Annotated in this window: 102 protein-coding genes, 1 pseudogene and 1 riboswitch (2 of these 104 running past the window's edge); of the genes and pseudogenes, 53 read left to right on the top strand and 50 right to left on the bottom strand. The window is 71.3% G+C overall.

The annotated features are described in order from the left end of the window. On the top strand, positions 1-140 hold the 3' portion of the coding sequence (locus ACFWGN_RS03040) for an MFS transporter (RefSeq protein WP_377615612.1). It extends 1162 nt beyond the left edge of the window; only the last 140 of its 1302 coding nucleotides appear in the window; its start codon lies off the left edge, out of view; it ends in the stop codon at positions 138-140. Between the two features lie 144 nt (positions 141-284). Continuing rightward, the gene (locus tag ACFWGN_RS03045; protein WP_377615613.1) at positions 285-1625 is read left to right on the top strand and encodes a glycoside hydrolase family 30 beta sandwich domain-containing protein; all 1341 of its coding nucleotides are present in this window, start codon (positions 285-287) and stop codon (positions 1623-1625) included. 153 nt (positions 1626-1778) lie between these two features. Here ACFWGN_RS03045 and ACFWGN_RS03050 read toward each other — a convergent pair whose 3' ends face one another. The 3 genes from ACFWGN_RS03050 to ACFWGN_RS03060 all read right to left on the bottom strand — a co-directional run bounded on the left by ACFWGN_RS03050 (position 1779) and on the right by ACFWGN_RS03060 (position 5041). Beyond that, entirely contained in the window at positions 1779-3815 is a 2037-nt protein-coding gene (locus ACFWGN_RS03050; protein WP_377615614.1) for a beta-galactosidase, read from the bottom strand. A 207-nt stretch (positions 3816-4022) separates the two neighbouring features. Beyond that, positions 4023-4424 carry a VOC family protein gene (locus ACFWGN_RS03055; protein WP_377615615.1) on the bottom strand — a complete coding sequence of 134 codons (402 nt, stop codon included), beginning with the start codon at positions 4422-4424 and terminating at the stop codon, positions 4023-4025. A 122-nt stretch (positions 4425-4546) separates the two neighbouring features. After that, complete coding sequence (locus tag ACFWGN_RS03060; protein WP_377615616.1) at positions 4547-5041, bottom strand: FBP domain-containing protein; 495 nt, start codon at positions 5039-5041, stop codon at positions 4547-4549. A 448-nt stretch (positions 5042-5489) separates the two neighbouring features. On the opposite strand from ACFWGN_RS03060, the gene ACFWGN_RS03065 reads away from it, so the two are divergent. Together ACFWGN_RS03065 and ACFWGN_RS03070 are read left to right on the top strand one after the other, a co-directional pair. Beyond that, positions 5490-6383, top strand: a complete 894-nt coding sequence (locus ACFWGN_RS03065) for a phosphotransferase family protein (protein WP_377615617.1) — start codon at positions 5490-5492, stop codon at positions 6381-6383. Between the two features lie 45 nt (positions 6384-6428). Then, a complete protein-coding gene (locus ACFWGN_RS03070; RefSeq protein WP_377615618.1) occupies positions 6429-7112 on the top strand; it encodes a rhomboid-like protein in 684 nt (227 codons plus the stop codon). 175 nt (positions 7113-7287) lie between these two features. Here the strand turns inward: ACFWGN_RS03070 and ACFWGN_RS03075 are convergent, their stop codons facing one another. Further along, positions 7288-7557, bottom strand: coding sequence for a GlsB/YeaQ/YmgE family stress response membrane protein (locus ACFWGN_RS03075; RefSeq protein WP_377615619.1), 270 nt, complete (start codon positions 7555-7557; stop codon positions 7288-7290). A gap of 221 nt (positions 7558-7778) precedes the next feature. Between ACFWGN_RS03075 and ACFWGN_RS03080 the strand changes: the two genes are divergently transcribed. Together ACFWGN_RS03080 and ACFWGN_RS03085 are read left to right on the top strand one after the other, a co-directional pair. Next, positions 7779-8027, top strand: a complete 249-nt coding sequence (locus tag ACFWGN_RS03080) for a DUF2630 family protein (protein ID WP_191801903.1) — start codon at positions 7779-7781, stop codon at positions 8025-8027. A 107-nt stretch (positions 8028-8134) separates the two neighbouring features. Next, the gene (locus ACFWGN_RS03085) at positions 8135-8344 is read left to right on the top strand and encodes a hypothetical protein (protein WP_377615620.1); all 210 of its coding nucleotides are present in this window, start codon (positions 8135-8137) and stop codon (positions 8342-8344) included. A 175-nt stretch (positions 8345-8519) separates the two neighbouring features. Here ACFWGN_RS03085 and ACFWGN_RS03090 read toward each other — a convergent pair whose 3' ends face one another. The 4 genes from ACFWGN_RS03090 to ACFWGN_RS03105 all read right to left on the bottom strand — a co-directional run bounded on the left by ACFWGN_RS03090 (position 8520) and on the right by ACFWGN_RS03105 (position 12818). Then, entirely contained in the window at positions 8520-9104 is a 585-nt protein-coding gene (locus ACFWGN_RS03090) for a hypothetical protein (protein ID WP_377615621.1), read from the bottom strand. Between the two features lie 149 nt (positions 9105-9253). Next, entirely contained in the window at positions 9254-11620 is a 2367-nt protein-coding gene (gene metE, locus ACFWGN_RS03095) for a 5-methyltetrahydropteroyltriglutamate--homocysteine S-methyltransferase (RefSeq protein WP_377615622.1), read from the bottom strand. Positions 11621-11640: 20 nt separating this feature from the next. After that, positions 11641-12690 (bottom strand): methylenetetrahydrofolate reductase, encoded by a 1050-nt coding sequence (locus tag ACFWGN_RS03100; RefSeq protein ID WP_377615623.1) that lies wholly within the window; start codon positions 12688-12690, stop codon positions 11641-11643. After that, positions 12687-12818, bottom strand: a complete 132-nt coding sequence (locus ACFWGN_RS03105; protein WP_377615624.1) for a hypothetical protein — start codon at positions 12816-12818, stop codon at positions 12687-12689. Before ACFWGN_RS03105 ends, ACFWGN_RS03100 begins: the two co-directional genes overlap by 4 nt. A gap of 5 nt (positions 12819-12823) precedes the next feature. Next, positions 12824-12926, bottom strand: a riboswitch (SAM riboswitch). Between the two features lie 210 nt (positions 12927-13136). Between ACFWGN_RS03105 and ACFWGN_RS03110 the strand changes: the two genes are divergently transcribed. Beyond that, positions 13137-14603, top strand: a complete 1467-nt coding sequence (locus ACFWGN_RS03110; RefSeq protein WP_377615625.1) for a PQQ-binding-like beta-propeller repeat protein — start codon at positions 13137-13139, stop codon at positions 14601-14603. A gap of 70 nt (positions 14604-14673) precedes the next feature. Here the strand turns inward: ACFWGN_RS03110 and ACFWGN_RS03115 are convergent, their stop codons facing one another. The 5 genes and pseudogenes from ACFWGN_RS03115 to ACFWGN_RS03135 all read right to left on the bottom strand — a co-directional run bounded on the left by ACFWGN_RS03115 (position 14674) and on the right by ACFWGN_RS03135 (position 22605). Further along, positions 14674-18078, bottom strand: coding sequence for a CARDB domain-containing protein (locus ACFWGN_RS03115; protein WP_377615626.1), 3405 nt, complete (start codon positions 18076-18078; stop codon positions 14674-14676). 130 nt (positions 18079-18208) lie between these two features. Next, on the bottom strand, positions 18209-19876 hold the full coding sequence (locus tag ACFWGN_RS03120) for a hypothetical protein (RefSeq protein ID WP_377615788.1): 1668 nt from the start codon (positions 19874-19876) through the stop codon (positions 18209-18211). A gap of 42 nt (positions 19877-19918) precedes the next feature. After that, positions 19919-21358 (bottom strand): annotated as a pseudogene (locus ACFWGN_RS03125) (CARDB domain-containing protein); the annotation flags it as partial. A 15-nt stretch (positions 21359-21373) separates the two neighbouring features. After that, positions 21374-21556, bottom strand: a complete 183-nt coding sequence (locus ACFWGN_RS03130; protein WP_377615627.1) for a hypothetical protein — start codon at positions 21554-21556, stop codon at positions 21374-21376. Positions 21557-21906: 350 nt separating this feature from the next. Next, a complete protein-coding gene (locus tag ACFWGN_RS03135; RefSeq protein WP_377615628.1) occupies positions 21907-22605 on the bottom strand; it encodes an aspartate/glutamate racemase family protein in 699 nt (232 codons plus the stop codon). 108 nt (positions 22606-22713) lie between these two features. On the opposite strand from ACFWGN_RS03135, the gene ACFWGN_RS03140 reads away from it, so the two are divergent. The 5 genes from ACFWGN_RS03140 (at position 22714) to fdxA (ending at position 27726) form a co-directional block, all read left to right on the top strand. Beyond that, on the top strand, positions 22714-23952 hold the full coding sequence (locus ACFWGN_RS03140) for an NYN domain-containing protein (RefSeq protein WP_377615629.1): 1239 nt from the start codon (positions 22714-22716) through the stop codon (positions 23950-23952). 43 nt (positions 23953-23995) lie between these two features. Further along, on the top strand, positions 23996-25597 hold the full coding sequence (locus ACFWGN_RS03145; RefSeq protein ID WP_377615630.1) for a PQQ-binding-like beta-propeller repeat protein: 1602 nt from the start codon (positions 23996-23998) through the stop codon (positions 25595-25597). A 162-nt stretch (positions 25598-25759) separates the two neighbouring features. After that, positions 25760-26401: a lysophospholipid acyltransferase family protein gene (locus ACFWGN_RS03150; RefSeq protein ID WP_354511726.1), complete on the top strand. Its 642-nt coding sequence runs from the start codon at positions 25760-25762 to the stop codon at positions 26399-26401. A 233-nt stretch (positions 26402-26634) separates the two neighbouring features. Then, positions 26635-27261, top strand: a complete 627-nt coding sequence (locus tag ACFWGN_RS03155; RefSeq protein ID WP_377615631.1) for a superoxide dismutase — start codon at positions 26635-26637, stop codon at positions 27259-27261. 147 nt (positions 27262-27408) lie between these two features. Beyond that, the gene (gene fdxA, locus ACFWGN_RS03160) at positions 27409-27726 is read left to right on the top strand and encodes a ferredoxin (protein ID WP_354508463.1); all 318 of its coding nucleotides are present in this window, start codon (positions 27409-27411) and stop codon (positions 27724-27726) included. Between the two features lie 74 nt (positions 27727-27800). Here fdxA and ACFWGN_RS03165 read toward each other — a convergent pair whose 3' ends face one another. Then, complete coding sequence (locus ACFWGN_RS03165) at positions 27801-28853, bottom strand: hypothetical protein (RefSeq protein WP_377615632.1); 1053 nt, start codon at positions 28851-28853, stop codon at positions 27801-27803. Between the two features lie 543 nt (positions 28854-29396). On the opposite strand from ACFWGN_RS03165, the gene ACFWGN_RS03170 reads away from it, so the two are divergent. Next, the gene (locus ACFWGN_RS03170; protein ID WP_377615789.1) at positions 29397-30755 is read left to right on the top strand and encodes a UDP-glucose dehydrogenase family protein; all 1359 of its coding nucleotides are present in this window, start codon (positions 29397-29399) and stop codon (positions 30753-30755) included. Positions 30756-30795: 40 nt separating this feature from the next. Here ACFWGN_RS03170 and ACFWGN_RS03175 read toward each other — a convergent pair whose 3' ends face one another. Further along, positions 30796-31767: a hypothetical protein gene (locus ACFWGN_RS03175; protein WP_377615633.1), complete on the bottom strand. Its 972-nt coding sequence runs from the start codon at positions 31765-31767 to the stop codon at positions 30796-30798. A 1226-nt stretch (positions 31768-32993) separates the two neighbouring features. Further along, a complete protein-coding gene (locus ACFWGN_RS03180) occupies positions 32994-33785 on the bottom strand; it encodes a hypothetical protein (RefSeq protein ID WP_377615634.1) in 792 nt (263 codons plus the stop codon). Positions 33786-33972: 187 nt separating this feature from the next. Between ACFWGN_RS03180 and ACFWGN_RS03185 the strand changes: the two genes are divergently transcribed. Continuing rightward, positions 33973-34572 (top strand): 4'-phosphopantetheinyl transferase, encoded by a 600-nt coding sequence (locus ACFWGN_RS03185; protein WP_377615790.1) that lies wholly within the window; start codon positions 33973-33975, stop codon positions 34570-34572. 66 nt (positions 34573-34638) lie between these two features. Here ACFWGN_RS03185 and ACFWGN_RS03190 read toward each other — a convergent pair whose 3' ends face one another. Then, positions 34639-35133 (bottom strand): AAA family ATPase, encoded by a 495-nt coding sequence (locus ACFWGN_RS03190; protein WP_377615635.1) that lies wholly within the window; start codon positions 35131-35133, stop codon positions 34639-34641. Between the two features lie 158 nt (positions 35134-35291). On the opposite strand from ACFWGN_RS03190, the gene ACFWGN_RS03195 reads away from it, so the two are divergent. The 20 genes from ACFWGN_RS03195 to ACFWGN_RS03290 all read left to right on the top strand — a co-directional run bounded on the left by ACFWGN_RS03195 (position 35292) and on the right by ACFWGN_RS03290 (position 57525). Continuing rightward, positions 35292-36221, top strand: a complete 930-nt coding sequence (locus tag ACFWGN_RS03195) for an LLM class F420-dependent oxidoreductase (RefSeq protein ID WP_377615636.1) — start codon at positions 35292-35294, stop codon at positions 36219-36221. 178 nt (positions 36222-36399) lie between these two features. Beyond that, complete coding sequence (locus ACFWGN_RS03200) at positions 36400-37128, top strand: class I SAM-dependent DNA methyltransferase (protein WP_377615637.1); 729 nt, start codon at positions 36400-36402, stop codon at positions 37126-37128. Next, complete coding sequence (locus ACFWGN_RS03205; protein WP_377615638.1) at positions 37121-37906, top strand: 1-deoxy-D-xylulose-5-phosphate synthase N-terminal domain-containing protein; 786 nt, start codon at positions 37121-37123, stop codon at positions 37904-37906. Before ACFWGN_RS03200 ends, ACFWGN_RS03205 begins: the two co-directional genes overlap by 8 nt. A 39-nt stretch (positions 37907-37945) precedes the next feature. Then, positions 37946-38866: a transketolase family protein gene (locus ACFWGN_RS03210; RefSeq protein WP_377615639.1), complete on the top strand. Its 921-nt coding sequence runs from the start codon at positions 37946-37948 to the stop codon at positions 38864-38866. A 41-nt stretch (positions 38867-38907) separates the two neighbouring features. After that, complete coding sequence (locus ACFWGN_RS03215) at positions 38908-40137, top strand: hypothetical protein (RefSeq protein WP_377615640.1); 1230 nt, start codon at positions 38908-38910, stop codon at positions 40135-40137. Continuing rightward, a complete protein-coding gene (locus ACFWGN_RS03220) occupies positions 40134-41072 on the top strand; it encodes a hypothetical protein (protein WP_377615641.1) in 939 nt (312 codons plus the stop codon). The genes ACFWGN_RS03215 and ACFWGN_RS03220 overlap by 4 nt, the downstream gene beginning before the upstream one ends. Next, positions 40954-42492, top strand: a complete 1539-nt coding sequence (locus ACFWGN_RS03225; protein ID WP_377615642.1) for an FAD-dependent oxidoreductase — start codon at positions 40954-40956, stop codon at positions 42490-42492. The genes ACFWGN_RS03220 and ACFWGN_RS03225 overlap by 119 nt, the downstream gene beginning before the upstream one ends. Before the next feature lie 378 nt (positions 42493-42870). Further along, positions 42871-44937: a non-ribosomal peptide synthetase gene (locus ACFWGN_RS03230; RefSeq protein WP_377615643.1), complete on the top strand. Its 2067-nt coding sequence runs from the start codon at positions 42871-42873 to the stop codon at positions 44935-44937. Next, entirely contained in the window at positions 44934-47951 is a 3018-nt protein-coding gene (locus ACFWGN_RS03235; protein WP_377615644.1) for a beta-ketoacyl synthase N-terminal-like domain-containing protein, read from the top strand. The genes ACFWGN_RS03230 and ACFWGN_RS03235 overlap by 4 nt, the downstream gene beginning before the upstream one ends. Next, positions 47944-48795: a 3-hydroxyacyl-CoA dehydrogenase family protein gene (locus ACFWGN_RS03240; protein ID WP_377615645.1), complete on the top strand. Its 852-nt coding sequence runs from the start codon at positions 47944-47946 to the stop codon at positions 48793-48795. Before ACFWGN_RS03235 ends, ACFWGN_RS03240 begins: the two co-directional genes overlap by 8 nt. 4 nt (positions 48796-48799) lie before the next feature. Then, a complete protein-coding gene (locus tag ACFWGN_RS03245) occupies positions 48800-49081 on the top strand; it encodes an acyl carrier protein (RefSeq protein ID WP_377615646.1) in 282 nt (93 codons plus the stop codon). After that, the gene (locus tag ACFWGN_RS03250; protein WP_377615647.1) at positions 49072-50160 is read left to right on the top strand and encodes an acyl-CoA dehydrogenase family protein; all 1089 of its coding nucleotides are present in this window, start codon (positions 49072-49074) and stop codon (positions 50158-50160) included. Before ACFWGN_RS03245 ends, ACFWGN_RS03250 begins: the two co-directional genes overlap by 10 nt. Continuing rightward, positions 50150-51220 carry an HAD-IIIC family phosphatase gene (locus tag ACFWGN_RS03255; protein ID WP_377615648.1) on the top strand — a complete coding sequence of 357 codons (1071 nt, stop codon included), beginning with the start codon at positions 50150-50152 and terminating at the stop codon, positions 51218-51220. The genes ACFWGN_RS03250 and ACFWGN_RS03255 overlap by 11 nt, the downstream gene beginning before the upstream one ends. Positions 51221-51222: 2 nt before the next feature. After that, on the top strand, positions 51223-51843 hold the full coding sequence (locus ACFWGN_RS03260) for a class I SAM-dependent methyltransferase (protein ID WP_377615649.1): 621 nt from the start codon (positions 51223-51225) through the stop codon (positions 51841-51843). 59 nt (positions 51844-51902) lie between these two features. Further along, entirely contained in the window at positions 51903-52640 is a 738-nt protein-coding gene (locus ACFWGN_RS03265; RefSeq protein WP_377615650.1) for an SDR family NAD(P)-dependent oxidoreductase, read from the top strand. 30 nt (positions 52641-52670) lie between these two features. After that, complete coding sequence (locus ACFWGN_RS03270) at positions 52671-53696, top strand: Gfo/Idh/MocA family protein (protein WP_377615651.1); 1026 nt, start codon at positions 52671-52673, stop codon at positions 53694-53696. Positions 53697-53701: 5 nt separating this feature from the next. Next, a complete protein-coding gene (locus ACFWGN_RS03275; protein ID WP_377615652.1) occupies positions 53702-54706 on the top strand; it encodes a hypothetical protein in 1005 nt (334 codons plus the stop codon). Positions 54707-54833: 127 nt separating this feature from the next. Next, the gene (locus tag ACFWGN_RS03280) at positions 54834-55826 is read left to right on the top strand and encodes an ATP-binding cassette domain-containing protein (RefSeq protein ID WP_377615653.1); all 993 of its coding nucleotides are present in this window, start codon (positions 54834-54836) and stop codon (positions 55824-55826) included. Further along, entirely contained in the window at positions 55823-56698 is an 876-nt protein-coding gene (locus ACFWGN_RS03285) for an ABC transporter permease (protein WP_377615654.1), read from the top strand. The genes ACFWGN_RS03280 and ACFWGN_RS03285 overlap by 4 nt, the downstream gene beginning before the upstream one ends. 56 nt (positions 56699-56754) lie before the next feature. Next, a complete protein-coding gene (locus ACFWGN_RS03290) occupies positions 56755-57525 on the top strand; it encodes an ABC-2 family transporter protein (RefSeq protein WP_377615791.1) in 771 nt (256 codons plus the stop codon). 96 nt (positions 57526-57621) lie between these two features. Here ACFWGN_RS03290 and ACFWGN_RS03295 read toward each other — a convergent pair whose 3' ends face one another. From ACFWGN_RS03295 to hrpA, 13 genes are all read right to left on the bottom strand, one after another. Then, complete coding sequence (locus tag ACFWGN_RS03295) at positions 57622-58737, bottom strand: App1 family protein (RefSeq protein WP_377615655.1); 1116 nt, start codon at positions 58735-58737, stop codon at positions 57622-57624. Between the two features lie 54 nt (positions 58738-58791). Continuing rightward, the gene (locus ACFWGN_RS03300; RefSeq protein WP_377615656.1) at positions 58792-59829 is read right to left on the bottom strand and encodes a hypothetical protein; all 1038 of its coding nucleotides are present in this window, start codon (positions 59827-59829) and stop codon (positions 58792-58794) included. Between the two features lie 342 nt (positions 59830-60171). Then, a complete protein-coding gene (locus tag ACFWGN_RS03305) occupies positions 60172-60513 on the bottom strand; it encodes a YciI family protein (protein WP_377615657.1) in 342 nt (113 codons plus the stop codon). A gap of 99 nt (positions 60514-60612) precedes the next feature. Further along, positions 60613-61323 (bottom strand): response regulator, encoded by a 711-nt coding sequence (locus ACFWGN_RS03310; protein WP_377615658.1) that lies wholly within the window; start codon positions 61321-61323, stop codon positions 60613-60615. Further along, positions 61320-62609 carry a sensor histidine kinase gene (locus ACFWGN_RS03315; RefSeq protein WP_377615659.1) on the bottom strand — a complete coding sequence of 430 codons (1290 nt, stop codon included), beginning with the start codon at positions 62607-62609 and terminating at the stop codon, positions 61320-61322. Before ACFWGN_RS03315 ends, ACFWGN_RS03310 begins: the two co-directional genes overlap by 4 nt. A 146-nt stretch (positions 62610-62755) precedes the next feature. After that, positions 62756-64222, bottom strand: coding sequence for an L-serine ammonia-lyase (locus tag ACFWGN_RS03320; protein WP_377615792.1), 1467 nt, complete (start codon positions 64220-64222; stop codon positions 62756-62758). 69 nt (positions 64223-64291) lie between these two features. Further along, positions 64292-64951: a DNA-3-methyladenine glycosylase I gene (locus ACFWGN_RS03325; protein WP_377615660.1), complete on the bottom strand. Its 660-nt coding sequence runs from the start codon at positions 64949-64951 to the stop codon at positions 64292-64294. Positions 64952-65061: 110 nt separating this feature from the next. Beyond that, complete coding sequence (locus ACFWGN_RS03330; protein ID WP_377615661.1) at positions 65062-65385, bottom strand: winged helix-turn-helix domain-containing protein; 324 nt, start codon at positions 65383-65385, stop codon at positions 65062-65064. Continuing rightward, a complete protein-coding gene (locus tag ACFWGN_RS03335) occupies positions 65382-65834 on the bottom strand; it encodes a hypothetical protein (protein ID WP_377615662.1) in 453 nt (150 codons plus the stop codon). Before ACFWGN_RS03335 ends, ACFWGN_RS03330 begins: the two co-directional genes overlap by 4 nt. A gap of 203 nt (positions 65835-66037) precedes the next feature. Next, positions 66038-68491 (bottom strand): hypothetical protein, encoded by a 2454-nt coding sequence (locus ACFWGN_RS03340; RefSeq protein ID WP_377615663.1) that lies wholly within the window; start codon positions 68489-68491, stop codon positions 66038-66040. A 166-nt stretch (positions 68492-68657) separates the two neighbouring features. Further along, positions 68658-69185 (bottom strand): O-acetyl-ADP-ribose deacetylase, encoded by a 528-nt coding sequence (locus ACFWGN_RS03345; protein ID WP_377615664.1) that lies wholly within the window; start codon positions 69183-69185, stop codon positions 68658-68660. Positions 69186-69301: 116 nt separating this feature from the next. After that, positions 69302-70075: an SDR family oxidoreductase gene (locus ACFWGN_RS03350; RefSeq protein ID WP_191806043.1), complete on the bottom strand. Its 774-nt coding sequence runs from the start codon at positions 70073-70075 to the stop codon at positions 69302-69304. Between the two features lie 219 nt (positions 70076-70294). Further along, entirely contained in the window at positions 70295-75142 is a 4848-nt protein-coding gene (gene hrpA / locus ACFWGN_RS03355) for an ATP-dependent RNA helicase HrpA (RefSeq protein ID WP_377615665.1), read from the bottom strand. A gap of 131 nt (positions 75143-75273) precedes the next feature. On the opposite strand from hrpA, the gene ACFWGN_RS03360 reads away from it, so the two are divergent. Continuing rightward, the gene (locus ACFWGN_RS03360) at positions 75274-75936 is read left to right on the top strand and encodes a GAP family protein (protein WP_377615793.1); all 663 of its coding nucleotides are present in this window, start codon (positions 75274-75276) and stop codon (positions 75934-75936) included. A gap of 274 nt (positions 75937-76210) precedes the next feature. On the opposite strand, the gene ACFWGN_RS03365 is transcribed toward ACFWGN_RS03360, so the two are convergent. Continuing rightward, the gene (locus ACFWGN_RS03365; protein WP_377615666.1) at positions 76211-77128 is read right to left on the bottom strand and encodes an ATP-binding protein; all 918 of its coding nucleotides are present in this window, start codon (positions 77126-77128) and stop codon (positions 76211-76213) included. A gap of 415 nt (positions 77129-77543) precedes the next feature. Between ACFWGN_RS03365 and ACFWGN_RS03370 the strand changes: the two genes are divergently transcribed. After that, positions 77544-78383, top strand: coding sequence for a DUF427 domain-containing protein (locus ACFWGN_RS03370; RefSeq protein ID WP_377615667.1), 840 nt, complete (start codon positions 77544-77546; stop codon positions 78381-78383). 193 nt (positions 78384-78576) lie between these two features. Here ACFWGN_RS03370 and ACFWGN_RS03375 read toward each other — a convergent pair whose 3' ends face one another. The 4 genes from ACFWGN_RS03375 to ACFWGN_RS03390 form a co-directional block, all read right to left on the bottom strand. After that, entirely contained in the window at positions 78577-79452 is an 876-nt protein-coding gene (locus tag ACFWGN_RS03375) for a hypothetical protein (protein ID WP_377615668.1), read from the bottom strand. 92 nt (positions 79453-79544) lie between these two features. Beyond that, a complete protein-coding gene (locus tag ACFWGN_RS03380) occupies positions 79545-80516 on the bottom strand; it encodes a cyclase family protein (protein ID WP_377615669.1) in 972 nt (323 codons plus the stop codon). 94 nt (positions 80517-80610) lie between these two features. Continuing rightward, positions 80611-80925, bottom strand: a complete 315-nt coding sequence (locus ACFWGN_RS03385; protein ID WP_354511357.1) for a DUF4190 domain-containing protein — start codon at positions 80923-80925, stop codon at positions 80611-80613. A gap of 205 nt (positions 80926-81130) precedes the next feature. Then, positions 81131-81607, bottom strand: coding sequence for a hypothetical protein (locus tag ACFWGN_RS03390; protein WP_056653341.1), 477 nt, complete (start codon positions 81605-81607; stop codon positions 81131-81133). A gap of 178 nt (positions 81608-81785) precedes the next feature. Here ACFWGN_RS03390 and ACFWGN_RS03395 point away from each other — a divergent pair, with 178 nt between their 5' ends. After that, a complete protein-coding gene (locus ACFWGN_RS03395; RefSeq protein WP_377615670.1) occupies positions 81786-82400 on the top strand; it encodes a 1-acyl-sn-glycerol-3-phosphate acyltransferase in 615 nt (204 codons plus the stop codon). Positions 82401-82533: 133 nt separating this feature from the next. Here ACFWGN_RS03395 and ACFWGN_RS03400 read toward each other — a convergent pair whose 3' ends face one another. From ACFWGN_RS03400 to ACFWGN_RS03410, 3 genes are all read right to left on the bottom strand, one after another. Further along, positions 82534-84216 (bottom strand): bifunctional phosphatase PAP2/diacylglycerol kinase family protein, encoded by a 1683-nt coding sequence (locus ACFWGN_RS03400; protein ID WP_377615671.1) that lies wholly within the window; start codon positions 84214-84216, stop codon positions 82534-82536. A 90-nt stretch (positions 84217-84306) separates the two neighbouring features. After that, a complete protein-coding gene (locus ACFWGN_RS03405; protein WP_377615672.1) occupies positions 84307-84687 on the bottom strand; it encodes a DUF1304 family protein in 381 nt (126 codons plus the stop codon). Positions 84688-84692: 5 nt separating this feature from the next. After that, positions 84693-85358: a maleylpyruvate isomerase family mycothiol-dependent enzyme gene (locus tag ACFWGN_RS03410; RefSeq protein WP_377615673.1), complete on the bottom strand. Its 666-nt coding sequence runs from the start codon at positions 85356-85358 to the stop codon at positions 84693-84695. A gap of 92 nt (positions 85359-85450) precedes the next feature. On the opposite strand from ACFWGN_RS03410, the gene ACFWGN_RS03415 reads away from it, so the two are divergent. Together ACFWGN_RS03415 and ACFWGN_RS03420 are read left to right on the top strand one after the other, a co-directional pair. Continuing rightward, entirely contained in the window at positions 85451-85894 is a 444-nt protein-coding gene (locus ACFWGN_RS03415) for a MarR family winged helix-turn-helix transcriptional regulator (protein ID WP_377615674.1), read from the top strand. A 52-nt stretch (positions 85895-85946) separates the two neighbouring features. Beyond that, complete coding sequence (locus tag ACFWGN_RS03420; RefSeq protein WP_377615675.1) at positions 85947-86615, top strand: response regulator; 669 nt, start codon at positions 85947-85949, stop codon at positions 86613-86615. A 90-nt stretch (positions 86616-86705) separates the two neighbouring features. Here the strand turns inward: ACFWGN_RS03420 and ACFWGN_RS03425 are convergent, their stop codons facing one another. Then, the gene (locus ACFWGN_RS03425; protein ID WP_377615676.1) at positions 86706-88658 is read right to left on the bottom strand and encodes a BTAD domain-containing putative transcriptional regulator; all 1953 of its coding nucleotides are present in this window, start codon (positions 88656-88658) and stop codon (positions 86706-86708) included. Positions 88659-88744: 86 nt separating this feature from the next. Here ACFWGN_RS03425 and ACFWGN_RS03430 point away from each other — a divergent pair, with 86 nt between their 5' ends. Beyond that, entirely contained in the window at positions 88745-89623 is an 879-nt protein-coding gene (locus tag ACFWGN_RS03430; RefSeq protein ID WP_377615677.1) for an alpha/beta fold hydrolase, read from the top strand. A gap of 47 nt (positions 89624-89670) precedes the next feature. Here the strand turns inward: ACFWGN_RS03430 and ACFWGN_RS03435 are convergent, their stop codons facing one another. The 4 genes from ACFWGN_RS03435 to ACFWGN_RS03450 form a co-directional block, all read right to left on the bottom strand. Next, complete coding sequence (locus ACFWGN_RS03435) at positions 89671-90882, bottom strand: GAF domain-containing sensor histidine kinase (RefSeq protein ID WP_377615678.1); 1212 nt, start codon at positions 90880-90882, stop codon at positions 89671-89673. 318 nt (positions 90883-91200) lie between these two features. Beyond that, positions 91201-91797, bottom strand: coding sequence for a hypothetical protein (locus ACFWGN_RS03440; RefSeq protein ID WP_377615679.1), 597 nt, complete (start codon positions 91795-91797; stop codon positions 91201-91203). A gap of 155 nt (positions 91798-91952) precedes the next feature. Beyond that, a complete protein-coding gene (locus ACFWGN_RS03445; protein ID WP_377615680.1) occupies positions 91953-93152 on the bottom strand; it encodes a hypothetical protein in 1200 nt (399 codons plus the stop codon). Between the two features lie 50 nt (positions 93153-93202). After that, positions 93203-93742, bottom strand: a complete 540-nt coding sequence (locus ACFWGN_RS03450; RefSeq protein ID WP_377615681.1) for a hypothetical protein — start codon at positions 93740-93742, stop codon at positions 93203-93205. Between the two features lie 207 nt (positions 93743-93949). Here ACFWGN_RS03450 and ACFWGN_RS03455 point away from each other — a divergent pair, with 207 nt between their 5' ends. Together ACFWGN_RS03455 and ACFWGN_RS03460 are read left to right on the top strand one after the other, a co-directional pair. Beyond that, complete coding sequence (locus ACFWGN_RS03455; protein WP_377615682.1) at positions 93950-95842, top strand: D-alanyl-D-alanine carboxypeptidase family protein; 1893 nt, start codon at positions 93950-93952, stop codon at positions 95840-95842. 191 nt (positions 95843-96033) lie between these two features. Next, positions 96034-97830 (top strand): ABC-F family ATP-binding cassette domain-containing protein, encoded by a 1797-nt coding sequence (locus ACFWGN_RS03460; protein WP_377615683.1) that lies wholly within the window; start codon positions 96034-96036, stop codon positions 97828-97830. Here ACFWGN_RS03460 and ACFWGN_RS03465 read toward each other — a convergent pair. Together ACFWGN_RS03465 and ACFWGN_RS03470 are read right to left on the bottom strand one after the other, a co-directional pair. After that, on the bottom strand, positions 97827-98987 hold the full coding sequence (locus ACFWGN_RS03465; protein ID WP_377615684.1) for a PrsW family intramembrane metalloprotease: 1161 nt from the start codon (positions 98985-98987) through the stop codon (positions 97827-97829). The genes ACFWGN_RS03460 and ACFWGN_RS03465 overlap by 4 nt on opposite strands. Further along, positions 98984-99610, bottom strand: a complete 627-nt coding sequence (locus ACFWGN_RS03470; RefSeq protein WP_191803745.1) for a hypothetical protein — start codon at positions 99608-99610, stop codon at positions 98984-98986. The genes ACFWGN_RS03465 and ACFWGN_RS03470 overlap by 4 nt, the downstream gene beginning before the upstream one ends. Positions 99611-99777: 167 nt before the next feature. On the opposite strand from ACFWGN_RS03470, the gene ACFWGN_RS03475 reads away from it, so the two are divergent. Beyond that, positions 99778-100329: an aminoacyl-tRNA deacylase gene (locus tag ACFWGN_RS03475; protein ID WP_377615685.1), complete on the top strand. Its 552-nt coding sequence runs from the start codon at positions 99778-99780 to the stop codon at positions 100327-100329. Between the two features lie 119 nt (positions 100330-100448). After that, positions 100449-100793: an STAS domain-containing protein gene (locus ACFWGN_RS03480; protein ID WP_191803749.1), complete on the top strand. Its 345-nt coding sequence runs from the start codon at positions 100449-100451 to the stop codon at positions 100791-100793. Here ACFWGN_RS03480 and ACFWGN_RS03485 read toward each other — a convergent pair. Next, positions 100790-101083 carry a hypothetical protein gene (locus ACFWGN_RS03485; RefSeq protein WP_377615686.1) on the bottom strand — a complete coding sequence of 98 codons (294 nt, stop codon included), beginning with the start codon at positions 101081-101083 and terminating at the stop codon, positions 100790-100792. The genes ACFWGN_RS03480 and ACFWGN_RS03485 overlap by 4 nt on opposite strands. A 121-nt stretch (positions 101084-101204) precedes the next feature. Here ACFWGN_RS03485 and ACFWGN_RS03490 point away from each other — a divergent pair, with 121 nt between their 5' ends. The 3 genes from ACFWGN_RS03490 to ACFWGN_RS03500 all read left to right on the top strand — a co-directional run bounded on the left by ACFWGN_RS03490 (position 101205) and on the right by ACFWGN_RS03500 (position 105984). Next, positions 101205-102497, top strand: a complete 1293-nt coding sequence (locus ACFWGN_RS03490) for an exonuclease SbcCD subunit D (protein ID WP_377615687.1) — start codon at positions 101205-101207, stop codon at positions 102495-102497. Beyond that, positions 102497-105724, top strand: a complete 3228-nt coding sequence (locus ACFWGN_RS03495) for an AAA family ATPase (protein ID WP_377615688.1) — start codon at positions 102497-102499, stop codon at positions 105722-105724. Before ACFWGN_RS03490 ends, ACFWGN_RS03495 begins: the two co-directional genes overlap by 1 nt. 101 nt (positions 105725-105825) lie before the next feature. Continuing rightward, positions 105826-105984, top strand: a complete 159-nt coding sequence (locus tag ACFWGN_RS03500; RefSeq protein WP_191803757.1) for a hypothetical protein — start codon at positions 105826-105828, stop codon at positions 105982-105984. 48 nt (positions 105985-106032) lie between these two features. Here the strand turns inward: ACFWGN_RS03500 and ACFWGN_RS03505 are convergent, their stop codons facing one another. The 4 genes from ACFWGN_RS03505 to ACFWGN_RS03520 all read right to left on the bottom strand — a co-directional run bounded on the left by ACFWGN_RS03505 (position 106033) and on the right by ACFWGN_RS03520 (position 109740). Beyond that, entirely contained in the window at positions 106033-106809 is a 777-nt protein-coding gene (locus tag ACFWGN_RS03505; protein ID WP_377615689.1) for a uracil-DNA glycosylase, read from the bottom strand. A gap of 19 nt (positions 106810-106828) precedes the next feature. After that, complete coding sequence (locus ACFWGN_RS03510; protein ID WP_191803762.1) at positions 106829-107203, bottom strand: VOC family protein; 375 nt, start codon at positions 107201-107203, stop codon at positions 106829-106831. Between the two features lie 190 nt (positions 107204-107393). Continuing rightward, entirely contained in the window at positions 107394-108731 is a 1338-nt protein-coding gene (locus ACFWGN_RS03515) for a multidrug effflux MFS transporter (protein WP_377615690.1), read from the bottom strand. A 226-nt stretch (positions 108732-108957) separates the two neighbouring features. Further along, on the bottom strand, positions 108958-109740 hold the full coding sequence (locus ACFWGN_RS03520; protein ID WP_377615691.1) for an LLM class F420-dependent oxidoreductase: 783 nt from the start codon (positions 109738-109740) through the stop codon (positions 108958-108960). Positions 109741-109902: 162 nt separating this feature from the next. On the opposite strand from ACFWGN_RS03520, the gene ACFWGN_RS03525 reads away from it, so the two are divergent. The 6 genes from ACFWGN_RS03525 to ACFWGN_RS03550 all read left to right on the top strand — a co-directional run. Next, the gene (locus ACFWGN_RS03525) at positions 109903-110589 is read left to right on the top strand and encodes a DUF2993 domain-containing protein (RefSeq protein WP_191803768.1); all 687 of its coding nucleotides are present in this window, start codon (positions 109903-109905) and stop codon (positions 110587-110589) included. 10 nt (positions 110590-110599) lie between these two features. Then, positions 110600-111775 carry a winged helix DNA-binding domain-containing protein gene (locus ACFWGN_RS03530; RefSeq protein WP_377615692.1) on the top strand — a complete coding sequence of 392 codons (1176 nt, stop codon included), beginning with the start codon at positions 110600-110602 and terminating at the stop codon, positions 111773-111775. Positions 111776-111808: 33 nt separating this feature from the next. Next, the gene (locus ACFWGN_RS03535) at positions 111809-112198 is read left to right on the top strand and encodes a MerR family transcriptional regulator (protein WP_377615693.1); all 390 of its coding nucleotides are present in this window, start codon (positions 111809-111811) and stop codon (positions 112196-112198) included. Between the two features lie 51 nt (positions 112199-112249). Next, positions 112250-113299 carry an aldo/keto reductase gene (locus tag ACFWGN_RS03540; protein WP_377615694.1) on the top strand — a complete coding sequence of 350 codons (1050 nt, stop codon included), beginning with the start codon at positions 112250-112252 and terminating at the stop codon, positions 113297-113299. Between the two features lie 171 nt (positions 113300-113470). Next, entirely contained in the window at positions 113471-114400 is a 930-nt protein-coding gene (locus ACFWGN_RS03545; RefSeq protein ID WP_191803774.1) for an ABC transporter substrate-binding protein, read from the top strand. A gap of 263 nt (positions 114401-114663) precedes the next feature. Beyond that, positions 114664-115343, top strand: partial view of an ABC transporter substrate-binding protein gene (locus tag ACFWGN_RS03550; RefSeq protein ID WP_377615695.1) — the 5' portion only. The gene runs 244 nt beyond the window's last position; 680 of the gene's 924 nt are visible here — the first part of the coding sequence; the start codon lies at positions 114664-114666; its stop codon lies off the right edge, out of view.

Here is a 115343-nt window from a genome sequence, read left to right on the forward strand (position 1 = left end):
CGGCAGGGCAGACGGTCGGACCGCTCGTCACCTCGGCGCTCGTCGTCGCGACGGGGAGCTACTCGGTCGTCTTCCCGGTCTCGATCGTCGCGGCCCTGCTCGGCGCGTTCTTCATCACGCGCATCAAGAGCGTGCGCTGAGCCCGACCGTCCCCCCGGTGCGGTGCGCCGCGGACCACCGCCGCGCACCGCACCACCGCACCACGGCATCACCGCACCACCCGGCCCCCTCGGGCCTGCCGAACCTGAACCTGCACCGCCCGCCCCGATCCTGAGGAGAACGACGTGACCACCTGGGTGACCTCGACCGACGACGCACGCTGGCAGGACGGAGGTGAGCCCACCCCCGGCGCGACGGCCGACCGCGGCCTGAGCCTGACCGGCACGCGCGGTCGACCGATCCGCGGGTTCGGCGGCACGTTCAACGAGCTCGGGTACCGCGCGATCTCCTCGCTCTCGGAGGCGGACCAGGAGCAGGTGTACCGCGAGCTCTTCCACCCCGACGAGCTCAACCTGCGGGTCAACCGGTCGGCGATCGGCGCGAACGACTTCGCGTCGTCCTGGTACAGCTACGACGAGGTGCCCGGCGACCTCGCGCTCGAGCACTTCAGCGTCGAGCGCGACGAGGAGGCGGTCATCCCCTACATCCGTCAGGCGCAGCGCTACCAGGACGACATGGTGCTGCACTGCTCGCCCTGGAGCCCGCCGACGTGGATGAAGAACCCGCCCGCGTACAACTTCGGCACGCTCGTCATGACGCCCGAGAACCTCGACGCCTACGCGCGGTACTTCGTGCGGTTCGTCGAGGAGTACGCGGCGCGAGGCATCCGCGTGGACCAGGTCCACATCCAGAACGAGGTCTTCGCGGACCAGAAGTTCCCGTCGTGCGTGTGGAGCTCGGAGCAGCTGCGCACGTTCGTGCGCGACCACCTGGGCCCGGTCGTCGAGGCGTCGGGTCTCGACGTCGACATCTACCTGGGCACCCTCAACGGCCCCGAGGACATGGCGTTCACGGCCGCCGGCCAGAAGCTCACGAACTACGCGCGCTTCGTCGACAACATCCTGTTCGACGACGACGCCCGCCGGTACCTCGCGGGCGTCGGCTACCAGTGGGCCGGGCAGCACGCGATCGCACGCACGCACGAGGCGTGGCCCGAGCTCGACATCATGCAGACCGAGTCCGAGTGCGGGTTCGGGGACAACGCCTGGCAGGACGCCGAGTACGTCTTCCACCTGGTGCGCCACTACCTGCAGCACGGCGCGACGGGCTACACCTACTGGAACATGGCGCTCGAGCCGGGCGGGCTCAGCACGTGGGGCTGGCCCCAGAACTCGCTCGTGACCGTCGACCCGGCCACGCGCACGTTCACGCGCAACCCCGAGTACTACGTGCTCAAGCACTACAGCGCGGGAGTGCGACCGGGGGCCGTGCAGCTGGGCACCACGGGTCGGTTCGCGGCGCAGGGGTCCGCCTACGAGAACCCGGACGGCTCGGTGGCCGTCGTGGTCCAGAACGCGCTCGACCGCGCCGAGCAGTTCTCGTTCACCGACCCCGAGGACGGCTCGCGCTCGTTCACCGCGACGCTCGCGCCGCGCTCGCTCAACACGTTCGTCGTCCCGGCCTGACGGGAAGCGCCCTCCGCCCTCCGTCCCTCGCGGGGCGGGGGGCGAAGCCCTGCCCCGGTGGAGGCCGAGCACGACGACGGACGACGAGGGCCGGTCGCCCCTCCCGCAGGAGGAGCGACCGGCCCTCGTCGTGGTGCGTCGTGCGCGGAAGGGTCAACCTTCGAGGACCACCAGGTCCCACGGCCCGACGGCGAGCACGTCGCCCTCGGTGACCGAGGCGCCGTCGAGCACCGAGGTCGCGGTGACGGGCGAGGGGACCTCGACCGTGGCCGCCGAGTAGTTCAGCAGGTAGGTCAGCTCCCGGCCGCGGCCGTTGGTGCCCCGACGGACCGTGACGCGACCCGCGAGGTCCTGCGGCCACGACCAGAGGTCGGCGTCGCGCAGCAGGGCGCCGAGGACGTCGCGCAGCACCTCGGGCGCGGTCATGGTGCCCAGGTACGTCGCGGTGCCCGCACCGAAGCGGTGGCGGGTGATCGCGGCGTACTCGCCCCAGGCGGGGTGGTCGTAGGTCGCGAGGACCTCGGCCCCCTCGGGGCGCAGGAGCTCGAGCAGCGTCCGCGCCTCGGGCGTGCCGTCGACCGCGTCGGCGAGCCGGCCCGCGGGGGCCAGGCGGGCGCCGTCGGGCGTCGTGAACTGGTTGTACGTCATGCCGAACACGTCGGTGAGCCCGTGGGGCGCGCGGTCGTGCCAGACCTTGACGTGCTCGTCGGCGACCGCGGTGCGGAACGTCGAGACCAGGTGGCCGCCCTGCTCGACGTACGCGCGCAGCATCGCGAGGGTCGACTCGGGGGCCGTGTACAGGACGGGCGTGACGACCATCGCGTACTGCGAGAGGTCCTCGACGCTCGGCGGCACGAAGTCCACCTCGACGTTCAGGTCGAACAGGGCGTCGTAGACCCAGCGCAGCACGTCGTTGTAGCCGATCGACGAGCCGAAGACCCCGTCGATGAACCCCGTCTCGAGCGTGAACCAGCGCAGCGCCGTGAGGGCCTCGTTGCTGACCATGATCGCGACGCGGTTCTTCTTGCGCAGGTGGAGCAGCGACTGGCCGTGCTCGGCCCACTCGCGCCCGACGACCCCCGACTCCTCGTACGTGGGGTTGGGCTCGAGGTCGTGCGAGAGCAGACCCTTCCAGTACGTCTCGAACGAGCTGTGGATCGAGTGCCAGTGCCAGTACATGACGCCGAACGCCCCGGACGCGAGGTGGCTGTAGGCCTGGAGGCGGAGCTGGCCCGGGTAGGGCAGCCAGCCCATCTGGCCCTGCGCCTGGGTCTCGAGCACGAGGTAGCTCGCGCCGTCCTTGATCGAGCGGGTCATGTCGCCGCCGAACGCGATCTCCTTGCCCGTGAGGCGCGACTGGGTGGGGTGGTAGATGTCGACGCCGGCCACGTCGACCGTCCGGGCGGCGCTGAAGTGGTCGACCGCGGGCTGGAGGCCGTAGGACCAGCCGGGCGACCAGTCGAAGTCGAAGTTCTGCGTGAGGAACTGGTCGTCGCGCGCGTACTCGCGCACGATCTGGGCCTGCCAGCCCAGGTACTCGTCGACCAGCCCGCGGCGGTAGCGGTCGAAGGCCGCGCCGAGCGAGCCGTTGACCGTGCCGCGCACGTCGGGGAAGTCCTCCCAGGCGTCGACGCGGTTGGACCAGTAGTCGAGCCCGTACGCCTCGTTGAGCGCGCCGAGGTCGTCGTCGAACAGCGTGCGCAGGTGCTTGACGAACGCGCGCTGCACCGCGGGGGACGCGGTGTCGTAGAACTTGGTCTCGTTGTCGAGCTGGAAGCCGACCACCGAGGGGTGCTGCGCGGTGTGGTCCACGAGCGCCCGGATGATGCGTTCGGCGTGCAGGCGGAACGCGGGGTGCGTGATGTCCATGATCTGGCGTGCGCCGTAGCGCCCGCGGCCTGAGCTCGTCTCGGCGAGGACCTCGGGGTAGGACGCGACGAGCCACGCGGGCACGGCGTAGGTCGGGGTGCCGACGATCACGTCGAGCCCGGCGCGGGCGGCGGCGTCGAGCGCGCGGTCGACGTGCGAGAAGTCCAGGACCCCGGGCTGGGGCTCGAGCGTGCTCCACGTCGACTCGGCGATGCGGATCACGGTGTGCCCGGCCTCGGTCATCATCGTCGTGTCCGTGGCGATGCGGTCGTACGGCAGGTACTCGTCGTAGTAGGCCGTGCCGTAGAAGATCTTGTCCATCTCTCACCCTTCGTCGCGTGGCCGGTGCCCCACGTCGTCGGGGGCCGTGGCACCACGACCGACACTACCGAGTATCTACTCGGTAGTGAAACCGTGGGGCGACCGCGGGCGGCGGCGTCCCACCATGCGGCGAGCGGGCGACCGCGCGACTCCCGGCGTGAGCAGCGGCGGGCGCGCGAGGGAGGCGCCGGGTCAGGGAGGCGCCGGTCAGGCGCTCGGCGGCTCGATGAGGTCCCACGCTGTGCCGTACAGGTCCTCGAAGATCGCGACCGTCCCGTAGGCCTCGTGGCGGGGCTCCTCGCGGAAGCGCACGCCGTGCGCGAGCATCCGGGCGTGCTGGGTCGCGAAGTCGTCGGTCTGGAGGAAGAAGGCGACCTCGTCGCCCGCCTGCCGACCCACGCGGGAACGCGCGTCGTCGGACGTCGCGAGGGCGAGCACCAGTCCCGTGCCCTTCGCGTCCCCATCGGTACCCGGGCCGACGACGACACGCCGCCACCCGCCCTCGAAGGTCTCGTCCTGGCGCAGCGTGAAACCGAGCGCGTCCGTGAAGAAGGCGATGGCGTCGTCCAGGTCGTGGACGAGGTACGTGGCGTTCTCGAGGCGGATCATGACGGGAGCCTAGCGGCGGCGCGCGTCCCGGGCGTGGCGGCCCCGGCCCGTCCCGGCCGTGGCGGACGCCGGGCGGTGCGGGGGTCGCCCAGCACCGCCCCGCGGCACGCTCCCGCGCGCGGTCAGACCTCGCGCAGGACCTCGCGCGCGAACTTCACGGACCGTTCGCGCAGCCCTGCGATGCGCCGCTCGACGAGCCCGGCCGGGTCCTGCCCGGCCTCGACGATCGTCGGCTTGCGGCGCACGTTCTTCGAGCAGCCGAACGCGGTGCAGATCAGGGTGCCGATCGTGTCACCGTTGCGGCCGGCCGCCCCGGCCCGACGCACGACGTACAGCGAGACGTCGTCGGTCGCGATGACGTCCTCGCACCAGGCGCACACCGCGCGGCGGCGAGACGCCGTGCCCTCGGGGGCACGCAGCGCGAGACCCACCAGGGCGTCGTCGACGGTCAGGACCACGTAGGCGCGCAGCGGCGCCTTGCGGTCCACCCACCCCAGGTAGTCGAGGCGGTCCCAGCGAAGGTCCGCCAGGTCGGAGGGGAGCGTGAGCTGGGACGCCTCACGGCGCGAGGCGTTCACGAAGGACGCGCGGATCTGCTTCTCGGTCAGGGGGTTCATGGTTCTACCACTCTCGTGCGGAGGGGCCGTCGTGAGCGCGGCGCGCTGCTCGGCCGACGAGGATCGGCAGGTGCGTGCGTCGAGCGACGGCAGGAGGGGGCCGGTCCGTCCGGCGACACGAGGTCACCGGGGGACGGGACGTCCGCCGAGGTACGCCGATCGGCCGACGTGACCGTGCGGTCCGTCGGGGTGGCGCCGTAGGGCGTCAGGCGTGCTGGGCGGGCGTCCGGCCCGCGCCCGAGCAGGCCAGGACGGCCGCCCCGCTTCCTCGCTGCATCGTGATGCGCTCCAAGATCAGGTGGCCGTGGGCTCGTCCCACGGCACAGCTCTCCGTCGATGGTACGCCCGACGGCGGAGCCGCCCCAGGAGATTTCGGTCACCGCACGTGGGGGCCGGCAGGGGGCGGCCCGGGGAACCCTGTGGGCCACGTTCTCTGTGACGATGGGGTGTGACCAGACTCGACAGCAGCAGTGACGCCACGATCGCGCGCCTCGCCTCGAGGCTCGTCGGCCGTGAGCTCGAGGTCGTGAGGCCGCTCACGGGCGGAATCCATGCGAAGACCCTGCTGGTGCGCGACGGTGTCGACGAGCTCGTCGTCCGACGTTTCCCTCCGGGGGACCGGGCGGTCGGTGACGAGGTGGGTGTGCTGGGTCGCCTCGAGCCGCTCGGGGCGATCGCTCCCCGCCTCGTGGCATGGTCGACCGAGCAGGACATGATCGTCACGACCAGGGTGCCCGGAGAGAGCCCTGCCGCCGGGCTGCCCGCGACCCGGATCGCCGAGCAGATGGCCCGGGCACTCGTCGAGATCCACGCGCTCGACGGGACCGGACTGCGCGGCGAGCCTGCAGGACCCCCGCGAGGTGACGGCCCCGTGGCCGAGGCAGCCCGACGGGAGTGGGGCGCGCTCGACCTCGGCGACCGAGTCATGACCCACTACGACTACTGGCGCGGCAACGCGCTGTGGGAGGAGGGGGTGCTGACCGGGGTCGTCGACTGGTCCGGGGCGCGAGCGGCCCCGCGCGGCGTCGACCTGGCCTGGTGCCGGCTCGACCTCGTGCTGCTCGGATCCGTCGAGGCCGCCGACCGACTCCAGGAAGAGTACGAACGTGTGGCGGGCCGAGCCCTCGGTGACCTGCGTGCATGGGACCTGCAGGCCGCAGGGCAGGCCGAGCGTGTCGTCGAGACCTGGGCCCCGGGATACGCGGGCATCGACCGTGCGGACATGACCGGGCCAGTCCTGAGAGAGCGCCTCGACGCCTGGTCGGACCAGCTGCTCGCCCGAGGCGGACGGCCGGCGCTCGGCCTCGCCGAGCACCCCGGCGCGCTCTTCGGTCCTGGGTGAGCACTTCCGAGCGCTCGCGGGCCCGCCCCGACGTACGGTGGCGTGATGACGGACGCCCCGACGGGGAGCGCGAGCGCCCCGCAGCTCGTGCGCCACGCGCTGACCGACGTGTGGCGCACGGTCCGCCGGGCAGACTTCGCGATCGCCTACTGCACCGTGGTCCTCCTGGTCGCGGTCGTGCTGTGGTTCCTGCCCGACGGGACCCGCGACCAGGTCCTGGAGGACACGAGCACCAACCTCGCGAACCTGCGCGACCGCCCCTTCTCGGTGCTCCTCGCGAGCGCGTTCGTCATCTCGAGCGCGGGCGAGGTGCTCCTGGTGCTCCAGCTCCTGGTGGTGCTGGCCTACGCGCAACGGTTCGTCGGCCGGCTCGGGGCGCTCGCGGTCGGGTTCATGGGCCACGTCGGGGCCACGGTCTTCACGGCCATGGTCCTGACGACCGGGATCTTCCACGGGTTCGTCAACCCGGGCGTCGCGAGGGTCGACGACGTCGGGGTCAGCTACGTCATGGCGACGGTGATGGGGTTCCTCACCGTGGTGGTGCCGCGCCGGTGGCGCTGGTGGTGGATCGCGTTCGTGGTCGTCTACTGGGTGGGCCCCGGGTTCGTGGAGCGGAACTTCGCGGCGGTCGGTCACACGACCGCGCTGGTCATCGGGCTCACGGTCGCGTTCGTCGCGGGTCGGACCCGGCAGGCGGCCGGGTGGGCGGGGGACATCCCGGGGCGTTGACCCTGGCGCGGTCGGAGGGATTCCCGGTGCCGCTCCCTCGGGTCGCGTCCGGGCGGACCGACGGAATGCACGACGGGCCCGCCTCCTCAGGACGAGGAGGCGGGCCCGTCGCTCTGCCACCGCGGCCGGACGGGGCGCGACGAGCGCGCGGTGACGGCCTGGGGGAGCGGGTGGGTCAGGCGGTCCGACCGTTGCGGCCGCGCACCGCCCCGTAGATGCCCAGCACGATGACCGAGCCGACGATCGCCAGCAGCCACGTCTGGATCGAGAAGAAGTCCTCGAGCGGGGCCGAGAACAGGACGCTCCCGAGCCAGCCGCCGAGCAGTGCGCCGACGATACCGAGGAGGATCGTCATGAGGATCGATCCGGTCTGCTTGCCCGGGAGGATGGCGCGAGCGATGAGTCCGGCGAGCAGTCCCAGAACGATGAATGCGATGAAACCCATGTCATTCTCCTTTTGTCCCGAATGTGCCGTATTGGCCGGTAAGTACATACCTTGACACCGCTCGACGGGACTCGCACCCCGAATGGGGTAGATCGTCGGACACGTCACGTTCCGGCCGATTCGGGTTGCGACGGGTCGCGACGGGTGCAACCACGCATACCCGTGCGCGCGGCTCGACGACCCGTCGGGCGCGCGTCGCGCCCCGGTCGTACCGTGGGGGAATGACCGAGGACCGAGGGATCCGGCAGTACATCGGCGACCTGGTGGCAGAGGAGCGTCGCCTGCGCGACGAGCTCGCCGGCGGGGAGATCAGCGCGTCGGAGGAGCACGAGCGGCTCCGCGCGATCGAGACCGAGCTCGACCAGTGCTGGGACCTGCTGCGTCAGCGCGACGCCGCTCGGGAGTTCGGGAGCGACCCGGATGCCGCGTCGATCCGGGATGCCGGTACGGTGGAGCACTACCTGGACTGACGGCCGATCGCCTCGCGTGCGTGACGTCGTCGGGCAGACGCCTCCCGCTCGCGCGGGGGAGCCCGCGAGACCCCACCGAACGACACGACCAGTACGGAGCGAAGAGCATGAGCAGCCAGACGACGCAGCGCAACGAGGCCACCGAGCGAGCCGGGGCCATCGCCCGCTTCCTCGTGGCGTTCATCCTGTTCGTGGGCGGGATGGTCGCCTTCGGGTGGGCTTTCACGGTCGACTCGGGCCACGCCTGGATCTTCTCCGCGGGCCTCGCGATGGTGACCCTCGGCTGCTTCATCCCGATGGCCGGACGGGACCGCTGACGCCGGACCGCACGCACGACGAGGGGCCCAGCACCGCACGGTGCTGGGCCCCTCGTCGATCTCCCTGGCCGCGCCGCGGCCGCGGCGCGAGAGCGCGTCCGGCTGGGCCCACGTCAGGCGGCGTCCGCGTCAGGCTGGGCCCCCTCAGGCTGGGCCCCCTCAGGCTGGGCCCTCCTCAGGCGATGCGCGGGAGCTGCGCGAGCGCGGCGACGACCTCGATCGCGTCGGCCTTGCCCAGCAGGACCTTCTGCGCCATGAAGGCCTTCGTGGACGCACTCTCCTCGGGCAGGCCCGAGCCCGCGAAGACCTCCATGAGGGCGCGCGCGTCGGCCTCGGGCAGGCGGAAGCTCACGACCTGCGTGATGTTGCGCAGGATCGCGGTGCGGTCGGTCTCCGAGAACCCGAAGCGCAGCGTGAGCGAGCCCTGCTCGATCCGCGTGTACGCGTAGGTGACGTCGGAGAACGGGCGGGCGGGCCCGTCGCCGATGCGCAGGGTGCGGGCCGCGAGGTCGACCGAGAACGGCGAGGCCTGGCGCACCCAGTAGACGAGGAACGGGACGATGATCGCGAGCACCGCGACGAGCGCGATGACGAGGTACAGCCCAAAGCTCTCCTCGTCGCCGAACCGCAGGAACGCAATGATCGTGAGCAGCGCCGCGGCCAGGAACGGGGAGGCGGCGGCCGTCAGCCGCATCTTCTTGCGGCCCTCGACCCAGAGCGGCTGGTCGGTCGTGGTCGGTACGGGTGCGGCGGCGTGCATTGTTCCCCCCTCGGGACGGAAGCCTCGCCCCATGGTGGAGCGATGGCGTGCGCGCCGATGCTATTGGTAGCGGGCTCCCCAGCGATATGGGGGGAGCTCCCCGGGGAGCGGCGGCCTCAGGCCTGCCGCTCCCCGGGGAGCTCAGGGCGTCAGCCGAGCTGGGCGCGCACCGCGTTCGTCGCCGAGACGAGGTTCTCGAGCGAGGCCACGGTCTCCTCGTAGCGACGCGTCTTGAGGCCGCAGTCGGGGTTGACCCACACGAGCCGCGAGTCGATCGACTTCACGGCGAGCTCGAGGAGCTCGGTGACCTCCTCGGTCGAGGGGACGCGCGGCGAGTGGATGTCGTACACGCCCGGGCCGATCCCGCGCGCGTAGCCGGCCTCGGCCAGCTCGGGCACGATCTCCATGCGCGAGCGCGCCGCCTCGACCGACGTCACGTCGGCGTCGAGCCCGTCGATCGCCCCGATGACCTCGCCGAACTCCGAGTAGCACAGGTGCGTGTGGATCTGCGTCTCGGCCTCGACGCCCGCGGTCGCGAGGCGGAACGAGCTGACGGACCAGTCGAGGTACGCGGCCTGGTCGTCCTTGCGCAGCGGCAGGAGCTCGCGCAGCGCGGGCTCGTCGACCTGGATGATGCCGATGCCGGCCGCCTCGAGGTCCGCGATCTCGTCGCGCAGCGCCAGGCCCACCTGGTTGGCCGTGTCGCCCAGCGGCTGGTCGTCGCGCACGAACGACCACGCGAGGATCGTGACCGGACCGGTCAGCATGCCCTTGACGGGCTTCTCGGTGAGCGACGCCGTGAACGTCGACCAGTCGACCGTGATGGGGGCCGGGCGCGTGACGTCGCCCCACAGGATCGGCGGGCGCACGCAGCGCGAGCCGTAGGACTGGACCCAGCCGTTGGCCGTGACCGCGAACCCGTCGAGGTTCTCCGCGAAGTACTGGACCATGTCGTTGCGCTCGGGCTCGCCGTGCACCAGGACGTCCAGGCCGATCTGCTCCTGGAGCTCGACGACGCGGCGGATCTCGTCCTGCATCGCGGCCGTGTAGTCGGCGTCGGACAGCTCGCCCTTGACGTTGAGCGCGCGCGCCCGGCGGATCTCCGGAGTCTGCGGGAACGACCCGATCGTCGTGGTCGGCAGCGGCGGGAGGTTCAGCTTGGCCTGCTGGGCTGCCGCGCGCTCGGCGTAGTCGCCGCGCGAGAAGTCGCCCTCGGTCAGGGCTGCGGCGCGCTCGCGCACCGCAGGCACGACGACGCCGCTCGCCACCGCGCGCGAGGCCACCGCAGCGCGGGACGCCTCGATCTGGTCGGCGACCGCGTCCCGACCCTCGGTCAGCGCACGAGCGAGGATCGCGACCTCACCGACCTTCTGGTCGGCGAACGCGAGCCAGTCGCGCAGGCGGGCGTCGATCGAACCGTTCGTCCAGTCCTCGGCCTCGACGTCGTGCGGGACGTGCAGGAGCGAGGTCGAGGTGCCGACCGTGACGGCACCGGCGCCCAGGCCGGACAGCTGGTCGACGAGCGCGAGCTTCGCCGCGAGGTCGGCACGCCACACGTTGTGGCCGTCGATCACGCCCGCGACGACCGTCTTGCCCTCGAGGCCCGCGACGGGACCCGTCGGGACGGCGCCCCTGACGAGGTCGAGCGAGATCGCCTCGACGTCGGTCGCGGCCAGGAGCGCGAGGCCGTCGAGACCGTCCTCCCCGGAGGCGACGAGCCCGCCGAACGGTGCCCCCACGAGGATCGCGGGACGCTCCGTGCCGACCGCGAGCTCGGTCGCGAGCACCCGGTACGCCTCGGTGATCGCGGCGCGGACCTCGGCAGCGGGCACGTCGATCGAGTCGGACACGAGCACGGGCTCGTCGAGCTGCACCCACGGTGCCCCCGCTGCGGCCAGGGCGCGCAGCAGCTCGACGTACACGGGCAGGACGTCCGCGAGGCGCGAGAGCGGGCTGAAGCCGGGCGCGCTGTCGTCGGCGGCCTTGGACAGCGCGAGGAACGTGACGGGCCCGACGACGACGGGCCGGGTCACGACGCCCGCGTCCTTCGCCTCGACGAACTGGCGCACGACGCGGTCGTCCGCGAAGCGGAACGGCGTGGACTCGCTGATCTCGGGGACCAGGTAGTGGTAGTTCGTGTCGAACCACTTGGTCATCTCGAGCGGGGCGTCCTCACCGGCGCCGCGCGCGACCGTGAAGTAGCCCGCGAGGTCCAGCGCGCCCTTCTCGTCGGTGAGCGACGCGAAGCGCGACGGGACCGCCCCGAGGAGAGCGACGACGTCGAGCACCTGGTCGTAGTAGGAGAACGAGCCGGGCACGGCGCCCGACGAGGCCTCGAGCCCCAGGTCGACGAGACGCTGGGCGGCCGCGACGCGCAGTGCCGAGGCCGTGGCCTCGAGCTCGTCGGCGGTGATCTTGCCGGCCCAGAAGGACTCGACGGCCTTCTTGAGCTCGCGGCGCGGGCCGATGCGGGGGTAGCCGAGGACGGAACCGGACGGGAACGTGGGTGCACTCATGGTGATTACCTCTGAACTGATCAGACCGATGCGCTGCCGAGGGCAGGCTCGGAGGAGGGAAGGGGAGTGCCGGAGACCCACGGCCCGCTGGCCAGGTCGGGGGTGCGGGACGAGACGCTGCTGGCGTCCCCCGCTGCCCCACCGCCGAGGTCGACTCCCTCGAGCAGGTCTAGAGCGGCTTGGTGCTTGTTGAAGGTGTAGATGTGGAGGCCGGGCGCGCCGGCCGCGAGGACCTGGCGCGCGAGCTCGACCGAGTGGCGGATGCCCAGGGCGTGGCGCGCGGCGGGGTCCTGCTCGGCCTCGAGGGCCTCGACGACGCGCCGTGGTGCCGGGACGCCCGTGAGCTCCTCGACGCGTGCGAGGCGGGCCGGGTCCGTCATGGGCAGGAGACCCGCGAGGATCGGGATGGTCACCCCGGCGGCGCGCGCCTCGGCGACGAAGTCGATGTACGACGAGGCCTCGTAGAAGAGCTGTGTGATCGCGAAGTCCGCGCCGGCCTGCTGCTTCTGCCACAGGCGGCGCACCTCCTGGGTGCGGCTCGTGCCCGCAGCGAGGTTGCCGTCGGGGAACGTCGCGACCGCGATGGTCAGGGGGCGCGCCGCGCCGCGCAGCGCGACGCTCGGGCTCGCGGCGCAGCGTGCGGCCTCGACCTCGCGCAGCAGGGCCACGAGCTCGGTGCTCGACCGCACGCCGTCCTCGGCGGGGCGCCAGTCGGGCTGGTCGCGCGGGGGGTCCCCGCGCAGGGCGAGGAAGCTCCGCACGCCCGCGTCGAGGAAGTCCGTGATGACGTCCTCGACGTCCTCGCGCGAGGCCCCCACGCACGTCAGGTGCGCGATGGGCAGCACGGGCGTGCCGTGCAGGAGCTGGCTGATGACGCGGCGCGAGGTCTCGCGGTCCGTGCCTGCCGCGCCGTACGTGACCGACACGAAGTCGGGGGAGGTCGCGACGAGCCGGCGCGCGGTCTCCCAGAACTTGGGTGCGGCGTCGGGGCGGCGCGGGGGCATGAGCTCGAACGACACCGTGGGTCGCGGTGCCTCGTGCCCGAAGTGCCCCAGGTCGACGATGCTCATCGGGCGACCACCGAGAGGGCGAGGGGTGCGCCGACGGTGGCCGCAGCGGTGGTGGCCGTGCGGCTCGTGCGGTGGACGGTACGCCGGACCCCGGTGTGCGGGGTTGCGCGGAAAGATGCCTCGGTCATGAATCGCTCCATCGAACCTGGCTGTAGCACCCGTACCCGCGGGAGGCTTCCGTTGGGGGGTTGCTGCGGTGTCAACGAGCCAGGACTCTCGACCGCTCTGGATGGTGTTGATGATCGTAGGGGGAATCCATGATCTGAGCCAGTAACTGCTCGAAGGGTGAGACAGAAGGGTCTGGCGGCACGGTTTCGACCCATTTCAGGGTTCTCTTGCCCTCCCGCACGGTGCTCCGTCGGTCCAGCGGGTGCTTCTCCAACGTACGCCCGTCGGCGGCCACGAGGGAGGTCGGGCGCCCCGCCTGTGACCACTAGGCTCCGAGCGTGCCCCGCCGACGCAGCCAGCAGACCGTCACGTTCGTGCTCGACGACTCCCCGGAGGGACACGCCCTCGACGTGCCGGACGGTCATGGCTCGCGAGACCCCGCGGGAGGGCAGGGTGGACCGGCGCGCGGGGCGCGCTCCCTGCAGGCCCGACGACGTCGCGCGGCCCTCGTGGTCGGCGTCGCCGCGCTGGGGGTCGCACTCGCCGTGGTGCTCGTGAACCGCCCACCGACGCAGGACGACACGCACGAGGCGATCGAGAGGACCGACGCCGGCGTGCTCGACCTGAGCCGTGCACCACGCGACCTGTGGAGCGTCCCGACCGACGGGGGGACGCCCTTCGTCGTCGACGACCTGCTGGTGCTGCCGGGCCGCTCGGGACTCGCCGGGTTCGACGTCGGGACGGGCACCCAGCGCTGGCGGCTCGACGGGCTCGCGGGACAGGTCTGCACTGCGAGCCCCAAGGCCTCGGCAGGTCACGCCGACCCCGCCGGCCCCGCCGCGGGAGACGAGTCGGCGAGGTCCGTCGTGTGCCTCGAGACCGCAGCCGACCAGGTGACCGCGCAGCTCGTGAGCCTCGACGGCTCGGTGGCGGCCGGGGTAGTGCTCGACCCGGCGGCAGGGACCCCGACGGTCGGGGTCGGCGGCGTGATCCTCCAGGCGACCAGGGACACGGCGGGGGCCGTCGTGCGCGCCACCGACCTGCGCACGGGCGAGGCCGCGTGGGAGCAGCGGCTGACCGTGCGGGAGACGGGGGCGGAGTGGACGTGCGGGACGTCGTACGGTGAAGCCCTGCGTATCGACGTCCGGTCGGGCGTGGCCGGGGTGTACGGGTGCGGCCTCCTGTCGTTCGTGACCGCTGGCGGCCTGGTCCTCGACGAGCCGGTGGCCCTGACGAGGGTTGCCGCGCTGGGGGACGGGACGTTCCTCCGGTCGTCGGGCACGGCCTTGGCGGGGCCCGTGGATGCCGTCGCGGCCGACGGCACGGTGCGGTGGACGAGCGAGGGCCTGGTGCTCGAGGGCGGCGTGAGCGACGGGACGACCCCGGACCTGGTCCTGCTGGACCAGGGCGAGGCGTTGCTCGCGCTGCACCCCGACGGTGCGACCGCCTGGACCGCGCAGGTCGCGGCGCGGCAGGTCCTCGTCCGGACCGCGGACGCCGTGATCGTGCAGACCGTCGACCGGGAGACCGTCGCGCTCGATCCCGCGACGGGCGCCGAGCGGTGGCGCCGCGCCGTGGGCCCGCTGTCCGACGCGGTGCCGCAGCTCGTCGGTGGCACTGCCGCGGACGGAGCCACGGCCGTCCTGGTGGGGCCGGCCGCGTCGGCGGGCTACACCGTGGTCGCGCTGGACCTCGCGAGCGGCGACGTCCGGTGGACCCAGGAGCACGTCGGGGATCCCGAGGTGTTCCAGGCGTCGCAGGGGCGGTTGCGGTCCGACCGGTCGGCGGTGACCGGGCTGGGATGAGGTCTGCGGCGCGGGCGCCGTCGTGCGGTGCCAGGACCTCCCGGCACCGCACGACGGTCGAGCTCCTCGGTCAGCTCCCCGAGATGACGAACTGCGAGCCTGGCTCCTTGTCGACGTCCCCTTCACCGGAGTTGGTGATGGTGACGCCCGACAGGATCGCGTTGCCGCGAGCACCGCTCATGGCGAGGATCCCGGACCCGTTCTGCGACCCGTCGATGCGGACGTTCGAGATCCGGACGTCGGGCATGCTTCCGCCGCCGTTCTTGAACTGGATCCCGTCGTAGGTCGAGTCGTAGACGTCGGTGTCGCGGATGATCACACCCGTGATGTCGTGCGTCTGCGGGAACAGCGTGATCGCACCGAACTCCTGGTCCTCGTTCCAGAACGCCCCACCGGTGCGGTAGAGCCCGTTGTTGGCGATGAGCGTCGTCCCCGAGAACGGCAACGGGGAGTGGTCGGTCGCCAGCATGATGCCGGGGTAGTTCGCTGTGTCGGAGATCAGGTTGTTCTCGATCGAGTTGTCGTAGCCGCCGTAGATCGCGATCCCGTTGGCGCGCCACGGCAGCTGGACCGTGTTGTTGCGGAACGCGTTGCTGTGGGCGACGTCGACGGTGCGGTCCTTGACGTAGGGGTTGGCCCAGACGGCGAGCGCGTCGTCGCCCGTGGTCCGGAACGTCGAGTTGGCGACGAGCGAGTTGCGCGTCCCGTTGCTGAAGTTGATGCCGTCCGCGTACGTGTTGCGGATGCGCATGCCGGTGAGCTGCAGTCCGTCGGCCGGCCCCCACAGCTCGGGGATGTTGTCGTAGTCGCGACCGACCCACACCCCGACGTTGGCGTGCTCGATCCACACGTTGCTGATCTTCGTGTTCTTGCCGAACCGGCCGTTGAGGCCCACGCCGCCCTCCTCCTGGGCGTTGTTGCCGCGGATCCGGCCGGACCCGAAGATCGCGATGTCGGAGATCTGGACGTTGTCGTCGATGTCGAACCCGAAGTTGCCCTCGTGCGGGTGGTTGATGACGCCCGGGGCGAGGTGCGGCTCGAGGAGCGTGTAGAGCTGCGAGTGCCACATGCCGGCGCCGCGGATCGTCACGTCGCTGATGCCCACCTGGTTGTGCATGCCGCGGTTCAGCGGGTCGTCGGTGAGGATCTTCTTCTCCTGGCGCCACTGCCCCGCCGGGATCCACACGCACTCGATCTCGCCGTTCTGGTTCGCGGTGACCGCGGCCTGGATGGCGGCCGTGTCCTCGAGCCCGTCGTTCGGCACGGCGCCGTACTCGGTGATCGACGTGCACTGCGCGGGCTTGGCGGTCGGGGGAGCGACCTGCTCGAGCTCGACGAGGTCGATGACGTAGAACGCCGCGTCGTCCCCGGCGTCGCGCTGGAGCTTGAACACCGTGCCCGCCGGGAAGGACCGGCCGAGCAGCGCGTGGGACTCGTCGAACAGGCGACGTGCGTCGCCGCTGGGCGTGTTGCTCAGCGACTCGGGTCCGTCGGAGGTGCCGTAGAGCCAGGAGTGCTTGGACGACAGGGTCAGCTTCTGCACGAACTGGCCGTCCGCGTAGAGGCTGATGGTCTTCTCCTGGCCGCCGCCTCCGGGGGCGTCGGGGATCGAGCTGCGCACGACGATCGAGTTCGTCGCGCCGGTCGAGGTGAGCTGGACGTACTGGCCCGTGCTGTTCAGGCGCACGGACTCACGGCCCGACGACTCCGAGGCGAAGTTCGTGTGCCCGAAGGTGCGCAGCGGGTCGGCCTGGAGCAGAGTGCCCGTGTACTGGCCCTTCTCTGCCTCGTACGTCGTGTACGGGACGGCCGCGCCGCGGCCCACGGTCACGGTGAGCGTGCCCGTGTTGTTGTTCTCGTTCGTCTCGGCGACGACGCTGGTCGCGTCGGCCGTGGCCGTCACGGTGGCCCCGCCGTCGGTCGCGGTCCACGAGCCGCTCGGGGAGACCGTGACGGTCGCGCCCGCGGCGATGGCCGGCGTCGTGCCGCTGAGCGTGGTCGAGCCGGCGACGACACGTGTCACCGAACCGGCCGGGACGGGTTGGTTGCCGCGGTTGCGCACCTGCACCGAGAACGTCACGGCCGCACCGACGGCGGGGTTGGTCGGGGTGGACGAGACCGAGACGATCTCGAGGTCCGGCCCGGGCGCCTCGGTCACCACGAGCCGGGTGGGGTTGCTGAAGGTGTTGTCGGTCTCGTCCTTCTCGACCACGGTGTTCGTCGGGTCCACGACCGCACCGATCGTGTACTGGCCCGCGGGACGGGCGCCGATCGCGACCGTGACCTGGGTCGACGCGCCGGGCTGGAGCGCACCGACCGCGGCCGAGCCGACCTTCTGGCCGTTGGCCGTGACGTCCAGCGTGGTCGCCGCCGATGCGCGGTCGCCCGTGTTCTTGACCGTCGCCGTGAGCGCGACGGGGGTCGTCGCGTCGGGCGCGGCCGGTGTCGCGGTGACCGCCGTGACGGTCAGGTTCGGGTTGGCGGCCGGGGTGCCGTAGACCTCGAGCTCGGCGACCTGGCCGTTGCCCGCGCCGGTGTTGGCCGTGAACTGGAGCCGCACGTCGGTGACGCTCCCCGCCACCGTGATGCTGCGGGTGTTCCCGGTCGAGGGCGCGAACGCGTAGGCGGCAGAGGCCTTGAGCTGCTGCCAGGCCCCGGTCCCGGACCTGCCCCACACCGAGAAGGTCTGCGTGCGCGGCCCCCAGGCGGCGTCAGGGTTCAGCCTGACGGTCACGGTGCTGACCTCGGTCGGGGAGGCGAGCTGCACGTCGAGCGTCGACGGGTACTGCCCGCCCGCGCCCTCCCAGTAGGTGCTCGGCTGCCCGTCGACGGCGTTGCCCGCCGTGAACTGCCACTCGGTCGAGGAGGCGACGGCCGGTCGGTTCTTGGCGTGGTTGGTCCCGGTCGGGTCCGTGGGGGTCTCCGTGGGCTCGGGCGTCGGCTCGCCCGACCCGACGGACGTGCCCCAGACCTGGAGCTCGGCGACCTGCGCGTTTGCCGCCCCCGTGTTGCCCGTGAAGGCGAGGCGGACGTCCGCGACCTCGGCCGAGACCGGGATCGCGACGCTGTTGCCCGTCGCCGGGTCGAACGGGTAGGCCGCCGAGGCCTTGAGGGTCGTGAAGGTCGTCGCGCCCTCGGCGCGGCCGAGCAGCGAGAAGGTCTGGGTCCGTGGGGACCAGGCGGAGGGCGGCGGCAGCTTGACCACGACGCGGTCGAGGTCGGCGTCCTTGCCGAGGCTCACGGTCAGGTGCGAGGGGTACTGCCCGCCCGCGCCCTCCCAGTAGGTGCTGGTGCTGTCGTCGTTCGCGTTCGAGGCCGCATAGCTCTGCGTGACCGACGAGGCCGCGACGGGCTTGCCGACGGCCAGGTTGGTCGGTGCGGGGGCCGCGGCCTGTGCCACGGCTGCGGCGCCGAGCGGTACGACGAGCGCGATCGCGGTGCTCACCACGACCAGGTGCTTCAACGGTGTTCTCATGATCGTCCTTGATCTCCCGCCCAGGGCGGGTCGGTCTTCCGGGTGCGGGGTGGTCGGGGACGACCACCCGGGTGGCCCGACGACGGGCGGCCGGGAGGTGGTCGGCAGCCCGTCGTCGGGCGATCGGCCGCTACGGGTTGCGGACGATCGTGAACGTCGACGTCGTGTTCTTGATGTCCTGGACGTTGTTGCTCATCTGCAGGTTGTTGAACGTGACCGAGCCGACCGCCGGACCCTGGCCGGCCTCGGCGGCCTCGTTGACCCAGATGCCGAAGCCGGACTTGGCGTCGAACTGGTCACCGCTCTTGCGGGCACCGGTGATCGAGACGTTCGAGAGGACCGTGTCCTGGAACGGGTTCTGTGGGGTGGACCCCACGTAGTTCGTCTGGAACATGATCCCGGCGTACGTCGGGTCGACGATGTCGAGGTCGTCGACCCGGATCGCGCTGAACTTCTTCGACGCCGAGAACAGCCAGACCGCCGGGAACGTCTGGGAGCCCCAGAAGTGCCCGCCCGACCGCACCACGGTGATGCCCTCGAACGTCGTCGGCAGGGGGCCGAACCCTTCCATCGGGTAGCCGAAGTCGAGCGAGCTGATCGTCACGCCCGAGTAGACGAGCGTGTCGGCGATGTAGAAGTTGCGGAACGTGTTGTCCTGCCCGCCGTAGACGGCGAGACCGGCCGCCCGCCAGGTCAGCGTCGACGTGAGGTTCTCGAACACGTTGCCCTGCTGCCCGCTGCCCCCGGAGTCGGTCGCCGCGAAGAGCGCGAACGAGTCGTCCCCGGTGCCTCGGGCCGAGCTGTTGTGCACGTGGTTGTTCGCGCTGCCGTTGGTCATGTTGAGCGCGTCCGCGAACGTGTTGCGGATGCGGGAGTTCTTGATCTCCGAGTCGTCCATGTTGGACGCCCAGAACATGCAGATCATGTGCTCGACCCAGATGTTGTCGATCGTCATGTCCGTGACGTTCGCGAAGTCGAAGACCTTGCCCGGCCCGTCGATGCGTGACGTGTAGTTCCCGAAGTAGGCGAAGTCGCGGAACGCCGAGCCGTTGGCCGTGCCCTTGGCCCGGAAGCCGATGTCGGTGTTCTCCTGCGACGCCGGGGCGAAGAAGCGCGTGAACCAGGGGCCCGCTCCCACGACGTCGACGGCCTTGCCGTAGACCTGGAACTTGCTCGCGGTCTGGTAGTCGCCGGCCGGGAGGTAGACGCCATTGAGGGCGCCCGTCGTGTCCATGCGGACTTTGTCGAGCGCGTTCTGGACCGCCTGGTGCGTGAAGCCCGTGGGCTGGACGTACGCGACGGGGTTCGGGTTGGGCTGCGCCGTCGCGAGCTCGAGGTCGACGAAGTCGATCGCGTAGCGGGAGGTGTTGCTCGCGGACTTCTGGAGCCTGATCTTCGCGCCGGCCGGGACGGTGGTCCCGAGCAGGACGCTGGCCTCGTCGTAGACGTGGCGGGGGCCGCCGGCCCCGGGCTGGTTGCCGGGGTTGGTCTCGTTGCCGTAGAGCCACGCGTACCGCGACGTGAGGTCGAGGGTCTTGAGGAGCTGCCCGTCGACGTAGAGGTCGAGCGTCGCGTCGGTCCCGCCGCCGCCCGTCGAGTCGGGGATCGAGAACCGGGTCACGAGCGTGTTGGTCGGAGCCTTGGTGGTCCACTCGACGTAGGCGCCCGTGGTGTTCAGGGTGACCGCCTTGCGGCCCGACGCCTCGCCGGCGATGTCACCGACGGTCCGGTTGGGCCCGACGACCTGTGCGCCCCCGCCCACGACGCCGTCCTCCGCCTCGTAGGTGTCGTAGGGCATGTTCGCGCCACGCCCGACGAAGAGCGACCGTGTCGCGGTGTTGTTGGCCTGCTTGGCCGCGACCTCGTGGCCGTCCGCTGCGACGACCACGGTCGCGTCGTAGCTGCCGTCCCCCGCGACCCAGGTGCCCAGGTTCACGCCCGCGCTGGTCGCGCCGACCGCGACGGACCCGGAGACGCTCCCCGTGAGCGTCTTGACCGTGGCGCCGGTCGCCGTGTCCGTGAGCGTGACGGTCACGCCGTGGCTGCCGGCGGCCGAGGCGATGTTGCCCTGGTTCGCGAGCGTCGCCGTGAACGTGACGGTGCTGCCGGCCGCGGGGTTGCTGGGGTTCCAGGTCAGGGTGGGGATCAGGTCCGAGCTCGGGACGGCCGTGACGACCAGCCGGGTCGGGTGCGTGTAGGCGTTGTTGGACTCGTCCTGCTCGACCACGGTCTTCGCCGCGTCGACGGCGGCCCCGATCGCGTAGGAGCCCGCCGCGCGGCCACCGATGCTCGCGGTCACGACGGACTGCGCGCCGGCGGCGAGCGCCCCGACGGGCTTGGTCGCCACGGTCTGCCCGTCGAGCGTGAAGGCCACGTCCGTCGCGGCCGACGCCTTGGTCCCGATGTTCTTGACCGTCGCCGTCAGGGTGATGGCGTCCGACTCGAGCGGGGACACCGGGGTCGCCGTGACCCCTGTGACGGTGAGGTCGGGGTTGGCCGCCGGGGTGCCGTAGACCTGCAGCTCGGCGACCTGGCCGTTGCCCGAACCGGTGTTGCCCGTGAAGCGCAGCCGGACGTCGGCCGCGGTGCCGCTCACGGGGACGGACACGGAGTTGCCGGTCGAGGGATCGAACCGGTAGGCGGCCGAGGTCTTGAGCGTGGTCCAGGCCCCGCCGGTCTGGGCCCGGCCCTGGATCTCGAAGGTCTGGGTGCGGGCCGACCAGGCGGCCGCCGGAGGCACCTTCACGACGACGTCGCTGAGCGCCACGTCGGACCCCAACCCCACGGTCAGCGTGCTCGGGTACTGCCCGCCCGCCCCCTCCCAGTAGGTCGCCGGGTTCCCGTCGGTCGCGTTCGACGCCACGAAGGTCCACTCGGTCGAGGAGCCCTCGACCGGCTTGCCCTGGGCGAGGTCGGTGCCGGTCGGCGGGGTGCCCGGGCCGCCGGGGTCGGTGCCCCCGCCGGTCCCGGCCGTCCCGCGGACCTCGAGCTCCGAGAGCTGCCCGGCCGGCCAGCCGGTGTTGGCCGAGACGCTCGCGCGGACGTACCGCGCGGACGTGTCGGGTACGTCGACCGTCACGCTGTTCCCCGAGGCGGGGTCGAACGTGTACGCGGCGCTCGCCTTGAGGGTGCTGTACGACGAGCCGTCGGTGCTGGACTGGAGCGTGATGGTCTGGGTCCGTGCTCCCCAGCCGGCGGGGAGCTTGAGCACCAGGTCCTCGACGGTCGCTGCCGACCCGAGGTCGACCTGCGCCCACTGGGGGAACGCGCCGTTCGCGGACTCCCAGTAGGTGCCTTAGTTGCCGTCGGTGAGGTTGCCCGCGAGGTAGGGCGAGCTGTTGCTGCTCGCCGCGGCGGGCTTGCCTGCCGAGAGGACGACGGGCGCCGCGGCGGCCGACGTCGCCAGGGCGAACGGGAGGAGCAGGGTGGCGCTGGTGGCCGCTGCGAGCAGCCGGAACGACGTGCGTGGACTTCTCATCGGTAGGTCCTCGATCTCCCGTCAACGGTGACGGTGGTAGGGCGAGCCCCGTGCCAGACCGGCCTCGCTCCATCGCTGAGGCCCTGAAGGCGCAGGCGTGGCCCGGGGATCCCGGGCTGCTCGACTGGCTGATCCTTCGAGAGTTGCAGCCATCTGCGCCACTTCGAGCAGACAACTGTTCAGTTCTTGCATCAACTCAGCAAGAACGCTACTGAGGGGTGGGTGAAACGTCAACAAGTGTCGGAAAACTGGCGTAGAGGGCGTTCATGTCCCAACATGTCCCCGCACGCCGGGCGCGCGGCCGCGCGGCCCGCGCGTCGACCTGGTCGAGAGGGGGGCGCCCGTGCGCCTCAGGCGAGGGGGGCGAGGGCCTCGCGGACCGCGGCCTCGGCGTGCAGGCGCGTGGTCGGGAAGGTCGGGAGCGCGCTGTCCGCGGGCCCGACGAGCAGCTCGATCTCGGTGCACCCGAGGATCACGCCCTGGGCACCGCGCGAGGCGAGCTCGTCGATGATGCGACGGAAGGCGTCGCGCGACGCGTCGCGCACGTCGCCGAGCACGAGCTCCTCGTAGATCACGCGGTCGACCGTCGACCGGTCGTCGGTGTCAGGGACCAGGACCTGGAGCCCGTGGCCCGCGAGCCGGTCGCGGTAGAAGGCCTCCTCCATGGTGAAGCGGGTCCCGAGGAGGGCGACCGTCCCGAGCCCCGCAGCGAGCACGGCCTGAGCCGTCACGTCGGCAAGGTGGAGCAGTGGGATGCCGACCGCGCGCTCGATCGCGTCGGCGACCTTGTGCATGGTGTTGGTGCACAGGACGAGGAGCTCGGCGCCCGCGCGCTCCAGCGCCACGGCCTCGGCGGCGAGCAGTGCGCCCGCGGCCTCCCAGTCGCCCGTCGACTGCATCTCCTCGACCTCGGCGAAGTCGACCGACCCCAGCACGCAGCGCGCCGAGTGCAACCTGCCGAGGCGATCCCTCACGCCCTCGTTGATGACGGCGTCGTAGAGGGCAGAGCTCTCCCAGCTCATGCCACCCAGCAGCCCGATCTTCCGCACCGACCGATGCTAGCGCGGCGCTCGCGGCCGGGTGAGGTCCCGCACGTCGCCGTCGCCCGGGCCCTGACGGATGGGCGTTCGACCCGCCCGGGCCATACCCTGGCCGATATGGACACCGAAGAACGTCTGGCCGTCTTCCTCGACTACGACAACCTCGCGCTGGGCGCGCGTGACCACCTGGGCGGGATGACCTTCGACTTCAAGCCGATCGCCGACGCGCTCGCCGCGCGCGGTCGGGTCGTGGTCCGCCGCGCCTACGCCGACTGGTCCTACTTCGACGAGGACCGTCGCTCCCTGACCCGTCACCAGGTCGAGCTCATCGAGATGCCCCAGCGCATGGGGGCCTCGCGCAAGAACGCCGCCGACATCAAGATGGTCGTCGACGCGATCGAGATGGCGTTCGAGCGCGAGTACATCTCGACGTTCGTCATGTGCACGGGGGACAGCGACTTCTCGCCCCTGGTGCACAAGCTGCGTGAGCTCAACAAGCGCGTGATCGGGATCGGCGTCGAGAACTCGACGTCCAAGCTGCTGCCCCCGGCGTGCGACGAGTTCCTCTTCTACGACCGCCTCGAGGGCGTCGAGATCCCCGACGAGCCCGTCGAGCGCAAGCGGTCCTCGAACAGCTCGAACCGCAGCACCGCGCGCAAGTCCTCGGGCCGCTCGTCGGGTTCGTCGAGCACCTCGGGCAAGGCCGCGGCGGCTTCCGCGACCGAGTCCGCGACGCCGCCCGCGTCGACCAGATCGGCCGGGTCGACCACGGAGGTAGCGCCGGCTACACCTTCGCTGCCCGAGCCGACCCCTGCCCCGCTGGACGTCGAGGCCGAGCTCGAGTCCGCGGTCGGGCACGGGGCCTCCTCCCGGTCGGAGGACGAGGACCTCGCGGTCCTCGTCGCGCAGACCCTCGCGGACCTGTCGAGCTCGTCGAGCGGGGCCGTCGTGGCCTCGACGCTCAAGCGCACGCTGCTGCGCAAGGACCCGACGTTCAGCGAGGCCGACTACGGCTTCCGCAACTTCGGCGAGTTCCTGCGCTACCTCGAGGAGCGCGGCGTGGTGCAGCTCAGCGCGGGCCCCGCGACGGGCGACCCCGAGGTCTCGCTGCCCGAGCGCGGGCACGCGGGCGACGACTTCGCGCTGCTGCGCACGGTCGTGGGGGAGCAGGGGGACTCGGCACCGTTGTCGGGCCTCAAGAACCAGCTCCGCAAGAAGCGTCCGGACTTCAGCGAGAAGGCGCTCGGCTACCGCAGCTTCCTGCAGTTCTGCAAGGCTGCGCAGACCGCGGGCGCGATCGAGCTGCGCTGGGACGACGACGCCGACGACTACCTGGTCACCGTCGCGTCCCGCTGAGCGGACCCGTCACGAGGGCACGCCCGAGAGCTAGGCTCCGGGCGTGCCCTTTCGACGCCGAGAGCAACCTCGCCCGATCACCTTCGAGGCGGTCGACGACCTGGACGACGGTGACGACCTCTTCGCGCCGCGGCCCGGGGGCTGGGGCGCGCCCGGCGGCGCGCCAGGAGGCGTCGGCACGCCCCTGCCCGACGGCGCAGCGCACCCGGGAGCGGACGTCGCCACCGGTTCGGCGGGCGCGGGAGGCGGGACCGGGGCCGTGCTGGACGCGTCTGCGCCGGACGGGGCCGCTCGGGAGGACGCACCGACGGATCCGCGTGCCCGGAGGCGCCGACGCGTGCTCCTCGGCGGGGTCGCGGCCGCGCTCGTCCTGGTCCTCGGCGGCCTGACCCTGGTGGACGTGGTGCGCGCCCGGCAGGCCGAGGCGCTGCTGCGGGCGGTGCCCGGTGGCGTCGTCGGGCTCGAGCGACCACCGCGCGAGCTGTGGACCGTCGACGTCGGTGAGGCCTGGCCGCTCGTGGCGGGCGAGCTCTTCGTCGTCATCGCCGCCGATGGCGCGCTCGTCGCGTACGACCGCGCGACGGGCGCCGAGGCGTGGCGGCACGAAGGTCTGCCGTCCCCGCAGTGCGGCACTTTCGACGGCCCGTCACCGGGGAGCCTCGACGCACGATCGATCACGTGCCTGGGCTGGGCCGAGACGGAGGAGGGCGCCCCGGCCTTCACGCTCCCCCCGAGCTCGGTCACGATCCTCGGGCTGGACGGGAGGACCGTGGCCGAGCGCGCTCTGGACCCCGCCCGAGGTGACGCCACGGTTCTCTCGACCGGTGAGCTGGCGAGGGTGGCTCGGGACGGACGTGACGTCGTCGTGCTCGTCGAGGACGCCCGCACGGGCGAGGTGCGCTGGACGCAGACCGTGCCCACGCTCACGTCCGACAGCTCGTGCATGGCCTACCAGGAGGGCAGCACGTCGGGCGACGGAGGGGACGTGGTGCAGCTCTACGACACGGGCGGAGTCCTCATGCTCCTCGGGTGCGACGTGAATGCCAGCCTGTCGAGCGACGGGACGGTCCTCTCCACGGACCTGACCCGCATGCAGCCGCTCCGCGACGGGCGGCTCCTCCGGGGCGGGCTCGCCGAGTCCGAGCTCCTGGACGCCGACGGGACGGTGCTCTGGAGCGCCCAGGGCGAGCTCATGGAGCCCCTCGCGACGGACGGCACGGGGCCGCCCCTGCTGTTCTCGAGGAGAGGGCCCGGGTTCGTGGCGCTCGACGAGGCGGGTGACGAGCGGTGGACCTTCTCCGGCTACGCCACCCAGGTGCTCCTCGTCACCCGCGACGTGACCGTCATCTCGTCCTACCCGGGCGCGGTGGCCGTGGACTCGGCCACGGGCGAGGAGGTGTGGGCGTGGAGGGACCCCGCGGTCGGAAGGGCGAACGGCCAGGTCGTGGCGGCCTTCGCGAGCCGCGGCGGGCTGACGATCGCCTCCAGCGAGGACGACGGCGCGCAGTCCCGCTGGGTGTCGATCGACACGGCCGACGGGAGCACGCGATGGGACGAGCAGGTGGCCGTCGACGCGTGGAACCTCTTCGTGGTCGGTGGCGACGTGTTCGGCACGAGGAACGGGACGGTCGTCGCATTCGGTTGACGAGGCCCTGAGCAGCCGCGAGGTGCGCGCCGAACCAGACGCCGTGAACATCTGTGCAATCCCGGGTGTTCTCCCCGGTGGTCCGCCGCGCGGTCGGTACGCACCACGCCCGGGCGGGCGGTCGTCGTCGGGCACCGCTGCACGTCGGTGCACAATGTACGGATGACTTACCGGGTGCTGAAGCTGATCCTGTCGCTCCTGGCCTACGCGTTCCTGAGGCCACGCGTGACCGGGCTCGGCAACATCCCCCGCCGCGGGCCCGTGATCCTCGCGAGCAACCACCTCTCGTTCGTGGACTCGCTGCTCATCCCGATCGTCGCTCCCCGGCACGTCACGTTCCTCGCCAAGGCCGAGTACTTCACGGGCACCGGGCTCAAGGGGCGTGTCTCGCGCTGGTTCTTCACGACCCTCGGCCACATCCCCGTGCAGCGCGACGACCCGCGCGCCGGCCAGCGCTCGCTCGAGGACGCGCTCGAGGTGCTCAACAACGGGGGTGCCTTCGGGATCTACCCCGAGGGCACACGCTCGCGCGACGGCAAGCTCCACAAGGGGCACACCGGTGTCGCGTGGCTCGCGCTCGCGGGCCACGCGCCGATCGTGCCGGTCGCGATCAAGGGCACCGACAAGGTCCAGCCGGTCGGCGCGCGCCTCCCGCGCATCCACCGCGTGACGGTCGAGTTCGGCAAGCCCATCGAGCCCGCGCGCCAGATCACCTCGGGCAAGCCCGCGCAGGCACGGCGCGAGCTCACCGACCAGGTCATGGAGTCGATCCACGCGATGAGCGGCCAGCAGCGCGCGAGCTGAGGCTCGCCACCTGTCTCGCCACCAGACGTATCGCGGTCTGCCGCCGGGACACGCCCGTTCCTGAGAAGGACGTGCAGGTCGCGCCCGGTCATGATGTGCTCGGGGCAGGGCCACGTGCCCCAGGGATCGTGCCGAGCGGGTCCGTCCGCCACGGCTGCGACCCGGAGCGTCCGACTTGACCTCAACCCTGGTTGAGGTCCTAGCGTGGCCGACACCGAACGAGAGGACTCACCATGGCTGTCTACACCCTTCCCGAGCTGTCGTACGACTACGGGGCACTCGAGCCCCACATCTCCGGCCGCATCATGGAGCTCCACCACTCCAAGCACCACCAGGCCTACGTGACCGGCGCCAACACCGCGCTCGACAAGCTCGCCGAGGCCCGCGACTCGGGCGACCTCGCCGCGGTCAACCTCCACGAGAAGAACCTCGCGTTCAACCTCGGCGGCCACGTCAACCACTCCGCGTTCTGGACCAACCTCTCCCCCGAGGGCGGCGGCGAGCCCACCGGCGACATCGCCGCAGCCATCGACGAGGACTTCGGCTCGTTCGAGAAGTTCAAGAAGCACTTCGCCGCGGTCGCCGCAGGCGTCCAGGGCTCGGGCTGGGCCATCCTCGCCTGGGACACCCTCGGCAAGAAGCTCATCATCGTCCAGCTCTACGACCAGCAGGGCAACATCGCCCTGGGCCTGGTCCCCATCGTCCTGCTCGACGTCTGGGAGCACGCCTACTACCTCGACTACCAGAACGTGCGCGCCGACTACGTCACCGCCTGGTGGAACCTCGTCAACTGGGCCGACGCCGACGCACGCCTCACCCGCGCCCGCACCCAGGGCGAAGGCCTCATCATCCCCGCCTGACCTCTCCCTCACCTCGACGGTCCTCGTGGGCCGTCGCGACGAGACCCGCGTGAACGGGAATGGCCCCGGCACTGCGGCGCGCACCACGCGCGACGCTGCCGGGGCCTTCCTGCGGGCAGCCAGAACCCTCCAGAAAGGTGGTCCGCCGTGACCTACGTGATTGCTCAGCCTTGTGTGGACGTGAAGGACAAGGCGTGCATCGAGGAGTGTCCGGTGGACTGCATCTACGAGGGCAAGCGGTCGTTGTACATCCATCCTGACGAGTGCGTGGACTGTGGTGCGTGCGAGCCGGTGTGTCCGGTGGAGGCGATCTACTACGAGGACGACGTGCCTGCGGAGTGGAGCGACTACTACCGGGCGAACGTGGAGTTCTTCGACGATCTGGGGTCGCCGGGTGGTGCGGCGAAGATGGGCATGATCGAGAAGGACGACCCGATGATCGCTGCCCTGGCCCCGCAGGCCTGAGCGCAGCCTTCCCCGATACGCCGAGGGGCCCGTCATCCACAGGATGACGGGCCCCTCGGGGTTCTCGACGACGCTCAGCCCTGCGGCTCGACCGGGCCCCCCGGGTCGGCACCGCCCGCGACGAGGTCGCCGCAGCTCGTCTCCTGGGCCGTCACGACGACCGGGTCGCTCGCCGGGACCCCCTCGGCCACGGTCTCGGTCTGACCGTTCGTGGCCCGGCGAGCGGACTCGTCGAGGTCGACGAACGTCCGCGCGACGGTGTAGGTCGAGCCGTCGTTCGACATCGCGTTGAGCCCGGCCAGGTGCAGCACGCCGTCGACGGCCGTGCACCCGACTCCTGTACCGAAGCCGCTGAAGCCCTTGTCGAACGTGTACGGCTCGTCCTGCGCGTTCTGCGTGATGTTCACGGCGCAGTTCGCGACCGAGTACAGGAGCACCTCCCGGCCCACGTCGACCAAGCCGATCGGCGCCTCACCGTCGCCTGCCGCGACGAGGTTGACGACCGCGCTCGCCGGGACGGGGCTCGCGGTCGTCACGGGGGCCGAGAACGTGGCCCCGGACGCCGTCGTGATCCCGAAGCGTCGGTCCGCTCCCGTGGTCAACCATGCGGTGTCGGGGCGCCCGTCGAAGTCGACGTCGATGATCTCGTGCGTGCTCGCGCCGTCGGGCGTGCCGCCCTCGGTGGGTGTGCAGCCCGTCGCGGGGGGAGTGGTGACCTCGGTCGTGGGCTCGGGGCTGGGCTCCTCCGACGGGGCCTCGGAGGTCACGCTGCCCGACGGCGTCGCGCCGGGAGAGGCGCCGTCGTCGCCGTCCGCGTCACCTCGGGTCGCGAGCCAGACCGTGACGGCCACGATCGCGAGGAGCACCAGTCCTCCGAGCGCCCACCACCAGGCGCGGTTCCCCGAGGGCGTCTCGCCCGGGCCTCCGGGCGGTGGCTCACCCGGGCCGCCGGGGGGCGGCGTGGTCGGTGCGCCGGTCGCGGAGAACGGGTCGGGTGCGTTCGGGATCGGCTCGGCCGGCGGGACGCTGCCCCCGGTGAGACCGCCCGGCGCCGGGAAGCCGGGGCTGATCGGTTCGGTGGGGTCCTGGCTACCTGTGGGGCCTCTTCGCTCCTGGTCGTCCGTCATGTGTCCAGGGAATCATCCCGTGACGAACATTGCCCACCGCGTGAGCGAGGCACCGACACCTGACCGGTTGGCCCAACCTCAAGACACGGCGGGCCCACGAGGGCGGGGTCTCGCTCGACGAGCGGGGCGCTGTGGCGTGAGCGCGCGATCGACGACACGGTCCGCGGTTCATCGTTCCGTTGACTCGACGACGGCGTTGTCGCTCGAGGTGGCAGACCTGGCCAACGAGACGTCGCACGGACCGGGTGATCCATGTTCGCCGAGCGACTGCGCACACGAGGTCAGAACCCCCCGCACGGCACGCACTCACCGCCGCTGAAGCACGGAGGGTTGGTGTGGCCCATGAGCAATCGGCATGCCGGGACACGTGCGCGGGTCTCCTCATCGACGGGGTGCTGCTGGAAGCGACCCGTGAACTGATCCCTGATCGACGCCACGCTCGACGGTTCCGACGCATGGGTGCTCGGGAGATTTCCCGCTATGGTCGGCAACCATGACGCGAGCACCGTCGGTTCAGCAGCCAGCGAGGACGAGAAGAGCATCATGCGCCTGAGTGTGATTGGCTGCGGCTACCTGGGGGCCGTTCACGCCGCGTGCATGGCATCCATCGGCCATGAGGTGATCGGGGTCGACATCGATCCCGCCAGGATCAGCACGTTGGCCGCAGGCCACGCACCATTCTACGAGCCGGGCCTGACCGAGCTCCTCAGCTCCGTCGCGGGAAGCGGTCGTCTGCGGTTCACGACCGACATCACCCGGGCAGGTGGTGCAGCCGTCCACTTCCTGTGCGTCGGGACGCCGCAGCAGGAGGGCGAGCTGCGCGCCGACCTGAGCCATCTCCATGCCGCGACCAGCAGCCTCCTCCCGCTGTTGCAGCCGGGCGACATCGTCGTGGGCAAGTCCACGGTTCCTGTCGGAACCGCGGAGGCCCTGGCCGGGCTCGTCTCCGCACGGGGGGCAACGCTGGTATGGAACCCGGAGTTCTTGCGCGAGGGATGCGCGGTCGAAGACACTCTGCACCCCGACCGGATCGTCTACGGATTGCCGACCGAGCAGGGCGTGCCCACCGAGGCAGGGATCAAGGCGCAGGCGCTGCTCGACCAGGTGTACGCCGTCTCCCTCTCCGACGGGGCCGCCCAAGTCATCACCGACTACGCCACCGCACAGCTGGTCAAGGTCGCCGCGAACTCCTTCCTCGCCACCAAGATCTCCTTCATCAATGCGATGGCCGAGCTGTGCGAGGCGTCCGGCGGCGACGTCACTGACCTCGCCGACGCCATCGGCTATGACGAACGCATCGGCCGGCGGTTCCTCAGCGCAGGTCTCGGATTCGGTGGTGGATGCCTGCCGAAGGACATCCGCGCGTTCACGGCGCGCGCTGGCGAGCTTGGGGTCAGCGACGCGCTCTCGTTCCTCACCGAAGTCGACAAGATCAACCAACGTCGCCGCGCCCGCATGGTCGACCTCACGCGCGAGGTCTGTGGTGGTTCGATCGTCGGCAAGACGATCGCGGTCCTCGGCGTGACGTTCAAACCGGACACCGACGACATACGTGACTCGCCGGCCTTGTCCGTCGCGAGGCAGATGATGCAGGAGGGCGCGCACGTCACCGTGACGGATCCGCGAGGTCTCGACAAGGCGCGTCGTGTCCATCCCGACCTGCGGTGTGCGGACGACGTGCTGGAAGCAGGTCGGGGCGCGGACGTCGTCGTGCTGGGTACGGAGTGGGAGCAGTACCGCACGATCGAACCGGATGCGCTTGCCCAGGTCGTGCGTCACCGCCGCATGCTCGATGGCCGCAACGCCCTCGATGCCGGAGTCTGGCGCAATGCCGGTTGGACGTACCGCGCGCTCGGACGGCCCCACTGGAACCCGACCATCGCTGGTCTCGACCTGTCGTGATCCGCGCCCCTGGCCCCGCTGGCGCGAGCACGCCGCGTGGCTAACGGCGAACCGTCGCCCCCAGGTTCTCGCAGGCTGCGATCGCCAGGCTGACGACCTCGGCGGCCTCTGGCTTCGGTACCGTGCGCCAGGGCGACGAGAGCACCATCCTGAACGTGATGAACCTCGTCCGTCCTTCCGCGCTCGTGCGGTGGTGAACATCGACGATGTCGACCGAGGAGACGATCGCCTCGACCGAGGACAACGCCTCGATCATCGAGCGGGGACTCACCCCGTCGGGAGTCTCGAAGCACAGGTCCCGCGTTGCGACCGGGAAGCGGGAGGGATGTTCGGCCCGCGTATACCTCGGTACCAACGCAAAGAACTGATCCAGGTCGATCTCGGCCGCAGCCACCTCTCGTCGGGGCGCACCAGAAGTGTGCACCGCGGCAGAGACGACTCCCACACAGCCGATGTGGTGGTCCCCCGCGAGGAGATGTGCTGATGTACCGGCGCGGAAGCGCGCATCGTCCGTCGGCACGAGCTGCAGTGGATGCGACCTGCCCGACACGGCCAGGAGCGAGCCCACCACGGTGACCAGAGCCTCGATGTCGTCTTCGTCGGGGGCGGGTTCAGCTCCGGTGACGGCAGCGGTCAGCATGCGCTTCTCGATTCCGCGCCCGTCCGCGCCCTCACGCACCACCACTGTGCCGAGCTCGAACACACGCAGCGCCTCGTGAGTGCCCTGACTGATGAGCGACTCCGCGAGACCGTGCACCAGCGACGAACGAACGGCCACGCAGGGCGCGCCTGACGGCGTACGCAGCGACACGGCGAGAGGATCCGGGACGGCCGGTCGCGGAGTGCTCCTGATCAGCGGTGCGATGACCTCACGGAAGCCCATCTCTCGCAGAGCACTGCGTACCGCGTCGTCCTGGAGAGGGCCGGCGGGGTGGTCGAGAAGAGGTCGGGGAAGGGTCCGGTCGAGCTGGCCGAACCCCACGAGCCGTACCAGCTCGTTGACGAGGGTCACGTCGTCGACGAGGTCGCCGCGGCCGTGCGGGACCACGACTTCGACGCATGTCCCGTCGAGGGGTCTGACTCTTGCACCGATGCGGGACAGGACCTTCGTGACGTCGGCGAGGCTCGTCGTGCTCCCGATCGCGGTCGAGAAGCTGGCCAGGTCCAGGTTCACGCGCCGGGGGGCGGGTGATGGCCCGGTTCCCACCGCGCCATGGACCGGTTCGCAACCCATGAGTCGGCTCACGTGGAAGAGAGCCGGGAGGCAGTCCTTCAGCACGTGCGACGACGTCGCGACGAGCACGAGGTACCCGTCGGAGGGCTCCGCAGCGGACGATGCGTCGATGCCGCTCAGTGCGAGTCCCGGATGCGGACCTCCCTGGTCGTCCGCGGCTCTGACCGCGAGCTCAAAGGGTCCCTGACCGGCCGGGTGAGCCGAGATCCGGACACCGTGCTCGAAACCCGCGGCTCGCATCGCGCGATCCAACGTGTCCACGCCGCCCAGAGACGCGAGCTCTTGTCGGCGCAGTGTTGCGCGGTCGACCGTGTGTGCTCCTGAAGGAGCACGGATGACGATCGCTGCGGCTGCGGTACCAGGTGCTTCGACGGTCAGGCTGGAACGGCTCGGGCCCAGCGAGGCAGGACCGCACGGGACGACCGTGCACCCGGACCTGGCAGCGACCTCCAGCGCGAGTCCTCGGAGGCTCCGGGCGTGTGCCAGGTGGTCCGGCACCCGGACCATCAGCACCTCTTCGCCCGCCGTCCTGTGCATCCAGCCGGCGGCGGGGGACCCGACGACGGCGTGCGGCGGCAGCTTCACGGCGTCCAGGTCGGGCCGCCCGATGTCCACGCCCAGGCACACCTGACCCGTGCTCTGCCCGGGGCCTCGTCCCTTTGGCAACCGGACGACCCTCGCGAAGCCCTCGGAGGGCTCCCCACCTGGTCGTGCGAACAGCAGGGCTCCGGGAAGGGCGACCGCGACCTTGCTCCCCGTCGGTAGGTCGCCCCGCGCAGCATCGTCGAGCGCGACCATTTCCTTCGTCGGCACACGGACGACGACGCATCCGCTGCGCCCGAACTCGACGACCTCGCCCACGACCACCAGGGGGTTCAGGTCGCCTATTACCTCGACCGAGCTCACGGTGATCCCTGCCTCGCCGAGAAGCACGTCCGCGACGCTTCGCGACTGGTTCTGCGAGAGGAGCGAGTTGAGCCACGACATCGGCACACGCATGGGGGTTAGCCGTTCTGGGCGAGGACCCGCAGGTCCGTGCTGAGGAACGGACGGATGTCCGCGACGTGGTGACGAATCGCCAGGAGACGCTCGAGGGAGATGGCGAGGGAGATGGCACGCGAGCCGCTCGGTACCTCTGCTGCAGCCATCACCGCAGGAGTCAGCGCGCCGCCGGACATGACCTCGAGGAAGCCGCGTCCACCGCAGAGGGCGCAGCCGGCTTGCTCGCACGGGGTGCAGGGAGCATCCACCGAGAACCCAGGGGAGACGTAGGGAAGGGTACGAAACCGCAGTGTCGCGCCGTGGCCCTGACCGAGCACGTCGTCGAGGAGGCCGAGCGCCATGCCCGTGGCGTCGGTCAGGACGATGTCCGGCCCTACGGCGGCCACCTCCATCTGATGGAACTGGGTGACGAACCGAGGGGTGGGGGTCGTGTTCCGGTAGCACGGGCCTCCGACGAGCACGCGACGCTCTGTGCGCCCGCGGCCCTGTCGAAGGACGCGCATCACCGACGACGTGGTGTGGCTGCGCAGGACGCGACCATCCTCGAGGTAGAAGGTATGCGCAGGGCTGCGGGTGGGATGCCCTTCGGGTACCGAGAGAAGATCGAAGCTGTGCAGGACGTCCTCGACCTCAGGTGTGGGATGTGTGCGGAACCCGAGGCTCGCGAAGAACGCGGTGACCTGAGAAGCCAGGGTAGTGATCGGATGGCGCGTCGTCAGACGAGGAGCGAGATCGCCTCGGAGCACATCGAGGCCGAATGGCTCGTCGGTCTGGCCGTCATTGGCTGTCAGCACAGGACGGATAGTATCAACGGGCCCTGAAGCGCGAGGACGAGCAGAACGGACGGGAGAACGCCCAGTGGTCGGTGCACCCGATCTGGTGAGCGACGAGATCCGCACCAGGGCCTATGGCTCAGGGATCGTCGTGGCCGAGTCCTTCGCGCCGGGCGACCCAAGGTGCCTGTGGCCGCAGGAGGAGCTCGTGGTCGACGGGGCGCGGGCGCCGCGGCGTGAGGAGTTCGCTTCTGTACGGGCGTGTGCACGGCTGGCGCTCGCGCGGCTGGGAGTAGGCGCTGTGCCTATCTTGCCGTGCGGTTCGGGGCCGATGTGGGCGCGACGTGCCCCGAGATGGCCGAGCGGAATCGTCGGCAGCATGACGCACACGACCGGATACGCGGCAGCCGCCGTGGCGTCCGACGACACGATCGCGTCGGTGGGGCTGGATGCGGAGGTCAATGCGTCCTTGCCGGACGAGGTGTGCGAGTACATCATCCGGCCGGACGAGCGCTCACAGCTCGTCCGGCTGGGCGAGAGCGGACACGCTGTGGCATGGGAACGGCTCCTGTTCAGCGTCAAGGAGGCGGTCTTCAAAGCATGGTTCCCCGTGGCGAAGAGCTGGCTCGGATTCGACGAGTGTCGGGTAGAGCTGGGCGCTGAGGGCGTGTTCCGTGCATCGTTGCTCGGCGGCGCGCTGGACGTGAGCGGGAGCCGGATACACCAGCTCGACGGCGTCTGGCACGTGGTCCCGGGCGCCGGGACGGATCTGCTCGTGACGCTCGTCGTGGTTCCGCGGCACGAGTGAGCGAGCGTCGCTTCTCTCCCGACGGCCAGGGACGAGCAGCCCAGGAGGCGGGCTCGTCCGTCTCCGTCAGTTCACGGGGGTGCCCGGATCGTCCGAGGCGCCGGACACGACTCGAACGGGGCCCTCGTCCGAGGTCGGTGCTTGGAATCCGTCGAGATACGCAAGGGCTGTCTCGAACGGCACGTGGATGTCATTGGGGCCGCCGTTGACGCGATTCCTGAGCCGGGAGAGCAGGATGCTCCGCGGCGTCCTCACGTGAAGGACGACGGGCGTGACTCCGAAGGGCGCAAGGAACTCGCGGTACTTGTCGCGCGCCGCGCGAGACCAGAATGACGTGTCCACGACAACTCTTTCACCGCTCGTCACAGCGTCGGACAACCTGCGCTGCAGGTGCTGGTGAACCACCAGGCACCCTTCCTCAGGCACAGGATGGGTGCGAAAGCCCCGCCGCCAGGCTTCCTCGTCGAAGGAGAGACGGACATAGCCCTCTCGTTCGAGCCGACGGGCAAGAGTTGACTTGCCCGATCCCGCCGGACCGCACATCAGGATCACTTGCTCCATGCATCCAGGGTATTCGATTCCGGGACGACCGATTCGACCCGTCACGGGCCGGGCGCCTGAAGGTAGCCGGCGCTTTGCAGATAGGGTGCCCGCGATGGTCTCCTCCGATCGCTTCCGCCGACGGGGGCGACGCGCCGTGCCACTGAAAGGACCGACCCATGGATTTCCGGGTGTTTGTCGAACCTCAGCAAGGAGCCACCTATCGCGATCAGCTCGAGTGCGCGCGAGCGGCCGAAGAGCTGCGGTACGACGGCTTCTTTCGTTCGGACCACTACCTGGCTGTCGGTGGGGTCCCAGGCCTTCCCGGACCGACCGACTCGTGGGTGACGCTTGCCGGTCTGGCCGTCGAGACGCGTTCATTGCGGTTGGGGACACTCGTGTCGTCCGCGACGCTTCGGCCGCCGGGCCAGCTCGCCATCCAGGTCGCCCAGGTCGACGACATGTCCGACGGGCGGGTCGAGCTCGGGCTGGGCGCCGGATGGTTCGCGCAGGAGCACGCTGCCTACGGGATCCCGTTCCCCCGGCAACGATTCGACCGGCTCGACGAGCAGCTCCAGATCGTGCGAGGTATCTGGGAGACCCCGGAGGGCCGGACCTTCGACTTCGAGGGTCGCCACTACGCGCTGTCGAACTGTCCGGGCCTGCCCAAGCCCCGCCAGCACAGGCTCCCCGTGATCGTCGGAGGTCGTGGGCCGGTCAGAACCCCCTCCCTCGCAGCGCGACACGCCGACGAGTTCAACATCGGTTTCGTTCGCCCCGAGGTCGCGGCGGAGCAGTTCGCTCGCGTACGTGGGGCATGCCTCGACCAGGGCCGCGATCCCTCGACGCTGACCTACTCCGCCGCCCTGGTGGTCTGCTGCGGTACCTCCGACCGTGAGGTGTCAGCACGAGCGCAGCGGATGGAGCGAGGCCTCGCCGAACTGAGAGCCACGGGCCTGACGGGTTCTCCGGACGAAGTCGCGGAGAAGATCGACCGGTACCGGGAGGCGGGCGTCGAGCGTCTCTACCTGCAGTTTCTTGACATCAAGGACATCGATCACGTCGAGCTCGTCGCCCTGCGGGTCGTCTCGCAGCTCGTCCCCGGCTGACCCCGGGGCGCGAGGGCGATCCGGAAGGTCTCGAGGCGCCGTGCATGACGCATGTGGTGTACCTGCGCCGCAACTTGCTGTACGTTACGAGACGTCGCCCGGGTGGTGGGTTCCTCATCCCTGGAATGTCATGCGTAGCAGTGTAGCTAAGGTTTCCTAAACTATTGGAGGAATCTGCATGTCCGGCTGGGACTCTCAGACGTACGGTCGACGATGGTCGAACATCTATGACGGACTTCCTTGGCCGGAGCCGACCGAGACAGTCGACTTCTTGATGGAGTGGGTCGGGGACGGGGCGGTTCTCGAGCTCGCGATCGGAACAGGCCGAGTGGCGATTCCGTTGGCAGCTCGAGGAGTTGACCTCGAGGGCATCGACACCTCGCAGGAGATGATCGATGTGCTGCGCGGCAAGGAAGGCGGCGCCGATATCACGGTTCACCAAGGCGACATCAGCAAGTTCCAGCTCGACCGGACCTACTCCATGGCGTTTCTCGTGCTCAACACGATCTACGCCTTGCAGAGCCAGGACGAGCAGATCTCCTGCTTCGAGAGTGCCGCGGGCGCTATTGAGCCCGGTGGGCACTTCGTGGTCGAGGCGTTCATGCCTGACCCGACGCGGTTTCGCCGGAATTCCTGGACCCAGGTGCACGACATCGGCCTGGGTCACGTCGTCATCGAGGCGGACAAGCACGATCCTTCCACCCAGCAGATCCTCGAGCAGCACATTCACATCCGGGACGGGAAGATCGAGCTCTTTCCCGCCTTCCTCCGGTACGTCTGGCCTTCCGAGATGGATCTCATGGCGCGTCTTGCCGGCTTCACGCTGGTCGAGCGCTTCGGAAGCTGGACGAAGGACCAGTTCACGGCTCGTTCGGGGCAGCACGTCTCGGTCTATCGTCGTGACTGAGGCTTCCGGCGACCAATGTGAGGCAGCGAGGCGTGCGAGGCGTGCGAGGCGACGGATCGTTGGCTACGCCCGTCATCGGACGGTGCATCTCGGATCGTCACTCTCGGTGGTCGATGCGCTCGATGCCGTCCTGAGCCGCACCGAGGCGCGAGGCGATGGAGCTGGGCGAAGCCCTTGCGTGCTGAGCAAGGGGCACGCGGTCTGGGCGCTGTACGCCCTGATGGCGGAGCGTGGTCACCGGCGCTACGACGACGCGACGGGACTCCCGGGCCATCCCACGGACGACTATCCGGGGGTCGACGTCGCCACGGGAGCACTCGGGCACGGTCTCTCGATCGCGGCCGGGCTGGCGGAGGGATTCCGTCTCTCGGGGACAGAACGCCCTGTCTACGCGATCCTCGGCGACGGCGAGCTCAACGAGGGGTCTGTCTGGGAAGCCATCATGTTCGCCGCCCACCGGCACCTGAGACGGCTGGTGGTCGTCGTAGACGTCAACGGTCTTCAGCAGGAGGGGACCACCGACGAGGTCCTGAACATGAGTCCGCTGGCCCCCAGGTGGGGAGCATTCGGCTGGGATGTGACGAGTATCGACGGTCACGATCGCCACGCGCTCGACAGTGCGCTCGCCTGGGCCGAGAACACCGACAGGCCGGCTGTGGTGCTCGCCCGGACGGTGAAGGGCAACGGTGTCGGCTTCATGGAGAACAGCCTCGATTGGCACACCGGCCGACTCGACGACCGTGGCCTCGAGCTTGCTCTCGCAGATCTCGGAGCCTGAGGTATGGACGCAAGCACAGGCCTCCTCGGCAAGGAGGCGATGCGTCCTGCCGTCTCGGCGACGCTGGCCCAGCTCGGCCACGAGACCGACGAGCTCGTCGTCCTCGCAGCCGACGGACGGGCCTTGGCCCTCTCGTTCGCAGCGGTGTTTCCTGAGCGCTTCGTCGATGTCGGGATCGCCGAGGCCAACCTGATGGGCGTCGCCGCGGGACTCGCGCGTTCTGGACGGCGAGTCGTCGTCTGCGGGATGGCCCCGTTCCTCGTGCGGAGGGCCGCAGAGCAGCTACGACTCGACATCTGCGGTCCAGGCCTCGACGTCACCATCCTCGGGGTCGGCGGCGGCCTCGGGTACGGGGATCTCGGAGCCAGTCACCATGCGCCGGAGGATCTCGGGAGCCTTGCGAGCATGCCCGGTATGCGGGTCTTCTGCCCTGCGGACATCCACGACGCACGGTGGTCCGTGCGGCAGGCAGTTGCCCTCCGGGGGCCGGCCTACGTTCGGCTCGGCGCGCGTGAGGACGTGGTCGTCCACCAGGCCGACGAGGAATTCTCGTCGGCAGGAACGTTGCGCGGAGGACTCTCGTACGACGTCTTGATCATCGCCGCAGGGGCGACGGTCGGCCAGGCGCTCGAAGCCGCGCGCAGCGCGCGCTTGCAGGGTGTCGACGTCGCAGTACTGGACCTTGCACAGGTGTATCCCTTCCCGGCGGACAGCGTCCAGGAAGCCGCGCGACGAGCCCGACGCGTCGTCACGGTCGAGGAACACCTGGCGACATCGGGCATCGCAGCCCAGACAGCGCTGGTGCTCGCGGGTCAGTGGCACGGCGACTTCGTGCCGCTCGCGATCGACCGCCGCCCGGCACCGTCGGTGGGGCGTGAAGAGCTTTTCGCCTACTACCGGATTGATACGGCCGCGGTGCTCGACGCGGTCATGACAGGAGAAACAGGGGGACGAGGCTGATGCGGATTCTATTGGGAGCCCAGAGCTGCGGATTCGGGCCGGTGGCCAAGCTCACCGCTATCTCACGCGCGCTGGAGGGGCATCACCGTGTGTGCGTCGGCATCACCGTGGCATCCGATTTCGCGCAACGCAACGAGGACGCATACGACGAGGTGCTTGAACTGGAGGCAGGTGATGCTGGTCTCGAGCAGCAGATCCGCGAAGCCGACTGGGTGGTGTCGGTGATGAACGCGGACTTGGTGTTCAGTGCCCTGTCCCAAGGTCGTCCGGTCATGCTCATCGACAGCCTTCTCGCCTTCTGGCAGCTGGCGCGGACGCCGACGGAGATCGCCGAGACCTGTCGGCGCATGCAGCTCGAGGGCTTCGCCGACTGGCGGAACCACATCGCTGAACTCAGTCCGCACGAGCAGATCTACGCCGCGCACGTGTGCGCTACGGCGTCGGTGGTCCAGAACTTCCCCGGCGTTCCCGAACGCGTCGCCGAGCTCCGGGCCCTCGGTGCCGCGAGCCCCGTGCTGAGCGGTCCGATCGTGGACGAGTTCGGGCTGAGTGGTGTCGAGGCTTCCGAGGACGAGCCGCTGGACCTCCTCATCAACCTGGGCGGGTTCAAGAACTTCCTGCTGGACTACGACACGCACAACCAGTACCTCGAGCTGATCTCGCGTTGGGTACCCGAGCTGGTGGCCGCACGACCTGAGCTCAAGCGAGTCGCGGTGTGCGGCGGAGGCTACGGGGGGCCACGGGCGAGCGAGATCCGGGTCAGAGAGAGCACCATCACCTTCGAGTGCATGTCTCAGCGCGAGTTCATCGCAGCGGTCGCGAGTGCCCGGCACTACATGCTCACTCCTGGGCTGACCGCGATCCATGAGTCGATCGCGCTCGGTCGGTTTCCCTTGGCGCTCCCTGAGGAGCACTACGGGCACATCGCCAATCTCGACGCCTTGCGAGGAACTCTCTTCGGAAGGACCGGGACTCGCTTCAAGGACCTCATCGAGGGATATGAGGTCCCGCCCGACGACTTCGCCGGGACCGCGGCGATCGTGAACCATGTCGAAGACGTGCTGAACGACGATGGAGCCTATCGACGGTTCGCTGACCGGATGGGCGAGCGGATCGACACGTTCGTAGCACTCTCTGACGCAGACCGTGACGGCGGGGTGGCCGAGCTGCGCGAGCTCCTGAGCGGCCCGAGCTTCTCGGAGATCCTGTATGAGTTCATCCCTGCCGGGGTTCCGGACGGACGGTCTGCGATGCAGGTGAGCGTCCCATGACGATCCAGGCCAGCGATGCCCTGCCACGGGTCATCGAGCAGGTCCGTGCGCTGCACCAGGACGTCGACCAGGAGCGGCTGACGTTCTCGCACTGGGTGCCGCGCAGCGAACGAAAGCAACGTCAGAGGCTCTTCGTCGCCTCTGTGCTCGACGGCACGCCGCACTACGTGGCCAAGGTCTCCTTGGACGACGAGGACCAGATGGTGGCGCGCGAGTGGCAGATGCTCACCGATCTCCACGGGTCCTCGATCAGCGTCCCCGATCCCGTGCAGCCGCTCGAGCGGGGGTTCGCCATGGCGAACGTCGGAATGCACGACCTTCCGGACGTGCTGGCCGGAGCAGACCACGCGGAGTGGTCGCGGCTCCTGCTCGAGGGGGTCGAGGCGGGTGCGACCGTCCACCTGCGTGAGGTGCCACTTCTGCGTGAAGGTGCCGCGCACCGGTTCGTCGGCGCGGCCGCTTCCATGTATCCAGGCGAGACGCGCGAAGCGCTGTCCCACGCAGGGGTCGGGGCCGTGCACGGTGACATGGGTCCCTGGAACTTTCGGGTGTGCGCGGACGGTGCGGTCGCGCTCATCGACTGGGAGGACTTCTCGCCGCGGGGAATCTGCGCACTCGACGTCCTCAACCTCGTCCTCACTGCCGCTCTCATCGCATATCCCGAGTATCGGGAGCGCGGGTTTGACTGGCTCTTCGACAAGCTCTACCAAGGTGAGGGGCCGTACCAGGACGCAGCCCGAGCGGCGCTCGCGAGGTATGCGGACCTGACAGGCGAATCACCCTCCACGGTCCTCGCGCTCACGCCGGTGTTCTGCGATGCCATGGTTCGACGGATCCGTGCGCAGGGCCGGCCTGTCGATCACCTGTTCTTCCTGCCGCTGGCCGCGAGGTACCGTGCAGATCCGCTGCGTCAGATCGGGGGCCGTGGTGCCTGATCCGTTTCTCTCCGACGCTGTCGTGATCGGTGGCGGACCCTCCGGAATGCTCGCCGCATGGCGTCTCGCGAAGTCCAACGCGCGAGTCACGCTGCTCGAGGCGGGTCGCGACATGCGGACGAGCCTCTGTTCGAAGGTCTCCGCGAGGATGGACGGGCGTAGCGTTCGCGAGGCAGAGAAGTTTCGTCTCCAGTGCCATCGGTGCGACTGCCTTACTGGCCTCGGAGGGGCCGCCTTCCACTTCGACACCAATCTGGGCTACGTGTCCGGGCTGTCTCGATCCAAGCTCGAAGCAGACGGTGAGGGGCGCGTCCGCGCGTACAGCGGTCTCGAACGGACGCTCGGCGGATTCGACCGGGCATCACGCTCGGTGGCCGAGGTCTACGAGCTCATGGAACGTTTCGGTGTCGCTGCCTTGACCCAGTCCGCCCCGTCGTCGCAGGACAGTGTCGTACCCGACGGGTTCGATCTCGCCGACGGTGCCATCTCAACGGCCATCACCGTCGACGAGGCGATCGTCATGGTCGATGCGCTGCTGGCCGATGCGTTGCCGGCCGGTCTGGACCTTCGCCTCGGGACGAGAGCAGAGTCGGTGCGGCGTCAGCTCGACGGGACGTGGCATGTCCAGACCGCGACGGAGGTGCTGCGCACGCGAAACGTGGTCGTCGGAGTCGGCAAGCTCGGAGTCGGCTGGGTGCAGTCCGTCCTCGACCAGAATGCGGTGGTGCACCGGCCGAGCACGAAGGTCGATCTCGGTGTCAGGATCGAGGCGCCGGGCGAGATCCTCGCTCCCTTGACGGCTTCGTGCCAGAACCCCAAGTTCACGTTCCTGAATGCGCAGAGCGAGCCCGTACGCACGTTCTGCGTGTGCGAGCACGGGCGGATCATGCAGTATGCCTTCGAGGACACGGTTCTCCTCGACGGTCAGCACTGCGTGACGACCCCCACCTCGCGCACCAACTTCGGCGTCATCACGACGGTTGACGTCCCTGTCGGAGTCAGCGGAACCCGCCATGCCGGTGACTTCGCCCGAGCGGTGACGACTGCAGGCCGAGGGCACCCGGTTGCACAGCCCCTCGTAGACTTCCTCGGCCTCGGTGGTGGGGGAGCCAGTCCGGGTACGAGCCTCGTCCGCGTCACCTGGGGTGACCTCGCCACTGTCCTCGGGCCCGAACGCGTCGCCGACGTCACGCGCATGACCGAGCTGCTGGAGAACGTTGCTCCTGGGCTCATCGGCCCCGAGAGCGTGGTCGCAGCGCCAGTCATCGAGCGGATCTTCCCCGCCATCGAGCTGTCTGACGACATGGAGAGCAGCGCGCCTGGCCTGTACTTCGTCGGCGACAGCTCCTCCAAGATCATCGGCGTCACGTACGGCGCCGCGACAGGACTCGCCGCGGCTGACTCCATCCTTCGGACCTGAGAGGGGAAAGACATGAGCCTGACGTCACAACCACCGGAGCTCGGCCGAGGGGTCGCGACGACCCATGGGGTCGGCGGATGGACCGAGCTGTGCGCGGCGTACCCCTCGTCCACACCCGCCGAGATCCTCCTTGCTGCCGTGAGCATCATCCTCGAGCGATACGAAGATCCCGCCACACTTCTTCTTGACGACGACCCAGCGGCGGGGCGTCGAGCGGCCGCGTATCTTCGTGGCTCCGGGATCTCGGCCGGTTGGACTCCGCTGCTCGACGAGGTGCGGTCCTCCGGGGAAGCTACCTCCAGCGCCCGCACCGCGGAACCGGACGTCGACGGACGGACGGCGGTATCGATCGGTGGCAGCCTCGGTACTCGTGCCGGAGTGCGCCTGGACCCAGACGCCTCGGGCCTCCGCGCTGCCCTGGACGACGGGCCGGCCGCGGCCACGATCCTGCAGCGGATTCTCGACCACCTTCCGATCCTGGCCGCGGCGCTGCCCGCCGCAGATGTCGAGCTGGGTCGGGTGGACATTCTCACCCCTACTCATCGAGTCCTGAACGGAGGGACTCCGTCTCGCCTCCCGGACTACCCCGGCGTGACGTTGCACGAGCTCTTCCGACTTCAGGCCTGGCGCACTCCCGACGCCCCGGCGCTCGTCTCGGACGCCGTCACGGTCACGTACCGCGAACTCGACCATGCGTCGTCAGTCCTCTCACGTCGTCTCACGAACGAGGTGAGCCCGGGAGACGTCGTGGGGGTCTGCAGCGAGCGGTCGGTCGAGCTCTTCGTCGCGATCATCGCGATCCTCAAGGCCGGCGCAGCCTTCGTCTTCCTCGATCCTGACGTGCCCGCTGCGCGGTTGAGTCAGTTCGTCGAGGTCAGCAGGCCACGCCTGGTCCTCGTCGGTCCGGGATCCAGCGGGATCCCGACGACGGCTCCGACGACGTCGCTCCCGTCCATCTCCGGCCTGCTGACTGCCGAACCGGTGGCGGCTCCCGACGTGCTCGTCGGGCCTCACAGCCCTGCATACGTCCTGTTCACGTCCGGTTCGACCGGCGTACCGAAGGCCGTGCTCCGGTCGCACCGGCTACATACGAGCCGGGTGTTCCTCGAACAGTCGATCTACGGGCTCGGCTCCGAGGACCGACACCTTCTGAAGCTCCCCCTCAGTTCTCGAGAGCTCTTCTGGCCGCTCGCGACCGGCGGTGCCTGTGTTCTCGTCCCGCCCGGAGCGGAGCGCGACGACCAGGAGCTACTCCGGATCATGCGCGTCCACCGCGTCTCGGTGCTCAGCATCGTCCCATCGATGCTCCGCGTGCTGGCGGCATCCACCGCCTTCGCGACGCTTCCTGCGCTGAGGCACGTGTTCGTCGGTGGGGAGACGTTGCACTCCGACCTCGAGAGCCGCGTCCGCTCGTTTGGCTACGAGGTGCACACCACGTTCACCTTGACCGAAGCGGACTACGTGACGCACCGGAGCGGACCGGCACCGTCGTCCGACGGGGAGGTCAGCAACATCGGACGGCCGCTCGACATGCGGGTCTATGTCTGTGACGACCACGGCCGCAGAGTACCGCCTGGCGTCACCGGCGAGGTGTGGACCGGAGGTCCTGGGCTGGCAGAAGGGTACCTCCACGAGCCGGCCCGCACCGCGGAGCGGTTTGTGCCCAACCCCTTCGACGACCCTCAGGTGCCGGTTCTCTTCCGGTCGGGTGACCTCGCCCAAATCCGTGCCGACGGGTCGTTCGACTACCTCGGACGCAGGGACCTGCAGGTCAAGATCCGTGGACAGCGCGTCGAGCCAACCGAGGTCGAGCACTGGATCCGCTCCCATCCGGGGGTGGACAACGCTGCGGTCGTCGGCTATGCGGACCTCGAGCAGGGGGCGGTGCTCGTGGCGTTCGTCGCCCGGACGGACGACACGACGACCGAACGTGAGCTCCGCGAGCACCTGGCCGAGCAGGTGCCCGGGTGGATGATCCCACGGCACTTCACGTTCGTGCCCCGGCTCCCGCAGATGCCGAACGGCAAGGTGGACCGCGTCGCCTTGCGGCTCCCTGAGCGAGAGCGGCCCGGAGACCTGCCGCCGCCCACCAGGCCAGACGACCCTCGCCAGACGACGCTGGTCGGCCTCTGGCGACGGGTGCTGCAGCTCGAGCAGATCGGCGTGGACGACGACTTCTTCGAGCTCGGAGGGGACTCGCTGCGCCTCCTGCTGCTCCGTGCCGCGATCCAGGACGAGCTGGGCGTGACCATCGACGCGGTCCACCTGCTGGCTGCCACGACGGTGCGCGCGCAGGCGGGGCTATGGGGAGCGGCCCCTGCGGGATCCACGCACGGCGTCGAGCGGGCACGGCCCTCCCGGGAGGACGCAGCAAGAGAACGTGACAGGCGTGCGGCGCTTCGGCGCGCACACCTCGACAACGACGACGAGAGATCTCTTCGATGACGGGCATCGCGATCGTCGGGACAGCTGGCAGGCTTCCCGGTGCGGCGGACCTCGACGAGTACTGGCGCAACCTCCTCGACGGCAAGGACTGCATCACGCGAGGAGATTCTGACGAACTGCGTTGCCACGTGGCGGCCGAGCTCCTGGACGACGCTCGGTGGATCGGAGCATCTGGACGGATCGACGGTGTCTACGACTTCGATCCCGAGTCGTTCGGGATGGCGCCACGAACGGCGCTGATCACCGATCCGCAGCACCGGCTGCTCCTGACGACCGTGCACCAGGCACTTGAGGATGCTGCCCTGATTCCGGGCCGTGACGCACGGGTCGGCGTGTTTGCCGGAGTGGGACGGAACCGGCACGAGGAGCTCGTCCGTGTGGTCTCCCGCGCCCTGGGAGAGCCCATCGACGAGCTGGCGCTCGAAGTGGGCAACGGGAAGGACCACAGCAGCACCAAGACCGCGTTCCGATTCGGGTTCACAGGGCCGGCCATCACGGTGCAGACCGCGTGCTCGACGGGACTCGTCGCCGTGCACCAGGCGTCCCAGGCACTCGCCAACCAGGAGTGTGACATCGCGATCGCGGCCGCTGCGGCCGTTCGTGTTCCCGACGTCCACGGGTACCTCTACCTGCCCGGAGGAATCGGCTCCACCGATGGTGTCTGCCGCCCCTTCTCCTCACGGGCCAGTGGTGCCGTCGCCGGCGACGGGGTCGTGGCGCTCGTGCTGATGCGTGACGAGGATGCCCGGTTCGAGGCCCTCCGAACTCGTGCTGTGATCCTGGGTTCCGCGGTGAACAACGACGGTGCGAAGAGCGGGTACGCGTCGGTCAGTGCAGCGGCCCAGGAGGCCGTGATCCGCGACGCTCTCCTGTTCGCGGAGGTCGAGCCCTCCGAGGTCGGGAGCCTCGAGGCTCACGGGTCGGGGACGCCGCTCGGAGATGCGACGGAGTGGTCCGCGCTGAGCGCGGTCTATGGGACCGAAGGAAAGACGCTGGTCGGTTCGGTCAAGTCGAACCTGGGTCACCTCCGCGAGGCGTCGGGTCTGGCGGGACTGGTCCGCGTCGTGGGGAGCCTCACGCACGACAAGGTGCCCCCCACGATCAACGTCGGGGTGGCGGCCGACTTCACCCGGGAAAGGAGCGGGCTCGAGCTCGCCCGGACGGTGCAGGGATGGCCGCGCCCCGGAGCGCGCCGCGCCGCTGTCAGCGCATTCGGGCTGGGCGGGACGAACGTTCACCTGGTGCTCGAGCAGGCGCGGCAAGGTTTCGAAGAGCCGGTGCCAGACGAACGAGCACGACCGTCGCTGGTCGTGCTCTCAGCGCGCACCGAGGCCGCGGTCGAGGCGACAGGGCGACGCTGGAGCGACGCGCTGCTCGCGGGCACGCCCCTCACCGCTGCGGCCGCCGTGTCCCAGCTCGGACGCAGTCGTCGCGCACATCGGCGCTTCGCGGTCGGAAGCGACCCCGCAGTCGTAGCCGCCGACCTCGCCGAAGCATCATCCTCGGCGGCTGCGACGCTGCCCGCCGCTCACCAGGTGTGCTTTGTCTTCCCCGGTGTCGGGGACCAGTACCCGTCGATGGCTGCGGGACTCCGGGCCTGGCTCCCGGGTTTCGACGCGGAACTGGACCGACTGATGGACGCCTGCGGGCGACACGCAGATCGTGACCTCTCGGCAGTTCTCACCGCTCCGACCGCAGGAGCCGACGACTCGGCACCGAACTTCAGCCTCAGGCGCCTGGTCGAGCGTCGAGAGGCTGGCGCGCTGAACGAGGTCGACACGGTGGCAGCCCACGCCATGGTGTTCAGCGTCCAGGTCGCGCTCGCGCGGAGCCTGCAGGGTGTGGGGATCCAGCCCGACGCCGTGGTAGGACACAGCTTGGGAGAGCTGTCGGCCGCGACGGTGGCAGGGGCCTTCTCGGACGAAGACGCGATCAGGCTCGTGATGACGCGCGCGCGGCTCGTGGACGCCCAGCCCGCCGGTGCGATGCTCGCCCTGAGCATGTCCAAGAAGGAGGCCGAAGAGCTGACGGGCCCGGACGTCTGGCTCGCCGCCGTCAACTCTCCGCGCAGCTGCGTCGTCGCTGGTCAGCGCGAGCGCATCCTCGCGCTGGCCGATGCGCTCGCCGAGCGAGGGCTTCCTGGTCGACTTCTCCCGGTCACGCAAGCACTCCACACCCCTCTCATGGCGCCTGCTGCGGAAGCGCTTGCCGAACTCTTGCAGCAGGTCGTGATCCGTCAACCTGACATCACCATCGCCTCGAACGTCACCGGTGGATGGGTCGACTCCGAGATCACTCGCAGCGACTACTGGTACGAGCACCTCACCTCGACCGTCCGGTTCGACCAGGCGCTCGTCACTGCCTCCTCCAGGTGCGGCGTCCTTCTCGAGATCGGACCGGGGCAGCTCCGGACGCTCGCCGCCCAGAGCAAGCGCGACCTGGGGGACGCGATGGTCGTACCGACTGTTCGCCGGGATTACCAGAACGTTCGGGACGACTCGGTTCTGCTCCGAGCACTCGGGGCACTGTGGTGTGCAGGGGTCGAGCCGAGCTGGCAGGCGCTCTACGGGTCTCGTCCGGGGTGGCGGGACTCGCTTCCGGCAACTTCTCTCGAAGAGCGCCGCTATGACATCGCCGACACCGTGGCCGGGACCGTGGACCTCGACGCCCGTCGCGATGAGCTCCTCGACACACGCGCACCGGCGACCGCGCCAGGTCAGGGAGGGCCTCCGCCGGCCACGCCGGACGTCAGCCCCGGGGACGCCGACAATGCTGTTCTCGAAGCGCTGGTGCACGTCTGGACCGAGGTTCTCGGAGTCTCGGACCTCCGCGTGAACAGTGACTTCTTCGACCTTGGTGGCGACTCGATGATGAGTGTCCAGCTCATACGGGGCCTGGAGCGGCGGCTGGGCTTCCACGTGCCGGCGATCGTCGTCTTCGAGGAGTCGCAGCTCGGGCCGATGGCGAGGTGCATCGATGACTGGAACCGACGAGAGAGCGAACAGCATGCCTGAGACCGACCTTCTGGTGGGCGTCGTGGGTGCCGGGGTCATGGGCGTGAGCCTTGCTCACGCCATGACGTCCGTCGGCATCACGGTCGTGATCCACGACAACGATCCTGCAGCGCTTGCATCGGCGCAGACGGAGGTGATGAGGGCATCGAGGCTTGCGCGGCTGTCCCTCGGTCGCGCGACGTCAGACCCGGCGCCGCTCCGGACGTCCCACGACCTGGCGGACCTTGCCGCATGTCATCTGGTCGTGGAGAACGTCACCGAGGACGTCGCGGTCAAGCAGGCCGTGCACCAGGAGCTGGACGCCGTCCTGAGCGCCGACGCGATCCTTGCCGTGAACACCTCGGCCGTACCGATCACTTCGCTCGCCCTCGCGAGCGAGCACCCGGAGCGTGTCGTCGGAGCGCACTTCATGAATCCTGTCGCGACCTCGTCGATGGTCGAGGTGGTCCGGACGAGCTACACCTCGGCGCATGCGGTGGAGTTCCTGACAGGCGTGCTCGACCGCATGGGCAAGGAACGGGTGGTGGTGAACGACGCGGCGGGCTTCGTCATCAACCGCTGCCTGATGATGTTCGTCAACGAGGCGGCCGCCCTGCTCGATGACGGTGTCGCGACAGCACCGCAGGTCGACCGGCTGTTCCGTGGGTGCCTGGGGCATCGCACAGGGCCACTTCGCACCGCCGACGTCATCGGGGTCGACACCATCGTCGACACGCTCCACATCCTGAGCGACCACTACGGTCCGGCACGATTCGCGCCGTCGACTCGACTGTTGACCATGCTGCAGGCCGGACACCTCGGTCGGAAGTCCGGACGAGGTTTCTACGACTACGGGGAGGACTGAACCGATGACCGTCGGCATCAGTGGAGGAAACAAGGTTGCGCCCGACGACGAAGCGATCCGAATGGTGGTGCGTGCCTTTCTCGCACGATACGTCGATGATCCCGAGGCGCTCGAACAGGACCGTCTGCTGTCCGACGGGGTGCTGGACTCTCTCGCGGCGGCCGGTCTGATCGCCCACCTGGAGCGACGGTTCGATCTCGAGGTCACAGACATCGACCTCGAGATCGAGAACTTCGACTCGCTTGACGCGATCACGACCTTCGTCAGGACGAAGCTGTGCAGCTGACCGCAGAAGACCTCGGGCGGGCGCGTACCCTCGCCGGCGAGTTTCTCAGTGCCAGCGGCCCCCGGCGGGTTCCCGGGACCCTCGTCGGGTTCGAGTACGGGGGGCTCGGGCTGAGCCACGCCGAGCACGGCGAGATCTGTCGGCTGGTCGCCGAGGTGTCACCGTCGCGCCAGTCGTTGCTCACCGTGCACACCATGGTGTGCCGGGCGGTCGAGCGCTGGGCGAGCCCGTCGGTGAAGGATGCCCACCTCCCGCACCTCGCGTCGGGCGAGTCGATCGGAGCGTTCGCCCTCACGGAGGACGAGGCCGGCAGCGATGTGCGTGGCGTGTCCGTCGCCTGCGAGGAGACGGACGACGGCTGGCAGCTCACCGGGACGAAACGATGGGTCACCTACGGTCTCGAGGCCGACTACTTCCTGCTGTTCGCGGCAGGGGCCGAGGGGCCCCTCGCGCTCTTGGTCAAGAGGACCGACGAGGGAGTCCACGTGAGCCCGTCGCCGCGAACCAGCGGGCTCGCGGACTCACGTCTCGCGGACGTGCGGCTCGAGGCGTGCCGGGTCCCTCGCGATCGGATCGTGAGCCGACCCGGTGCCGCCTTGTCGCACGTCGCGACAGACGCCTTGACCCTGGGCCGACTCAGCGTCGCCTTCGCGGCATGGGGTCTCGCCCGCACCGCGTTGAACGAGGCCGTCGGACGGTCGATCGGGCGTCGCCAGTTCGACGGCCCGCTCCACGACCGCCAGCTCGTCCGAGGGTTGCTCGCCGACGCGTCGCTCGCGGTCGACGCGACCCGCGAACTATGCCGGAAGGCAGCGAGAGCCATGGACGAGCGTTCAGAGTGGATGATGCACGACGTCCTCACGGCCAAGCTGTTCGCGAGCAGGACTGCGACGAGCGTGGCCGCGACGGCAGCCCAGCTGCATGGTGCGGCAGGGCTCGTCGAGGGATCGCCCGTCGACGTGCTCGTTCGAGACGCACGGGTCTACGAGGTGATCGAGGGCAACACCCAGCTGCTCCAAGATCTGGTGGCGACGCAGGTTCTCGCTCGGTACCGCAGCGGAGACCATGATGAGAGCTGAGCCTGTGCCTGCAGAGAAGGTCAAGTGTGTCGTCTGGGATCTCGACGACACCCTCTGGGAGGGTGTCCTGTCGGAGGGAGGCGGGGCGCGGCTTCGCCCCGGGGTACAGGAGATCATCCACGAGCTGGATCGGCGCGGAATCTTGTCGTCGATCGCCAGCAAGAACGAGCCGGAGCGTGCGCGTGCCCGACTCACCGAGCTCGGCGTCGAGGAGTACTTCGTCTTCCCGCAGATCTCGTGGGACGCGAAGTCGACTCTCGTAGCCGCGGTGGCTTCCGAGCTCAACATCGGGCTCGACACGCTGATGTTCCTCGACGACTCACCGTTCGAGCTGGCCGAGGTCGGTCAAGCCCACCCTGTCGTTCGATGCGTCGACGCCGCACGGGTGGACGACCTGCTCTCGAGGCCCGAGCTCGACGTGCCAAGGACCCCCGATGGCCGCAACCGACGGCGGATGTACCGCGAGGCTGCGGTACGCAAACGCCACGAGGAGTCGTTCGTCGGTCCGCGGTCAAGCTTCCTTGCGTCCCTCGACATGAGGTTGGTGGTTCGCGCCACTGTGGTCGAGGACCTCGACCGTGCTGCGGAACTGACCCAGCGCACGCATCAGCTGAACACGACCGGACTGGTCTTCGACCGCGAGCAGCTCACGTCGCTGATGGACCGGGACGACCACCTGGTCCTCTCCGTCGAGCTGATCGATCGGTTCGGGGACTACGGCATGGTTGGCCTCGTGCTCGTCGCCCTGGAGCCGGACAGCTGGCGCATCAGACTGTTTCTCATGTCGTGCCGCGTCATGGGACGCAACGTCGGCGGGGCCGTTCTCGCATCTCTCGCGGCAGGCGCTCGCGCCCAGGGCAGGGGAGTCACCGCGGACTTCAGACCGAACGACGTCAATCGACCCATGTACACCGTCTACCGTCTCGCGGGCTTCGCCCACGAGAGCGACGTGGGCTCCGTCCGGCGCCTCCGGCTACGAGCCGACGTGAACCTCGCTGTCCCCGACTACCTCGGGATCGACGTCTCGATCCCCGCGCGATCCCAGATCAAGGAGCCGTGAGCATGGATGCCTTCACCGACCGTTGGGTCGACAAGTTCTCGAACGTCTACGAGGAAGAGGAGCTTGCGGACATCTGCTGGGTGACGACCTCGGTCAGTCCCGTGCTCCAGGGTCTCGTCATCGACCAGACGATCCCGCGTGGATCGCGCGTCGTCGACCTCGGATGTGGCCCCGGAGTGCATTCCACGTTCCTCGCCCGGCACGGCATGAACGTCGTCGGGGTCGACCGGTCCAGCGCTGCCCTGGACAAGGCGCGCCAGCTCGCCGGCTTTTACAACGCCAACGTCGAGTTCGTGACCGGGGACATCCTCGATGTTCCATTGGCTGACGCATCGGCGGACGTCGTCCACGACTCGTTCGTCTATCACAACGTCCGACCCGACGCACGAGCCAGCTACGTCAGCGAGGTAGCGAGGATCCTTCGTCCCGGTGGCCTCCTCGTGATGACCGAGTTCTCCGATCGGATGAGCCCAGGCACTGGACCCATCCGACTCACAGCAGACGACATGACCTTGCCCTGGGCAGAGCAGTTCAGTGTCGAAGAGCTGAGACGCTTCAAGAACCTGCCCACGGAGAAGCGGCCCGACCAGTGGCACTGGCTCGGCCTCTACCGACGCCGGTGACCGGCATGTCTGCCGTCAGTTCGCCGCCCGTGGGGCGCTTCCACGGCAAGAACGTCCTCGTGACGGGCGCCGGACGGGGCATCGGCCGCGCCTGCGCACTGGCGTTCGCGCAGGAGGGCGCACAGGTAGCGCTCTCCAGCCGAACCGCGGAGCAGCTCGAGCACGTGAGCGACGAGATCGGCGCTCTCACAGGTGATCGGGCCGCCTGGACGACGATCGACGTATCCGAGGAGGACCAGGTAGTCCGGGGGGTGGCGGAGCTGACGGAACGCAGCGGGCCGTTCGATGTCCTCATCAATTGCGCCGGGGCCTTCTCGATCGGTCCGTCCGAGCACGTCGAGGCTGACACTGTGCGCGCCATGCTGAACTGCAACGCACTCGGAACCATCCTCATGTGTCGCGAGGTCGGGCGAACGATGCTCGAACGCGGGACAGGTCGGATCGTGAACTTCGCCTCGCTGCTGTCCTTCACGGCGTTCCCCGGACGTACTGCGTACGCGGCCAGCAAGGGGGCCGTGCTCCAGACGACACGCTCGCTCGGTGTCGAGTGGGCGTCACGAGGTGTCACCGTGAACGCAGTCGCGCCAGGGATGATCCGCATCGAGACGGTTCATCCACAGGTCGCTGACGGGAAGCTGACCGAGGACGACATCGTGCGTCGTATCCCCATGGGCCGACGGGGCGTTCCCAGCGACGTCACCGGGCCGGTCCTGTTCCTCGCATCCGAGGACGCCGCGTACATCACCGGCGAGACGCTCGTCGTGGACGGCGGCTGGCTCAGCTACGGATATCTGTAGGACCCAGGGGACGGAAGAAGGAGATTCACAGTGGAGAATCACGCGATCATCGGGTGCGGCCGCGTAGCACCGAACCACGCGAGCGGGTTCGGCAGGGTCGACGGATGGGCGGTCTCCGTCGTCTGCGACACCGTCGCGCCCCGCGCTGAGGCATTCGCCGCCGAGCACGGGATCCCGCGAGCGACCAGCGACATCAACGGCATCCTCAACGACGACAACGTGACGAGCGTGTCCGTGACCGTCGACCACGCCAGCCACGCGGGCATCGTCGAGGCGGCTCTCCGGGCAGGCAAGCACGTCCTCGTGGAGAAGCCGTTCGGCCTCGACCCCGCCGAGGCGCGGCGCCTCGTGGACCTGGCGCGGGCGCAGGGGCTCACTCTCTCCGTCGTCTCGCAGCATCGGTACGACTCCGTCGTCGTCGCGATCAAGGAATGGATGACGCAAGGGCTGCTCGGTGAGACGGTGTTCGTCAGTGCGTCGCTTCAGGCTCGCCGGGAAGGCGCCTACTACATGGACTCGAGCTGGCGGGGTACGCAGGCTGGTGAAGGCGGGTCGGCCCTGATGAACCAGGGGTACCACTGTCTCGACACGGTTCGATGGTTGTGCGGCGACCTGACGACTCGTGCGGCGACCGCGCGGACTGTATCGCTCGGCGGTGTCATCGAGACCGAGGACACCCTGTGCGGAATGCTGACGACTGAGGCCGGGGCTGCCGTGCTGCTCAGCATCACCGTCGCGAGCAGCCTCGAGTGGCGATCAAGGATCGAGATCGCTGGGACACGAGGCACGGTCACCTTCGACCTCGACCACCCTGGTCGGCTCCACCACTGGTACGGCTCGCCCGAGCTCGATGCCTTGGCGGAGGCGGAGAATGCGCGCAGCCTGACCGACGAACCCGTCGGAATCTCCTACTACGGAATCTCGCACCAGCAGCAGATCTCGGACTTCTGCAGCAACGTCAGCACCGGGAGGCCGATGCTCTTCGACGCGGGCGACTCCGTGGGGACCCTGGAAGCCGTCGTCGGGCTCTATGACCGTGCGATGGTCCTGCAATGAGGCGCATGCTGCCGATCGCCACGCCGCTCGCGTACGGCTATCAGTTCTATGCCTTCCCTCTTGCGATCCTCGAGGGACGCGAGGAAGCACGTGACTGGGTGCTGAGCAACTACATCCAGACCGCATTCGACCTTGCTCCCGACTCGCCCGTCCCGTTCTGCTTCTACGTCGACGACTTCACGCGATCTCCCTGGCTCGAGACCCAGACGCTCACCCGGCAGTTCTGTCGTTCCCGCGGCGACCGCATCGACGACCTGGTTCGTGACGCGATCCGTGACGGGTGGTACGTCTACCTGACCGTCAACGAGCGCCACATCCCAGACCGGCTCGCGTACGTCAACGAGATCGACTACCCGCACGACCTGCTCGTCTACGGGTTCGACGACGACGACGACACGTTCGCGATCCTGGGTTACGACCAGGATCAGATGTTCCGTCCGACGACCTCGCCCCAGGAGTCGTTCCGGACTGCCTTCGAAGCGATGGGAGAGGGTGACTTCTACGACACCGGCATCATCCTCTACCGCTTCGACGACACCGGGCGATACGAGCTGGACCCGGTGTTCGTGGCCGACGCGATCGAGGAGTACCTCGTGGGGACAAATACGTCCCAGCGCTACCAGGCGTCGCAGGCGGCCCTCGACCGTGACTGGGGAATGCAGGGTTACAGCGCGCTCGTGGGGCACCTCAAGCGCTACGCCGACGGCGCCGAGCCGTTCAACATCCTCAATGTCCAGGTCCTGTGGGAGCACAAGCGATTGATGGTGGCGCGTGCCGAAAGGTGTGGTGAGCTCGGCGCTGCGGTCAGCGAGATCGTGCCTGAGCTACGGCGGATCGAGCGTAGAGCCTGGACCTTGCGGACGATGATGCTCGCGACGTCCAGCGGCGACCTCGAAGGGTTCCGACGCGATGCCGTTCCTCTCCTGGAAGAGATCGCCGCGGCAGAACCCGAGGTCCTGACGACGCTCGTCGCCGCCTTGCGGGATCTTGCGCGGGAGCCCGTGAGTTGAGCCCCTTCCTTCACCACGCCCTGCGCCGGGCTCGGCCGACTCGTACCAGCCCGAGGGTGACCAGGTATCTGACGGACCGTGGAACTGCTCTCGGCTGCCGAGAACAACGTAGTCATGAGGAGAGCGAATGATCGTCGTAGAAGACCTGCTGCGCCAGTTTGATGTCACCGTTCGCGAGCCCGGCCTCCGTGGTGCGCTCCGCTCGATCGTCCATCGTGAGCACCGCACCGTCACTGCCGTCGAGGACGTGTCGTTCACCGCGGGCGGTGGTCAGGTGCTTGGCTTCCTGGGTCCAAACGGTGCGGGCAAGACCACCACGCTCAAGTGTCTCGCCGGACTGCTGACCCCAACCTCCGGCCGTGTCGAGGTCTTGGGACACGAACCGTCACGACGAGACCCCGAGCTGCTTCGTCGCATCGGATTCGTCATGGGACAGCGCTGGCAGCTGCATATCGATCTACCCGTGTGGGAGTCGTTCGACCTGCATCGCGTCACCTATGGTTTGGGGCGAGCCGAGTTCGAGACATCGAGGGACGAGCTGATCGAGATGCTCGGGCTCGACGCCATCGTGATGCAGCAGGCGCGCAAGCTGAGTCTCGGTCAGCGCATGCGGTGCGAGTTCGCCGCAGCGCTTCTGCATCGACCGTCAGTCGTGCTCCTCGATGAACCCACGCTCGGACTCGACTTCGAGGCGCAGGTGCAGATTCGTGAGTTCGTCGCCGACTACGTCGCCCGGACCGGCGCGTGCGTCCTTCTCACCTCGCACTATCTCGCCGATATCGAAGCACTGTGCCAGGACGTCATGACGATCTCCGGTGGGCGTCTCACGTTCCGGGGCTCGTTGCGCGAGATCCAAGCGATGAGCAGCAACGCCAAGCAGGTGCGGGCGCAGCTGCTTGCGCCGCTCTCGGAGCGCGAGCTGGCGACGATCGGTCTCGACGAGGTCACGATCGTCGAGCACACACCGACCGAACTCGTTCTCACCGTGCCGCGGGGGCGCGCGGGGAGAGTTGTCGGTCTGCTCGAGCAGGTCGAGACCGTCACCGACCTGAAGATGGGTGACCCACCGCTCGAGGAGGCGCTCACTCAGCTCTACCGCCGTGGCGAGGAGGTGTCATGACCGCACGTCAGACCGTGACCCCTCAAAGTGCACTACGCGCTGACGGGAGCGTGGAGGCAGGTCGCCGGCCCATCAGCGGTCCCACACATGTGATCCGTACGGGTGCCGCGACGCTCCGGACCGAGGTGCAGGCCCGCGCGGCCTACAGGGCGCAGATCGCCATGGGCGCGTTCGGGTGGGTCGTCCCGCTCGCGTTCATGGTCCTGTGGCGGGGGGCCGCGGCGGACGGTGCGATTTCGGGTATCACCGAGGCCCAGTTCACGACGTACTTCGCGATTCTCCTTGTCGTCTCCAACCTCTGGATCACGGGCAGCGTCGTCTTCGGGATGTCCGGCAGGATCCACAGCGGTCAGCTGTCCGCGATGCTCCTGCGTCCCTTTCCTCCGGTGCTGGTTCCCGTCGCCGAGGGGATCGCGGTCAACTTGTACAGGGCGCCGGTCGCGATGGTCGGCGTGCCGGTCGTCATCTTCGCAGCGCACGGTGCGGTCACGAACGAGCCAGCGGACTGGTTGCTGGCGCTGGTCGTGACGATCCTCGGGATCACGGCGATGACCTACGTAGGGGCGCTCGTCGCCTGCATCGCGTTCTGGATGACGAAGGCTGACGGAGTGATGGGGCTGGTCTTCGGGCTCGAGTGGGTGCTCGGTGGCATGGTGGCACCCATCGCCCTCATGCCTGGCCCACTGCCCGAGATACTCGCACACCAGCCATTCTGGTACGCAGCGGGCGCTCCCGCCGAGGTCATGGCCGGGATCGGCGACCACGATGCCTGGCTCCTCGTCGAGTGCCTCGTGTGGATCGTCGTGCTCCACATCGCCTTCCACTGTCTCTGGCGACGAGCCCAGCGTCGATACGAGGCGGTGGGCACGTGAGCACCACCGCGTCGACCTGGGAGGGGCCGAAGGTGGGGTCCCTGCGGCACACTCTCATGGTGCTCCTCTGGGGGTGGAAGGCGACACTGTCCGGTGCTGCCGAGTACCGATCCGACCTGATCGCGGGCACCTTGGTCTCGCTCGTGTGGCTCGGGGTGTCGGCAGTACCGTCTGTCGTGCTGTCGCTGCACTCTGACGGCGCAGGTGGTTGGACACTGCCACGCCTGATGTACCTGCTCGCCATCTGGTACCTCATGGACGCGATCATGTGGATCGTCGTCCAGCCCAACGTCGGCCGCTGGGGTGAGGAGGTGCGCACCGGAACGCTCGATGCGGTCCTGCTGCGCCCCGTGCACTCGCTGGTCCTCTGCTCGCTGCGCACACTGGGCATCCAGGACACCCCGAAGCTCCTGCTGGCCCTCGGGCTCGCAGTGCTGGCAGTGGTCAACGGGGGTGGCCCCCCGTCGCCGCTGGCGGCTCTCGGGAGCGTCGTGTGCGTCGTGTGCGCCATCGTGCTGATGTGGGCGTTCGGTGTGCTCACCTCGTACAAGGTGCTCTCTCAGGTGCAGTTCGACGCGACCTTCATGCTCCATGCTGGCCTCAACCTTGGTCGCGTACCAGTCCCTCTCTACGGCCAGGTTCTGCGAGTCCTGCTCACCTGGGTGATACCCGTGGCTTTCATCTCGACCGTTCCGGCACAGGTGATGTTCGGGATGGCGTCCCTCTGGATGGTGCCCGCCGCGCTGGGAATCACGGTCGTCGCGGTGACGACGGTCATCATCGTCTGGAAGCGGGAGCTGCAGCGGTATGCGGGTGCGATGAGCTAGCTGTGGTGTGTGTACCGAAGTCCAGCACCCTGGTGTCGACGGCCGCGCTCTACCTGACCCCGGCAGGGGGCAGCACCCGGCGCGCGGGGGCCGACCTCAGCGCAGAGCGCGCCCGAGCGCCCGGGCGAGCGCTCCGCCGTCGGGCCCGCCTGCCGTGGGGACGCCGTGCGCAGGGCGCCGGGTGCGGCGCGAGCCGGGCGTGCCCGTCCCGCCCCGGCTCGACCCGCCGTTCCTGCCCGACGGCGCGGGCGGCTCGTGCGCCAGCAGCCGCTGGGTGGGGCTGAGCTGCCGGATGCCGATCGCGGCGACGTGCTGCGGGTGCCGGCGGGCCGCGGCGGCATAGATCTCGGGGTCGTGCTGTCCGTCGTCGCCGAGGAGGAGCCAGCCGACGTCGGGCAGCTCGCGGACGAGCCGGTCGATCGCGTTGCCCTTGTGCTCCTGACCGCTGCGGAACCACCCCGTGGCCGTGGGGCCCCAGTCGGTGAGGAGCAGCGTCCCGGGCGGGAACCCGTTGCGATCGAGGAAGCGTTCGAGGTTTCCCGCGGTGTTCCACGCCCCGTTCGACAGGTACACGAAGGGGGTCTCTGGATGTACAGAGGCGATGCCGTGGTACAGGTCGGCCATGCCGGGCACGGGTCGCCTCTCGCTCGCATGCAGCCCGAACGTGTTCCACACCGCGCGCAGCAGGCTGGGGACCATGGTGATCATGACCGTGTCGTCGATGTCGCTGATGACCCCCAGGCGCCGACCAGGACCGACCACGAAGACCCGCGACGTCGCGACGGCCCCGCTCGCGGTCGCGAGCTGCACGTCGTGCCACCCCTCCTCGAGCGCGACGTCGAGCATCCCGTCCACGTAGCCGTCCCGGTCTGCCGGGAGGTCCACGACGAGACGCTCGTCGAGCCCCGAGGCCCCCGTGCGCGTCACGGACGCGCGCACCACCTCGCCCGGGGCCGAGACCGTGAGGTAGTTGCGCCACCCGCGCCGGTTCCAGACCAGGTCCGCGCGGCGGTGCGGACGGCTCAGCAGCACGCGTGCCAGGACGCGCACCGAGCCGTCGGTGCCGTAGCCGACGTACGGCTCGATCCGCGGGGTCCACCCCCGCGACCGGAGGAACCGCACAGCAGCCGCACGGATCCGGTCCTCGAGGCGCGCCGACAGGTGCAGGTGCTGGACCGGAGGGGTCGGGGACGGCAGGTGCTCCTGGTGCATGGGGTCCGATCGTCGAAGGTGCTGGTCTTCCACCTTGGCACACGGGGACCCGGTTCATCGGGCGACGCGGTGCGTGGCCGACGAGGGCGAACGACCGCACAGCCGGCAGGTTCCTCGGCGCCGGGTCGCGTACGCGGCAGTGGCGACCCCGAGCGCGACGCTCCACAGGGGCCAGAGCACGCCAGGACCGAACGCCGCCCAGCTGGTCAGGACCTCTGCCGGGGGCATCTCGAGCAGTCCCTTGATCATCGAGAGACCGGCCGGGAGGATCGCGACCGCGACCACCGTGGCGGGGACGACCGCGAGCGCGACGGGGACCCGGCGCCCCGCCAGACCAGGGACCCAGCGGGGGAAGACCTCTCCCCACCGTTGGACGAGACCGAGGGTCAGCACTGCGCCGACCACGGCGAACAGCCCGAGGCCCACTGCGGGGGCGACCAGCTTGCCGGCGTCCTGCTCGTACATCTCGGGGTCGAGACCGAGCGGGTACCCCAGCACCCAGATCAGCCGCGTGACGGCGTAGAGGCACGGGATGACGGCCGCGACGATCGTGGCGGGCAGTCCCCAGGCCACGATGCCCGACGGCGTCGTGGAGGCCTTCCCGGCCGGCGCCGGTGCGCGGTGGTCGCCGACCGGCAGGCCCAGGCGTCCGCAGACCGCGCACGCCCCGCTGCTGCGCCGGACGAACAGGACGGTCGTGACCACGAGGAGGGCCAGGGCGACGAGCACACCGAGCTGGAGCAGGAACGCCGGCGCGACGTACTGGTCGAAGGCCCCCGCGAGCTCAGGGTCGAACGGTGCCCGGACGAGGACCACGGGGAGATAGCCCATGCGGGCGAGAAGGCTGGTGTCGGCGAACAGGACACCGAGCGACGTGACGAGCACGGAGACGGTGACGGCCGCGGCGCGCACCCGGCGCGTCGTCGGGCGGGCGGCGCGCGACGTCATCCACGCCGCGTGCGCCGCCCCGAACAGTCCCAGGGCGGCGAGCGCCGTGGTCAGGCTGTCGCTCGGGACGGAGTCGACGATCGTCCCGGCGGCATCGGGCGTCGACGCCCCCACCGGCAGGTGGCGCCCGGTGAGGACGGCCACGAGGGCCGTGACCGCCCCTGCGAGCCACCACGCGACCGTGAGACACGGGACCCACCGCGACCATCGGGGGGTGTCGCCGGGAGGGTGTGCCGTGCCGTCGGGCCGTGAGCCGGCGGGACCGGACGGGCTGTGCCGGTGTCCTGCTGAGGTCGTGGCCGAGCCGGGCGAGCTGGTCGTGAGTTCCGAGCCATCCATGGTGTCTCCCGAGGTGACGGCCGCCGGGGGTCCGGCGGGCTGTCACTCCAGGCTTCCGGCGTGCGGCCGGGACGGGATCACCCGCTCCGGTGAGCGGGGTCCCCCGTACGGGGGAACCACCTGGGTGCGGTCGGGCGGTCGACCCCGTCAGCTCGCGGGGTCGTAGTGGAAGGCGCGCACCTCCTGCGCGCACCGGCAGGCGACCGCGAACTTCGCTGCCCATGCCAGCGCTTCCTCGCGCGTGGGCACCTCCAGGAGGGTGAAGCCGCCGTCGAGCTGCTTCGTCTGCGGGTACGTGCCCTCGGTCACCGTGCCGTCCCCGTCGACCAGGACAGGGGGAACGCCCTCGTCGATCGCAGCGCCGAACACCCAGACCCCTGCTTGCTTCGCCTCCTCGACCACCGCGCGGGACGCGTCCGAGACGGCCGGTAGCTCGTCGTCGGGAACGACCATCGCTGCGCTCGGGAAGGTGATCAGATACTTCGTCATGGTGTCGCCTCCTGGATCCGTGTCGTGGGGCTCGGAACCATCCTCGCCGACCCACGGGAGCCCTGCACGGGGGCTCGACGTCCCCTCGAGACCCGCGCCCTAGGGGTTCGGTCGTACGAAGCCCGACTCGTAGGCCGCGACGACGGCCTGCGTGCGGTCGCGGACGCCGAGCTTGGCGAGCAGGTTGCCCACGTGGGTGCGCACGGTCTCCACCCCGAGGAACAGCTCGCCGGCGATCTCCTGGTTGGACCTCCCGGTGGCCATGAGGCGCAGCACGTCGCCCTCGCGCTCGGTGAGCCGGGCCGAGCGCAAGGCATCGCCCTGTGCCGGGTGCGCGGTCGCCAGGCGTCGTACCGCGTCGGGGAAGAGGAGCGACTCCCCGTGGGCGACGACCCGCACGGCCTGGGCCAGCTCCTCGGGGCGCGCCCGCTTGAGGAGGAAGCCGTGCGCGCCCGCGCGGAGCGCGTCGAGCACGTGGTCGTCGTTCTCGAACGTCGTCATGACGAGGACCCGGGGAGCGGGGCCACGGGCCACGATCGCGCGGGTCGCGGCGATCCCGTCGACGTGCGGCATACGGACGTCGAGCAGCACGACGTCGGGCCGGGTCGCCTCGACCGCGCCGGGCACCTCGGCCCCGTCCGCAGCCTCCCCGACGACCTCGAGGTCGGGCTCGGCGTCGAGGATCACCCGCAGGCCCACCCGGACCAGCGGCTCGTCGTCGACCACGAGGACACGCAGGACCCTCCCGGGGCCGGCCGGGGAGTCATCGGGCCCTGCGAGCCCGGTCGCGTCAGGACCCGTCCGACTCATGAGGCCACCTCGCCCGACGCGGCCCCGTGAGCGCCGAGAGGCAGCGACGCGCGCACGACCCACGCTCCGCCGTCGGACCCCGCGAAGAGCGTGCCGCCGAGCGCGGTCACGCGCTCCTCCATACCGGCGAGCCCGCGGCCCCGCCGACCCGACGCCCCGCCCGGCGGGGACGACCACGGGTGCCGGACCTCGATCCGGAGGTCGTCCGCGCGGACCACCCGGACGTGGATCGGTGCTCCCGGCGCGTGCCGCAGCGCGTTGGTGAGCGACTCCTGGGCGATCCGGTAGATCTCGCGCGTCACCGTCAGCGGTGCCCGGCCCACCTCGCCCACGAGGCGCAGCGTGACGTGCGCCCCTGCCGCACGGGCGTGCTTGACGAGCATCGCGACGTCGTCGTCGTGCTCGGCCGATGCGTCGCTCCTGGGGTCGCGCAGGCGTCTCAGCAGGTCGTCGAGCTCGGCCAGGGCGTGGCGCCCCGTCTCTTCGATGGCCTCGAGCGCACGTCGCGAGGCCTGCGGGTCGGTCTCCAGGGTGCGGGACGCCGCGGCGGCCTGGAGCACGGTGATCGTCAGGGCGTGACCGACGCCGTCGTGCACGTCGCGAGCGAGACGGTTGCGCGCCGTCAGGCGCGCTGCCTGCGCCTCGAGCTCCGCGATGCGCTCGCTCTGGTCGGGGCCGAGCAGGACCGGTGCCGCCGCCCGCAGCACGGCACGTGCTCCGACGACGGCGTACGGCAGGGCGAGGAGCACGAGCAGCGCGAGCGCGACACGAGCCGCCTCGCTCTCCAGCACCCCCGTCAACCATCCGGGGTCGACGAACGGCTCGCCGAACACCGAGAGCACCAGGTCAAGCACGAGCGGGACCACGGCGAGCAGCACGGCGACGACGACGAGACCGAGCAGCAGGTGGAGAGCGAACCAGGCTGCACCACGCCACCGGGCGGCCGCGCCGGGTCTGCCGGACGGGACGGGGACGTCGACGTCGAGCAGGGTGCGCACCGCGAGGACCTCGACCGCTCGGACCGGCGCGAGGAAGGGCGGCACGGCGGCAAGGATCGTCGCGACGATCGCGAGCACGACGGTCGTGGGGGTCGCGGTCCGCGGCTCGGCGAACATCTGCAGGAAACCTGCGCCGAGCAGCCCGTACGCCCCGGCCACCACGCCGCCCACGACCAGGAAGACCCCCGCCCGGACCGTCGCCCCGGACGTCAGGGGCGCGACCACAGTGCGCAGCGAGAAGCGCGGCGCCGGAGCGCGGCGCGCTCGATCGGGGGACGAGCCGGACATCTCGCCATCATGTCAGGCGGGACTGGTCGGCGCGCTGGGACTCCGGTACGGGCGCTGCCGGAGGACACCCAGCACTCGTCGATGCGGACCGCTCTCAGCACTCGTTCAGCCGGAACGCCTTCAGCACTCGTTCAGCCGGAGCGCCTTCAGCACTCGATGACGTTGACCGCGAGGCCACCCGTCGACGTCTCCTTGTACTTGGTCGACATGTCCAGCCCCGTCTGGCGCATGGTCTCGATGACCGCGTCGAGCGAGACGACGTGCGCGCCGTCTCCCTGGAGGGCCAGCTTGGCGGCCGAGACCGCGGTGCAGGCCGCGATCGCGTTGCGCTCGATGCACGGGACCTGGACGAGTCCGCCGACCGGGTCGCACGTGAGCCCGAGGTTGTGCTCCATCGCGATCTCCGCGGCGTTCTCCACCTGCGCCGGAGTGCCGCCGAGCACCGCGCAGATGGCCCCCGCCGCCATGGAGCAGGCCGAGCCGACCTCGCCCTGGCATCCGGCCTCCGCCCCCGAGATCGACGCGTTGCGCTTGTAGAGTGCGCCGATCGCGCCCGCCGTGAGCAGGAACGTGCGCATGGCCTGACGCGTGGCGTCCTCGTCGGCCGCGAGGTCCGGATGGATGCGCAGGAAGTGGCGGCCGACGGCGGGCAGGATGCCTGCGGCACCGTTCGTGGGGGCCGTGACGACGCGGCGGGCGTCGGCGTTCTCCTCGTTGACGGCCATGGCGTAGGCCTGGAGCCACTCGATCGAGTGGTCGTTGCGTGCGACCGCCCCGCTCGCGGCCTCAGCGGCTTCGGCAGCCTCCAGCTTCTCGCGCTGCGCCCGGGCCCGACGGCGGACCTTGAGTCTCCCCGGGAGCATGCCGCGGCGGTCCAGGCCCGCGTCGACGCACTCGCTCATGGTCCGCCAGATCCGGTCGAGCCCCGCGCCGACCTCGGACGCTGGGCGCAGCGAGACCTCGTTCTCCCACGCGGTCTCGGCGATCGATCGACCTTCGAGCGTGCAGGAGGCCAGGAGCTCGGCGGCGTTGGCGAACGGGTGCGGGACGTCCGAGGGCTCGGTGGCCGGGTCGATCGGGGCGCCCGCGAGCTCCGCGGCGTGCTGGGCCTCCTCGTTCGCGGCGGCGGCCTCGAGCTCCTGCTCGGTGAGGACGAACCCGCCGCCGACCGAGTAGTAGACCTGCTCGGCCACGACGTCGCCGCTCGCGTCGAGGGCCGTGAACCGCATCCCGTTGGGGTGGCCCGGGAGCCGGGTGAGCGGGGCCAGGCGGACGTCGGCGCTCGACATGGTCACGGCTCGGTGGCCGAGGATGCGGACCTCGTGGCCGTCGCCCAGGCGCTCCCAGCTCCCGGGGACCTCGTCGGGGTCGCACGTCTCCGGATCGAGGCCTCGGAGCCCGGCGACCACGGCGTCCGGGGTCCCGTGCCCGATCCCTGTCGCGCCGAGCGACCCGCACAGCACGACCTTGACCGTGGCGACCTGGTCCAGCAGGGCGCGTTGCTCGAGCGAGCGCGCGAACGTGGTGCCGGCCCGCATGGGGCCGACGGTGTGCGAGCTCGAGGGCCCGATGCCGACCGAGAAGAGGTCGAGGACGCTGACGTACGAGGACATGGTCCTCATGATCGCACCTCATCTCACGGAGTGGAACTCTTCTGCTATAGCAAGTGGCCGGAGCCGTGCTCAGCGCGAGGACACGACCGGGCACGTGGCGAGGTGGTCGTCGACGAGCCCGCACGCCTGCATGGCCGCATAGGCGGTCGTGGGGCCGATGAACTTGAAGCCCTCCTTCTTGAGCGCCTTGGCGAGGGCGATCGACTCGGGGGTGCTCGCCGCGAGGTCCGCGAACGTCGCGGGGCGTGGGCGGTCGGGGGGAGTGCCGCCCTCGGGTGCGCGTGAGCCGCCCGGTGCGAACGACCAGACCAGCTCGTCGAGCGTGCGGCCCTGCTCGTGCAGCGCGAGCAGGGCGCGCGCGTTGGAGATGGTCGCCTCGATCTTCATCCGGTTGCGGATGATCGACGCGTCCTGGAGCAGCCGCTCGACGTCCTCCTCGGCGAAGCGCGCGACGACCTCGGGGTCGAAGCCCGCGAAGGCCGCGCGGAACGCCGGGCGCTTGCGCAGGACGGTGATCCACGCGAGTCCCGACTGGAAGGCCTCGAGGGCCAACCGCTCGAACAGGGCCTCGTCCCCGTGGACCGGCACGCCCCACTCGGTGTCGTGGTACTCCTCGTACAGCGGGTCGCCGTCGCCGAAGCACCGGGCACCCCGTGCGGGGTTGGGGGCGTCGGCGGGGGCGGCGAGCGGCGAGGTGGCTTCGGGGGACGTTGCCTCGGTCGTGGTCATGGTCCCACTCTTGCGCACGGCACCCACGTGCGGTGCCGGAGGGCGTGGTCCTGTGGAACGAGCGCCGGTCGGCGGGCCTGTGCACGGCTCCCGTCCACAGGACCTGTGGATCAGGCGTCGGCGACCGGAGGGAGCTGCTGCTCGGCGATCGCCCGCAGCGCCTGGAGGTGGCTGGTCAGCGCGGTGCGGCCCGCAGGCGTGAGGGACGCCCAGGTCCGTGGTCGACGGCCGACACGGTCCTTGCTGATCTCGACGTAGCCGGCCTCCTCGAGCACCGTGAGCTGCTTGGAGAGGGTCGAGTCGGACACCTCGATCGTGTCGCGCAGGGACTTGAAGTCGGCCTTCTCGACCCCGGCGAGCGCCGCGACGACCGAGAGGCGGACGGGGGAGTGGATGACGTCGTCGAGCCGGTGACGGGGGTGGGCCTCGGTCATGCTTCCTGCTCCTCGCGTCGCGGCCAGAGGGCGACGACGACCATCGGGACGGCCGAGACCAGTGCCGCGGGCAGCCAGTAGGCGAGGTTGCCCGCCTGCCCGGGCAGGCCGATGACGAGGGTCGCGCCGTAGACGACAGCCCATGCCGCCGGGGCGACCGCGAGGCGCCGGCGCGACCCCTGTGCCAAGAAGCCCTGGCGCGATGCCCAGGTCACGCCGATCGTGACCAGCGCTGCCCAGGCCGCCATGCCGACGAAGAACCCGACTCGTCCGCCCATGCCGATCGCGAGCACGAGGCCGATGCTGCCGAGCCCCCAGCCCAGGAGGTACGTCCTGACCCAGCGGGCCCCGCGGAGCCTGGTCGTGCGGGTGCTTGACTCCGCGAGGGCCAGCACCGCGGCGGCCTCCTGAGGAGTCGGGGCGGCCGAGGGGATTGCGTCGCTGCTCATGCACTGATCCAAGCATCTACTTTCCTACTTGGCAAGTACCTGCCTGACGAGCATGTTGTTGCATATCGATCTGGGCGGCGACGCAGAGCGAGGGCGGCGGGAGCCGCGTCCAGGTCATGGACACGGCCCCGCCACCCTCGAGATGCGCGGCGTCACCGTCGACTGTGAAGGCGCCGCGCGGGATCGCGCTGGTCAGCCGGTGCTCAGATGGTGAGCCGGCGGCGCATTCCCAGTCCTACGCCGAACACCCCGGCGAGAAGTCCCCCGCCCAGGATCGCTGAGGCGCCCAGCGACAGCTTGCCCGCAGGGCTGTTCTCGACGTCCGACTTCATCTTGGCCGTGCCGTCCGAGATCTCGACGGTCCCGTCGGCGAGCGTTCCGGCGCCCTCCGCGAGGGTCGAGCTGCCCTCGGCGAGATCGCCCGCACCGTCGGCCAGCGTCGCGGTCCCGGCGTGCAGCGTGCCCGCACCCTCGGCGAGCGCGGCGTTGCCCGCGGCGAGCGTCGTGGCACCGGTCGACAGCGTCGTGATGCCGGTGTGCAGCGAGAGCGAGCCGTCCTCGAGCTTCGTCGTGCCCGCGAACAGGTCCCGGGCGCCCGTGGCGAGCTTGGTGTTGCCCGCGGCGAGCTCCTGGGCACCGGCCGAGAGCTTCTGCGACCCCGTCGCCGCGTCGGTCGCGCCGACGGAGACCTCGGCGGCACCGGGTGCGAGGACGCCGAGCCCGGTGCTGATCTCGGTCGCGCCTCCCGCGGCCTTGACGACGCCCGGGGCGAGGACGCCGAGCCCGGTGCTGATCTCGGTCGCGCCGTTCGCGGCCGAGCGGAGGCCGGGGGCGAGGACGCCGAGCCCGGTGCTGATCTCGGTCGCGCCGTTCGCGGCCGAGCGGAGGCCGGGGGCGAGGACGCCGAGCCCGGCTTCGATGTCGGCCGCTCCTCCTGCTGCCTGGACGATCCCCGGGGCGAGGTCGTCGAGTCCAGCCTTGATCTTCGTCGCGCCGGCCGCTGCGTCCTGGGCGCCGGTGGACAGCTCGCCCAGCTTGGTGTTGAGGGTGGAGGCGCCCGTCGCCGCGGACTGGGCCCCGGAAGCGACCTGCTGTGAGCCCGCCTGGACCCGTGCGGCACCGCTCGAGAGCTCGCCCAGACCGGTGGAGAGCGCTGCGGTACCGTCGGCGACCTGCTTCGCTCCGCTCCTCAGCGTCTGGGCCCCTTCATCGAGCCTGGCAGTCCCGGACCGGAGGTCGGCGGCCCCTGCGTCGAGCGCCCGGGCGCTGTTCACGAGCCCCTTCTCGGCCGTGAAGCCACCGTAGAGCCGAGCGGTCCCGGCTGCGACCTCTGCTGCCCCGCCCTCGACCGACGCCGCTCCCGTGGAGAGGCCACCGGCGGCACCGGCAAGTCGATCGAGCTCGGCCTTGAGGGGCGAGTCGGACGGCACAGAAGCAGCCAGTGCGGCGATGTCGCCAGCGAGGTCGGCGGCTCCAGCCTCGACCGAGGCAGCCCCAGCGGCGACGCCGGCCGAGCCGTCCCTCAGTGTCTTCGCAGATCCAGCGGCCGACTCCAGCCCTGCAGACAGAGCGCTCGCGCCGCCGTGAAGCCGCGAGGCGCCATCCGCGAGCGAGCCGGAGCCGGTGGCCAGGGCGTCCGCGCCGTCGGAGACGCTTCGCGCTCCGGTGACGAGAGCGCCGCTGCTCGACGCTGCGGCGGCAGCTCCGGTCGAGAGGCTGGACGCTCCTCGTGCGAGGTCTGCTGCGCCAGGGGCCAGCTCACTCGTCAGCTTGCCGCTGAGCTCTCCCGAGCCGGAGTGGAGCAGTGCGGCGCCGGGCGCGAGCCGGGTGGTGAGGCTGTTGCTGAGCTCTCCCGAGCCGGCGTGAAGCAGTGCGGCGCCGGGGGCGAGTCGGTTGGTGAGGCCTGTGCTGAGGTCGGTCGACCCGGCGTACAGCTGGTCGGCGCCGGGGGCGAGCCGGGTGGTGAGGCCTGTGCTGAGGTCTGTCGACCCGGCGTACAGCTGGTCGGCGCCGGGGGCGAGCCGGGTGGTGAGGCCTGTGCTGAGGTCTGTCGACCCGGCGTACAGCCGAGCAGCCCCGGGAGCGAGCTGGGTGCTGAGGCCTGTGCTGAGTTCTCCGGAACCGGCGTACAGCCGAGCAGCGCCGTCCGCCACCTTTGCGGCTCCCGGGGCGAGCCGCCCGGTGAGGCCAGCATCGAGCTCCTTGGCCCCGGCGGCGAGCTTGTTCGCCCCCGTGGACGCGTCGGCCGCGCCTGGGGCGAGCTTCGCCGCGCCGGCGTTGAGCTCGTCGGCTCCGGCGGCGAGCTGCGCGGCGCCGTCGAGCGCGGTGACCCCGCCGGCCGCGAGCTGCTCGGCGCCGCTCGACGCCTGGGTCGCACCCGCGGAGAGGGTCTTCGCCCCGTCCTCGAGGGCCTTCGACCCGTCGGCGACCTTGCCTGCGCCGTCCTCGGCGCGGGTCGCGCCGTCGGCCAGCTCGGCTGCACCCGCTTCGAGACGTGAGGCTCCTTCGTCGAGGCGCGTGGCGCCGTCGGCCACCTTGCCGTTGAAGAGGAGGAGATAGCCGACGAGCACGACGACGACGAGTGCCAACGCCAACAGGGCGCCGATGGTCAGGGCTGAGTGCGCGCGCGAAGGGCGCGGAAGTGCGTGGGTTGTCATGTGCGAGGGTCCTCTCGTGGCCGGCCTCGTTGCCGGTCTGATCGCGGAGCGCCCATCACCTTGGTGCAACTCCGAGTATCAGGTAAATCACCGTCGACGCTAGCAACGGGGGAGAGGGGGAGGAAAGGAAGTATCTGATACTTCGAAAATCACAAGTTGGTAAAGGTCATGCGGGGTCGGCGAGCGCACCCTCGAAAGCGCTCAGCAACCTCCCGCTGAACAGGACGAACCGCACGGCCTCGATGCGCTGGTCGTCCTGGACTCCCCACGCGCGCACGGTCCGTACCGCGACCCGCGCGACCTCGTGCGCGTCCCACCCGTAGACACCCGCGCTCACGGCCGGGAACGCGACCGAGACGGCACCGAGCGCGGCGGCGACGTCCAGGGAGGTCGCGAAGCACGAGGCGAGGAGCGCCGGATCGGTCTGGCCGCGGTGGCGGTCCGGGCCGACCGTGTGGATCACCCACCGTGCCGGCAGGTCGAAGCCCGGCGTCGCGACCGCCCCGCCCACGGGCAGGCCGTCGGGCAGGGACGTGCGTCGCAGCTCGCGGCACGCGGCGAGCAGCCGGGGGCCGGCCGCGGCGTGGATCGCCCCGTCGACCCCACCACCTCCGAGCAGGGACGAGTTCGCAGCGTTGACGATCGCGTCGACGTCGACCGTCGTGATGTCTCCGAGCTCGGCGGTGAGGCGCATGCCCCCATGCTCGCGCACGTCGTGCGCGTCCGCCCGGCCCGGGCACGCAGAAGGCGGCCCGACGGCGGGAGGGGTGTTCCGCCGTCGGGCCGCCTTCTCGAGGTGAGCCGGTCAGGTCACCAGACCTTGTCGCCCCGGATGACCACGTCCGAGCCGCCGTCCACGAAGACGACCTGCCCGCACATGTGGCTGTTCTCCGGTGAGACGAGGAAGCGCAGCAGGTTCGCGGGAACCTCGGGGCCCATGATCCCGCCGAGCGGCATGGGCACGTGGGACTCGACGGCCTTGGTCGACTCCTCGGTCGCGAGCATCTCGGCGGTCATGCCGGTCTGGACGATCCCGGGGCCGATCGCGTTGAGCGGGATGCCCGCACCGGCCCAGTCGGCGCTCGGCGCGGAGCGGCGCAGCCAGTGCGCGACCGCGGCCTTGCTGCTGCCGTAGATGATGTCGCCCGTCCCGGCCGCGGTGAGCTCGGCGGCGCGGGCCAGCGCTGCGGCCTCGTCGCCCGCGAGGGTCAGCTCGACGAGCTGGTCGTCGACGGGCAGGAGGCTCGCCATGGAGCACGTCACGGCGGCGCGGGGGGCGTCCGACCCGGCCAGGAGCGGACGGAGTCCCTCGAGCGTCGCGAGGGCGCCGAAGTAGTTGACGGCGAGCGTCACCGGGCTGCCGGTCGACAGGCCCGCGTTGGCGACGATCGCGTCGATCGTGCCGCCGCTGAGCGCGGTGACCTGCTCGACGAGACCCGTGCGGCCCGCGTCGGTCGTGAGGTCGACCTGGACGTCGGCATCGCGCAGGTCGACCCCGATCACCCTGTGCCCGTCCGCCTCCAGCAGGCCCTTCAGGGCCTTGCCGATTCCTGAGGCGGTGCCGGTGACGACGACGGTGCGCATGATGCCCTCCAGAGCAGCTCGTGCGGCCAGTCGCATGTCCTGGCCGTCCTCCTCAGCGTAGGCACCGAATCCCGGCCGTCCGGTCGAAAATGACCTCTGTCCGGAAGATCGTGACCAAGGTCCCACGGGCCGGGCGCCGGGCGCCGGGCGGTTAGCACATGCGCAGCGCTACCGACGCCACGATCGCGTCACTCCGGGGGCGCGGCAGCACCGGTCGGGCTACCACCCGCCCGGTGCGAGCACCTTCCTGATCCGCTTCTCGCTGACCGGCCCGTCGGTCCCGAGCTGCTGCGCGAACAGCGAGACCCGGAACTCCTCGATGAGCCAGCGCGCCTCGTCGAGCTCGGCCAGGCGCGCGGGGTCTGCGGGGCCGGCCGCGTAGGCGGCGCGCGCCTTGCTGTACGCCTCCTCGACGTCGTGCACGCGCCAGGCGAGCTCGGCGTCGCGGTGCGGGTTGGTCGCGGCCTTCTCGATCCGGTACGACGCCGCACGCAGGTAGCGGGTCAGGTGCGGCAGGCGGTGGGCCGGGGTGCGGGACACGAAGCCCACGCCCACGAGTCCGGCGACCTGGTCGCGCACGTCCTGGAGCGTGTTGAGCAGCGCGAGGCTGTTGGCCGACCGGATCTCGCCGTCCAGGTTCCGTGCTGCGGTGAGCGCCGCGACGACGTGCCCGACGATCTGGTGCACCTCGTTCTCGAGGTGCCGCTTCACGAGGTCCCGCGCTGCCGTGTACGAGTCGGCGCTGCGGATCTGTACGGCATCGGGCAGGGGCCCGTACTGCGAGGCCTTGGCCCCGGAGGTCAGCGCCATGACGGCCGCGAGCTGCAGGTCGGCGACGAGCGCCTCGGTGTTCCGGTACGGGCTCGCGGCCATGGTCAGCGACTGCGTCCCGGTCCAGCGGCTCGTGATCCGGGGGGTCTGGAGCGCGGTCTCGCCGAGCAGCAGGCGCCGGACGCCGCGTGCGTGCTCGCGGTCCTGCGCCGACCGGTCGGCGAGCACGCGGAGCGCGACGCTGGGCTTGCCCTTGGCGTCGACCTCCTCGACGAGCGCGGGGTACCCGCGCACGACCATGCCGCCCCCGGCGGGTGTCGACACGACCTCGGGCAGCACGCCGTCCGGAAGCCCCGTGGGCCACGTGGTGAGCCCGGTCGCCTCGGCGACGACCACGGAGGGAGCGCCGCCGTCGGGCGCCCCGCTCTCATCAGCCCCACCGATGTCCCCACCAGGGCGGCCCGCTGAAGCCGACCCGGAGACGGAGGCGGGTGAGGCGGGATCGGTGGCGAAGGTCGTGGTGGGCCTGGCAGGGGTCTGCGAGGAACGAGCAGACCCGGGAAGACCGAGCGCCGGTCCCGCCTCGCCCTCCGCCCCGGCAGCAGCCTCCCGCAGCGCCGCACCGACCGCCCCCTTGACCGCCGCCCGCACCGCCGCCTGCGCCTGGGGCGCGAGGCGTCGCTGGAGCGAGACGAGGTCCTTGGACTCGTCGAGCACGACCTCGCCGCCGCGGCGCTCCTCGATGACGCGGAAGGTCATGCGCAGGTGGGCGGGAAGGCGTTCGGTGCGGGCGTCGTCCCAGGCGTCGTCGGGGATGACGACGTCGCGCAGGGCGCGGACGGCACGCGTGAAGGCGACATGGAAGGGCTCCGCCATGTCGCCTGCGCGGGTGATGTCCTCCCAGGCGGGGGTGTTCTCACGGAGCCAGCCGACGACGTCGCGGGCGACGTCGGGGGCGGGGACGAGCTGGACGCGCACGGGCTTGGGCAGCGAGCGGATGGTCGCGGTCGCGAGCTCGTCGAGCAGGCCCGGGACCATCCAGTCGAAGCCGTCGGGGACGACGCGGTTCAGGACGCTGATGGGGATGTGCACGGTCACGCCGTCGGCGTCCGTCCCGGGCTGGAACTGGTAGGTGAGGGGCAGCGTGAGGTCGCCCTGGACCCAGGTCTCGGGGAAGAGCGAGGTGTCGACGGACTCGGCGTCGGGCACGAGCTGTTCGAGCGTGAACGTGAGCAGGTCGGGGTCGCGGCGCTTGGCGGACTTCCACCAGGTGTCGAAGTGGCGCGCGGAGACGACGTCCTCGGGGATGCGCTCGTCGTAGAACGCGAAGAGCACGTCGTCGTCGACCACGAGGCCGCGCTGGCGCGAGCGCGCCTCGAGCTCCTCGGCCTCCTCGAGCAGGCGGCGGTTCTCGTGGAAGAACTGGTGGTGCGTGGTCCACTCGCCCTGGACGAGGGCGTGGCGGATGAACATCTCGCGCGCGGCCTCGGGGTCGACCTTGCCGTAGAGGACGGTGCGGTCGGCGACGATGGGCACGCCGTAGAGGAGGACCTTCTCCTTGGCCTGCGCGGCGCCCTGCTTGGTGGACCAGTGGGGCTCGGAGTAGGTGCGCTTGACGAGGTGACCGGCGAGCTCCTCGGCCCACTCGGGCTGGATCTTGGCGACGTCGCGGCCCCACAGGCGGCTGGTCTCGACGAGCTCGCCCGCCATGACCCACACGGGCGGCTTCTTGGACAGGGGCGAGCCGGGGAAGATCGCGAACCGTGCGCCGCGCGCTCCGAGGTACTCGTTGCGGGCCTGCTTCTTGGCCCGCTTCATGGCGAGCTCCTTCTGCGGGCCGCGCAGGTGCGCGACGGACGAGGCCTTGACCTCGGTGGCCTCCTGCATGCCGATCTGCGAGAGCAGGCCGGCGAGGAGCGCCTGGTGGATGGTGTCGTCGTCCCAGGTCAGGCGGTGCTCGACGGGTTGGTCGGTCGCCTCGGCGATCGTGGTGCCCGACGACGGCGCTCTCCTCCCCGAGGTCGCGTCGCCCCGGGTGCGGGGTGCGGAGGACATGTCGATGCCGAGCGGCTTGCTCATCTCGCGCAGCTGCGCGACGACGTCCTGCCACTCGCGCACGCGCAGGAAGTTGATGTACTCGGCCTTGCACAGCCGCCGGAACGCCGACGACGACAGCTCGCGCTGCTGCTCGCGGACGTACTCCCACAGGTTGAGGTAGGTGAGGAAGTCGGAGCGGGGGTCGGCGAAGCGGGCATGGAGCTGGTCGGCCTGGGCGCGGAACTCGGCGGGGCGTTCGCGCGGGTCCTGGATGGACATCACGGCCGCGATGATCGCGACGTCGCGCGCCACGCCGCGGCGCGAGCCCTCCCAGATCATGCGGGCCAGCCGCGGGTCCATGGGGAGCTGGGCGAGCACGCGGCCGATCTCGGTCAGGCGCGTGACGGCGCGGCCCGGCTGGGCGTCCTCGGCGGCACCACCGCGGCCGGCGGGCTCCGCCACGGTCTCGAGCGCCCCGAGCTCGGTCAGGAGCTGCACGCCGTCACGGATCGAGCGTGTGTCCGGGGGCTCGACGAACGGGAAGCGCGCGACGTCGTCGGGCGAGGACACGACGCCCACCGAGATCATCTGCAGCAGGACCGACGCGAGCGAGGTGCGCAGGATCTCCGGCTCGGTGAACTCGGGACGGGAGAGGAAGTCCTCCTCGGAGTACAGGCGGATCGCGATGCCGTCCGCGACACGGCCCGAGCGCCCCGAGCGCTGGTTGGCGCTCGCCTGCGCGATGGGCTCGATCGGCAGACGCTGGACCTTGGTCGCCTTGGAGTAGCGCGAGATGCGGGCCGTGCCGGGGTCGACGACGTAGTGGATGCCGGGGACCGTCAGCGACGTCTCGGCGACGTTGGTCGCGAGCACGACGCGGCGCGAGGAGTGCGCCTGGAACACGCGGTGCTGCTCGGCCGAGGACAGGCGCGCGTAGAGCGGGAGGATCTCGACGAAGTCGGGGCGCTTGGCGTCGCGCGTGCGCTCGCCCAGGCGGGACTCGAAGGCGTCGGCCGTGTCGTGGATCTCGCGCTCGCCCGACAGGAACACCAGGACGTCGCCCGGCCCCTCGGCCATGAGCTCCTCGACCGCGTCGACGATGCCCGTGACGAGGTCCTTCTCCTGCCCGGCAGCCCCCTTGGCGGCGCCCCGCTTGGTCTTGCCCGTCTCGGGGTCGACGTCGGGGCTCAGCGGCCGGTACCGGATCTCGACGGGGTAGGTGCGACCCGTGACCTCGATGACGGGGGCCGTCTCGGGGAGGTGAGCGGCGCCGTCGGGCCCGGGCGTGTCAGAACCCGTGCGCTCCTGCTCCGCCAGCTCGTCGGCCGTGAGCGGGGGCAGCGGGCCGCCCGGCGCGAAGTGCCGTGCGAACCGCTGCGAGTCGATCGTTGCCGACGTGATGATGACCTTGAGGTCGGGGCGCTGCGGCAGGAGCCGCGTGAGGTACCCGAGCAGGAAGTCGATGTTGAGCGAGCGCTCGTGCGCCTCGTCGATGATGAGCGTGTCGTACGCGAGGAGCTGCGGGTCGCGCTGGATCTGTGCGAGCAGGATGCCGTCGGTCATGACCTTGACGAGCGTCTGGTCGCTCGACTGGTCGGTGAACCGGACCTGGTAGCCCACGATCTCACCCAGCGGCGTGCCGATCTCCTCGGCAATCCGCTCCGCGACCGTGCGCGCCGCGATCCGTCGGGGCTGCGTGTGCCCGATCTGGCCCTTCCGGCCGCGGCCGAGCTCGAGCGCGATCTTGGGGAGCTGCGTCGTCTTGCCCGAGCCCGTCTCGCCCGCGACGATCACGACCTGGTTCTCCGCGATGGCCCGCGCGATGTCCTCGCGCCGCGCGGAGACGGGCAGCTGCTCGGGATAGGTGATGGGCGGCACGACGACCTGTGCGCGCCGCTCGGCGGCCCGCGCGAGCTGGGCGGGGCTCACCTGCTGGCGGCGGGCGCCGCGCTGGTTGCCGCGCGTCGAGGTGCCCGACGCCGGACGCTCGCCCCGGCCTCTCTTCTCACCTTCGGGAGTCCTCTCGCCGCGGGCCCGGTCGGTCGTGCTGCGCGGGGCCGAGTCCTGGCGACCGGCGGCCTGCTCGGCCTGCTCGGGGGCGGGGTTCTGCTCGCTGACCTGGGGCTTCGCCCGTCCGCGTCCTCCGCGTCGGCGGCGTGGGCTCGCGCCCGTGCGCGGCTCGCGTCCCGCCTCGCCCGTGGGGGCGCTCGCAGGGCTGTCCACGGCGGGTCGTGCGGGGCCGTGCGGTTCGGTGCTCACGACCAACCATTCTCTCAAGCGGTCGCAACTTCAATTGCCCCGGGCCCGTCGGGCACGTGCCGTGGCGAGGACGATCGGCCGGCGCATCGGCCCGTGGGAAGGCGTGGCACTACGGTGACGACGTGAACTCCATGGCCGAGGTCGTCGGCGCAGCACTCCCCCTCGCAGTGGCCGTCGCGCTCAGCCCGCTGCCGATCATCGCCCTCGCGCTGCTCCTGACCTCGGACCGGGGGTGCGCCTCGGGCGTGACCTTCGTCGTCGGCCGGCTGCTCGCGCTCGCGGCCCTGCTCGGTGTCGTCGTCGCGGCGTCGGACGTCGTCGAGCACCTCCTGGGGTCGAGCGAGCTCCCGGCCTGGGTGCGGATCGTCCTGGGAGCCGCGCTCATGGTGCTCGGCCTCACGCAGTGGCGCCCGAAGCCCGAGGGAGACGCGGCGAGCCTGCCCGGCTGGCTGGCCTCGATCGCGGACGCGTCACCTGCGCGCGGTCTCGTCCTCGGTGCGCTGGTCACTGTCGCCAACCCCAAGGAGCTCGCGTTCGTGCTCGCCGCAGGCGTCTCGGTGGGCGGTGCGGCGCTCGGGGTCGTGCAGGAGGTCGTGGTCGTGCTGGCGTTCGTCCTGGTGGGCGGGCTGTCGGTCGTGGTGCCCCTCGTCGCGACGCTCGTGGCCCCCGCCCGCGTCGTGCCGTGGCTCGGCCGCCTGCGCGAGTGGCTGACCGCCAACACGTCGCTGGTCATGGGCGTGCTGCTGCTCGTGATCGGGGCGACGGTCCTGGGGAACACGATCGGGGAGCTGTAGGGCCTGGTCCGGGGGTTGCATGCCCCTATGGGCCTCGAGCGCCGTTGCCGTGCCTGGTGTCTCACAGACCGTCACGTACTGAACGAAGCCCACGCTGAAACGGCGACCTGACAGTGCGACATGGGCCCTGCGCCGAGAGTGCAAGGTCACATCGGACATGGCGAGTGAAGCAAGCAACAAGCAATCTGAGTCGCCTTGGTGGTGCATTAGTGCAGGTCAGGGCCCTGCGCCGCGGCCCAAGTTGTGACGAAGGGAGCCGTGAGTGAAGCAACGGTCAAACAACGGCGTCGTCGGCTGCCCAGAAGGGGATGTAGCGGCGAGCCCGGTACCCGGCACTGGGGTCGAAGACCGCGATGAGCCCGTCTGAGACGGCGTCGTTGAGGAGCTTGGACGCCTGCGCTGAACTCTGGTCAGGGATGCTGAACCGCTCGCGAACGCTGGCGTTGGTAGTGCTTTCGTCCGAGACCTGGCGGAGACAGGCATGGAGATAGACCGCGCGGGTCTTGTCCTCGCGGTCCATCTTGGTGAGAGGGCGAGGCGCGAGGAGGACGGCGCGGGTGTGATCGGAAGTCACCTCGACGCGTGGCGCTGGGAGCTGGTGGAACTCAACCTGGAAAGCTACCTTGTCCCATCCAGATCCGCGTTCCTCGGCGATGTGAGAACGTCGCATCATGGCCGCGACTCCCTCGTTGCGCGATTGAGGCGGAAGATCGAGAAACCTGCGCGCATCGACAATGGGAACGCCAGGATTCGTGAACTCGATACGGGATCTGAATACCTCAATCATCGGACCTGTTCCCGTCAAGGAGAAGTCCTGATGGATGAGCATGTTGGCCACAAGCTCGCGGATCGCGATCTCCGGGTAGAGAGACCGTTCCGTCCGGAGTGCCTTGCCGATGACCTCGTTGCGGGGGAGGCGTCCGTCGATGTAGTCGATCAGCCCTTCGAAGCCGCTCGCGTACCCGCGCAAACCTTCCCGCTCGTGGATCGTCTCGACACGGTTGTCGCCTGAGTACTGGATGACGCGGACTCGCTTGCGGGCGAGAGTGGGAAAGTTCGCGAGCTGCCGAGCGAACAGTGCTGCGCCAAGGTTGGTTATGCCCCAACCGACGTCCGTGGCGACGATGAGCTTGTCTGCGGACAGGTAGTCAAGAATGCCGCGCTGTGACGTCGGGAGCCTGGCGTCGAGCAACGTGAAATAAGATGGGTAGTCAAGGAGGTCGAAGATCTCTTGTTCCGTGACCCGGGATTCTGCGATGCGGCACGCAAGCGTTGGACGATTCGAGAGTGAGTCGCAGGGGCTTAGTACCAGATCAACGGTATCGAGCAGGCGATCATCCGGGGCGCACAACGCGTGCCTTGCCCCACAAGTTCTTGACCAGAGCAGTCACATGCCGAGGTATCCAGAGACACTGCGAGCTGGTCCCAGAGCCGGGGCGCTTTTCGCGATGCCGCTCGAGGATTGAGTGATCCACTCGGTGTGCGGGAAGGTGCTCCTCATATTCCTGGCGTACAGGGTGCAAGGCAGTACGTGGGCTGGGGGCGCTGTGTCCGCACCGCTGGCTCCCGGGATTGCAGCCGCTCGGACTCGGGAGCACCCTGGGGTCATGGCCACGTCCTGGGTCGACCGGTGGCAGCTCGATCTCGATCAGCTGCGCTGGTACCCCGTGGCCCAGGAGATCCGCGCGGTGCACCGGGAGGACCCGACGCACGTCGTGCTCCGCTCGACCGCAGCCCGGCTCGTCTGGGAGCCCTGGCGTCTGCTGCCCGTCTACGCGGTCCCCGCGGCCGACCTCCGCGCACCCCTCGTCAAGGGCGAGCACCAGGACGGGCAGGTGCGGCACGGCCTGATCCCGCACCCGCTGCACTTCGAGCGGCACACGTGCGCGGGCACCGAGCTGTGGTTCGGTGGACCGGACGGGATCCGCGGCCCCGGCGGGGCGGCCCCGTTCTTCCGTCCCGACGACGAGGGGCTCGCCGGGTACGTCACGGTCGACTTCCAGGCATTCGACTGGTTCGCCGAGGACCAGCACCTCGCCGCCCACCCGCGCGACCCTTTCAAACGGGTCGACGTCGTGCCGAGCTCGCGCCACGTCGTCGTGTCCCTCGGCGAGGTGCTGCTCGCGGACTCCTCCCGTGCCATGGCGCTCACCGAGACCTACCTGCCGCTGCGCTGGTACGTCCCGCGCGAGGACGTGCAGTGGGACGCCCTGACGCCGAGCACGACGACGAGCGACTGCGCCTACAAGGGGCACGCCCGCTACTGGTCGCTCGCGTCGGGCGACCCTGCCGGTGCGGACATCGGCTGGAGCTACGAGAACCCGTTGTCCGACGGCGAGAGGGTGCGCGGGTACGTCGCGTTCTGGTGCGAGCGCACCGACCTCACGCTCGACGGCGTGGAGATGCCACGCCCCGAGAGCCTGTTCTTCCCCCGCGGGAGACGTTGACCGGAGCGGGCCGGCGGCTTCGGGCCGTCCCTCGGCGCACGGTGCTTCCCTACCGGTGTTGTCCTCACCGGTGCCGAGCATGCGGTTGGCGTTCGTCCAGGCGGGAGATCGAACGGCAACCGCATGCTCGGCGAACCGCAACCGCATGCTCGGCGGGTCGCGGTCCCAGACCGGTCGCCCCGTCGACCGATGCTCAGCCGACCCGGACGCTCAGGACGAGCTGGTCACCCACCTCGAGCCGCACGTCCGAGAGCGTGACCCCCGGCGGCAGCGACGACGCGAGGTCGATGCGCTTGCCGTCGACCTGCTCGAGCTTCCCGCGGACGGCCAGCAGGAGCGCCGCGACGACGGGGTTGCGGCTCGTCGCACCGATGTTGCTCAGCGTGAGGACCATGGCCTGGTCGATCTCGGCGGTCGCGGTGATCTGGGCGCTCGCGGACAGGAAGCCCTTGCGGATCTTCGCGGACGCCACGATCGACGCGGCGCGCGGCCCGCGGGACGCGAGGTCCACGTCGAGGGCCGTGAGCGTGAAGCCCTGGTCGGCGAGGGCCTTGGTCGCGAGCTCGCGGACCGTGGTGACGAGCGCGTCCCGGCTCGCGGCTGCGCGCAGGTGACCGCTCACGGGGTGCTCGGTGCTCTGACCGGACTCCTCGATCGCGAGCGAGCCGTCGCCCCCCTCGACCCAGGTGAAGCGCAGGTCGCGGATCTCTGCATCGAGGTCGACCGCGACACCGACGATCGTCATGGGGTGGCCCTGGGCTCGGATCGTGCGGGCGACGGCATGCTCGCGCCCGACGACGTGCTCGACGTTCTCGGCGGGGTCGGGGGCGTCGGCGGCACCCATCGCGCGGACGACGAGGCCCGTCACGTCGACGTCGAGGCTCTGGACGTCCGGGCTGCCAGGGACGGTCGCCGCGTCGATGCGGACACGGTCCAGGCCCGACGCGTGCGGCCCGAGGTTCCGGGTCATGACCTCGCGCAGGCGGTCGGCGAGCGCGGAGCCGCTGTCCGGGCGCGGGGCACGGCCGAAGGGGAGGACGTCGTGGGCGGGGCTCAGGTCGTCGGGCATGCGCCGAGCCTATGACGATCGGGCCAGCGCAGGGCGTCCGGCACACGGTCGCCGGGTCGCGGCGCCGAGACCCGCGTGCGGACTGCCGTCCGCTACGGGGTCGGTTCGGCGACCTCCGCGAACGCCCGCACCGGGAACGTCCCGAACCCCTCGACCTTGGGCGGCACGGCCGTGAACCGCGCGCCGCGCGGCGGCACGGCAGCCAGGTTCGTCAGGTGCTCGACGACGTGGATCCCCGCCGCGAGGAGCAGTGAGTGGGCAGGACGCGCCCCGCCCGACGTCGCGGGGTCGGTGTCGTCGATGTTCAACGAGTCGATCCCGACGAGCCTCACCCCGGCGTCGACGAGGTGCTGCGCGCCGGCCTCGGTGAGGAAGGGCGCGGGCTGCCCGTAGGCCGGTGTGCCGAAGTGCTGGTCCCAGCCGGTCTGGAGCAGCACCGCCGTCCCGGCCAGGTCGCGGTCGAAGAAGACCTCGGCGCCGATCCCGCGACGACCACCCCGCTCGGGGTCGACGGCCTCGCTCAGCCGGAACACCTCGGCAGGCAGCCCGACGAGGGCCTCCAGCTCGAGCCCGGAGAGGTCGGTCCCGCCCTCGTACCGGTGGAAGGGGCTGTCGAGGTAGGTGCCCGTGTTGCCGATCATGGTCAGGACGTCCATCGCGAACTGGGTCCCGGGCGCGTACTTCGCGACCGAGTCCGCCCGGGTCAGGAACGGCGTGATCGTCGGGGCGGGCAGGCCCGGGTAGGTCACGAGGCCCTCGCGCACGGTGTGGCTCAGGTCGACGAGCCGCGTCGCGCGGCCGGCCCGTGCGCGGGGTCCGGCCCCGGCGTCACCGGCAGCACCACCGACCCCACGGCTCCCGACGTGCGGTTCCTCGACGAACGTCAGCCCCGTGATCTCGACCGACCCGACCAGCGCGAGACCCAGGTGGTGGACGAGGAGGCGAGCGACGTCGTCGGGCAGGAGATCGCCCGCCGGGACGTCGAGGCGGAACCCCTCCGTGCGGAGGCTGCCGCCGTTGGCGAAGGTCACGTGGGCGTCGAAGTGCGCGCGCTGCTCGGTCATCACCGGAGTCTCGCACCGCGGGCCGCCCACGGGAAGACGCAGCGAGGCCGTCGCCCCCGGAAGGGGACGACGGCCTCGTGGGCGACCGGGAAGGTCAGTACGAGCTGAGCTCGCCCGACGCGGCGAGCGCGGCGAAGGCGATGATGTAGACGACCCAGCCGATGGCTCCGAGCACCGTGAAGATGATGCTGAGGATGAGGCCCCACTTGGCGAGCTGGTTGTCGAAGCCGGCCTCGCGGGACTTCTTCTTGGCGATGGCGCTGACGACGATGCCTGCGATCGCGAAGACGAACGCCAGGACGAAGCCGACGATGCCGAGCGTCTTGCCCGGGTCCTCGACGGGGGCGCCGTAGTACTGCGGGGCCTGCTCGGACTGCGGGGCCTGCGGGGCGCCGTAGGGAGTGGTCACGGGGGGTTTCTCGTTTCTCTCGCGCGCCCGAGCCTTGTCGGGAGCGTGGGGATCGTGGCAGGGAGTGCCACGAAGTGCGGTGCTCATTGTGGAGGAAAACGGCGCGCCTGCACAGGGGTAATTCTCCCCATGGGGGTGAAAAGTGCTCTGCGGCTCTGCTCTCGGCAGTGCCGAGGCGGACTCGGCGCGTGAGGTGGCCGCCGCGTCAGGCTGCTGCGCGGCTCGTCTCGCCCCGGAGGTGGTCGATCGTGTTCTGGACGTCGCGCAGGGTCGAACCGACGTCGGCGCCCTGCGCCACGGTCTTGTCGGCGACGTAACGGACCTGGGCCGAGGCGGCGTCGAGCGCGACCTGGGCGTCGGTGAGGGCGAGGACCGCGCGTCCGTCGCCGAACTCGTCGGTCGCGGCCTGCGCGAGTGCGGCGTTGGCCTCGTCCGTGGCAGCCTGGGCGTTCGCGACGGCGTCCTCCACCTCGAGGCGCAGGCCGGAGGGGAGCGTGGAGAGCTGGGTGCTGGCCTTCTCGAGGTCCTCGCCGATCGAGTCGACCTGACACTGGGTGTCCTCGATGAGCCGGGATACCTCGGCGGCCGATGCGGTCGCGCTCAGCGGCAGCATCATCGCGAGTGCGAGGAAGCTGGCGGCGGCGAGCCGGGCGGCAGGTCCTGATGTCTTCGGCGACGTCATGCCGAGAAGTCTGCCCGGTGAACCTGGGAAAAGACAGGGAGGACATGGAGGGCTCGTGGAGATTTCGCCCACGGCGCAGGGAGGGCCGTTCGCCGTGGCCCTGCGAGGCGCCGGCGCGGCCCGCGCGCGCAGGTAGCGTTGCTGCCGTGTCCCACCCCGTAGCCCTCGAGGCAGCCCGATGATCCGCCGTGCCCTGGCGCGCGCCTACTGGGCGGTGAGCCGGTGGACCCTGCGGACCGAGCAGCCCCCGACCGACCGCCCCGGCATCCTCATCGGCGCCCCGCACACCTCGAACTGGGACTTCGTGCTCATGCTCGCCATCTCGGCGAGCGTCGGCGTCAAGGTCCGTTGGCTCGGCAAGCACACGTTGTTCAAGGGCGTCATGGGACCGTTCGCGCGGGCCCTCGGCGGGATCCCCGTGGACCGGACGGACCCGAGCCGTGTGGTCGACGACATCGTCTCGCGGGTCCGCACGGGCGAGGTCTTCTCGCTCGTCATCACGCCCGAGGGCACGCGCAGCAAGGGCGAGTACTGGAAGTCGGGCTTCTACCGGATCGCGCGCGAGACGGGCATGCCCGTGACCCTGGGTTACGTCGACCGCACGACCATGACCGCGGGCCTGGGCCCCACGCTCGACCTCACGGGCGACGTCCGCGCCGACATGGACCGCGTCCGTGCGTTCTACGCCGACAAGGCGGGGTTCGACCCGTCGCGCCGCACCGAGCCGCGCCTGCGCGAGGAGGACCGGCCTGCCCGCGGGGTGAGCGCCCCAGAGGGCGACCCGACGGTCTGACGGGGGCGGCGCCGTCGGGCGTCCGGTCGTCACGCCGGACGCCCCGGCCCGACGGCGGTGCTCCCGTCGTGCCGTGCGCGACGGCACGCGACGGCACGTCCAGGAGACGGGCCGTCCCCTGGCACGCTCGGCCTCAGCCCGCCGTCGGGTCCGTGGGTGCGTAGATCCGGAGACCGCCGGGCACCATGGTGAGCGTCGCGTCGACGACGCGGTCGCCGTCGATCTCGAGCGTCTCGCCGTCGTGCGCGAGGATCACCGGGTCGTGCGGCGCGCCGTCCCCGAAGCGCAGCGCGAGGTCGGGCGTCGTCCACGAGTCGACCGCGAGGTGGCGTTCGAGAGGCTGGACGCGCTGCGCGAGCGAGGACGCGCCGCCGCCCGCGACGGTCTCGAGGAACAGCCGCACCCTGCTGTAGCGCTTCTCGGCGCGGCCCGTGCGGACGTCGAGGACGCCGTCGTCGAGCCGGATGCGCTCGACGGGGGCGAGGTTCTGCGGGACGTACTTGTTGACGCCCGCGAAGAACGACCAGTAGGAGCCGACCACGCCGTCCACGGACAGCCGCAGCGGGGCGGCCGAGCGCAGGACGCGCGAGGTGGCCCACACGGTCGCCGGCCACTTCCCGAGCCGCTTCTCGGCGCGCTCGCGCTGCGAGACGAGCTCGGGGTAGATGCCGAGCGAGAAGGTGTTGAGCACCGTGAGCGGGTCCTTGCCGTCGACGCGGAGCTCGGCGACGTCGACGCTCACGCCCGAACCGGTCCGGACCGCGTCGACCGTCGCGGACATCGACGTGAGGTCGGCCGCCTTGGCGAAGTGGTTGAGCGTCCCGCCGGGCAGGACCACGAGCGGGAGCCCGTGCTCCCGGGCGGCAGCAGCCGCGGTCGAGACCGTGCCGTCGCCTCCGCTGATCCCGAGCGCGACCGCGGGGCGGACGTCGTCGGAGATCTGGCCGGCATGACCGGCATGGTCGGCGTCGTCGGCACGGTCGGCCTGGCCGCGTGCCGCCCGGTCGTACAGCTCGTGCAGGTCGTCCCCCTCGGCGAGGACGTGCACCCGGGCCTTCGGGAGGTCGCGGCGGAGGACCTCGAGAGGGTCCTCCTTGAGGATCCGCCCGGACCCGGCGGACGTGTTGACGACGACGAACAAGCCCTCGCCGTCGGGGAGAGCGGGGACGTCGGTGGGGGGCCCGGCAGGCACGTCGGGCGCCGGTCCGGGGGGAGAGGGCACGAGCCACCGGCCGAGCACGGCGACCCCGACCCCGAGCGCCGCGCCCCCGACGACGTCCGAGAACCAGTGCGCGCCCACGTGCAGGCGCGAGTACATGACCGCCCCCGCGACGGGCGCGACGACGAGCCCGGCGGCGGGCCACTCGATGGCCACCCCCGTCGCGAACGCCGCGGCCGACGCCGAGTGACCGGACGGGAACGACGGGGTGGTCGGGTAGCGGCGCAGCCGCCGCACGAGCGGCAGCACGTCCGCAGCGGGACGATCACCTCCGAACAGCCCCTTGCCGAGCAGGTTCGCGGTCGCGCTCGCGACCGCGAGCGTCCCCAGGCCCCGCACCGCGGCCCGGCGTCCCCGGGCACCGGTCGCGGCCAGCCCGGCACCGAGCCCCATCCACAGGACGCTGTGGTTCGCCGCCGTCGAGAGCCGCACGAGCGCGGCATCGGCCTGCGGGCCCAGCCGTCGCCCGTAGGTCCGTTCGTTCATGCGGCGGTCGAGCCGGGCGATCGCGGGGAAGGCCTCGTGGGGCTTGATGAGGCCCGTGAAGCGGGGCCTCCGCCGACGGTTCTGGACGGGGACGGGGGAGTGCGACGGCATCTCCCCACCGTAGGACCGCCGCAGGGGCGTCGCCCGCCCGCGCGCTGTGACGTCGAGCAGGTGCTCCCGCGGGAGCGGCGCCGTCGGGCGTCAGGTCGAGGTGAGGGTGACCAGGAACGCCGCGAGGCCCAACGCGGTGTCTCCGACCGCTCCCGGCCACAGCCGCCGGTCCGCGACGAACAGCGTGACCCCGGTCAGGGTCATGAAGGCCGTCGTGTAGAGCACGAGCGCCCGTCCCGCGTCCGCGCTCCCGGCGCTCACCAGGAGCACGCCGAGGATCGGCCCGACTCCGAGGAACATGTTGTAGAACCCCACGCTGAAGGCCCACAGGTCGACCTCGCGAGGAGAGAAGTCCTTGTGCAGGAGGAACTGCTGGGCCCAGCGGTGGTGGAAGAGGAAGGCCTCGACGAGGCCGACCCCGATGTGCAGAGCCCCGGCAGCCACTGCCAGGACCACGGCGAGGTTGCTCATGCTGATCACCTCGAGCGGGAGAGGAGACGCTGCGCCAGCTGTCCCATGTCGTCGCCGCCCAGGTGGGCGAGCGCGGCGGGGCGGCCCGTCAGCAGGAGGAGGATCGCGGCGACCGGGCCGTCGATGCGGCTGCCGGTGCCCCGGTCCCAGTCGGTGTCGGTCGCGACGAGCCGGAAGGTCGCGAGGTGACGCCGGGCATGGAAGGGGAACGGGTGGGTCCAGACGCGCTCGGCAGACTCGTGCGCGGCGCGGACAGGCACGGGGCGGGCGATCCCCAGGGGGATCGCGATGTCCTGGCCGTGGACCAGCAGGTCCAGGAGCGGCTCACGGACCGTCGTCCCGGGGGCGAGGCGTCGGGAGCCCACGGTAGAACGCAGGTTCGCGAGGATCGCCTCGGGTGGGTCCTGGCCCGCTCGTCGGGTGAGCCGGTCCATCATGGGGTCGAAGCGTCCGAACGAGCGGACGTACTCCAGCATGACGCGGCCGGGGTCGGTGCGGGACGCGAGCGTGAGGTGAGCGGCGACGTCACGGACACGCCACCCCGCGCAGAGGCTGGGGGTTTCCCACGCGCCTGCGTCGAGGTCCTGGAGCAGGGCGACGAGTGAGAGACGCTCGGCGTCGACGGCCTGCCAGATCTCCTCCGCGCCCATGCGGAAGTGTGGAGCTGCCATCGGGACCACCTCGAGAGTTGGTACGATGATCTGACCAGATTAGTCAGTTTCTCTGACTGTCGTCAACTGCCGTCAAGGGACCAGGAGGGCTCGTGGCCGACGCACCGGTAGACCTCAACACGGGGCTCCTGCTGTTCATCCCGTACCGGGCTCTCGAGATGCGGGTGTTCCACGCAGTGCGTGCCGCAGGATTCACCGACGCCACACCCGCCCAGTTCCGCGTCTTCCAACGCATCGGCCCCCACGGGACCCGCCTCACGGAGCTTGCCGAGGCCGCGGAGGTCACCAAGCAGACCGCGGGCTTCCTCGTCGACCAGCTCGAGGCTGCGGGCTACGTCGAGCGTGTGCCGGACCCCGCAGACGGTCGCGCACGACTGATCCGCAGCACCACCCGAGGGGCCGCGGTCACCTCGGTCGCGGCGGTGGCCGTGGCCGAGGTCGAGGCCGAATGGACGACGCACCTGGGCGCACGCGGCATGGCGAGCCTGCGTCGACAGCTCGAGAGGTTGCGCGAGATCACCGACCCCTGGGCGTGAGTGCCACCCGCTCGGCACCCTCGTTCTGACACAACTCCGATAAGTTCTCCCTATGGGCACCACCCCCGACCCCATCCGGGTCTTCCTCCTCGACGACCACGAGGTCGTCCGCCGCGGCGTCGCCGCCCTCCTCGAGGCCGAGGACGACATCCAGGTCGTCGGCGAGGCCGGCACCGCAGCCTCGGCCCTGCCGCGCATCCGTGCGGTGCGACCGGACATCGCCGTGCTCGACGTGCGCCTGCCCGACGGCTCGGGCGTCGAGGTCTGCCGCGACGTGCGCTCCGAGATGCCGGAGATCGGTTGCCTCATGCTCACGTCCTTCGCGGACGACGAGGCGCTGTTCCAGGCCGTCCTCGCGGGGGCCTCGGGCTACGTCCTCAAGCAGATCCACGGCTCCGACCTCGTGGGGGCCGTGCGGACCATCGCGGGCGGCGGCTCGCTGCTCGACCCGGTCAGCACCGCACGCATCCTCGACCGGCTGCGCACGCCGCAGGCCCAGGAGGTCGACCGCCTCGAGGGACTCTCGCCCCAGGAGCGTCAGATCGTCGACCTGATCGGCGAGGGCATGACGAACCGCCAGATCGGTGAGCGCCTGTTCCTCGCGGAGAAGACCGTCAAGAACTACGTGTCGCACATCCTGTCGACGCTCGGGCTGCAGCGCCGCACGCAGGTCGCGGTCCTGGCGACCGAGCTGCGCACCGAGGACCGTCCGCGCGGCTGAGCCGCACGGGCTGCAGGGCACCGCCCGACGGCGGAGCGATCGTCCGCACCGGACCTCGCCCTCGTCGGTGGTCGCCTCGTCATCAGCGGGTCACGAGTCCTCCGCGTGGCCGCACGAGGTGAGGCGGTCGGCGACCGGACCGAGCACGAGCATCCCCGTCGCGCCGCCCGCGAGCTCCTGGCGCGCCGGCTCGAGCGCCCGGCACGACCTCTCGGCCGCACGAGGGTGCGCGGCGAGGGTCGCGGCATCGGCGACCAGGCTCCACAGGCCCTCGACGAGGAGGCCCGGCGGGGGGTCGGGAACGTCGTCCAGGAGCCCGGCCGCGGCGACGGTCTCACCGGCACGAGCATTGCGGAGCGGGGCGAGCCAGGGGTCGTAGGCGCCTGCGTGCAGGTCGTCGAGCGGTGTGTCGTCGGCCCGGACACCGACGAGGGCGAGAGCGAGGAGGCCCTCGGCGACGCCGGGCATCCCCGCGCCGTCGAGGGTCTCGGCCGCGGCGCGGTAGCGGGTCTCGGCCGACGGATCGTGCCGGGCAGCGGCGCGGGCGGCCTCGTTCCACCGGGTGAAGACCCGGGCGAGCGGTCGCTCGTGGCGGTCGGCGAGGGTGTCGACGGCAGAAGCGAGCGACGCAGCCTCGGCGAGGTCTCCGCGGGCGGTGGCGGACTGCATGCGCACCAGGAGTCCGTGGAGGTGGAACGTCGGCAGGTCGTGGCGCCGTGCGAGGTCGACGATCTCGGCCGCGACCCGGTCGCGCTCGGCGGAGAGTCCCGGCCGGTCGCAGAGCTGGACGACGGCAGCGCTCAGCGCGAAGCAGAGCAGCTCGGGGTTCCCGAGCCCCCGGGCGAGCCGGACGGCTTCGTCGGCAGACGCCCGGCCCGTCCTCGGACGACTTCCGCGCAGCTCGACGGCGACGACGGCGAGGAGCCGTGCGCGGGCGGTCGTGCCGTCGGGGTCGAGCTCGTCGAGGGCTCGGAGGGCCGCAGCGGCGACGGCGGCCGAGGCGTGCTCGTCGTCGGACCGCGGCCAGATGCTGGGGACGTCGAATCCGCCGATGATCCGCGCGGCCAGCGCAGGGTCGCCCAGGCGGTCGACCGCGTCCACGATCTCGGACCGTTGCGAGCGGGCCTCCGCGAGGCCCGTGCCGCCGGACACGGCCAGGGTGCGCAGCAGCGCGACCGTCGATTCGAGGCGCAGCCGGGAGTGGGCGTCGGTGATGCGCGTCGAGGCCTCGGTGGCGCGGGAGAACGCGTCCGAGTCCTCTCGCGGACGCTCGTGCCGGAGGATGCTCGTCCGGAGGTCGTCGAGCTCGCGCCAGGGGTCGAGCCCGACGGCGACGAGCTCGCCCCGCGCGGTGCCGAGCACCTCGAGCGCCTCGGCCGACTGTCCCGAGCCGTCGAGCGCCCGCGCGAGCAGGAGCGAGGCCCGCTCCCGGAGGGGGTGCCGACCGACCAGCTCGCGCAACGTCGGTACGGCCTCGTGGGGCCGGCCCAGCGCGAGGAGCGCAGCGGCGCGCCGCTCGATCGCGACGTCGCGCAGCGCGGTGAGACGCGCACGCTCCTCGACGGCCCAGGGCGCGTCGCCCGCCTCGGGGTAGGGCGTGCCGCGCCACAGAGCGATCGCGGCGGCGAGCGATCGTTCGACCTCGCGGGGTGCTCGGCCCGCGGCCTCGGCGGTCGCCCGTTCGAGACGGCGGCCGTCGACCGCGTCGTCGGGGAGCAGGAGCGCGTAGCCGTCGCCCACCGTGGTGAGGACGCGCGCAGGCTCTCGTGGACGGCGGTCCGGTTCGAGCGCGTGGCGGAGGTCGCCGACGAAGGTGCGGATCGCACCGACCGCGCGCGGCGGGGCTTCTTCGCCCCACAGCGCGGCGGACAGCTCGGCGACGGGCAGGGCGCGGCCGCGCGCTGCGACGAGCCTGCCCAGCAGGGCCCGGTGGCGGGCCCCGTGCAGAGCCAGCGGCGTGCCGTCGGCGCGGGCCCCGTCCGTCGGGCCGAGGACGCGGAGGGTCACCCGGCCCAGCGGGTCGGGGGACGGCGGGCAGGGCATCGGTCCACCGTACGCCCGACGACGGCTGCTGATCCGTTGCTGATCGACGGGCGCGAGGCTCGAGGGACCGAACGAAAGGAGTCCCGATGACTCTCTCCATCCCAGGGTTCACGACCAGACGGGTGCGCGGAGCGGGCGACGTCGTGCTCAACGTCGCGGTCGGCGGCAGCGGCTCGCCGATCGTCCTGCTGCACGGCTTCCCCGAGACGCACGTGATGTGGCGCCACGTCGCGGCGGACCTGGCCCGCGACCACACCGTGATCTGCCCCGACCTGCGCGGCTACGGCGCGAGCGACAAGCCGGTCGAGGCGGACGAGCACACCTACTCCAAGCGGACGATGGCCGCCGACGTCGTCGCGGTCGCCGCCGGGCTCGGCTTCGACCGGTTCGCGCTCGCCGGGCACGACCGCGGCGCGCTGGTCGCGGTGCGCGCGGGGCTCGACCACCCCGACGCCGTGACCCATCTCGCGTCGCTCGACGTGCTGCCGACGCTGGACATGTGGGACATCCTGCGCGGCGCGGACGCGAAGGTCGCCTGGCACCTGTACCTCATGGCACAGCCGCCGGGTGTCGCCGAGCCGATGATCGCCGGGGCCTCGGACGCGTTCTTCGCGTCGTTCCTCGACGGCTGGACCTCGGCCCCGGAGGCCATCCCCGCCGAGTACCGGGCGGAGTACCTCCGCGCGTCCCGGGAGGCGATCCCGTCGATCGTGGCCGACTACCGCGCCTCGGCGGGGATCGATCTGGAGCACGACCGCGAGGACCGGGCCGCAGGGGTGCGTCTGACGATGCCGACGCTCGTGATCCAGCAGGACTGGGGTGCAGAGCTGGGATACGACGCGCAGGCGCTGTGGTCGGCCTGGTCGGACGACCTCGTCCACAGGACGCTGCACGCGGGCCACTTCATGGCCGAGGAGTCGCCCGAGCGCATCTCCGCCGAGCTGCGGGACCTCGTCGCGCGGTGAACCTCCGCGTCGGGCCGTGGCGAACCGCCACGGCCCGGACCAGGGGCTCAGGCGTTGGGGATCCTCCACACGAGCGCGGTCCCGCGGCCCGTCGGGACCGCGGTCGACGAGCCGTCGCCCGTCGTCGCGGCGTCGGCCCCTGTCCCACGAGCCCCCACGACCTCGCGCGCCACGGCCTCGGCAGGGCCCACCGCGAGCTTCCCGTGCAGGGCCTCGGCGCGTGTCGCGAGGTTGTGCAGCCCACCGCGGTGGTCTCCCGCGTCGATCCCCTCGCAGCCGATCCCGTCGTCGACCACCGACAGCGTGATGGCGTCGTCGGTGACCTTGAGCCGCACGTCGACGCGCGAGGCCCGCGCGTGCCGGGCGACGTTCGTGAGGGCCTCGCCGACCACCACCACGAGCTGGTCGGCGACCTCGGCGGGCACGAGCGACGAGTCGTCGCTCTCGATGATGACCGAGGGGGCGAACCCGAGCGCGGGGGTCACGGCGTCGGCTGCCGCGGTCAGCCGTTCCTGGAGGCTCGCCTCGGGGGGAGTCGTGGCCTGGAGCGCGAAGATCGTCGAGCGGATCTCGCGGATGGTGTCGTCGAGGTCGTTGACGGCCTCCTCGACACGCGAGCGGACGATCTCGTTGTCGATGTGCTTGGTCGTGCTCATGAGCGTCATCGCGGACGCGAAGATGCGCTGGATGACGACGTCGTGCAGGTCGCGGGCGATGCGCTCGCGGTCCTCGAGCACCGCGACGCGACGGCCGTCCTCGTAGAGGCGCGCGTTGTCGACCGCGACGCCCGCCGCGGCGGCCAGGGCGCGGACCGCGGCCTCGTCGTCCTGCGTGAAGGGGGAGCCGTCGCGCTTGTCCGTCAGGTAGAGGTTGCCGTAGACCGAGTCACGGACCTGGATCGGTACGCCGAGGAACGAGTGCATGGGCGGGTGGCCCGCGGGATAGCCCGACGCCGCGGGGTAGCCCTCGATCTTGTCGACCCGCAAGGGGTGCGGGTGCCGGATGACCTCGCCCAGCAGGCCGTGGCCGTGCGGCCAGTGGCTGATCGCCTCGACCTCGGAGTCCTCCATGCCGACGGGCACGAACCGGCCCAGCCGTTCGCCGTCGCGGACACCGAGCGCGCCGTAGCGGGCTCCGGTGAGGTCCATGGCGGCCTCGACGATGCGGCGGAGCACGGTATCGAGGTCGAGGTTGCTCGTGATGGCGACGACGGCGTCGAGCACGCGGTGCGCGACGGCGGACGGGAGGGACTCGGTCACCCACGTGAGTCTGTCAGATGTAGGGACCGGAGCCGGCCTCGGGAGGACCGGCACGGTGCTCTCCCACTGGTGGTGGGTCTTCAGGTATTCCATGACGAACCCCCTCGATCTAGGACAGTCCCGGCACCCCGGTGCGGGTTCCGACGGGTGTGGCCCCGGCCGGTCGGCGGGTGGCCGACCGGCCGGGGAAAGAGCGACGGCCCTCCGGGAGGTGACCGGGAGGGCCGTCGGGCGGGCCGGGGTCTCGCGTTCCCCGTGATTCCCGCGTCTACCTGGGTGTATCGCCGTGGCGAGCGGATCGCGTCGCCGAACCGGGGATCAGACCAACCAGGAGTTCTTGCGGACGAGCGGCAGGCTCTTCCACTGTCGGCCGAGGCCGAGGGTGTCGCCGGCGCCGATCATGGCCAGCGAGATGATCGCGAGGGCCTCGACGACGTGGCTGTCGATGATGGGGTTGGTGGTCAGGGGCAGCGATGCCAGGTACATGAAGCCGAGGAGGACGGTCCCGGCGATCGCGGCGATCCGCATCCCGATCCCGAGCATCAGGGCCAGCCCGATCCCGAGGAGGCCCGCCATGAAGAGCCAGTCGGCCCAGACCGCGCCGGACATCCCGTTGAAGAAGCTCGCGAACGGCCCTTCGACGCCTCCGAGGAAGCCGGCCGTGGGGCTGCCGCCGTTGATCCAGGCGCGCTCCGAGGGGGTCGAGAACCCGAGGCCGAAGGTCTTGTCGAGGAAGGCCCACACGAAGTAGAAGCCCATGACGATCCGGAAGATCCCCAGGACGATCTGGGTCGGGAGGGTGCCGCGGACCGCGAGGCTCGCGGTCGTGGTCGCCCCGGTGACCTCGTGAGGGACGGCACGTACTGCTCGGGCCGAGCGGGCCGAGCTGGTCGGGCGTTCGATCGTTGCACTCATGTCGTCTGTCTTCCTCGTCTCCAGGACCGGATCCCCTTCCGGTGCGTTGACTCCATTCCACCGGAGCGCGAGGGGCGTGACCTGGGGCGAAGGTCGAGGATCTCGGGGGACCTAGGTCCCGTCGTGGCGGCCCGTCGGGGAGGGCAGGGGCACGGTCAGGCGAACGCGGGATACCCGCCCGACGGCGAGGGGCCCCACTCGCGCTCGGCCCACGCGACGCCGTCGGACAGGAGGGCCGCGATGCCCGGGGTGACGTCCCGCAGGTGCTCGGCGCCCCAGCGCCACCGGGACAGCACGAGCTCGCGGTACGACGGCGAGCGGCCCTCCGGCCCGACGCGCGGCCTGCCCTCGATCGCTCCTTCGAGCAGCCAGCCCGTCATGGCGAGGATCCATCCTGCGCAGGCGACCAGCACGTCGTGGGTCCAGGCGGGCTCGACGACCGCGTCGGGAAGGTGTCGACCGAGCCCCGCGGTGAACGCCGCGAGGAGCTCGTCGGTCAGGCCGGGCGGCGGGTCGAACACGCACCAGCACGTCGAGAACGGCATGAGCGTGTACGCGGCGTCGAGGGCCGGGTGGTGGGCCGTGGTGTCCTCGAGGTCCAGGAAGACCCAGCCGACGGGCGTGAGGACGGCGTTGTCGGGACACGTGTCGCCCGGGGAGACGACGACGGTGCTCCCCGGGCCACGCAGGCTCGCGAGGGTCTCGAGGTCGTCGTGCAGGAACGCGAGCGTCGCGTCGAGGGGGTCGCGCGCGAGGTCCGTGGGCGTCGGCAGCGCCGCGACGAGCCGGTGCACCCCGGCGCGGGCGTCCGCGTCGAGATCCCACCCGCGCACGACGCCGCGGGCCGCGAGCTCGGCCGAGAACCGCTCGACGTGCGGCCCGGAGGCGCCCGTGAGCTCGCCGAGCGCGGTCGCCCACGAGAGGGCTCCGTGCCAGGCCGCGTCGCGGTCGGTGCCGAGCAGCAGGTCGGCGAGCGTGGGCCCGTCGCCGACGTCGCTCATGACGAGGAGGCGGTGCGCCTCGTCCACGGCCAGGAGCACGGGCGTGCGGTCGAGCGTCAGGAGACCCGCGACCTCGTGCTCGAACGGCAGGCCGTGCGCGCCGGGACCGCCCAGGAAGCGTTTGACCACGACCGTGCTGCCCGGGGCGTGCGCGGCGGCGCGGGTCGTGTCGAGGCGGTCGGTCGTGAGCCCCGCGACGACGCGGGCCCGGACGACGAGGGACCTCGTCGACCCGCCGAGGGTCTCGGGCTCGGCGAGCGCGGCGCCCAGGGCGACGCCCGCGAGCGCGAGGGTCTCGTCGAGATCGGGGACGGGCGTGCGGTCGAGCGCGGGCTCAGGAGCGGCGGACGGCATGCCTCAGTCTGCCCCGACGGCTCCTCGCCCGGCCGGGTGCGACACGGCCGTCAGGACGTGGCGTCCTCGACGTCGGCCGAGAGCTTGTCGACCTCCGTGCGGAGCTCGTCGAGCTTCGAGCTCACGGCCTGGTCGGCGGACTCGACGGCGTCGGACGCGGACTGGAGCCGGGCCGAGGCCTCGTCGAGCCGGGTGCGCGCCTCGGCGACGCGCTGCTCGGCCTGCGCCTTGGCGTCCTCGCTCGCGGTCGCGGCCTCGTCGATCGCTGCCTGGAGGTCCTGCGACGCGGTCTTCGCCGAGGTCACGGCTTCCTCGACCTGCGCGCGCTTGTCCTCGGGGAGCGAGCCGAGCCCGTCGACGAGCGACTGCACGTCGGCCCCGATGGTCTCGGCCTGGGCCTTGGCGTCGTTCAGGAGCTGGTCGAGCTGGTCGCTCGTGATGGTGAACTCGGGGAGGGTGATGCTCCCGTCGTCGCCGCAGGCTCCGAGCACGGACGTGGACAGGACGAGCGCCAGCCCGACGGCGGCACTCCGGCGGGTGCGTCGGGAGCGCTGCGAGGGGGTCGCCTGGAGCGGGGTCGAGGTGTCCATGTGCCCATTGTGCTCGGGCAACCTGAGAAGTCACCCTCAGTGTTCATCCAGGAGGGGTGGCGTACACGCCGTTCGTCGTCCAGGCTTGAGTTTGGCCTTTCTCGCGATAGCCTCGCTACGTCGAAAGACGCAAGACCGGACAATTGGAGTCTCGTGGTGACCTTGCCGACGCACCGTGTGCGTTCACGCCGCCCTGCGGGAGCAGCAGTGAGCCCGCACGACGAGGCAGGCCAGGTCGCCGGCTCGTCCGTCCCCGCCGCGCCTGCGGCGGTGGCCGCCGCCGCGGCTCCTCCACCGTCTGCCCCGACACCCCCGTGCCTCGCCGCGAGCGCTCGCCCGCGTCACCCGTCCCGTGCCGTCCCGTGGATCCTGTCGACCACGCTCGTGCTCGGGTCGGTCATGACGGTCGGGTTCGTGGGGTCGTCCATCACGCACCGAGAGTCCTGGTCGGTCCAGTACGCCGCGCCGAAGACACCGGCCGCGGGTGCTGCGTTCGGCGTGCTCCCCGCGGCCTACGAGCCGCCGCGCGAGGACGTCCAGCTCGAACGGGTGGTGGCCGCGGTCGACCGCTCGGACGAGTACATCGCGACCGAGGCGCAGGTCCCGGACGGCGTGCTCCAGGCCCGCTCGGAGCTCGGCATGCTGCTGGCCACCTACCAGGCGCAGCAGGCAGCTGCCGGTGGGGCCGCTCCAGGGACGAGCGGCGGGACGACGAGCGGGGCCGGGAGCTTCTTCCTGGACGGCCTGGCCACCCCGCCCGCGCCCGCTCCCTTGTCCCCGCAGGCACCGGTCGTCCCCGTCGAGCCTGCGGCTCCCGGGACCTCCGGCGTGATCGAAGGGCCCGCCCCCACGGGGGTCCCCTCCGATGTCGTGGACGCTAGCGCGGCGGCGAGCACCGTGTCCTCCGGCGTGCCCGCGGGCTACGTGCCGGCGGGTGCGGCGGACGCCCTGGCGACCGACCCGGCTCCCGTCTCGCCCGAGCCCACGGCCCCGGTGGCGCCCGGGGGCGCGGACGTGCCGTCGGGCGTGGTGGCTCCCGAGGGCACGGTGGCTCCGGACGGGGTCGTCGCTCCTGACGGGACGGTCGAAGACGGAGCGCCGCTACCCGGTGACCTGACCGGCGACCCGACCGACGAGGACGCGCCCGACCACGACGACCTGGTCACGCTCGACGACGTCGTCGTCGCCGCGACGCGGCTCGCGGAGCTCATGGGGCCGTCCTACGCGCTGGCGCCCGGTGACGTCCTGCCAGCCGCGGGCATGGCGGTCCCCGCCGGCGGCACGCTCGCCGACCAGCTCGCGGCCGTGGTCGCCAAGTACGCCGACAGCACCGCGCAGTACGGCAACGGACAGCTGCCCGGCTCGGTGCTCTGCGGTCTGGACTTCGCCCCCGGGCACAGCCTGCGCTGCGACGCCGCCGAGCAGCTCAACGCGCTCGCGGTCGAGTACCAGAAGGAGTTCGGCAAGCCGCTGCGCATCACCGACTCGTACCGCAGCTACGACGCGCAGGTCGCGGTCAAGGCGGCCAAGCCATACCTCGCCGCCGTCCCGGGCACCTCGCAGCACGGCTGGGGGCTGGCGATCGACGTCGGGCAGCCCGTCTCGACGGGGCGCAGCGCCGAGTACCTGTGGATGCGGCTGCACGCTCCGGACTACGGGTGGGACAACCCGTCGTGGGCGCGGCTCGACGGGCGCAAGCCCGAGCCGTGGCACTTCGAGTTCTACGCGGCCGGTGCCATGCCGGACCGCTACACCGGGGGAGCCCCGGCGACGCCGTCGACCCCTCCCGTGACGCCGACGACCCCGCCCACCACACCTCCCACGACCCCGCCGAGCCCGTCCCCCACGCCGACCCCGACGCCCACGACGCCTGCTCCGACGGACCCTCCGACCCCGACGGACCCGCCGACGACGACCCCGCCGACCGAGACGCCGGACCCGACGGACCCGCCGACGACGACACCGCCGACGACCGCACCGCCGACCGAGACGCCGACGGCTCCGCCCACGTCGACACCGGACCCGACCACCCCGCCGGCACCGACCTCGGACCCGACGTCCACGGCCTTCGCGACCGAGGAGCCCACGGCGACCCCGTAATGCGGTCGCGGGGCGCCGAGGCGCCCGCGTAGGGTGGGGGCCATGTGGATCTGAGCCTGCCCGCGAGACCCCCTTCCTCTCGCGCCCCGACGTCGCCCCGCGACGTGACGACCTCGTCGCGTCCCGGCAGCGCTCGACGTCGGCAGGCAGCCTCCTGTGCCGCCGTGGCGCCCTTCCAGTCAGGTGACCCCATGCCCCATGCCTCTCCGTCCCTCCTCACCGCGACGGACCTCACCAAGTCCTACGGCGACCGCACGGTCCTGGCGGGGGTGAGCCTCGCCGTCGACCCCGGTCACCGGACCGGTCTGGTCGGCGAGAACGGCGTCGGCAAGTCGACGCTCCTGCGGCTCCTCGCAGGGCTCGAGGACCCCGACTCCGGGTCCGTGACGCGCCCGGCCGACCTCGGCTACCTGCACCAGGAGCTTCCCTACGGCCCGACCACGACCGTCGGCCAGGTCGTCGAGGACGCCCTCGCAGGGGTCCGGGAGATCGAGCGCGCGCTCGAGGACGCGGGTGCGGCCCTCGCCTCGTCGTCAGAACCTGGCAGGGGCACGACCCGGCCTGGCCCGGACGACGGGTCCACCGAGGTCGACGCCCTCACCGCGGCCTACGACCTCGCCCTCGCGCGTGCCGAGCAGTCGGACGTGTGGGGGGCCGACGCCCGCGCCTCCCGCGCCCTCGCAGGTCTGGGCCTCGACGTGATCCACCGCGGCCGCCTCGTCGCACGGCTCTCGGGCGGCCAGCGCACACGCCTCGGCCTCGCGGCGCTTCTCATCCGTCAGCCCGGCGCGCTCCTGCTCGACGAGCCGACCAACCACCTGGACGACGAGGCCGCCGAGTTCCTCGCGACGGCGCTGCGCGCGCTGCCCGGGGCCGTGCTGCTCGCGAGCCACGACCGGGTGTTCCTCGACGAGGTCTGCACCGAGATCCTCGACCTCGACCCCTCGCAGGAGGCCAGCTCCGCGGGGCGCACGGGCGGCACGCTGTACGCGGGGAGCTACCGCGACTACCTGCGGGCCAAGCGCGTCGAGCGCGCGCGCTGGGAGCAGCAGTTCGCGGCCGAGCAGGACGAGCTCAAGGCGCTGCGGCGGTCGGTCGCGACCACGGCTCGCAACGTCTCGCACGACCGCGAGCGCGGCAACCAGTCCAAGCTGCTCTACGACGCCAAGGGCGAGCGCGTGCAGTCGCAGGTCTCGCGGCGCGTGCGCAACGCCCAGCAGCGTCTCGACACGCTCCAGGCCGAGCAGGTCCGCAAGCCGCCGGAGCCGTTGCGGTTCTCCCCGCCGCACCTCGTGCGTGAGCGGGCGACGAGCTCGTCCCCCGGGAGGTCGAGCGGTCGGCGCGGCTCCCAGGGCGCGTCGAACGGTACCGACGGCCTGGCGCTCTGGGCGCGTGACGTCGTCGTGCAGGGCGGGGCGACCGAGCCCGGCGGCGCGACGCCCGGACGCCCTCGGCTCGACCTGCGGGCTGCGGGGGTCCCGTCGATCGACGTCGCGCCCGGCGCCAAGCTCCTCGTGACCGGGGCCAACGGCTCGGGCAAGTCGACGCTGCTCCACGTGCTGGCGGGGGACATCGTGCCGTCGGCCGGCTCCGTGGGGCGCGCGCGAGGCGTCGAGGTCGCCCTGCTGGAGCAGGACGTCCGCCTGCACGACGACGACCGCACCCCGCGCGACCTGCTCGCCCTCATCACGGGGCAGGACCCCGCGGACCGTCCGCTCGTGAACGCGCACGGCCTCGTCGCACCGCGCGACCTGGACCGGCCGCTCGCGGAGCTGAGTGTGGGCCAGCGGCGGCGCGTGGTCCTCGCGATGCTCGTGACCCAGGCTCCCGACGTCCTGCTGCTCGACGAGCCGACCAACCACATCTCGCTCGCGCTCGCCGAGGAGCTCATGGCCGCGGTCGAGACGTGGCCGGGGGCCGTGGTCGTCGCGTCGCACGACCGGTGGCTGCGGCGGACCTGGAAGGGCGACGTCGTGCACCTCGGCTAGACGGGCACGATCAGCTGCGAACGGATCTCGTGGACGACCTGCTTCTGGACCTCGACGGGCGGCGACCCGTCGGGGTAGATGCCCAGCAGGGTCGCGAGCCGCAGCTGGGCCTCCTGCAGGTCGGCCAGGCGGCGGCTCTCGGCCGCACCGCCCGCGCGCCGGGCCGCCCTGCGCGCCGCCCGCCGGGCGTGGACGGACCGCAGCGCCTCCCTCTCGCCCGGCGTCACGACGTCGTCGGGCTGGTCCGCGAGGACCGCCTCGAACCAGCGGTGGTCGATGCTCCGGGCGTAGCGGAAGACGAGGACGAACGCGAGGATCAGGACCACGTACTTGAGGAAGACTGACGCGAAGGCGCCCGCCTCGGACGACGGGAAGAAGATCTCGGGGGCGTTCCACGCGAAGTGCAGGGCCCAGGCGAGCAGGTACGCCCCGAGGGCGACCGCGACGCGCCGGGGCACGGAGATGCGGAACGCGGTGAGCGCGTAGGCCACGCCGAACCCGGCGATCGCGCTGAACATCACGTGCGCGCCGAACCCGATCAGGACCCTGCTCAGCCCGACCTGGAGAGCCCCCACCGCGTCGGAGCTCGGGTCCGTGATCGCGCCCTGCACGATGTAGCTGATGTTCTCGCTGACCTCGAAGCCCAGGCCGACCATCGCGCCGTAGACCAGCCCGTTGAGCGGCCGGGTCACGTGCGCGCGCCCCGCGTAGAGGACCAGGACCACGCCGAGGACCTTGATGAGCTCCTCGTCGGTCGGCCCTGCGAGGGCCGCCGACCAGGAGGCCAGGCCGACGCGCTCGAGCGCCGAGATCAGGTGGTCGTTCGCGACCACGACGATCGTCGGAGCGGCGACGAAGCCCCACGCGTAGGCCGCGAGCAGCAGGGGACCCGGCTCGTCCTCGAACAGGTCGAGCCGCCAGACGATCGCCGTGAGCAGGAGCGTGACGAGCCCGGCGAGCAGCACCCCGATCCCCAGGCCCTCCGGGGTGAGCAGCGCGTCCTGGCGGGCCGCGCGGAGCATCGAGAACCCGGTCACGACCAGGCACACCCAGTAGAGCCAGGTCGCCCACTGGTAGTGGGGGAACAGACCGCGTCGGCGTCGTGCGGGAGCGCCCGTGGGCAGGACCACGGGGACGTTGCGGAGCTGGTCGGTCACGAGATCGTCACCGCCTTCACGAGCGCCGCCACGGCCTCGGCCTGAGCCTGCAGGTCCGACGACGTCCCGTACGCGAGGATCGAGACGCCTCCCTGGGCCTGCTGCCGCGTGACCTTGACCGTGAGCGACGCGGCCGCGGGGCCGTCCGACCGGAGGACGCCCGAGACCTCGGCCGGGTCGCCCTCCGAGACGATCCGCGCGTCGTAGAGGCTCGTGCCCGTCGAGAGCTCGGCGAGCCGGGCGCGTCGCGTGAAGAAGACGTTGGCGTTCTCGACGCCCGAGACGACCTCGATCTCGACGCCGACCCCGGCACGGTCGACGGTCAGGCTCGCGCCGTCGAACGTGGACCCGCTCGCGTCGCCCGACGGGCTGATGTCGGCCGTCGTGGACCATCCTGCGGGGAACCGGATCGTCGCGGTCGAGGCGCCGTCGGACACCGTCACGATCCTCCCCGCGGGGATCTCGGTCTCGGTGGCCGGGGTGCCCTCGTCGACCGCGGTGGGGACGAGCCACAGGGCGACCATGGCCAGCAGCACGAGGGTCGTCGCGACCGACCCGACGCGATCCATCCCGAAGCGTCCTCGACGCTCGGGCCGCAGGAGCGGGGGAGGTTCGGGGTGCATCGTGCTCCTCGGGTCGGACCGGCGGGACGTGCCTCCGATGCAAGCACCGGCCGACCGGGACCGCGACCGCTGGCCGCCGCGGACGACGGGGGGAGGTGGCGTGGACGAACTGTGCGGGCCGCTTCCTCGTGCGGTGGGTGTCGGCGGCGGGGCCTAGGGTCTGGGAAATGAGCGAAGAGCGAGCACGCGCCGCACTCGAGGCGTCCGGGATCGACTTCACCATCACCCGGCACGGCCCGGTGGGCTCTCTCGACGAGGCTGCTGCGGCACGGGGGATCGACCCGGCGAACATCGTCAAGACGCTCGTGGTCCGTCGTGGTGACGACGACTACCTGTTCGTCCTGGTGCCCGGAGACCGGACCATCTCGTGGCCCAAGCTCAGGGCCCTCCTGGGCGTCTCGCGACTGTCCATGCCGGACAAGGACGTCGCCCGCGAGGTCACCGGGTACGAGCGCGGCACCATCACGCCGTTCGGTTCCACGACCGCGTGGCCGGTCGTCGCGGACACGCGCGTCGTCTTCCGGGAAGCGGGCTCCACCGCGGCGGAGAGCGCCGTCGGGCAGGACGAGACGGTGGTGGACCTCCTCGGCGAACCGGGCGGCGCTGCGCCGCTCGTCTCGATCGGCGGGGGCGCGTTCGGCGTCGCGGCGACCGTCGACGGGGCCCGACTCGCGGCCGTCCTGGGCGCGCAGGTCGCGGACGTGACCGAGCCGGTCTAGCCTCACAGGGTTTGACCATCACGGGCCCCGACCCCGGGAACACCGTTCATTGCCCGATCGTTGACCAGGAGGACGGTCCGCGAGGACCAGCCTCACCGACTGACGGAGCACGAGAAAGCATGACCATCCCCAGCACCTTGGACGCAGGCATCACCTACGAGGCGACCCCGGAGGGCTCCCTCATCACGCTGTGGGGAGAGATCGACGCAGCCCTGCGGGACCGTGCGAGCGACGCGATGGCGCAGGTCATCACGCATCCAGGTCCCGTGACGATCGACGTCGGCCAGGTGACCTTCATCGACTCCTCGGGCATCGCCTTCATCCTGCAGGTCTACATGCTGGGTTCCGAGGACGGACGCCCCGTGGTCCTGCAGGACCCGACGAGCACGCTCGAGGACCTGCTCGAGATGATCGGCATGGCGGGCACCATCCCCATCGTGAGGACGGCCTCCGCAGGGTCCTAGACGTCGTCTCGACGGTCCTCGATCGCCGGCGGGGTGCCCCACGGGGCGGCAGCGTCGGTCGGCCGTTCGGGCTCGATCCGGTGGCGGACCGGCGCCTCGACCTGCTGCGTCCCGTCGGGGGCGGGGAGCTCCTGCGGCAGCTTCTGCCGGAACGCCGAGAAGTACAGCCCCACCAGCACCCCGCCGACCATCATGATCGGGAGCTGGGCGGCGCTGAACCACATGGCCGAGGAGGCCACGAGCAGACCGAACGTGACGGGGACGGCGACGTCCAGGGTCCTGCGGTCCACGAGGGCCTCCGGTGCTCATCGGTGTGATCGAGGAGCGTAGCGCGACGGGCCGGCCCGGCGGTGGGCGTGTCACGCTTCGGCGCTCGCGGTGCTGTGGGTGGCTCGGGCTACCGTTCGGGTCATGCGCATCCTGCACACCTCGGACTGGCACCTCGGCCGGACGCTCCACGGGGTCGACCTGCTGGGCCACCAGGCGGCGTACCTGGACCACCTGGTCGAGGTGGTGCGCGCAGAGGGCGTGGGCGCGGTCCTCGTCGCGGGGGACGTGTACGACCGGGCGATCCCGCCGGTCGACGCCGTGAACCTGCTGTCGGACACGGTCGCGCGGCTCGCGGAGCACGCGGACGTCGTGCTGACGCCGGGGAACCACGACTCGGCGATCCGGTTGGGTTTCGGGGCGTCGCTCATGCGCCCGGGGGTCCACTTCCGGACCCGCGTGCCCGACGTCGGCGCGCCGGTGATCCTGGACCCCGCCTCGCGCGGTGGCTCGGGTGGGCAGGTCGCGGTCTACGCGGTGCCCTACCTCGACCCGGACGGCGTCCGGTGGGAGCTCGCGGACGGGTGCTGCGGGGAGCCCGACGGGCCCGGCGCGGGCCGGGCGACCGGACCGGCCACCGAGCAGCGCCCCCTGCCCCGCTCGCACGAGGCCGTGACGGCCGCGGCCATGCGGCGGATCGCGGCCGACGTGGTGGCCCGTCGTGAGAGCGCCACGGGCGACCCGATGCGGAACGTCGTCATGGCGCACGCGTTCGTCGTCGGCGGGCAGGCCTCGGAGTCGGAGCGGGACATCCGCTTGGGCGGTGTGGACTCGGTGCCCGCGGGGGTGTTCGGCGGGGTCGGGGTCGACTACGTGGCCCTGGGCCACCTGCACGGCCCCCAGAAGGTCACCGTGCCGAGCGATGTTTCACGTGAAACCACAGGCCAGGACGGTGCAACCGAGACCGTGGCCAGGTACTCGGGGTCGCCTCTCGCGTACTCGTTCTCGGAGATGCACCAGAAGAAGTCGACGGTCCTGGTGGACCTCGACGTGACCGGCGAGGCCCGGACGGAGCTCGTCCCCGCCCCGGTGCCGCGACGTCTCGCCGAGGTCAGCGGGACGCTCGACGAGCTGCTCGGGGAGGCCGGTGACGCGCACACCGACGACTGGCTGCGGGTGTTCGTGACGGACGACTCTCGGCCCACCGAGATGTATGCGCGCATTCGCGCGCGCTTCCCGCACGCGCTCCAGGTCCAGCACCGCCCGGCTCGGGGGGCCGAGCGCGAGGTGGTCTCGGTCGTCGGCTCGGGGCGTGACCCGCTCGAGGTGACCCACGAGTTCGTCCAGCACGTCACCGGATCGGGGCCGAGGACGACCGAGGCGGCAGCGCTGCGCTCGGCGCTCGAGCGGGCCCTCGCGAGCGAGCGGAGCGCCTGATGCACCTGCACTCCCTGACCCTCCAGGCCATCGGTCCCTTCGCGGGAACCCACCGGATCGACTTCGCCGAGCTCGCGACCTCGGGGATCTTTCTGCTCGAGGGACCCACAGGTGCAGGCAAGTCGACCATCATCGACGCCGTGGTCTTCGCGCTCTACGGCAAGGTCGCGTCCGAGGCGGCGAGCGAGGACCGGCTGCGGTCGGCCTATGCGCCGCCCGAGGTCGAGTCGTTCGTCGACCTCGTGTTCGAGACGGGCTCCGGCGTGTACCGCGTGCGGCGCAGCCCCGAGTTCCAGCGCCCCAAGAAGCGCGGCACCGGGACCACGACGCAACAGGCTGGCGTCAGGCTCTGGCGGCTCGCAGGGGCCGACCAGGCAGGGCTCGTGGCGGGTGCGGCCCCTGGGCAGGGTGCGCCGTGGGGCGACTCGGACGACGTCCCGGGTGAGCTGCTCTCGACGAGGCTCGACGAGGCCGGGCTCGAGATCCAACGGGCCATCGGTCTCGACCGACGACAGTTCGTCCAGACCATCGTGCTCCCGCAGGGAGAGTTCGCGAACTTCCTCCGGGCCGACCCCGAGCACCGCCGCGACCTGCTGCAGAAGGTCTTCGGCACCGAGATCTACGACAGGGTGCAGAGCGAGCTCGCGGCCCTGAACCGCGAGGCACAGAGCGCGGTGGCCGCGGCCAGGTCGGTCGCCGCGGGGTCCGTCGAGAGCTTCGTCGGCGCGGCGGGGCTCTCGAGCGAGGACGCTGGGGCGCTGCGCGAGGCCGCGCGGGACGACGCACGGCTCGCGGGTCCTGTCGACCAGACCCCGGTCCCGGACGCCGACCTGTTCGCGGTCGCGGACCTCGCCGCCGGGGAGAACACGAGGACGCTCGCACCCGTCGAACCCGAGGCCTCGGTCCGGACTCTCGTCCACCGGCACGTCGTCGCGCTCGAGCGCACCGCATCAGAGCTCGGCGCGCAGGAGATCACGGCCAACACCGCGCTCGTCGCGGCCCGCGAGGCCTTCGAGGCCGCCCGTACCGTGAGCGCCGCAGCGGTGCGACGCGACGCGCTGCTCGCCGAGCAGGCCGCCCTCGACGCCGCAGCCGACCAGGTCGCGCTCGACCGGGAGACCCTCGCGGCCGCGCGTCGTGCCGCCGTGGTGGAACCCGTGCTCGCCGGCGCGCGCCGGGCAGCGGACGAGGCCACCGCTGCCCAGGAGCGCCTGCTCCTCGCGAGGACCGGCGTGCCCGAGTCGTTGGCGGTGTCCGACGTGTCGGCTCTCGAGGTGCTGCGGTCGAGCCTGTCCGCAGCCGAGGCGCGACTGGTCCGGCTGCTGCCGCTGGGCGAGTCGCTCCCGCGCCGTGAGCGCGAGCTGGTCGACGGTCGCAAGGAGACCGACCGCGAGCGCGAGGAGCGCACGCGGACGCTCGCCGACCTCGAGGCCCGTCCTGCGGCTCGCGCGCTGCTCGAAGCCCGGCGGGACGCCCTCGCCGACGCCGCAGGTCGGCTCGGCGAGCGCCAGGAGAGGGTGCTCGCCGCCGAGTCCGTGCTGCGTGCCGCACGTCAGGCCGTCGCGACGGCCGCTGACCTCGACGCCGCGCGCGAGCGGCAGGACACCGCGGTCGCGGCAGCGCGCACGGCCGCGGACACCGAGCACGCCCTGCGGACGGCCTGGCTCGGAGGGATCGCCGGAGACCTCGCGGCAGAGCTCGAGCCCGGCTGCCCCTGCCCGGTCTGCGGCGCCGAGGAGCACCCCGCTCCGGCCCGCACCGGCGCCGAGCACGTCGGGCGGGACGCGGTCGAGGCGGCGGAGACCGCTCGTCGTGGCGCGGAGCAGTCCGTGACCGAGGTCTCGGCCGAGGTGGCCACCCTCGCCGAGCGGCTCGACGGGCTCCTCCGGACGGCAGGCGGAGTGACGCCCGACGACGCCCTCCAGGCGGTCGACGCGGCCAAGGCGCTGGTCGCCGAGTCCTCCGCCGCGGTCGCCGAGCGAGCCGCGGCCGCGACCGCTCTCACGGACTTCGACACCGAGACCGCAGCGCTGACCGCCCTGGCTGCGGGGCTCGCCGAGCGGATCGCGGGCGAGACCGCGCGCCTCGACGCGCTCGCGGCGGGGATCGAGCGGGACCGCCAGGAGATCGCCGCCGAGCTCGACGCGACCGGGCCGCTCCTCGCGGACGCCGCCCTGCCCGACGCACTGGCCGACGAGGGGTCCCCTGCCAACCCCGTCGCAGTCATCGAGGCGGCCCTCCGGGACCGTGGCCTCGCGGTCACCGCGCTCCTCGATGCCGAGTCCGCCGTGGCCCGCACGTCCGACGCCGTGGCCGCCCGCGCGGCCGAGGTCGCGACGGTCGTCGCCGAGGCCGGGTTCGACGACGAGCAGCACGCGATCGACGCGGTCCGTCCGCCCGCGGAGCGGGAAGCCCTCGAACGGCGCCTGCGTGCCGCGGACGCCGACGCCGAGCGCGTCCGCCGAGGGCTCGCCGAGGAGTCGATCGCGACCCTGCCCGCGGACGTGGAGGTCGACCTCGCGGGGGCGCGTGACGTCGTCGGGCAGGCGGAGACCGCCGAACGGCGAGCCGCCCTCCATGCCAACGATGCTGCACAGCGTGCACGGCTCGCCGCGCGCGCGGCGAGCGAGATCACCTCGGCCGTGGAGGGGTGGGTCCGCGAACGGGAGGCGGCAGCCCCCGTGGCCCGCATGGCGAGCCTCGCCGCCGGGTCCGGCCCGGACAACGCCAAGGCGCTCTCGCTCGCGACGTACGTGCTGGTCAGGCGCTTCGAGGACGTCGTCGCGGCAGCCAACGAGCGGCTCCGTGAGATGTCCGACGGGCGCTACGAGCTCGAACGCTCCGACGAGAAGGAGGACGTCCGGACGCGCCGGACCGGGCTCGCGATGAAGGTCCTCGACCACCGCACCGAGGCGGCACGCGACCCGCGGACGCTCTCGGGCGGCGAGACGTTCTACGTGTCGCTGTGCCTCGCACTCGGCATGGCCGACGTCGTGACGGCCGAGGCGGGCGGCGTGGACCTCGGCACCCTGTTCGTCGACGAGGGGTTCGGCACGCTCGACCCCGAGACCCTCGAGGCGGTGCTCGGCGAGCTGGGCAAGCTCCGCGCGGGTGGCCGGGTCGTCGGCGTGGTGTCCCACGTCGACGCGCTCAAGCAGTCGATCGCCGAGCGCATCGAGGTCAGGCGCCTGCCGAACGGCGCCAGCACGCTCGCGGTGCGGGCGTAGCACCGGGCGGGCGGGGCAGCGTTGTCACAACCCCGTCCCCTCGGCGCTCCCTCCTAAGGTCGGCCCCCGCAAGGCGTCGCCGGCAAGGAAGGGAGGACACCATGGACGACCACCGCCTGGACCGCGAGCTGCGCCGCATGGAGATCATCGCGCGCCTCGAGACGCTGCGGGTCGCGGGCCGCGAACGACCGCAGGGCGCCCAGCGCCGTCTCCTCGCGGTCTCGGTGCGCGCCCAGGAGATGCGCCCGCGCCTGCCGTGACCCGGCCGGCGGGACCCGGCCGGCCCACCCGGCCCGGGCTCCCGGGGATCAGCCGCCGAGCTCCCGCGCCCGCAGCAGCACCTCGTCGAGCATCTCGGGGGTCAGTCGCCCCGTGAAGGTGTTCTGCTGGCTCACGTGGAAGCACCCCAGCAGCGTCAGGTCGCGCCCGTCGGGGTGCGCGAGCCGCACCTCGGCCCCGTGCCCGAACCGCGGGCGAGGTCGCGGCACGTCCCACCCCTGGTCGTCGAGGGTCGCGAGGAGCGCCTGCCACCCGAAAGCGCCCAAGACCACCGCGACCCGCGGCCCGACGAGCTCGAGCTCGCGCCCCAGGTACGGCGCGCACGTGCGACGTTCGAGCGGGGTCGGCTTGTTGGCGGGCGGGGCGCAGTGCACGGGGGCCGTCACGCGGATGCCCGTCAGGGTGAGACCGTCGTCGGCCCGCACGGACGTCGGCTGGTTCGCGAACCCCGTGCGGTACATCGCCGCGAACAGGAAGTCGCCCGAGCGGTCGCCCGTGAACATGCGTCCCGTGCGGTTCGCGCCGTGCGCGGCCGGAGCCAGCCCGACGACGAGCACCCTCGCACGGTCGTCGCCGAACCCGGGCACGGGCCGCGCCCAGTAGGTGTCGTCGCGGAACGAGGCCCGCTTCACGGTCGCGACCTGCTCGCGCCACGCGACCAGGCGCGGGCAGGCCCGGCAGTCCACGAGCACGTCGTCGAGTGCCGCGACGCTCCCCGCGGAACGGGCCTGGAGGGGGTACGTGGCGTCGTCGGGCCCGACGGCGCCGCCCGCCTCGCGGGGCGCGTCGCCCCGCGGAGCGCTCACCGGCCGGACCAGGCCGGCGTCATGCCTGGGGCGTGACGAGCTGCTGCAGCGCCCAGGTGTTGCCGTCGGGGTCGGAGAAGTACGTGAAACGGCCCCAGGGCAGGTCCTCGACCGGCGGGGCGTCGATGCCGTGGTCGAGCAGGTGCTGACGCGCCTCGTCGGCGTCGGGCACGACGATCTGCAGGCCGCGCTGCCCGCCCGAGGGCATGTCGGTCATGTTGACGTCGAGCACGATCGAGCACGCCGAGCCCGGCGGGGTCAGCTGGACGAACCGCAGGTCGTCGTTGACGGGGATGTCGTGGTCGGGGTGGAAACCGACCTGGTCGACGTAGAAGGCCTTGGCCCGGTCGATGTCCGACACGGGCACGGGGACGAGCTCGAGCTTCCAGTCCATGGTCGTCGCTCCTGGTCTCTGCTGACGGTCGCGGCCCGTGGGAGACGGGCACACCTTCACCGTACGAAGAGAAGCGGTCACCCGCTGGCCGGGACCCCTGCGGAGCGGTCGTGCGGTGGGCGTCGCGACTCCGAGGAATCCGGACGCCCACCGCACGGTCGTCGAGCACCGGCACGGGGGCTCGACGGGGTCAGGTGCGCCTCGTCGCCGGGACCACCGGCGTCTCGGCCGCCGCCTCGGCGGCCTCGACCACCGCCTCGGCGGCCGCGACGACCCCGAGCTCGGAGACGTCGGAGACCACGACCAGCTCGTCGGCCTCGGCGTCCGCCGTGTCCGTGCCCGAGCCCGCGACGCCGTCGCCCGCGGCCGGGACGGCCCGCAGCGAGCGGCTCAGGCTCAGCAGGAGCAGGCCGGCGACAGAGATGACCCCGAACATGACCGCGGCCATGGTGATGGTGACGTCGCCGCCGATCAGCCCGGTCAGGGGCGCGATGCCCGCGCCGACGCCGAACTGCATGGCGCCCAGCAGGGCCGCCGCGCTGCCCGCGCGGTGGGCGTTGCGCTCGAGCGCGACCGCGGGGACCGACGGCATGACGAACCCGGCCGTTCCCAGCGTCAGGACGATCAGGGCGACCAGGACGGGGAGCCCCGCGCCGCTCAGGGTCGCGGCGAGCAACCCTGCCGACAGGACCATGCCGACCGGCACGATCACGCGCAAGATCTGCTCGGGCGTCACGCGTCCGACGAGCGCGCCGTTGACCTGGCTGCCGATCGTCACGGACACCGCGCCCGCACCGAAGATGATCGCGTACTGCTGCGCGCTCAGGCCGAACTGCTCCTGGAACACGAACGTCGACGCCGAGATGTAGGTGAACATCGCGGCCATGTAGAAGCCGCCGAGCAGAGCGAGGCCGAAGAACGACCAGTCGCGCACGAGCGACCCGTACGAGCGCAGGGCAGCCGACGTGCCACCCGTCCGCCGCATCTCGGCGGGCAGCGACTCCTTGAGCCGCAGGGCCGCGAGGACGAGCAGCAGCACGCCGAACACCGCGAGGGCCACGAACATCAGGCGCCACGAGCCCATGCGCAGGAACTGGGCCCCGATGGTCGGGGCCAGGATCGGGGCCACCCCCACGACGAGCATGAGGCGGGCGATGACCTTGCCGACCTGGAAGCCCTCGAAGTTGTCGCGCACGATCGCCATCGACAGGACCATGCCGGCCGCGGCCGTGAGGCCCTGGACGAACCGGAGCGCGGTGAGCATCTCGACGGACTGGACGAACACGATCCCGGCCGAGGCCAGGACGTAGAGCGAGAGCGCGGTCAGCAGCGGGAGTCGGCGCCCGATCGCGTCGGAGATCGAACCGATGAGGAGCTGACCCAGCGCGAGGCCAGCGAGGGTCGCGGTCAGGGTGAGCTGGATGCGGGACTCGGTCGTGCCGAGCTCCCGGACGATCTGCGGGAAGGCCGAGAGGTACAGGTCGATCGTGAGCGGGCCGATCGCCGTGAGCGCCGAGAGGAGCAGCACGAAGCCGACGGTGATGCGGGTGGCGCGGGTGGGGCGTGAAGCCGGAGGGGCTGACGGTGCTGACGGGTGGGAGACCGCGTCAGGGGTGGACGACGCTGGTGGTGGGGTGGCCATGACTGCGGCAACCCGCGCCGCCGGGTCGTTGTTCCCGGACGGCGTACGGCGTCCGGTGGCTGAGACGGGGCGCTGCCGTCGTGTGCCCGGCGCGCCCCGTCTCCTCCGGTGGTCAGCCCTCGGCGCGCGCGTCGCGCCAGGCGACCCACTGCTCGACGAGCGAGAGGTCGTACTCGGGGCCGCTGACCCCGACCGTCAGGAGCGTGGCCCCGAGGCCCACGAGCTCGTCGCCCACCTCGGCGGGCGGACGGTTCACCGCGACGGACCGCTCGACCAGCGAGGCCGTGTCGCGCCCGACGGCGGCGCCGTGCTCGTCGAGGATCGCGCTCTTGCGGGCGAGCGTCGCGGCGTCGCCGAACGAGTGCCACGCGGTCACGTGCTCGGCGACGATGCGCAAGGTCTTCCGCTCGCCCCCGCCCCCGACGAGGATCGGGATCTCGCGCGTGGGGGCCGGGTTGGACGCGGCCCAGCGGGCCTTGATGCGGGGGAGCGCGTCCGCGAGGTCCGCGATGCGCGAGCCCGCCGTGCCGAACTCGTAGCCGAACTGGTCGTAGTCCTTCTCGAACCAGCCCGCGCCGATCCCGAGGATCAGGCGTCCGCCCGAGATGTGGTCGACCGTGCGGGCCATGTCCGCGAGGAGCTCGGGGTTCCGGTAGCTGTTGCACGTGACGAGCGCGCCGATCTCGACGCGGCTCGTCTGCTCGGCCCACGCGCCGAGCATGGTCCAGCACTCGAAGTGCTTGCCGTCGGGGTCGCCCGAGAGCGGGAAGAAGTGGTCCCAGTTGAAGATCACGTCGACCCCGGCGTCCTCGGCGCGGGCCACCGCGTCACGGATCTGGGGGTAGTCGGCATGCTGGGGCTGGAGCTGGACGCCGATGCGCACGGGACGAGTCATGTCATTCAGCCTAAGCCGCGTGACATCGGGCATGTCGCCGGGAACACGGCGAACCTGCAGGACTCGGGCGGCGCCCGGTCGCCGTCCGCCGTGAGCGACACCGCAGGTCACGGATCCGCATCGTCCGCGGCATCGTCCGGTCTCGCCACCTACTGTGGGCGGATGAAGCGATGGTGGTGGTTGATCGGCGGGCTCGTCGTCCTGGTGCTCGTTCTCGTCGTGGTCGACCGCGTCGCGGTCCGCGTGACCGAGGGGGCCGCGGTGCGGTCCATGGAGCAGGAGGACGTCGAGCTCACGGACGCGAACCTCGACATCCAGGGCTTCCCGTTCCTGACGCAGGTGGTCGGTGGCGAGCTCGAGCACGTCACGGGCACGGCGGCGACGGCGACTTTCGGCGGGTACACCGTGTCCGACCTGCACATCGACGCCCGCGGTGTCTCGACGAGCGACCCGTACGTCCTGCGGTCGGGCACCGCGACGGGTCTCCTCTCGCCGTCGTCGCTCGACGCGGTCGCGAGCGAGGCGGCCGGGTCCCCGGTCACCTTCACCACGGACGGTGACCTGCTCGTCGCGAGCATGTCGGTCCTGGGCGTGGACCTGTCGGCCAGGCTCACGCCGCGGGTCGACGGCAACACCATCGCGGTCGACGTCGCGTCCCTGACCTTGGGCCCCGCGACGATCACGATCTCCGACCTCCCTCGCCCGATCGCGAACCTGCTGACGAACCTCCAGGTCCCGCTCGACCTCCCAACGGGCGTCACGCTGACCTCGGTCGGGGTCACGGACGGGGCCATCCGGGTCGAGCTGAGCGGGACGGACGTCGCGCTCGCGGACCTCGCGGCGTCGTGATCCGGGGGCGGTGAGCGGCGTGGTCGGCGACGGGGAAGGGGCGACGCCGCCCGACGCCGCCGCGGTCGTCGCGACCCGCCTGGGTGCGCACGGCCTCCGGGGAGCCGGCCTCCCGAGCCTGCGCGACGTCGTCGGGCACCTGGGGGCCGTCCAGTCCCAGGAGTTCCACCCGTCCCTGCGGGGGATCGCGCAGCGCACGGCGGGGACGCCGTCCGCGGCGGCCGCGCGCGAGGCGTTCTCCGCGGGAGACCTGGTGCGCACGCACGTCCTGCGCCCCACGTGGCACACCGTCCTGCCCGACGACGTCCGCTGGCTCCTGCAGCTCACCGCACCCCGGGTGCACCGCCTCAACCGTCCGTACTACCCGGACCTGGGCGGACCCGCGCAGGACGCGGCCGCGACCGACCTGCTCGCCGGCGCGGTCGCGGGTGGCCGGCACCGGACCCGGGCTGAGCTCGCGGCGCTGCTCGCCTCGCACGGGCTGCCCTCGTCCGGCATCCCGTTCACGTACATCCTGATGCGGGCCGAGCTCGACCGGGTCGTGATCAGCGGCGCGCTGCGCGGCAAGCAGCAGACGTACGCGGCGTTCGACGAGCGCGTGCCGGCCGGGTACGGGCCCCTCGGGTCGACGTTCGACGAGGACGCGGCGCTGGCCGAGCTCCTGCGGCGCTACCTGCGCAGCCGCGGGCTCGCGACCGTCAAGGACTTCGCGGGCTGGTCGGGCCTCACGATGACCCGCACGCGGGAGGGGCTCGCGGCGCTGGGGGCAGAGGTCGAGCAGGTCGTCGGGACCGGGGACGCGGCGACCGGGCTGGTCCTCTGGCGGCTGGTCGACGGGCCGCCCCTGACCGGCGCCGCGGGGGATGTACAAGTGGACCTGCTCCAGGGGTACGACGAGTACTTCGTGTCGTACAAGGACAGCCGGGACCTGGCCCGCGACCCGCTCTCGGCAGAGGCGCCTGCCGTCCTTCCGCTCCGGCTGCCCGGCACGGAGGAGTCGCCGTTCCTGCACGTCGTCGCGGTGGACGGTCGGGTCGTCGGGCGATGGCGGCAGGTCCTGACCGCACGGTCGCTGCGGCTCGACACCCAGCTCTTCCGGCCGCTGACGCGGGCCGAGCAGCGCGGGTTCCTGGTCCAGGCGGAGCGCCTCGCAGCGCACTGGGACGTGGAGCTCGAGGAGACCTGACCGTCCTGACGGCCGCCGTGGCACGCTGGACCCATGACCGCTCTCGCCCCGGGAACGGCGCTGACCATCGCTGAAGCGGCCGCGTCGTCGGGCCTCACCGTCCACACCCTGCGCTACTACGAGCGCGACGGGCTCATGCTCGACGCCGTCGAGCGTGCCCCGTCCGGGCACCGGCGCTACACGGCTCGCGACCTCGACTGGCTCGTGCTCCTCACGCGGCTGCGCGGGACGGGCATGCCGATCCGCGAGGTGCGCGCGTACGCGGACCTGGTCCGCGCGGGGCAGGGCAACGAGGCCGAGCGTCTGCGTCTGCTGCACGCGCACCGCGAGCGCGTGCGCGCCGAGCTCGCGGCCGTGCAGGAGCATCTCGAGGCGATCGAGCGCAAGATCGACGTCTACGAAGGGCGGACCGGGAGCCGCTGAGGACGCCCGCCCTCTTGACCTCGAGCGCACTCGAAGTCGCAGGCTGGGGTCATGACGGACACCATCGCGACACGACACCTCCCCACCCACACCCTCGGCAGCGCCGAGAACGGGACACTGCTCGAGGTCGGGGCAGTGGGCCTCGGCTGCATGGGCATGTCGGCCTTCTACGGCGCCACGAGCGGCGAGGGCTCGCCCACCGACGAGACCTCGATCGCCACGATCCACCGCGCCCTCGACCTGGGCGTGACCCTCCTCGACACGGCCGACATGTACGGCCCGCACACCAACGAGCGCCTCGTCGGCCGCGCGCTCCGCAGCTCCGGGGTGGCCCGGGACGACGTCGTGGTCGCGACCAAGTTCGGGATCGCGCGGGCCGGGGCGAGCGCGAGCGACCGGACGATCGACGGACGACCCGAGTACGTGCGCCAAGCCGTCGACGGCAGCCTGCAGCGGCTCGGCCTCGACCACATCGACCTCTACTACCAGCACCGCGTCGACCCCCAGGTGCCCATCGAGGACACCGTGGGCGCCATGGCCGAGCTCGTGCAGGCGGGCAAGGTCCGCCACCTCGGCCTGTCCGAGGCCGCGCCCGAGACCATCCGGCGCGCGCACGCCGTCCACCCCCTCACGGCTCTCCAGACCGAGTACTCGCTGTGGTCGCGCGACGTCGAGGCGCAGATCCTGCCGACCCTGCGCGAGCTGGGCATCGGGCTCGTCCCGTACTCGCCCCTCGGGCGCGGTTTTCTCACGGGCACCATCTCGTCGGTCGACGGGCTCACCGAGAACGACTACCGCCGGACCAACCCGCGCTTCGTGGGCGACGCGCTCGACGCCAACCTCGCGCTCGTCGCCCAGGTCCGTGAGCTCGCGGCGGCGCGAGGCATCACGGCCGGGCAGCTCGCTCTGGCCTGGGTCCTGGCGCAGGGGCACGACGTGGTCCCGATCCCCGGCACCAAGCGCGTGCGGTACCTCGAGGAGAACGTCGCCGCGGCGGCCGTCGAGCTCGCTCCCGAGGACCTCGCGGCGCTCGACGCGGTGCTCCCCGCCGGGGCCGCCGCAGGAGACCGGTACCTGGACATGTCGCCGCTGAACGGCTGACGACGGGCTGGTCGGGAGCGTGCCGGCCGAGGCGACGGGCGCACCCCGGGGGCGGCGCGCCGTCGGGCACGGTCAGGGCTAGGTGCCGAACCGAAACCCCTCCGTGACGCGAGCGAGACGTATCGCCCCTAGAGTGGCGCGCCACGACGTACCCACCCGATCGGAGCTCTCATGCGCAAGATGCCACTCCTCGTCGCCCTCACGGCCGCGGCGACCCTGGCCCTCACGGCCTGCACGGACGCCTCCCAGCCCGCCGACTCCCCGTCCACCGGGTCTGCGGGCGAGACCTCCACGGAAGCGCCGTTCGACCTCACGTCGATCCAGAAGGACGACGCCGCCGCGGCCCTGCTGCCGGCCGAGATCGCGAGCGCGGGCAAGCTCGTCGTCGCGTCCAACACCGAGTACGCGCCCGCCGAGTTCATCGACGCGGACGGCCGGACGCCGGTCGGCTACGACATCGACATCATCACCGCGGTGGGTGCGGTCCTGGGGCTCGAGGTCGTGATCGAGTCGGCCGACTTCCCGGCGATCATCCCGGCGCTGGGCAGCAAGTACGACGTCGGCATCTCGTCGTTCACCATCACGACCGAGCGCATGGCCGAGGCCAACATGGTCAGCTACTTCAACGCGGGCGAGGCGTTCTCGGTCCAGAAGGGCAACCCCAAGAACGTCGACCCGACGAACATCTGCGGGCTGACGGTCGCCGTGCAGACTGGAACGGTCGAGGACGAGGGCGCCGAGGAGATCAGCTCGACGTGCGTCGAGGACGGCGAGCAGCCGCTCGAGGTCCTGCGCTACGACAACCAGGCCGACGCGACGACCAACCTCGTGGGCGGCAAGGCCGACATCATGTACGCCGACTCGCCCATCGTGTCCTACGCGATCGAGCAGACGAACGGGGAGATCGAGCAGATCGGCGACGTGTTCGACTCGGCACCCCAGGGGATCGTGACCGCGAAGGCGGACACCGAGCTCGCGGCCGCGATCCAGGCCGCGCTCACGGTCCTGATGGAGGACGGCACGTTCACCGACATCCTGGCCTCGTGGGGCAACGACGCGGGCGCGCTCGACGAGTCGGTCGTCAACCCGCCGGCTTCCTGAGCCGAGCGGGGCATCGGACCCCGAGGCCGGTCGGGCTGCTCCACGGAGCTGCCCGACCGGCCTCGGTGCCCGGCCTCCACCCGGTGCGCGACGCGCACCCGGCCCCCGGCAGAACGGCGTCGTTTTGCCAGTCGGGGCGCCCGCGCGGGAAACTGGGAGGGCAACGGTGCGGCGCCGCTCCGTGCTGCCCGCGCTGCACGGTGTCACGACCCACCCCCCTGAGGTCGGCGCCGGAGCTCACCACCATGAAACGGGAGACCCCCATGCGCAGGCTGCCTGCTCTCACCGCCCTGACCGCCCTCGTCGCGACCTTCGCGCTCACGGCGTGCACCGACGCGTCCACGGACTCGAGCGCGAGCCCCACCGACGGCGGTTCGTCCGCAGCGTCGTTCGACCCGTCGACCATCGCCAAGGACGAGACGATCGCCGCGATGCTCCCGGCCGACGTCGTCGAGGCCGGCCTCCTGACGGTCGGCACCAACGCCACGTACGCCCCCGCCGAGTTCATCGGTGACGACGGCAAGACGATCGTCGGCTACGACGTCGACCTGGCCAAGGCCGTCGGCGCCGTCCTGGGTCTCGACGTCGAGGTCACCAACGCCGACTTCGCCTCGATCATCCCGGCGATCGGCAGCAAGTACGACATCGGCGTCTCGGGCTTCACGATCACCCCCGAGCGCCTGGCCGAGGTCAACATGGTCAGCTACTTCCGTGCGGGCGAGGCGTTCGCCGTGGCCCAGGGCAACCCCAAGGACGTCGACCCCGCCGACGTGTGCGGCCTGAGCATCGCCGTCCAGACGGGCACGGTCGAGGACGAGGCGCTCGACGGCCTCATGGCTGACTGCGAGGCCGCGGGCAAGCCCGACATCACGCCGCTGCGCTACGCGAGCCAGGCCGACGTCACGACCAACCTGGTGGGCGGCAAGGCCGACGTCATGTACGC

The organism is Oerskovia sp. NPDC060338, from assembly GCF_042726295.1.
GTDB classification, from domain to species: Bacteria; Actinomycetota; Actinomycetes; order Actinomycetales; family Cellulomonadaceae; genus Oerskovia; species Oerskovia merdavium.

Coding starts and splice junctions, on each gene's coding strand:
- ACFWGN_RS03050 (WP_377615614.1), bottom strand. CDS start 3,815: ATGGACAAGATCTTCTACGGCACGGCCTACTACGACGAGTACCTGCCG.
- ACFWGN_RS03055 (WP_377615615.1), bottom strand. CDS start 4,424: ATGATCCGCCTCGAGAACGCCACGTACCTCGTCCACGACCTGGACGAC.
- ACFWGN_RS03060 (WP_377615616.1), bottom strand. CDS start 5,041: ATGAACCCCCTGACCGAGAAGCAGATCCGCGCGTCCTTCGTGAACGCC.
- ACFWGN_RS03070 (WP_377615618.1), top strand. CDS start 6,429: ATGACGGACGCCCCGACGGGGAGCGCGAGCGCCCCGCAGCTCGTGCGC.
- ACFWGN_RS03075 (WP_377615619.1), bottom strand. CDS start 7,557: ATGGGTTTCATCGCATTCATCGTTCTGGGACTGCTCGCCGGACTCATC.
- ACFWGN_RS03080 (WP_191801903.1), top strand. CDS start 7,779: ATGACCGAGGACCGAGGGATCCGGCAGTACATCGGCGACCTGGTGGCA.
- ACFWGN_RS03085 (WP_377615620.1), top strand. CDS start 8,135: ATGAGCAGCCAGACGACGCAGCGCAACGAGGCCACCGAGCGAGCCGGG.
- ACFWGN_RS03090 (WP_377615621.1), bottom strand. CDS start 9,104: ATGCACGCCGCCGCACCCGTACCGACCACGACCGACCAGCCGCTCTGG.
- metE (WP_377615622.1), bottom strand. CDS start 11,620: ATGAGTGCACCCACGTTCCCGTCCGGTTCCGTCCTCGGCTACCCCCGC.
- ACFWGN_RS03100 (WP_377615623.1), bottom strand. CDS start 12,690: ATGAGCATCGTCGACCTGGGGCACTTCGGGCACGAGGCACCGCGACCC.
- ACFWGN_RS03105 (WP_377615624.1), bottom strand. CDS start 12,818: ATGACCGAGGCATCTTTCCGCGCAACCCCGCACACCGGGGTCCGGCGT.
- ACFWGN_RS03115 (WP_377615626.1), bottom strand. CDS start 18,078: ATGAGAACACCGTTGAAGCACCTGGTCGTGGTGAGCACCGCGATCGCG.
- ACFWGN_RS03120 (WP_377615788.1), bottom strand. CDS start 19,876: ATGCCCTACGACACCTACGAGGCGGAGGACGGCGTCGTGGGCGGGGGC.
- ACFWGN_RS03130 (WP_377615627.1), bottom strand. CDS start 21,556: ATGAGAAGTCCACGCACGTCGTTCCGGCTGCTCGCAGCGGCCACCAGC.
- ACFWGN_RS03140 (WP_377615629.1), top strand. CDS start 22,714: ATGGACACCGAAGAACGTCTGGCCGTCTTCCTCGACTACGACAACCTC.
- ACFWGN_RS03150 (WP_354511726.1), top strand. CDS start 25,760: ATGACTTACCGGGTGCTGAAGCTGATCCTGTCGCTCCTGGCCTACGCG.
- ACFWGN_RS03155 (WP_377615631.1), top strand. CDS start 26,635: ATGGCTGTCTACACCCTTCCCGAGCTGTCGTACGACTACGGGGCACTC.
- ACFWGN_RS03165 (WP_377615632.1), bottom strand. CDS start 28,853: ATGACGGACGACCAGGAGCGAAGAGGCCCCACAGGTAGCCAGGACCCC.
- ACFWGN_RS03170 (WP_377615789.1), top strand. CDS start 29,397: ATGCGCCTGAGTGTGATTGGCTGCGGCTACCTGGGGGCCGTTCACGCC.
- ACFWGN_RS03190 (WP_377615635.1), bottom strand. CDS start 35,133: ATGGAGCAAGTGATCCTGATGTGCGGTCCGGCGGGATCGGGCAAGTCA.
- ACFWGN_RS03195 (WP_377615636.1), top strand. CDS start 35,292: ATGGATTTCCGGGTGTTTGTCGAACCTCAGCAAGGAGCCACCTATCGC.
- ACFWGN_RS03200 (WP_377615637.1), top strand. CDS start 36,400: ATGTCCGGCTGGGACTCTCAGACGTACGGTCGACGATGGTCGAACATC.
- ACFWGN_RS03210 (WP_377615639.1), top strand. CDS start 37,946: ATGCGTCCTGCCGTCTCGGCGACGCTGGCCCAGCTCGGCCACGAGACC.
- ACFWGN_RS03220 (WP_377615641.1), top strand. CDS start 40,134: ATGACGATCCAGGCCAGCGATGCCCTGCCACGGGTCATCGAGCAGGTC.
- ACFWGN_RS03225 (WP_377615642.1), top strand. CDS start 40,954: ATGCCATGGTTCGACGGATCCGTGCGCAGGGCCGGCCTGTCGATCACC.
- ACFWGN_RS03235 (WP_377615644.1), top strand. CDS start 44,934: ATGACGGGCATCGCGATCGTCGGGACAGCTGGCAGGCTTCCCGGTGCG.
- ACFWGN_RS03240 (WP_377615645.1), top strand. CDS start 47,944: ATGCCTGAGACCGACCTTCTGGTGGGCGTCGTGGGTGCCGGGGTCATG.
- ACFWGN_RS03245 (WP_377615646.1), top strand. CDS start 48,800: ATGACCGTCGGCATCAGTGGAGGAAACAAGGTTGCGCCCGACGACGAA.
- ACFWGN_RS03255 (WP_377615648.1), top strand. CDS start 50,150: ATGAGAGCTGAGCCTGTGCCTGCAGAGAAGGTCAAGTGTGTCGTCTGG.
- ACFWGN_RS03260 (WP_377615649.1), top strand. CDS start 51,223: ATGGATGCCTTCACCGACCGTTGGGTCGACAAGTTCTCGAACGTCTAC.
- ACFWGN_RS03275 (WP_377615652.1), top strand. CDS start 53,702: ATGCTGCCGATCGCCACGCCGCTCGCGTACGGCTATCAGTTCTATGCC.
- ACFWGN_RS03280 (WP_377615653.1), top strand. CDS start 54,834: ATGATCGTCGTAGAAGACCTGCTGCGCCAGTTTGATGTCACCGTTCGC.
- ACFWGN_RS03285 (WP_377615654.1), top strand. CDS start 55,823: ATGACCGCACGTCAGACCGTGACCCCTCAAAGTGCACTACGCGCTGAC.
- ACFWGN_RS03290 (WP_377615791.1), top strand. CDS start 56,755: ATGGTGCTCCTCTGGGGGTGGAAGGCGACACTGTCCGGTGCTGCCGAG.
- ACFWGN_RS03295 (WP_377615655.1), bottom strand. CDS start 58,737: ATGCACCAGGAGCACCTGCCGTCCCCGACCCCTCCGGTCCAGCACCTG.
- ACFWGN_RS03305 (WP_377615657.1), bottom strand. CDS start 60,513: ATGACGAAGTATCTGATCACCTTCCCGAGCGCAGCGATGGTCGTTCCC.
- ACFWGN_RS03310 (WP_377615658.1), bottom strand. CDS start 61,323: ATGAGTCGGACGGGTCCTGACGCGACCGGGCTCGCAGGGCCCGATGAC.
- ACFWGN_RS03315 (WP_377615659.1), bottom strand. CDS start 62,609: ATGTCCGGCTCGTCCCCCGATCGAGCGCGCCGCGCTCCGGCGCCGCGC.
- ACFWGN_RS03320 (WP_377615792.1), bottom strand. CDS start 64,222: ATGTCCTCGTACGTCAGCGTCCTCGACCTCTTCTCGGTCGGCATCGGG.
- ACFWGN_RS03325 (WP_377615660.1), bottom strand. CDS start 64,951: ATGACCACGACCGAGGCAACGTCCCCCGAAGCCACCTCGCCGCTCGCC.
- ACFWGN_RS03330 (WP_377615661.1), bottom strand. CDS start 65,385: ATGACCGAGGCCCACCCCCGTCACCGGCTCGACGACGTCATCCACTCC.
- ACFWGN_RS03335 (WP_377615662.1), bottom strand. CDS start 65,834: ATGAGCAGCGACGCAATCCCCTCGGCCGCCCCGACTCCTCAGGAGGCC.
- ACFWGN_RS03340 (WP_377615663.1), bottom strand. CDS start 68,491: ATGACAACCCACGCACTTCCGCGCCCTTCGCGCGCGCACTCAGCCCTG.
- ACFWGN_RS03345 (WP_377615664.1), bottom strand. CDS start 69,185: ATGCGCCTCACCGCCGAGCTCGGAGACATCACGACGGTCGACGTCGAC.
- ACFWGN_RS03350 (WP_191806043.1), bottom strand. CDS start 70,075: ATGCGCACCGTCGTCGTCACCGGCACCGCCTCAGGAATCGGCAAGGCC.
- ACFWGN_RS03360 (WP_377615793.1), top strand. CDS start 75,274: ATGGCCGAGGTCGTCGGCGCAGCACTCCCCCTCGCAGTGGCCGTCGCG.
- ACFWGN_RS03370 (WP_377615667.1), top strand. CDS start 77,544: ATGGCCACGTCCTGGGTCGACCGGTGGCAGCTCGATCTCGATCAGCTG.
- ACFWGN_RS03375 (WP_377615668.1), bottom strand. CDS start 79,452: ATGCCCGACGACCTGAGCCCCGCCCACGACGTCCTCCCCTTCGGCCGT.
- ACFWGN_RS03380 (WP_377615669.1), bottom strand. CDS start 80,516: ATGACCGAGCAGCGCGCGCACTTCGACGCCCACGTGACCTTCGCCAAC.
- ACFWGN_RS03390 (WP_056653341.1), bottom strand. CDS start 81,607: ATGACGTCGCCGAAGACATCAGGACCTGCCGCCCGGCTCGCCGCCGCC.
- ACFWGN_RS03395 (WP_377615670.1), top strand. CDS start 81,786: ATGATCCGCCGTGCCCTGGCGCGCGCCTACTGGGCGGTGAGCCGGTGG.
- ACFWGN_RS03400 (WP_377615671.1), bottom strand. CDS start 84,216: ATGCCGTCGCACTCCCCCGTCCCCGTCCAGAACCGTCGGCGGAGGCCC.
- ACFWGN_RS03405 (WP_377615672.1), bottom strand. CDS start 84,687: ATGAGCAACCTCGCCGTGGTCCTGGCAGTGGCTGCCGGGGCTCTGCAC.
- ACFWGN_RS03410 (WP_377615673.1), bottom strand. CDS start 85,358: ATGGCAGCTCCACACTTCCGCATGGGCGCGGAGGAGATCTGGCAGGCC.
- ACFWGN_RS03420 (WP_377615675.1), top strand. CDS start 85,947: ATGGGCACCACCCCCGACCCCATCCGGGTCTTCCTCCTCGACGACCAC.
- ACFWGN_RS03425 (WP_377615676.1), bottom strand. CDS start 88,658: ATGCCCTGCCCGCCGTCCCCCGACCCGCTGGGCCGGGTGACCCTCCGC.
- ACFWGN_RS03430 (WP_377615677.1), top strand. CDS start 88,745: ATGACTCTCTCCATCCCAGGGTTCACGACCAGACGGGTGCGCGGAGCG.
- ACFWGN_RS03440 (WP_377615679.1), bottom strand. CDS start 91,797: ATGAGTGCAACGATCGAACGCCCGACCAGCTCGGCCCGCTCGGCCCGA.
- ACFWGN_RS03445 (WP_377615680.1), bottom strand. CDS start 93,152: ATGCCGTCCGCCGCTCCTGAGCCCGCGCTCGACCGCACGCCCGTCCCC.
- ACFWGN_RS03450 (WP_377615681.1), bottom strand. CDS start 93,742: ATGGACACCTCGACCCCGCTCCAGGCGACCCCCTCGCAGCGCTCCCGA.
- ACFWGN_RS03460 (WP_377615683.1), top strand. CDS start 96,034: ATGCCCCATGCCTCTCCGTCCCTCCTCACCGCGACGGACCTCACCAAG.
- ACFWGN_RS03470 (WP_191803745.1), bottom strand. CDS start 99,610: ATGCACCCCGAACCTCCCCCGCTCCTGCGGCCCGAGCGTCGAGGACGC.
- ACFWGN_RS03475 (WP_377615685.1), top strand. CDS start 99,778: ATGAGCGAAGAGCGAGCACGCGCCGCACTCGAGGCGTCCGGGATCGAC.
- ACFWGN_RS03480 (WP_191803749.1), top strand. CDS start 100,449: ATGACCATCCCCAGCACCTTGGACGCAGGCATCACCTACGAGGCGACC.
- ACFWGN_RS03490 (WP_377615687.1), top strand. CDS start 101,205: ATGCGCATCCTGCACACCTCGGACTGGCACCTCGGCCGGACGCTCCAC.
- ACFWGN_RS03495 (WP_377615688.1), top strand. CDS start 102,497: ATGCACCTGCACTCCCTGACCCTCCAGGCCATCGGTCCCTTCGCGGGA.
- ACFWGN_RS03500 (WP_191803757.1), top strand. CDS start 105,826: ATGGACGACCACCGCCTGGACCGCGAGCTGCGCCGCATGGAGATCATC.
- ACFWGN_RS03510 (WP_191803762.1), bottom strand. CDS start 107,203: ATGGACTGGAAGCTCGAGCTCGTCCCCGTGCCCGTGTCGGACATCGAC.
- ACFWGN_RS03520 (WP_377615691.1), bottom strand. CDS start 109,740: ATGACTCGTCCCGTGCGCATCGGCGTCCAGCTCCAGCCCCAGCATGCC.
- ACFWGN_RS03525 (WP_191803768.1), top strand. CDS start 109,903: ATGAAGCGATGGTGGTGGTTGATCGGCGGGCTCGTCGTCCTGGTGCTC.
- ACFWGN_RS03535 (WP_377615693.1), top strand. CDS start 111,809: ATGACCGCTCTCGCCCCGGGAACGGCGCTGACCATCGCTGAAGCGGCC.
- ACFWGN_RS03540 (WP_377615694.1), top strand. CDS start 112,250: ATGACGGACACCATCGCGACACGACACCTCCCCACCCACACCCTCGGC.
- ACFWGN_RS03545 (WP_191803774.1), top strand. CDS start 113,471: ATGCGCAAGATGCCACTCCTCGTCGCCCTCACGGCCGCGGCGACCCTG.